Source organism: Streptomyces termitum (genome assembly GCF_014650175.1).
Classification (GTDB): Bacteria; Actinomycetota; Actinomycetes; order Streptomycetales; family Streptomycetaceae; genus Streptomyces; species Streptomyces termitum.
This window is the reverse complement of the sequence record NZ_BMUL01000022.1, coordinates 1-94,977: the sequence shown is the minus strand read 5'-3', so window position 1 is coordinate 94,977 and position 94,977 is coordinate 1. Positions and strand designations below refer to the sequence as shown.

The window sequence follows — 94,977 nt, the reverse complement described above, 5'->3', positions numbered from 1 at the left end:
CGGGAAAGCCCCGCACCACTGGTGCGGGGCTTTCCTGCGTTCCGGGAGTCTTTTTATGGTCGGGGAGCGATGACCTCGGTGCCGGCGCGGACCCGGAGCACGGGCCTGCGGTTGCCGGCCGACTACCGCGACTTCGTCACGCTCTACGGAGGCGGCGATCTGAACGAGTGCCTCGGCATCAGCACGCCGCCAGTGGCAGGTTCCCCATACGGTGGTCTTCTCCCGGTACCTCCCCGGAAGATCTGAAAGAGGGAAGGCTGCTTCCCTTCGTGCGCAGTGCCAGCGGCGACGTGGTCTTCTGGCTCTGCGACACCCGCGATCCGGACGGCTGGGATGTCGTGGTCTTCAAGCGCCAGCATCAATATGGGGAAGCGGCCTGGGTCCGCTTCGCGGCGGGCTTCGGCGACTTCCCCTGCTCGACAACCTCGACGGCACGCTGCCGAACCCCTACGGTCTCCATGGCCTGTTCCAGCGAGGGCGGCCGGGAGGTCGATGGCCTCGCGTATGCAGCGGTAAGCCGTGGCGATTCTCATGCGGAAGCCTGCTGCGAGGCGCGCGTAAGTGTCGCCGTAGCGCAGGTGAGCCATGACGAGCAGGGCCTGCCGGCCGCAGGTCAGGCGACGCCAGCGGGAGCCGATGCGGCGGCGGTGGCCTGCGAGAAGACCGGAGAGGTGGCGCAGGGTGCGGCTGGACAGACCGGTAGCGGATGGGTAGACAAGCACGAGAAAGGTCCTGGCGGACTGGCGATCTTGGTCGTGAACCCGTCTACCAGGAGCTTTCTTCATCTCCGCCGCTGGGGCCGCACGCCCATCCTTCCGTCAGGTCGAAGCCGCTCAGTACGTCAGCCACTCCCTGTCGGGGATCAAGTCCTTGATCCCTTCCCGGCCTCGCATGGCCCACTGAGGCGCAAGGGACACCGGGCGGCAGCGGGCGTGGTCTCCATTCTGCTGGCAGCGCAGGACCAATCCCAGGCTGAGGAGATACGGCTCCCCGCGGGGCCCGAAGCGCAGGCCGTCGACGTACTCGGGCAGCGTCGGATCCTCAAGTGTTGACGCGGTCTGCTCGATCCAGGGTTCGAGTTCCGACGGCAGCCGACCCACCAGAGGGACACCATCGAGGCTGACCTGCGGACCCCGGCAGGCATCGACAGCCACTGCGGCCAAGGTCTGCGTCTCCTGGTCGTAGTAGGTGTCGATACCCACCCCGTCGAAGGGAAACCAGCGCGCGTACTTCTTGGTGTCCCATGCCGTGATCGGCTCGCCCAGAGCGGCTGAGACCTCCTCCTTGCTCTGACTGAACCGTAGGGGCCCCACGGACTTCATCGGAACCCACGCCCACGCAGGACGCTCTCCGTCCCGGAGAAACCTTTCCGCCCACCAGCCCAACCAACCCACCCCAGATCGAAACGTGCCTACAGGAAGCATTCTCGCAACGCGCGCCGCGGGCGGCACCAAGCGCCGGGACGGCGTGAGGACCGAAAGCACGGGCAGCGCCTCGTGTCGCCCTTACCCCGGTGGGTGACACGGCATCACCACGATCGTTCAGGCCGTCCTCGTCCTTCGACACGCCTCAGCATGAGGATGGAAAAGGCTCAGTGGCGCGGGCTGACCTGCCGTGAATTCGCCAGGGAGGCGGGCAGGACGTTCGGGCCCGCGTTCTGTCAGGCGATTGTTCCGCCCGCGTTGTGGATCAGTTGCTGGAGTACCTTCACCGTGGTGATGTAGTCGGTGTCGTCGATGCCTTCGTGGAGGGCGGCGCGGATCGCGGGGCCGTTGCGCGCGAGGTCGATGCGGGCCTGTTCGCCTTCCGGGGTGAGCCACAGGCGGTCTTCGGTGTCCCGGGTCAGCCAGCCACGCTTCAGGAGTGTCGCGGCCTCCGCCGCCAGATCGTCCTCGGGGCGGATGTAGGAGGTCATGGCCTCCCGCAGTGCGGGCAGGGTCATCCCCTCGTCGTCGGGCGAGATGTCGTTCTCCGACAGATTGCGCAGCAGCCAGAACTGGGGCTGGGTGTAGCCCTTCGCGGCCTGCTGGGCTCGGGTGTACGCGATGAGGGCCTCATGGGCGACGCCGGTCCAGTATGCGGCGGGCTGTCCGGCCAGCTCGGCGTCGGAGGTCTGCTGGGTCGCCATGGGGAGTCCTCTCCTGGTGCTTCGGTGCGAAGCCCGCACGCTGTGCGGTTCATGCGGAGAACGTAGGATCTCAAGTTTGGTTGAGGTCAAGTGTGTGATTTTCCGGCACATGTGAGGTGGGGGCGGGCCCAGTCGTCAGGACGGCCGGGAGGGACGTGGGCATCTCGTCGGTGACCCACGCCAACTCCAGAGCCGCAAGCGTGGCTCCGCGGTCGGTCCGTGCGAGCCGCGGTGCCGCATGCTCGCACGGTTCCCGGACTCGCAGGTCGACGCTCACCGGATCGGGTCCCCGGACGGCGGTCGCCTCGGTGCGGGTCGGCTGATTCCGCAGCTGTGCGGCGCTGGTGAACTCCGCCGACAGGATCTGTTCGAGCACCGCGCGCTCGTCGGCGTTCGGCGGGCATGGGTGTGCCCCTGGTGGGGGAGGGGGCTCCGGCCAGCAGGGGCGGTGGGAGTCAGGCGAGGGTGAGGAAGAGCTTTTCCAGTTCTTCTTCGGTCATGGGCGGGGTGTCGGAGCCTTCGGCCAGGCACTGGCGCATGCCGCCGGCCACGATCTTGAAGCCGGCCCGGTCCAGGGCGCGGGAGACGGCGGCGAGCTGGGTGACGACGTCCTTGCAGTCGCGGCCCGACTCGATCATGGTGATGACGGCGGCCAGCTGCCCCTGGGCCCGGCGGAGCCGGTTCAGGACGGGCTTCATCGACTCTTCGTCCACCTGCATGGGGTGTTCCCTTCTGTGCCTTCCCCCTCTTCGATGATACCCCTTGGGGTATGCGGGACAGTGTTACGCGGTGGCGCGGAGGCCCGCGATCACCGTGCTGATGTCGGTGCGGGGGCCGCGGTTGTAGGGCAGCTTGGACAGCAGGACGCCCATGGCGCAGGAGTTGCTGAGCGCCGCGTAGGTCAGGCCGGCGCCGACCGCCGTACCGACGAGGTGCACACCCGGGACCAGGATGCCGACGAGGCCGGTGGTCAGGACGATCGAGCCGGCGACGAGCCGGACCTGGCGCTCCATGTCCCAGCGCTCGGGGCCCCGGTTCACGGGGGCGCCGGCCGTCTCCCAGGCGTTCATGCCGCCCTCCAGGACGCGGAGGTTGGGCAGGCCGGCCTCGGCGAGCGCCTGCTCGGCCTCCTTCGCGCGCTGCCCGGAGCGGCAGACGAGCACGACCTCCTCGTCGAGGTGGGAGAGCAGCTCGGCGCGGTGCTCGCGCAGGGTGTGCAGCGGGACGTTGTACGCGCCGGATATGTGGGCCGTACGGAACTCGGCGGGGGTCCGCACGTCGAGCAGGCGCGGGGCGCGGCCTTCCTCGGTGAGCCCGCGCAGGACGGCGGGGGAGATGGACTGGACGGTGCGCTTCGCGCTCATTTAAAGGGCTCCGGGGAGAAGTGGGGAGGGGGGAGGGGGAGGGTCAGGCGGCGGTGAGGGACCAGGCGGCGTATCCGCCGAGGATGTCGGAGACGTCCCGCACGCCCCGGTGGCGCAGCAGGCTGGCCGCGATGGAGGAGCGGTGGCCGCCGGCGCAGTGCAGGACGAGCGGCCGGTCGGCGGGGAGCTCGGCGGCCCGCGCGGGCAGCTCGCTCAGCGGGATGTGCAGGGCCTCGGGGATGAAGCCGTCGGCCTCGCGCTCGCCGCAGGTGCGGACGTCGACGACGACCGGCGGGTGGTCGCCGGCGAGGGCGGTCCGCAGGTGGGCGGCGGTGAGGCGGCTGGCGGGGGCGACCTCGTCCGCCAGGACCCGCAGGGCGTCCTCGGGGTTGCGGACGTAACCCGTGACGTGGTCGAAGCCGATGCGGGCGAGGCGGGTGACGACCTCCTCCTCGCGGTTCTGCGGGGCCATGACGAGCAGCTCGTCGGACGGGTCGAGGACGGTGCCGGCCTGCTCGGCGAAGCGGCCGTCGGCGGGCAGGTTGACCGCGCCGCGCAGATGGCCGGCGGCGAACTCCTGCGGGTCGCGGGTGTCGACGACGACGGCGCCGCCGGTCCGCAGCGCGGTGAACTCGTCCAGGGACAGCGGCCGGGCGGCCGCGGTCCCGTCGTACAGCGGGCGCTCCTTGCGGTTGAGCTCGGCGTCGTACGCGAAGTAGCCCGGGGCGGTGGACTGGCCGGCGGTGACGAGCGCGACGAAGTCCTCGCGGTCCATCGGGGCGCAGGCGTAGTTGGTGGCGCGCTGCTCGCCGATGGTGGACTGCTTCTCCGTCGAGAGGTTCTTGCCGCAGGCCGATCCCGCGCCGTGCGCGGGGAAGACGCGGACCTCGTCGGGCAGGCCCATCAGCTTGTTCTGCACGCTGTCGTGGAGCATCCCGCCCAGCTCCTCGGCGGTCACGCCGACCGAGGCGAGGAGGTCGGGGCGGCCGACGTCGCCGATGAAGAGGGCGTCGCCGGTCAGGACGCCGTACGCGGCCTCGTCGTCGGCGTGCTCGTACACCAGGACGCTGATCGACTCGGGCGTGTGCCCGGGGGTCTCCATGATCTCCAGCGCGACGTCGCCCAGCGGGATCCGCTCGCCCTCGGCGAGGTGGCGGATCGGGTACTCGGTCTCGGCGCGGGAGCCGTAGCCGATCCAGGCGCCGGTCTCGGCCGCCATCTCCAGGTGCCCCGCGACGAAGTCGGCGTGGAAGTGGGTGTTGATGACGCCGACGACGGTGAAGCCGTGGGCCCGGGCGTCGGCGAGGTACTCCGAGACGTCGCGGCGCGGGTCGACGACCACGGCCTGCTGGGTCTTTTCGTCGGCGATCATGTACGACGCCTGGGAGAGGCAGTCGAGGTAGTACTGGGTGAAGAACACGGCGCATTCCCTCCTGAGGAACCGGCGCCCACCTGGGGTGGGGCGGATGGGGACGGGGTGGGGGTACGGGGCGGTCCTCCGCCCTCATGTACCCCCGGGGGTATTTATGTCTTCGACCGTAAGGGGGCTTCCCCTCGGAAGTCAAATACCCCCCTGGGTATTCTGGGTCACGGTGGCCGGTCAGACCGCGGCGTCGACGAGCATGAAGACCGCCACGCCCAGCAGGACGAACGCGAAGATCCGCTGCAGCCCCTGGCCGGTGATCTTCGCGGCGAGGCGCTTGCCGTCCCAGGCGCCGAGGATCGCGGCGCCGGTGAACGGGGCGATCACCTCCCAGCGCAGGTCACCGCCGGTGCCCGCCCGTGCGGAGAGCGCGGCCAGGGAGTTGACGGTGATCACCAGCAGACTGGTGCCCACGGCCTGGCGCATGCGCAGACCGAGGACGCCGACCAGGGCGGGAACGGCGAGGAAACCGCCGCCCACGCCGAGGAAGCCCGTCACGGCACCGAGTCCGGCGCCCGCGCCGGCCGCCTTGGCCGGACGGATCCGCTCCGGCGGCTCGGCGCGCGAGGGCCGGAGCATCCGTACGGCCGCGAGCGCGGCCACCACCGAGAAGGCGATGGTCAGCGCCGCCGCCGGGAGGTGCCCGGCGGCGGCCCCGGCGAGGAAGGCGGGGACGACGCCCGCGGCGGCGAACAGGGCGCCGGTCCGCCAGGCCACGTTCCCGTCGCGCGCGTGCGCGAAGAGGGCGGTGGCCGAGGTCGCCGTGACGATCAGGAGGGCGGCGGTGGTCGCCGACGCGGGGGAGAAGCCCAGCAGGTAGATCAGGGCCGGAACGGCCAGGACGCTGCCACCGCCGCCGAGGGCGCCGAGGGCGAGGCCGATGACGGCTCCGGCGGCGAGCGCGAGGATCAGCGTGCTCACGCTATCGAGCCGCTGTTCCCGCGCTCGTCGACGACCGGGAATCCGGCGGCGGCCCACGCGTTCATGCCGCCCTTGACGTCGACCGCCGCCGCGCCCCGCTCGGCGAGGAGCTTCGCGGCCTGCTGTGAGCGGTGCCCGCTGCGACAGATCACCACGAGCGGGCGGCCCTGCGCCGCCGGGGGCGGCGCGGCGCCTGCGACCAGCCCGGTCAGCGGGGCGTGCACCGCGCCCGGCGCGTGCCCGGCCCGCCACTCGGGCTTCTCCCGCACGTCCAGCAGGACGGCTTCGGGGTGCTCCCCGGTGGTCCTGGTGCGGGCCTCGTCCACGGACAGGCGCTCTTGGCTCTTACGGAAGAGGAACATCGGCGACTCGCCTTTCTGGTTCTCGCCCGGGGGTGCGGGAGGGGCGGCCGGGTGGCTCCCGGGCCCGTCGGGTTCCGCCGTGCCGGCGGGGGCGCGACCGCGCCGTTCGCGCGGGCGACGGCTGGGCCATTCGCGCGAAAATTACCCCCAGGGGTATGTCATCACCCTAACACTCTTACCCCCGGGGGTATCTTTGCGGAGAGGAGCGGCCCGCCCGCGCACACCGTGTGCCGACGCCGCGGGCCGTACGAGAGACGAGGTGGGAGCACGTGTCCTACGACCGCACCGTGAGACTGAACACGACGTTCGAGGAGGCCGAGCAGGCCGTCCGGCGGAGTCTGGGGGAGCAGGGCTTCGGCGTCCTCACCGAGATCGACGTCCAGGCCACCCTCAAGGCCAAGCTCGGCCACGCCATGGAGCCGTACCTGATCCTGGGTGCCTGCAATCCGCCGCTCGCCAAGCGCGCCCTGGAGGCCGACCCCTCGATCGGGCTGCTGCTGCCCTGCAACGTCGTGGTCCGGACCGAGGGCGACCAGGTCGTCGTCCAGGCCATCGACCCCGGCACCATGGTCTCCCTCACCGGCCTCGCCGCCATGGAACCCGTCGCGCGGGAAGCCACCCGGCGCCTCGACGCGGCCCTCGCCTCGCTGGAGACCGGCTCGGTGTGACGGAGGGGACGCCCGGAACGGAAGCGCGGGCCCGGCCTCTCGGCCGGGCCCGCGCGGGGTCGCTCGAAGGGGATCGGGAGGCGTCACGCCTCGTAGGGGTCCTCCAGCACGGGGACGCACGGCGACAGGGACGCCTCCACGTCCTCGAAGAGCGCGCCGCGCACCATCCGGAGGACCCGGACCTCGTTCTCGTGACCGGGGTCCTCGTCGTCCCGTACGTGCAGGAGGCCGTACGAGCCCGGCGCCCACCGGCCGATCTCGCCGAAGAAGTCCAGGACCTCCGGGTCGCGGTGGTTCCGCAACCCGCCGAAGTGCACGAACGCCTCGCCGTTCATCCACCGGAGGTCGAGCAGGTGCTGACTGTCGATCTCCCTGATCCGGCTCTCGATGGCCGCCACGATCCCCTTGAGCCGGAAGCTCCCGGGATCGTCGTCATCGGCGCCGGCGCTCTCCTGGACACTGATCCAGCCGTGATATTCGAACACGCGAGCAGCCTACTGGCGGGCCCGGCCGCCACCGGGCACGCCCGCACGGGGGCGCGGACCGGAGCGCGCACCGCGCGTGCGACGCTCGGCGGGGAACCACCACGACGGCACACGGCGAGGACGACGATGAGGACACTGACCTTCAGCGACGGCGAGGGCACCGAGCGGACCTGGCACCCCGACGGCACCCGCTCCGCCTTCGACGCGTTCGCGGACTTCATGGAGGCGCACCTCGACGACGACAGCACCTCGGTCCGCGTCGAGGACGCGGAGACCGGGGACGCGCTCGTGTTCCTCTTCGAGGAGGAGGCCGTCGCCCGGGTCCGCGGGGCGGGCGACGGGCGGAGCGCGTACCGCGTCGTCGACGGCGGCGGCGCCTACCGCACCCTGGTCGTCAATTTCGCCCGCGGCGGGTTCGCCTCCCTCGACCGCTTCGGGCCCTGGCTGCCGGACCTCGCCGACCTCGCGCGGGCACGGCTCCGGAACGCCTTCGAGACGTCCCCGCTGCGCCGCACCCACCCGCGCGAACTGCGCCGCAGGCTGGAGCTCCTGACCCGCGCCGGGGGACGCGCGCCGACGACCGACGGCGAGGTCACCCGCTTCGGCTTCGGGGACGGCGCGGGAGGCACCGTCGACGCCTGGTGGACCACCGGCGGGCGCGCCCTGCTGGTGACGTACGACCCCGACGGCGCCCTCGGCTCCCCGGACGGCGCGCACGCGGCACTGTACGACGGCGTGCCGGAGGATCTCCTCGCCCTGGCGCGGAACACGCCCGCCGCGGAGACCGCGGGCGGCGCCCTGCCGGCCGCCACCGGCGTCTTCCACCTCTCGGGCCCCTGCGCCATGGCGACCGGCCTGGTGGACCGGCTGCGCGAGACCGGGGCGGAGATCGGGGACACCGGGACCGGCCGGCTGCTCGACCCCTTCCTCACCGGGGCCGGCCTCACCCCCGAGACGGTCGCGCGGGCGGCGCCGGGGTGGCGCGCCGAGGACGTCGCGGCGGCCTTCGCGGAGACCGCCGCCGTCCCCGCGCCCGCCCCCGCCGACCGGGAGACGCTGGACCGCTTCTGCCGGATCTGGGCCGACTCCGGCTACAACGACCGCTGGGACGTGCACTACGTCTTCTTCGACGGCCACGCCCTGGAACGGACGGGCGGGAGCCGGGACGAACTCCTCCGGCTGATCGGCACGCTGGGGCTCGAACGCGTCGACGCGCCGCCGGGGGCCGCCACCGGCGAGGTGTGGGTCCGCACGGACCCCCGGATCGACGCCGAACTCGGCCGCTGGGCGTGACGCGTCACCCGTGACGCCTCACCCGGAGACAGAGGCAGAGACGGGGCCGGGGGCGGAGGACCGGGGTGTCCGGTCCTGCCGGGCCACGGCCTCGGCCACCTCTTCGACGGCGCCCCGGATCATGTCCCCGTAGGGCGCGCGGGGCAGGGCGTGCAGGTGTTCGCGCGCCGCGTCGATGTGCTCCGCCGCGGCCTCGAAGGAGCCCAGCCGGCGGTAGCAGTCGGCCAGGTTGAGGTGCAGGGAGGGATGGAAACCCGCGACGCTGAGATCGGCGTGGTGCTCCTGGGCGCGCCGCTCGGTCAACGCGGCGGCGGCGTCCAGGGCGCGGATGTCCCAGGCGAGGGCCTGGGCCGGGTCCTCGTACAGGTCCGCCAGGTGGTGGGCCAGCGAGCAGCGGTGCAGCGCGTCGCCGGTGACGCCGATCGACGCCCACAGCTCCAGGAGCCGTCGCCGGGCGGCGGCGGTGTCGCCGCCGTGGCCCTCGACGACGGCCGCGGCGATGGCCTCCATGACGGGATCGGGGGTGGCCGGGGTGGTCGGGGTCTCGGGCGTGGTCGTCACAGGTGCTCCTCGGGGTCGTGGTCGGGGTCGTGGCTGGAGTGGTCGGAGTGGTCGTCGGGATCTTCGGGGTCCGGGGGGAGTCCGGGGGCGACGGGCATCGCCAGGGTGGTGAGGTCGCCGCGATCGGCGGAGCGGACCGTCGCGGGCCCGGTCCCGCCCCGCAGGTCCAGCATCACGTCGGGGCCGATCACGGTGCTCACGGCGGGATGGAGCGTGGTCAGCCCGAACCGGACCGTCACCTCCGGACCCTCCGTGACGGCCGGCAGCTCCGCGCCCTCCGGTCCGTCCGGCAGCGCCCGGACGGTCACGGCGCCGCCCGTCACCCGCAGCGCGACGTACGCGCCCGGCTGTTCCTCCAGGGCCCGCAGCAGGGCGTGCTTCGCGAGCGTCGCACGGGTGGTCGCCGGTTCCAGCGACGCGAGCAGCAGCCGGTGGTCGGGGAACGGCTCCGACAGCAGCCGGCAGTGCCGGTCCGCCCGCCCCGGCATCCGGAGCCGGAGCCCGTGGGGCACCGCTTCGAGCCGGACCAGCGGACTGCGCCGTACCTCGGAGACCGCCGCCCGCAGGTCGTCGCCGTCCACCGTGCCCGCCCACGCCCGCTCCGCCGGCCGCACCGGCACCAGGGTCCGGTGGGCCAGCCGGTACCGGTCCGTCGCGGTCAGGGCGACCGACGCGCCGTCCGCCTCGATCCGCAGCCCCGCCAGGACCGGCAGCCCCGGCTCGTGCGCGGTCGCGGTCAGGACCTGCTCGACCGCGTCCGCCAGCACCGGCCCCTTCAGCACCGCGACCGGCCGACCGGACGCGCCGCCGCCGAGCGCGGACTTGATGACGGCGGCCTTCCGCAGCGCCTCGGCCGCGTCCCCGAGGATCCCGGCGACGTGCTCGTCGACCAGCCGGGACGCCTCCTCGGGCCCGGCGTCCAGGATCGTCAGGGCGGTGGTGAGCGGCACGTCGATCTCGCGGAGCCGGCGCAGCGCGGTCGCCCGCGCCACCTGCTCGGCGGCGTAGTAGCGGTACCCGGTGACCGGGTCGACCTCGGCGGGGGGCAGCAGCCCGGAGTCGGCGTAGAAGCGCAGCGCGCTGGGGGTCAGCCCGCTGCGCCGGGCGAAGACCCCGATCGGCATCAGTTCGGAAGGCGGCACCCGGTCATCATCGGGTTTCGACCAGCTCGAAGGTCAACACCGGCCCGCGCGCCCCGGCGACGGACGCCCTCGCGGCGCTCCTCGGTGGTGCGGCGGGCGGAGGGCATCGGGTCCGGCGCGCTCCTGACGGGCCGCCGTCCCGAGGCGGCGCGGGCCCTGGAAGGGCTCCTCGCGGACGCGTGACGACGAGGGACGGGCTCCTTCCGGCCTGCTACGCGGCCCGCCCGGTCTCCTCCGTGGTGGGCAGCCAGGCGCGGTAGCGGCGCAGCGCCCGCTGCTGTCGCAGTCCCTCGCAGACCAGGGCGCGCGCCGGGTGGGTGCCCGGCCGGGGGCTGCCGCCCCGGGCGAGCCGGCGGAGCTGGTGGCGGACCTGCGCCATGCCGGCGGCCGAGGCGAGGGTCTTGTCGGACCAGGTCACCGGCCGCAGCGGGCGGTCGGCCTCGCCGCCCCGCTGCCAGCGCAGCGGCAGGTCGGGGGTGACCGCGAGCGCGGTGCCCATGCCGACCACCGCCACCCCGCCGCGCAGCGCCTCCTCGGCGGTGGCGCGCCGGGTGATGCCGCCGGTGAGCATCAGCGGCAGGGGGCTGGTCGCGACCAGTTCCTCCGCCAGGTCGAGGAAGTACGCCTCCCGGGCCCGGGTGCGCGCGTCGGCGGGCCGCCCGGCCATCGCCGGGCTCTCGTAATTGCCGCCCGACAGTTCGACCAGGTCGACGCCGAGCGGGGCGAGCATCCCGATCACCCGCCGCGCGTCCTCGGCGTCGAAGCCGCCGCGCTGGAAGTCGGCGGAGTTGAGCTTCACCGAGACCGCGAAGGACGGGGAGACGACGGCGCGCACGGCGCGGACGGTGTCCAGGAGCATCCGGGCCCGGTTCTCCAGCGGCCCGCCCCACCGGTCGGTGCGCCGGTTGGACAGCGGGGAGAGGAACTGCGACAGCAGGTAGCCGTGCGCCGCGTGGATCTGCACGCCGTCGAAGCCGGCCTCCTCCGCGCGGGCGGCGGTGACCGCGAACCGGGCGACGGTGGCCTCGATCCGCTCGGCGGTCATGGGCGTCGGCCGCCCGAAGCGGCCGCTGTGCCGGCCGAGGTCCACCGGGACGTCGGACGGGCCCCACACGACGCCGGGCATGTCGGAGCCGACCTGGCGGCCGGGGTGGTTGAGCTGCATCCAGACCGCGCCGCCGCCGGACTTCGCGGCCCGCGCCCACGCGGCGAACGGCTCCAGCGGGGCGCGCGCGTCGAGGACGACGCCGGCGGGGCCGGTCAGCGCCTCGGCGTGCACCATCACGTTGCCGGTGATCAGCAGGCCGGTGCCACCGGCCGCCCAGCGGCGGTACAGCGTGAGGAACCGCTCGTCGGGCAGCTGGCCGTCGCCGGCCATGTTCTCCTCCATGGCCGCCTTGGCGATCCGGTTGGGCAGCACTCCGCCCGAGCGCAGGGGCAGGGGTGAGAACAGTTCGCTGGTCATCCGGGGTCTCCTCGTCCACCGACTATGTGTGCACCGCTCACATTAGGGGGCTGATGTGAGCGGTGCAAACTTCGCGGAGGGTGGGCCCGGTCACACGGTGGCGCCCCCGTCGACCGCCAGACAGGAACCGGTGATCCCCGACCCCTCGGGCGAGGCGAGGAGCAGCACCGCGGCGGCCACCTCCTCCGGACGGGTGAGCCGGCCGGTCGCGGTCCGGCCGGTGAAGTGCCCGATCAGCCCGGCGTAGTCGGTGCCCAGGACGCGCGCCGCCCGGGGCCCCTGCTCGACCACCCAGTCCGTCTCGACGGCGCCGGGGCAGACGCAGTTCGCCGTGACGCCGTACGGGCCGACCTCCTTCGCCAGGACCCGGGTGAGGCCGATCAGGGCGTGCTTGGCGGCGGCGTAGGCGCACAGCCCGGGGTCGGGGTCCCGCCCCTCCATGGAGGAGACGCTGACGATCCGGCCGGAGCGCTGCGGGACGAGGTGGGCCAGGGCGCGCCGGGTGGTGTAGAGCGCGCTGTCGAGGTTGAGGGCGAGGGTGCGGTGCCAGGTGTCGTCGGAGATCTCGGCGACGGTGGCGAAGTCGGTGGCGCCGCCGACGTTGTTGACGACGACGTCGAGGTGGCCGTAGCGGTCCACGACGGTGTCGACGGCCCGCTCGGCGTCCGCGCGGCGGGTGGCGTCCGCCGCGCAGAAGGAGACGCCGTCGCCCCCGCCGAGGCGCTCCAGGGCCTGCCGCCCGCGCTCCTCGTCGCGGCCGGTGACGACGATCCGGGCGCCGTGCCGGTGCAGGGTGTCGGCGATGGCCAGGCCGATGCCGCGGGTGCCGCCGGTGATGAGCGCGGTGGTGCCGGTGAGGTCCATGGGGTCTCCCGTTCCGGGGTGGGGTGCGGATGGCGGAGCGCGAGCGTGACGGTGTGCGGGAGGCCGGGCAGGCGGAGCGGTACGAGCCGCCAGCCGCGCGGGGCGCGGTCCGCGCCGAGGCGGACCACGGCCGGGTGGGGACCGAGGGCGATCTCGACGTCGACCAGGGCGCGCGGCAGCGGCCAGCCGAGGACCTTGGCGACGGCCTCCTTCGCCGTCCACACGGTCAGGAACGCCTCCGTCCCGGCCGCCTCGGACCGGGCGGCCGCGGCCGCCACGGCGGACCGCTCGGCCGGGCCGAGGGCGTGCCGCACCAGGTCGGGATGGGGCGGGGCGGCCAGGTGCTCGACGTCGATCCCGAGACCGGTGCCCGCGCGGGGACGTACGGGCCCGGCCAGGGCGGCGACCGTGAGGGGCCCGCAGTGGGCCGCGGCGAGCCGCAGCGGGGGCAGCCCCTGCCCGGCCGCCGGTACGGGACGGCCCGCGGGGCCGGGGACGAGGCGGACCGTGCCGGGGTCCCGCCCGAAGCGCGCCGCGACGGCGTGCCGCAGCAGCTCCCGGCCGCACCCCCGCCCGGCCGTTCCGGCCCCGGCCCGCCACCAGACGTCCACCGGGCCGAGCGCGGAGGCGAGCCGCCGCAGCCGGGGCTCAGGCCCGGCCGGAGGCGTCATCGGATGCGGATGCGGATGCGGATGCGGATGCGGATTCGGATGCGGGAGAGGGAGAGGGGGCGGGGGCGGCGGGGACGTGGGCGAGGACGGTGGCGCGCATCCCGCTGATCCGGGCGACGACCCGGCCGTCCCCGGTGGTCGCGGTGCTGGTCGCGGTGGTGGGCGAGTGGCGCAGGAGGAGGCCGTCGGGATGGGCGGCGGCGAGGTCGTGGTCGTCGCCGGGCAGGTAGAGGGCGAGGCGCTCGATCCGGCGCGGGACGGGCACGGGGTGGCGGCCGTCCGGGTCCGGCCGCAGCGCCGGGGTGCGGGCGAGGGCGTCGAGCAGGGTGCAGGGCGTGCCGAGGCGCGGCAGCCCGGCGAGCCGCCTGGGATCGGGGCGCCAGCGGGCGGTGGTCCCCAGGCCGTCGCTCCGGCACTCCTCGGTGACGCGGAAGACGCCGTCGAGCAGGACCGGGGAGGCCGGATCGTGGTAGGGGTCGGCGACCGGCCGGTGGAACGCGGCGGGCGGCGGCGGGGGATCGGGTACGAGGGGGACGGCGCCGAGCCGGACGGTGGCCCGGAAGTGCTCGCGGTCCCGGACCAGGACCCGGCCGTCGGGGGCGGTGGTGTCGGACCGGACCGTGACGGTGACGGCGGTGGCGGTCCTGGTGTCCGTACGGCGCGCCTCGACGCGGAACCGGGCGGGCCCGCCGTCGGCGCGGGCCCGGACCCAGGCACTGAAGGCGAGGTCGTCGACGCCGCGCACCGGCAGGCCGGGGGCGAGCGTGCGCGCGGCCTGGACGGCGACGTCGGCGAGCAGGACGCCGGGCACGGTGGGCCGGCCGTCGACCAGGTGGTCGAGGAGGAAGGGATGGGTGCCGGTCGCGAGGTCGAGGTGCCAGGCCGCGCGGTCGTCCCGCCGCTCGGCCGGCGGCCCGAGCAGCCCCGGGAGCACGGCCGGGCCGTGCGCGGCCCCGTTCCTCCGGGCCCCGGCCCCGGAGGCGTACAGGCCGGGGAAGAGGAGGTCGAAGGAGCGGCGCTCGGCCTCGCCGACGAAGGTGACGACCCGGTCCTCGCGGCCCGGCCCGCGGCGCAGTTCGGCCAGGAAGTGGGCGACGCCCTCCGCCGTGGACATCCGGGAGAGCCGGGCGGTGCGGGCGGTGTAGGACTGGACGACCGGGCCGGAGCCGAGGCCGGTCTCGTCCCAGATCGTCCAGGCGAGGGTGTACTCGCCCGGGGGCCCGGCGTGGGCGGCGCCGGACAGGAAGTCGTTGGCCGGGGAGTAGTCGCTCTCGCCGGGCAGCCCGACGACCCCGGTGACGGAGCCGAAGTTGCACCACAGGCGCGGGGCGAGGGCCCCGGTGAAGGCGGCGCGCAGGTGGTGGTACCCGTACAGCTTCACGTCGCGGACGCGCCGCATGCCGGACAGGGTCTTGCGGGTGATGTCGCCGGGATGGTGCAGTCCCGCGCCGTTCACCAGCAGGTCGACGCGGCCCTCCCGCTCCCGGACCGCGTCGGCCAGGGCCCGGACGGCCTTCGGGTCGGTGACGTCGCAGGTGTGGAAGCGGACGCGGTCCTCGCCGCACAGGGCGCGCAGGGCCCGGAGGTTCAGGGCGGACTCGCGGGCGTGCAGCAGCCGGTCGAAGTCCGCGGAGATCGCGCGCACCGGCCGGTCCGGACGCCGTACGCGCTCCGCCGCGATGTGCCGGGCGCGGGCGGCGGGCAGCTCCTCCTCCGGGGTGTCGAGCAGGGCGGCGGGGACGTCGCCGGGGCGGCCGGAGCCCACCAGGTGGACGCGGAGCGGGAGCAGCCGGGCCAGTCCCCGCACGCAGGCGGCGGTGATGCCGCGCGCCCCGCCGGTGGCGACGACCACGGCGTCCGGCGCGAGCGGGAGGGCGCCGTCGTCCGGCGGCGCGTCCGGGACGAGCCGCTGGACGAGCCGCACGCCGTCGCGGTGGTGGACGACGGGCAGGCCGTCGGCGGGGCGGGCGAGTTCGTCCTCCAGGGCGGCCAGCGCGGCGCCGGGCGAGGCGGCGTCGGTGACGACGGCCCGCACGGCGCAGCCGGTCAGCTCCCAGGCGAGGGACTTGACGAAGCCGGTGAGCAGGTGGGCGTGCGGGGCCGGCCGGCCGCCGGTGAACGGCGCGAGCACGGCCACCGCGCAGCTGCCGCCCGCCGCCAGCCGGTCGCGCGACTGCCGTACGGCCCAGAACGCGGCCTCCTGCACGGCCAGGAACCCGGCTTCGGGCGGAGCCGGCCAGGCGGGACCGGACCGCGGGTCGGCCACCACCCGCAGGTGGTCGAAGCCGTCCGGGGCCCCGGCCAGGACCGCGTCGACCGCGCGCTCCGGGTCCTCCGTGCCGTCCAGGGCGAGCAGGTGCCCTCCGGTCCCGGCCGGCACGAGGGGACGCAGCCCGGCCGCGTGCCGGGCGTGCGTGACGACCAGCGTGCGGTCCGGCAGCGGGCGCGCCCCGGGGCCGGTCGGCCCGGCGGGCCGCCAGTCCAGGGTGTGACGGTGGGTCAGTGCGGGGGCGGGGGAGATCGTGGCGGATGCGGATGCGGATGCGGATTCCGGGTCGGGGGAGTCGGAGGACGGGGACGGGGGCGGGCCGGTGAGGCGGCGCAGGACCGTGACCAGGTCGTCGGCGCCCCGGTAGCTGTGGCCCGCGTGCGGCCGGGGCTCGGCGGGCAGCGCGTCGAGGAGCGGGGCGAGTTCGCCCAGGACCGGCCAGCCCCGGGCGGCCGCGACGGACGCCCGGGTGAGCAGCAGCGCGAAGGCCCCCTCGGCGAGCCGGTCCCGCTCCTCCGTCCCGTACAAGCGGTCGAACAGCGGGCCGGAGGCGCCGTTGACGCCGATGACCAGGGCCAGCCGGAGCCCGCCCCGCCGCAGGTGGGACGCGGCGGTCCGCAGCGCGGTCCGGCCGGAGGAGGGGCCGGTGTCCAGGACCATGGTGGGGCCGTGCAGGTCGTGCAGGGCGGCGATCCGGGCCGGGATCACGTTGGGCATCAGCCCGGCCAGCGTGTCCTCCCCGGGTGGCGTGCCGGCCCTCACCGAGGCCACGAGGTCCGCCGCGGCCCGCTCCAGGTCCCCGGCGTCCAGGCCAGGGGGCGCCGCTCCGCGCGCGGTCTCGGTCAGCGAGGTGGCGTAGCAGCGCAGGGTGACGGCGGGGGAGAGGGCCGGGACGCCCGTGTGGGCGGCGAAGATCCCGCACTCCTCCCGCAGCCCCTCCCAGTAGGGGGAGCCGTTCGGCCCGGCGAGCCCGGCCGCGGCCTGGAGGGCCGTCAGCTGGGCGCGGTCCACGGCGGCGGCGGTCCGGGCGGGCATCCGGGCCTCGGCGAAGGACGGCGCCGGGTAGTCGGCTCCGAAGGAGCGCCGGTCGGCGGGCGGCAGCCCCGAGGCCAGGCGGCGGGCCACCTCCGCCGGGGCGGGCGCGCCGGGCAGGTGCGCCGACCAGGCCACCGCCACCACCGGGTCGCCGTCGACGGGTTCGGGCAGTGAGGCGGGGGCGGCCTCCCCGGGGCGCGGGGCGTCCCGCAGCAGCAGGTGGGCGTTGGTGCCGCCGAAGCCGAAGGACGACACGCCGACCGTGCGCGGCCGTCCGGCGGGACGCGGCCAGGGCACCGGACCGGTCGGCACCCGGGGCGCCGGGCCGTCGGCGGGCGGGGCGTACGGGGTCTGCGGCGGGATCACGCTGTGCGCGAGGGCCTGGAGGGCGTGGATGACGGAGACCACGCCCGAGGCCCAGCCGGTGTGCCCCACCACCGACTTGTTCGAGGTGCACCAGGCGCCGGGGAGCAGCCGGGCCAGCACGCCGCGCTCCACCGCGTCCCCGGCGGGGGTCCCGGTGGCGTGCGCGACCACCCAGTCGACCTGCCCGGGGGCGATTTTGGCGGCGGTCCCGGCCCGCTCCAGGGCCCGTTCCTGGCCGGTGTGGTGGGTGGCGTGCACGGCGCGGCCCCGGCCGTCGGAGGCCGCGCCGAACCCGGCGAGCACCCCGAGCACCCGGTCGCCGTCGGCGCGGGCCCGGTCCAGCCGCTTGAGGGCCACGAACCCCGCCCCGTCGGAGAACAGCACCCCGTCGGCGCCGCCGTCCAGGGCCCGCACGGCGCCGGTGCGGCTCAGCCCGCCGAGCCGGGAGAACAGCACGCTGTAGCGGGGCCCCAGGGAGAACACCCCGCCGCACAGGGCCACGTCGCACTCGCCGTCCAGCAGGGCGCGGGCCCCCAGGTCGAGGGCGTAGAGCGAGGAGGAGCAGGCGGTGTCGACGACCCGCACCGGCGTGTCCGGGGGCAGCAGCCGGGCGACGGCCCGGCGGACGGCGGCCTCCGGCAGGTGCCGCACCGGGTCCCCGGCGTGCGGGTAGCGCCCGCGCAGATGGTCCCGCAGCCGTTCGCGCAGCCCCTCGGCGGGGGTGCCGGGCCAGTGCGCGGCGAGCCCGTCGGCGGCGGCCTCGACGAACAGGCTCTCCTCGACGTGCTGGGAGCCCTCGGCCCACGCCCCGACGAAGCAGGCGGTACGGGTCCCCGGGGCGGCGCCCAGCTCCCGGGCGCCGCACTGGCCGAGGGCGGTGTGCGTCCAGTCCGCCAGGAAGTCCCCGTCCGGGGCCGGCCCCGGCGGCCGGGCGTAACCGGCGACGCGGCTGTAGGTGTGCTCGGGCGAGGCTCCGGGGGACCAGAAGTGCGCGAGGTCGAAGCGGTCCCCGGGCTCCCCGAACAGGGGCGCCCCCTCGACCAGCCGCCGCCAGAGCATGTCGGGGTCGTCCACGCCGGGCGCCACCAGCCCCATGCCGACCACGGCCACGGTCCGGTCCCCGTCGGAGGAGGAGGAGGAGGAGGAGGAGGAGGAGGAGGCCGGAGCCGACGGCGCGGCCGCCGGTACGGGTACGGGGGCGGGCGCGGGTACGGCCGCCGGGCGGGGGGTGAGCATGGCGCGGCCCACCGAGAGCCCGCCGTCCGCGAGCAGGCACTGCCCGGAGATCCAGCGGGAGCGCGGCGAGGCCAGGAACGCCACCAGCCGGGCCAGGTCCTCCTCGGTGCCCACCTCGCCCAGCGGCGAGGCCGCCCGGTAGGTGTCCCGCAGGGCGTCCGCGCCGGGGAACAGCCGCGCGGTGGCGTTGTCGAGGAGCCCGGCGGAGGCGGTGTTGACGCGGATGCCCGACGGCCCCAGGTCGGCGGCCAGATAGCGGGTCATCGCCTCCAGGGCGGCCTTGCAGACGCCCACCAGCAGGTAGTTGTCCATGGCCAGGCCCGCGCCGATGGAGGAGACGTTGACGATCGACCCGCCGCCTCGGGCGGCCATCAGGGGCGCCGCCGCCAGGGCGCACCAGCGGGCCCCGTGGAGGTTGGTGTCCAGGGCGCGCCGCCACTCGGTGTCGGTGAGGTCGTGGTACGGGGCGAAGACGCCGCGCGCCGCGTTGTTCACGAGGACGTCCACCCCGCCGTGCTCCTCGGCGAGTTCCGCGAACATCGCGGTGACCTGCTCGGGCTTGGCGACGCTGGCCCGCAGCGTCCGGGCGGTGCCTCCGGCGGCGCGGATCGCGGCGACGGTCGCCTCGGCGGCCTCGGGCGAGTGGAAGTGGTTGACGATCACGTGGGCGCCGTGCCGGGCGAGTTCGCGGCTGATCGCCGCGCCCACGCCCTTGCCGCCGCCGGTCACCACCGCGACCTTCCCCCGCAGGTCGGGCGCGGCCGGGGGTGCCCCGCTCATGAGGCCGCCCCCGTCGTCCGGGCGCCGTCGGCGGGCAGCGCCGCCAGCAGGCCGGCCAGCGCGTCGAGGGTGGTGTGGCCGGTCAGCCGCGACCCGTCGGCGGGCAGGGTCCGCCCGTAGTGGGTGACGGCGCGGGCGAACAGCTCCGTCTGCTTGATGGAGTCCACCCCGAGGTCGGCCTCCAGGTCGGCGTCACCGGTCAGGACCTCGGGGGGATACCCGAGGGCGTCGGCGTACAGGGCCCGCAGCGTCTCCACGACGGTCCGCCGGTCGGTGAGGGGATCCCCGCCGGGCCCCGGCGGGTCGCTCTGGTACGTGTCCCTGGGGGCGGGTGACGGGCCGCGCCCGTACGTGTTCCGGGGCTCGTACGCGTTCCATGGCTCGGGTTCGGGCTCGGGCGCCGACGGTGCGGGAAGGGCCGCGGGGCCACCGGCAAGCGTCCCGGCCCCCGCCCTTTCCGCCGCGTCCGCCAGCGCGTCCGCCACCTCCCGTCCGTCCGCGCGGCGGCGCAGCGGGGCGACGGTGCGGACGCCGGGCACCGTCGCCGCCACCAGGTCGCTCAGCGTGCCGCGCGGGCCGCACTCCACGAACAGGTCCGCGCCGTCCGCGTGCAGGGCGCGTACCGCGTCCGCGAACCGGGTGGGACGCACCAGGTGGGCGGCGACCAGTTCGGCCACCGCGTCCCCGTCGTCCAGGCGCCGCCCCAGGATCGCCGAGTGCAGCGGGTGCCGGGCGGGCCGGGCGCGCAGTGCGGCGGCGCGGCGGGCGAAGTCGTCGGCGACGGCGGCCAGGCTCCGGTGGTGGAAGGCGTGGGGGACGCGGAGCGGGGTGGCGCCGACGCCCAGCGCCTCGGCCGCCGCCCGGACCCGCTCCAGGGGACCGGCGGGACCGGAGACCACGCACTGGCGCGGGCCGTTGTCCGCGGCGAGGACGACCTCCCAGGCGCCCAGGGCGAGGAGCAGCCCCTCGGTCCGGGCCGCCGACAGGGACAGCGCCACCATGCCGCCGGGCTCCGGCGGGCACGCGGCGAACGCCTCGTCGCGGGCGGCGACCAGGGCCATGCCGTCGGCGGGGTCGTACACCCCGGCGGCGGTGAGGGCCACCAGCTCGCCGAAGCTGTGCCCGAGCAGGACGGCGGGCCGCAGCCCGTGCCGTTCGGTCAGGACGCGGAACAGGGCGGTCCCGGCGGCGAACAGCGCCGCGTGCAGGTCGGCCGGGGCGGTCTCCACCAGCTCGGCTAGGGCCGGGGCCCGGTCGTCGAGCAGGAGGCGCGAGGGGGCGGTCCGGCCCAGGCGGACCGCTGCGGCGTCCAGCGTCCGCAGCGTCTCGTGGACCAGTGGTTCGTCGTCGGCCAGCGGGGCGAGGGCACCGGGGAAATAGGCCCCCTGCCCGGGGAACATGACAACGCAGGCGGTCACGTCGACTCCTCCATGAAACACGGGGGAACAGCCAGGAACCGGGAAGGGAGCGCTCCCTTCATCCGTAAATAATCTCGTCGTCCGATATTCGAAGTCATCACCCACACCGGGGACGGATGGCGCGTCAGTTTGAATCGAGCGGACCGGACTTCTCCGTGCCGCGCCCCTCGGCCCCGGTGACCGGCGCCGGCCGGGAACGGCCGGGGCGTGGTGTACGGCGCGGGGGCCCGTGGTTCATGATGGGCCGGTCATGCCGTGGACGCGTCCTCACCGCTTCGCGCGTCACCCCGGCGGGGCGCCGGAGGGCGACGCGCCGGGCCGCGTCGTCCGCGCGGTGCTGTTCAGCGGTGTGAGCACCGGACTCGCGGTCACCGGCCACCACCTGGCCTCCGGCCGTTCCGTGCCCTGGGGCGCGGCGCTGCCCGGCGCCGCCGTTCTCCTCCTCGCCGCACCGGCCCGCCCGCGCGGACCCGTCTCGCTGCCGGGCACGGCCGCCGCGACCGTCGCCGCGCAGCTCCTGCTGCACTTCTGGTTCGGCCGCGCCGACGGCCCTCAGGCCCCCGCAGGACACGCGGCGCACACCGCGCTCCCGCCCCCCGGCGCCCTCGCGGCGCACGGCGGTGACGTGCTCGGCCGGGCCGGGGACCACGGCGTGGCGCTGAGCGCGGCGCACGGTGCGGCGGCGCTGCTGGCGGCCTGGCTGATGCAGCGTGCCGACACCGCCGTGCGCGGCGCGGCCACGGCGGCGGGCCGCCGCTTCGCCGACGCCCTCGGCCACCTCCTTGTACGGCTCCTCACCCCCGGGCACACCCCCGCGCCCCCGCCGGCGGCGCGCCGGAACCGGCCGGGGGCGGAGCGGCGGCCCGGACCCCGCGCGGTGGCACTGGCCCACGTGCTGGTGCGCCGGGGACCGCCGGCCGGACGGAACACCACCGTCCGACCGGAGGCGTGCACCGGCACGCCCGCCCTTCCCACCCCCACGGAGTCCACCGTGTCCCGCACCGCCCGTTCCCGTTCCCGAGCCCGTCTTTCCGTCCGGGCCGCGTGCGTCGCCGCCGCGACGGCCGCCGCCTCGCTCGCGATGACCACCTCCGCCCTCGCCCACGTCGAGGTCGAGGCGGCGAACGCCCGCGCGCTCGACCAGAACGTCGAACTCTCCTTCAGCGCCGAGACCGAGTCCTCCTCGGCCGGCATCACCGCCCTGGAGGTCGTCCTCCCCGAGGGCCTGAAGCCCGCCGACATCGCCTACAAGAGCGGCCCGGCGGGCTGGAAGCTCACCCCCACCGACCGGGGCTACACCGTCTCCGGCCCGGCCGTCGCGGTCGGCGAGGACGCCGCGTACAAGGTCGTCGTCCGTCAGCTCCCCGACGCGAAGTCGCTGGCCTTCAAGACGCTCCAGACCTACGGCGACGGCCGCGTCGACCGCTGGATCGAGCTGGAGAAGTCCGACGGCGGCGGCCACGGCAACGCCGCGCCGGTCCTGAAGCTCGCCGCCGCCGCGCCGGGCGCCGCCTCCCTCGCACCCGCCACCACCCCGCCGACCACCCGGGCCCCCGCCCCGTCGGCCACGGCCACCGCCACGGCCGAGGCCGACGGGAAGGCGGCGGCGGACGAGAAGGCGGCGGAGACGGACTCCGGGCCCGGCACGGTCGCCGTCGTCGTCGGCGTCGTCCTGCTGGTCCTGGTGCTTGCCGGGGCCTGGCTGTGGACCAGGCGCCGGGGCGGCGCGGACGCCTGACCGCGCCCGCGGAGCCGGGACGCGTGGACCACCGGCCCGGCGACCGGTGCGCCACCGGCACCTGCCGGAGACGGCCGCCGCCTGTGCCGACGGCCGGACGGCCAAGGCGCGGTGCCCGGGTCCTGGATCGGACCCGGGCACCGCGCCCCGGCGGCCGGAGGGTCAGCCGGTGGTGGCGGGCGGCACCGTCGGCAGGTAGCGCGGCGCGCGCCACGCGTCGAGCTTCCGCTCCACCGCCCCGCCCAGAGACAGCAGCGCCGCGTCCTGGCGGTCGCCCGCCATCAGCAGCAGGCCGACGGGCAGCTCGCCGACGAAGCCGGCGGGCACGGACAGCGAGGGGTATCCGGCGACGGCGGCCGGGGTGGAGGACGGGATCACGTCGTTGTCGCCCCGCGCGCAGTCGGTCGTCCAGGCGGGCGGGTTCGACGGGGAGGCGATCGCGTCCAGGTCGTGGGCGGCCATGGTCTCGTCGATGGACCGGCGGGACAGGTCCTTCAGCTCGGCCCGCACCGCCAGGTAGCCGGGATCGGTGGTCGGCGGCGCGGCCAGCGCCATCTCGAACAGCTCCTGGCCGGCGAAGCAGGACCGCTCGGCCGGGTGGCTGCGGTTGAACTCGATCAGCCCGGCCAGGTCGCGGGGCCCGTTCCGGGTGGCCAGGTAGGCGTCGATGTCCCGGTGGAACTCGCTCAGCAGGGCCGGGAACTCCAGCTCGGCGAGCCGGTCCTGGTAGGGCGGCGTCACCTCGACGACCTGCGCCCCGGCGGCCCGCAGCCGCGCCGCGGTCCGGGTCATCAGCTCGTCCACCCCGGCACCCAGGGTCGGCAGCCGCCACAGGCCGATCCGCTTGCCGCGCAGGCTGCCGGGGCGCAGACCCGCGTCCGCGAGGCCGGCGGAGGTGCGGGAGTCGGAGCCGCCGATCACCGACAGGGTGAGCGCGGTGTCCACGACGTTGCGCGCCATCGGGCCCGCCGTGTCCTGCTCGGCGGAGATCGGGACGACGCCGGACTGGCTGACGAGGCCCAGGCTGGGCTTGTGGCCCACGACCCCGTTCATCCCGGCCGGACAGACGATGGAGCCGTCGGTCTCGGTGCCGATGGTCACCTGCGCCAGCGAGGCGGCGAGCGCGGCGGCCGAACCGGACGACGAGCCGCACGGGTTGCGGTCCAGGACGTACGGGTTGAGGGTCTGCCCGCCCACCGCCGACCAGCCCGAGGTGGGCTTGACCGCGCGGAAGTTGGCCCACTCGGACATGTTCGCCTTGCCGAGCACCACCGCGCCCGCCGCGCGCAGCCGCCGGACGAGTTCGGCGTCCTTCGAGGGTGCTTTTCCGGCCAGTGCCAGTGAGCCGGCCGTCGTCGGCATGTCGCGGGTGTCGACGTTGTCCTTCAGGAGGACGGGGATGCCGTCGAGCGGGCCGAGGGACTTCCCGAGCCGGTGGCGGATGTCGCTGGCGACCGCTTGGGCCAGCGCCGTCGGGCTGGTCCGCAGCACGGCGTTGATCTTCGGGTCGACGGTCCTGATCCGCTGGAGGTAGGCCAGGGTCAGTTCCGACGAGGTCAGGGAGCCGCGCTTCATGCGCGCCTGCAGCTCGGGGATGGTCACCGTGTCCAGATCGACCCCGCGCACGAACCCCGGGGCGGCGGGGGCCGAGGGGTGGCCGGCCCCCGCCTCGGCCGCCGCCGCGGGCTGTCCGGGCGCTCCCGCCGCCAGCAGGGGCGCCGCCACCAGGGCCGCGGACAGGGCCGCGATGCTTCTCTTCTTCATGGGCCCCAGCCCACTGGAGAGGCCCGCCGGGCACAAGGGACTTCTGCGCCGTGCCGCGTCCGCTATCCGGAACCGCGCGACCGGTCCTGTACTGGCACTTTCGCGTCGTCCCCCCCCGTCCTCCCCGCCCGTGTCCCGGGCGTCCGGTCCGGGCCTCCGGTCCGGGGGCGCGGTGCCGGGGGAACTGTGACGGCCTTGTGACCGGGGAAGTGACCTGCGTCACGGACGGCGGTACGGGACCTTGATCGACTCGCCTCCATGCGTCCCCACCCCGCCCTCCTGCCCGTCCTCGCCTCCGGCCTGCTCCTCCTCACCGGCTGCGGCACCCTCACCTCCGCCGGGGAGCCCGTCGTCCCGACCCCCTCCGCCGCCGGGGAGGAGAAGGACGGCATCCGCGTCACCGGTACCGGGGGGTGCGCGCGGCCCTGCGCCACCTACACCGTCACCGGACCGGCCGACGGCCCCGTCGTCACCACCGTCTTCTTCGAGTTCCGCGCGGCCGACGGGGGAGTGATGGACAGCGTGAAGGAGACCGTCCCGGCCGTCGCGCCCGGCGCCACCGTGAGCCGTACCGTCACCGCGGCCATGGTCCCGCCGGACTCCGTCGTCGGCGGGCGCGTCGCCATCGGGACCGTGCGGACCGTCCCCGCCGCCGAGGCGTCCGCCTCCTCCGGGCCCTGCCCGCCCTCCGGCGTGCGGGTGTACGCGGACAAGGGCGACTCGGCCATGGGCCTGCGGGTCGTCGGCCTCCACCTGGAGAACTGCGGTACCGCCCCGCTGTCCCTCGACGGCTACCCCGAGGTCCAGCCCCTCGACGAGGAGCACCGGGCCCTGCCCGCCGTCCGGATCCTCAAGGGCGGCGAGGCCATCGCGAGCGGCACCGGCGCGGAGGGCCCGGCGCGGCCCTTCACCCTCCGCCCCGGCGCCCGCGCCCGCGCGGGCCTCGTCTGGCGCAACACCACCGAGGCGGGCGAACCCGTCAACGCCCCCTACGCCCGCGTCCGCTGGCGGTCCGGCGCCGCCCCCGTCATGGTCGTCCCGGAGCTCGACCTCGGCACCACCGGCCGCCTCGGCGTCGGCCCCTGGAAGCCCGCCGAGGGCCGGGCACCCGCCTCCTGACTTCCGGTCCGTCAGCCGTTGGACCAGGTACGGGTGGACAGCACCAGCAGGTAGCCGTCCGGGTCCCGCAGGGTCACGCCCCAGGTGTCCCAGTACGGGTTGTGCGCGGGCACCCGCTTCCCGCCGTGCTCCTCCAGCCGCGCCACCAGGGCGTCGGGCACCGGCTCGCCGAGGTAGACGACCAGGAGGTCCTCGGGGGTCGGCCGGGGCTCCACCGGCGCGGCGGGGTCGTGCACGAGCTCCAGGTGCCAGCTCGCGCCCGGCAGGCCGACCATGAGGAGCGCGCTGTGCCCCAGGGCCGCGTCCGCCTCGTGCCGGTACAGGACGTCGAGGCCGAGCCCGAGGGCCCAGAACCGCTCCGCCGCGCGGAGGTCGAGGGAGGGCCGGGCCACGCGAACGGGGGCCGAGGCGTCGAGCGGCACGGGGTACCTCCTGGAGAGCGGCGTGCGGGACGGCGCGAGCCTAACCCGCTCGCCCCGCCCCCGGCCCGTCCGCTGTCTTGCCCGGCCCCGGACCGGCCCGCTCACTCGTAGCGCAGGCGCAGCGACTCCCGCTCGGCCTCCTCGACCTGGGCGAGGGTCAGGCCCGGCAGGTCCAGCTGTGCGAGCGTCACCTCGGCGCTGGTCGGCTGGGCGTCGGCGGGCAGCCACCGCTCCGGCCGCCAGGCGTCGGACCGCATCAGCGACTTCGGGCAGTGCGGGTAGACCTGCTCGACCTCCACGACCAGCGCCGTCACCGGCGGCCGGCCGACGGCGGTGAGCCCGGCGAGCAGGTCGGGGTCGGCCGAGACGCAGGCGCGGCCGTTGACGCGCAGCGTGGTCGGCCGGCCGGGGACGAGGAACAGCAGGCCGGCGTGGCCGGTCTCCAGGACGTTGTGCAGAGTGTCGAGCCGCTTGTTGCCGGTCGCGTCGGGGACGGCCAGGGTCCGCTCGTCCAGCACCGAGACGAAGCCGGCCGGGCCGCCGCGCGGCGTCACGTCGGCCCGCCCCCCGGCGTCGGCGCTGCCGATGAACACCAGCGAGGAGCAGCCGATCAGCGCCCGCGCCTCCTCGGTCAGGTGCCCGGTCTCCTTGCGGAGCGAGTGGGGGTTCGGCGGCGGGTAGAGCGCGCGCAACTGGTCGGGTCCGGTGAGGGCGTTCGCCCGGAGGGACGCGAACAGCGCTCCCGCCGTGCCGGTTTCGGTCGTCATGCCGACAACCCTAGGCCCTGCTCGGAAAGTCCCGCCGTACGCCCGGAGGGCCGCTGACCCCAGGGCCTGCCCGGAAGCTCCCGCCGTACGCCCGGAGGGCGCTGAGGGCCGGGACGCGGCCGGGGCGGCGCGGGAGCGGGGCTGCGACACGCTTCAGTCCGGGCCCGGTCGGAGGCCCGCGGCCCGCCCGCCGCCGGGGCGCCGCTCAGCCCTCCGCCCCCACCGGCTCCGCGACGCGCGCCCGGGTGCGCCCCCAGGCCGCCAGCGGCCCGAGCGCCTCGTTGAGCCGCCGGCCGTCCTCGGTCAGCGCGTACTCGACGCGGGGCGGCACCTCGTCGTAGGAGAAGCGGCGCACGACGCCGTCCGCCTCCAGCTCCCGCAGGTGGGAGGCGAGCACCTTCTCGGTGACCCCCGGAAGCAGCCGCCGCAGCTCGCCGAAGCGGCGCCGGGGATGCTCGTGGAGCGCCCAGAGGATCAGCACCTTCCACTTCCCGCCGATGACCTCCATCGCGGTGTCGATCCCGCAGACGTGGCCGTCCGGGCCGCCCGGTCGGTTCACGGTCGCCATGTCCCACCCTCCTGACCTGCTCGCTCACCTCAGGGTAACCACCCACTCCCAAGTGCGTACTTGATCACTCCGAACCCGGCGAGCAGCCTGGTGCACATGACACGGAACACCCCTGAGAAGACCACCGAGAAGACCCCCGTGACCCTGCTCGGCCTGGGCGCCATGGGCACCGCGCTGGCCCGCGCCTGGCTCGCCGCCGGGCACCCGCTGACCGTCTGGAACCGCACCCCGGCCCGCGCCGGGGCGCTCGCCGCCGAGGGGGCGAGGACCGCCGCCACCGCCGCCGAGGCGGTCGCCGCGAACCGTCTGGTCGTCGTCTGCCTGCTGGACGACGCCTCGGTCGAGGAGACCCTGGCCGGTGTCGATCTGACGGGCCGTGACCTGGTCAACCTGACCACCGGCACCCCCGAGCAGGCCCGGACCCGCGCCGCCTGGGCCCGTGCGCGCGGCGCCCGCTACCTCGACGGCGGCATCATGGCCGTCCCCCCGATGGTCGGCGTCCCGGAGGCCGGCGGCTACGTCTTCTACAGCGGCGACCGGGAGCTGTTCGAGCGGCACCGGGAGGCGCTGGCCGTCCCGGTCGGCACCACCTACGTCGGCGAGGACGCCGGCTTCGCGGCCCTGCACGACGTGGCCCTGCTCAGCGCCATGTACGGGATGTTCGCCGGTGCCGCGCACGCCTTCGCCCTGATCCGCCGGGAGGACATCGACCCCGTGTCGTTCGCCCCGCTCCTCGCCGACTGGCTCGTCGCGATGGCCCCGTCGGTCCACCGGACCGCCGACCAGCTGCGGAGCGGCGACTACACCGAGGGCGTCGTCTCCCACCTCGCCATGCAGGTGGCCGGCACGCCGACCTTCCTGGCGACGGCCGAGGGGCAGGGCGTCAGCGCCGAACTGCTCAGCCCCTACTTCGCGCTGATGCGCCGCCGACTGGCCGAGGGCGACGGCGCGGAGGACCTCACGGGGGTGGTCGACCTGCTGGCACGCTGACCGGCAGACCCCGCCGCCCCCCCGGGCGACGCGGGGAACTCCGGGCGACGCGGGGAACCCCGTACCCCTCGGGGAGTCCCGCACGCCGCCCGGGAGGCCGGGCCCCGGTCAGGCGGTGTGCAGCGTCAGCCCGTAGCGGCCGAGGATCTCGTTGACGGGCTGGAACCAGGTCTCGCCGCCGGAGGAGCAGTTGCCCCAGCCGCCGGAAGTGACGCCCTGGGCCTGGTCGCCGCTGATGAACGCGCCGCCGGAGTCGCCGCCCTCCGCGCAGACGCTGGTCTTCGTCATCTGGTGCACGGCGCCCTGGCTGTAGTTGACCGTCTCGTTCTTGGCGAGGACGGTGCCGCAGTGCCACTTCGTGGTGGAGCCCGAGCGGCAGATCGACGCGCCCACGGGCGCCTCGGCGGAGCCGCGCACCAGCCGGTCCGGGATGACGCCCCAGCCGAGGACGACGGGCACGGTCCACCAGCCGCTGTGGACGCTCACGTACGCGTAGTCGTCGCCGGGGAACGAGGAGCCCTGGAAGGTGCCCATGGCGGAGCCGTCCCAGCCGCGCACCGCCGCCCCGGCCCGCCCGCAGTGACCGGCCGTGACGAACCCGCCGTGCACCGAGAAGCCGATCGAGCAGCGCACGTTGCCGGTGTAGTACGGGTCGCCGCCGACGGTCCCCGCCGCGTAGGTACGGGGAGCGGCGGCCGTCTCGGCGACGGTGACGGGCCCGTGCGCCCGCGCCTCCTCGACGAAGGCGCGCACGGCGGGGGCGTCCCGCTCGGCCCGTACGACCGTGACGACGACGCTGTTCGTCCTCGGGTCGACGTGCCAGCCGGCGACGCCCCGGGGCGCGGCGCGCCCGTCGAGGCGGGCCTTGGCCCGGTCGAGGGCGGCGGCGCTGTGCCGGACCAGCCGGGTGTCGGCCCCGAGCGCCCGCACCCCGGCCTCCTCGGCGCGGTCGGTGAGGGCGACGACGAGCCGCTCCGAGGCGGGGTCGAACCAGGCGCCCGCGTACGCGCCGCCGGCCGTCCGCCGGGCCTCCTCCTCGACCCGCGCGGCGGCCTTCTCGGCGCGCAGCCGCTCCTCGGCCCGCGCCGGGCTCAGCCCGAGGTCGTCACGGAGCGCGTCGATCAGCCCGGCCGAGGCGGCGGGCGCGGCGGCCGGTTCGGGCGGCGGGGCGGCCTGGGCGGCACCGGTCCCGGCGCCGAGCGTGAGCAACAGGGCCGCGAGGGCGAAGCCCAGGGGGGTGGTGCGTTTCACGGAGCCTCCTGGTGTGGGGGAGCCAAACGCCTGAGAGCGCTCTGAGAGCGCTCTCAGCAACCTGTGGGCCGTACGCTAGCGCCCTCGGCTTGGCAGGTCCACACCAGAAACGCGACAACGATGGATACCGCCGAGACGGGCCGGTTCCGTGACGTACGTCCCCGACGCCGGGCTATCCCGCCGGGGAGGGGAGGTGTTTCGCGAGGAATCGCCGGACGTGCCCCGGCCCGTGAGCCCCGGTAACGTGGCCGTCCGCCGCGAGGAGCCCCGGCCCGCCCGGTCCGGGCGGGGGAACGGGGCGGAGGAGAACGAGAACGTGACGAACGAGAACATGGCGAACAGTGGCGTGACCGGCGGGCGGACCAGGCCCGAGGTCCGCGTCCCCGAGGGCGAGGCCCCCGCCGAACTGGCCGTACGGGACCTGGTCGTCGGGGACGGCACCGAGGTGCGGCCGGGCATGGTCGTCAGGATCCACTACGTCGGCGTCGCCTTCGCATCCGGGAAGGAGTTCGACTCCTCCTGGGAGCGGGACCAGCCGTTCAAGTTCGCCGTGGGCGGCGGCAGGGCCATCAAGGGCATGGACCGGGGCATCCGGGGCATGCGCGTGGGCGGCCGCCGCGAGATCACCGTCCCCCCGCGCCTCGGCTACGGCAAGCAGTCGCCCTCCTCCCTGATCCCCCCGAACTCGACGCTCGTCTTCGTCGTGGACCTGCTCTCGGCCTGACCCGCCCCGCCCGTCTCCCGGCCGGGGCGCCGCGGCCACTCGTGAACGGCTGCGGTCGGCTCGATCAGGGGCGATGGACGGACAACCGTGGAGTGGCGGGGGGAGGGGGGAAGGCTCAGGCGTTGACGGCGTGTTCGACGAACCGGCCGCAGGCGCGGAACCCCAGACGGCGGTACACGGGTTCGCCGTCGGCCGACGCCTGAAGGACCGCGATGCGGTGGTTTTGCTCGCGGGCGGCGTGAAGGGCCGCGAGCGTGATGGCTCCGCCGTAGCCGCGCCGTCGGTGGGCGGCCAGGGTGGAGATGTTGTAGACGCCGGCGACTCCCGCGTGGTGGAACACCTCGGCGGAGCAGACCGGACGGTTCTCCACGTAGCCCACCAGGTACCTGGCCGGGCAGGTCGCGGCCAGCGCCCGGGGCGCGGCCCGGGCGAAGAAGTCGCGGACGGTTCCGGCGGGTGGATTCCAGTTCGCGGCGAGGACCGTGGCGTAGTCGGCGAGCTGGTCGGGCGTGGTCACCGTTCGGATGTCCAGCCCCGGGGCGGAGGGAACCGGCAGGGTGTCGTCCAGTTCGGCCCACATCGCCGTCTCGTGCTCGGACACCGGCAGACCGGCTGCCGTCAGGCGCGCGCTGAGGTCCGCCGGCGTCGAGGCGGGCCCCACCCACCAGGAGAAACCGCGCCCCGTGCCGGCCAGCGCCCCGACGGTCTCGGAGACGCGGACGGCGGCGTCACCGGCGGTGAAGCGGGCCGCGGCGACGATGTTGAACGTGTCGTCGTCCAGACCGCTGTCCGCGATCAGCAGGTCCCCGGTCTCCACGACGGTCGCACCGGACATGCTCCGGTGCAGATGGCAGGCGTGTTCCGCCAGGTTCCGTTCCATCCTGTCCGTCAGGTCGGCTTCATCGGGAAAGCAGTCGTTCATAGGGACCGATACCAGCACGACCGAGCGAGGACCGCACGTCATTTCAGCCGGCGCCACGCCGACGACCGGCACTTTCGACGTGCGCCCCGCACAGGGGTTCCGCGGAGTGTCAGTGGCCGCTGCGATCCTGCATCACATGGACGAGAACACCTTCTGGACGCTCATGGACGAGCTGAGCCGTCGCCCCGGCGGTCGGCCGGAACGGCTGGAGTGGCTGCGCGGGCGCCTGCGGGGCCGGCCGGTCGCGGAGGCGGTGGGGTTCCAGGTGCGCCTGGAGTCCGCGTGCGAGGCGGTCGCCACGGACGCGCTGTGGCGGGCGGTGCGCCGGATCGAGAGCGGCCTGTGCTCCGACGACGGCTTCGACTACTTCGCCCTCTGGCTGGCGGCCCAGGGGCGGGGGACGTACGAGGCCGTCCTCGCCGATCCGGACGTCCTCGCCGGTCTCGCCGGGATACGGACTCTTGCGGGACGGCACCCGAGGGAATGGCACGACGACGAATGGCCGGAATGGGAGGAACTCGACTACGTGGCCCAGGAGGTGTTCGAGGAACTGACCGGCGGGGCGGACGACCGCGAGGAGGCGTTCTACGACGCGCTGGAAGTAGCCCAGGAGGCGGAACCCGAGCCCGAGCCCAGAGCGGAGGCCGGCGCGGCGGGAGGCGGGACGCCCCGGCTGGACGCCCTCTTCCCGGTGGGGGCCGGCCCCCGGCGCCCCTCGTGAAAAGGCGTGGCCGCCGGGTGGGCGCGGTGCGAGGATCGGCGTACACCATGATCCGCGTCCGTTCCACTTCACGTCCCGGAGGGCCCCGTATGGACGTCGCCCCGCTGCTGCCGTTGACCACGGCCAGGTTGTCGCTGCGGCTGTTCGCTCCCGGCGACGCCGACGACCTGTACGCCTACCAGGGCCTGGCGAGCGTGGCGCGCTATCTGTACCGGCCGGCGCACACGCGTGAGCGCAGTGGGCAGGTCGCCGCCGAGCGCGCGGTGCGGACGGGCTGGCGGGCCGACGGGGACAAGCTGGCGCTCGCCGTCTGCCGGCGTGACGAGCCCGGTCTCCTCGGCGAGGTGAGCCTCTCCCTGGCCGATGCCCGTGCCGCCCAGGCCGAGATCGGCTGGACTCTCGCGCCGGGCCACCAGGGGCACGGCTACGCGACCGAGGCGGCCGCGGCGCTGGCCGGGTTCGCCTTCGACACGCTGGGCGTGCACCGGCTCTACGCCCGGCTGGACGTGGAGAACACCGGCTCCGTGCGGGTCTGCGAGCGCCTCGGGATGCGCCGCGAGGCGCACCTGGTCGAGAACGACCTCGACGGGGACCGCTGGGGCAGCGAGTACATCCACGCGGCGCTCTCCGCGGACCTCGTCCGCCGGCCGGCCGGCTGATCCCGCGGGCCGGGACAGCCCGCTGTCTGCCGTCGGTGAACACCGCCCCGGGCGGGCGGCACCGGCCGCTACCGTCCCGTCCCATGACGACGGTCACCACTCGCACGGTCGCGTACCCGGCCGACGGACTGACGATGATCGGGCACCTCGCGCTTCCGGGCGGCACCGGGCGTCGGCCCGCCGTGCTGATCGGTCCCGAGGGGACGGGGCTCAGCGACGTCGAGCGCCGACGGGCCGAGGCGCTGGCCGAACTGGGATACGTGGCGCTGGCCTTCGACCTCCACGGCGGACGATATCTGGAGGACCCGGAGGAGATGCTGGCGCGTTGCCTGCCGCTGCTCGCCGACCCCGGCCGCATGCGGGGAATCGGTCACGCCGCGCTCGACGTGCTGCGTACCGAAGGACGGGCCGACCCCGGCCGGATCGCCGCCATCGGCTACGGCACCGGGGGCGCCGTCGCGCTGGAGCTCGGCCGCGACGGCGTCGACCTGCGCGCGATCGGGACGGTCAACGCGCTGACCACGGGCCGGCCGGGCGAGACGGCACGCATCCGCTGCCCGGTATGGGCCGGAGTCGGATCGGAGGACCCGATCATGCCGCCCGCCCAACGGGAGGCGTTCGTCGCGGAGATGCGGGCCGCGGACGTCGACTGGCGCCTCGTGGTCTACGGCGGAGCCCTGCACGCCTTCCACCACCCGCCGGTCGACCACCCCACGCCGCCCGGCGTCGGCCACCACCCACGGCACGCACGGCGAGCCTGGCGCGACATCGTCGCCCTGCTCGCCGAATGCCTGCCCGTCACGGAATGATCCGACCGGCCCCGGACGCTCACCCCCGGCCGGGCGGCCGCCTGTGTTCCGGGGGGTGCTCCGAGCGGGGCGGTTCGCGGCGCGGAGACCGTAAACGCGTGGACAGCCCTTCCCGTGTCCGGCACAGTGACCGCCCATGACGAGCAGCGAACTGTGGAGCCGTGCCACCGCCGAGCGGTACGACGCCGAGGAGACCGAAGCGTTCTCGGAGGCCGTCCTCGGACCGACCGTCGCCTTCCTCGGCGAGCTCGCAGGGGAAGGCCGGGCGCTGGAGTTCGCCATCGGGACGGGACGGGTGGGGGTGCCGCTCCGGGAGCGCGGCGTGCCGGTGGTGGGCGTCGAACTGTCCGAGCACATGGCGGCGGTGCTGCGGCGCAAGGCCGACGAGGACACCCTTCCGGTGGTCATCGGTGACATGGCCACCACCGTCGTCCCCGGCGGATTCTCGCTGGTCTACCTCCTCTACAACACCATCAGCAACCTGCTCACGCAGGACGAGCAGGTCGAGTGCTTCCGCAACGCCGCACGGCACCTGGAGCCCGGCGGCCGCTTCGTCGTCGAGCTGCTCGTGCCGCCGCTGCGGTCCCTGCCGCACGGTCAGGTCGCGGTGCCGTTCGACGTCTCGGAGCGGCACCTCGGCTTCGACACCTTCGACCTGGTCGAGCAGGTCCTCGTCTCGCACCACCTCACCCTCGACGGCGACGACGGCCGCTACCGCCGCGAGAACTCCCGGCACCGGTACGCCTGGCCCGCGGAGCTGGACCTGATGGCGCGGATCGCCGGACTCGAACGGGAGCGCCGCGTCGCGGACTGGGACGGATCGCCGTTCACCCAGGACTCCACGAAGCACATCTCCGTGTGGCGCAAGCCCGCCTGAACCCAGGCCGGTCGCATGGCAGGCCGTACGCCTCACGGGGGTGCCCGGACGGGACCGCGAGCGCTTCCCGTACCCACCGCACCCCGCCCCCGGCGGGCTGCTCGTGTGGGGCACCACCATGGACGCCGACCGCCTGTGCTGGCGCGCCGGCGGGGCTCCCGACGGCTGGCCCGTCGTGGTGTGGAGCGGCGAGGGCCGGTACGAGACCCACGCCATGGGCGCGGCGGAGTTCGTCGAGGGCTGGGCCGGCGGGCGCGTCCGGTCCCCGCTGCTCGGGGAGATGGAACCGGACCTGGCACCGTGGTTCAACGCCTTCCGGCTCCGCGTCCACCGCTGCCTGCGCCTGTCCGAAGGCCCCCTCGCCCGCCCCGAGCGCCTGCGGCGACTGCGCGGGGCGCTGGCCCCCACCACGGACCGGGGATCGTGGCGCTCCGAGTCCGGTGGGACGGGACAGGACCACTTCGCGACCGTGGACACCGACTGGCTGCTCACGTACGACCTGTCCCGTCCCCACCAGATACGGATCGCCTTCCCGCCCGAGGACGGCGCCCGCGTCCAGCGGCGTCTCCTCGCCGCCGTACGGCTCATGGAGTGCGAAGTCCTCCGGATCACGGACGCGGCCGGAAGCCCCCTGCCGACGTGGGACACCGCCACGGACGAGGACGGATAGTCCCGGCTTCCGGGCGGGCGCCGTCGCCGCTCGCGCGCCCGGGCGGGTCGGCCCGGTCAGCTCGGGCGGCCTGGCTTGCCCCGGTTTGCTCAGGACCGTCCCGTCCCCGCGTCCCGTACGACCCGGTAGCGGAGGTGGACGATGGACGAGGCGAAGACGCGGGTCTCGACGAGGGCGAGGTCCACCCGCCGTTCGTCCCGGGGGAAGAACGGCACGCCGCCGCCGACGAGCACCGGGTGGACCTTGGTCCGGTACTCGTCGATCAGACCGGCCGAGGCCGCCTCGGCGGCGAGTCCCGCGCCGCCGATCGCGATGTCGCCGGTCCCCGGCCCGGCCCGCAGCCGCCCGATCTCCTCGGCCAGGCTGCCGGAGGCCAGGCGGGCGTTGCCCTCCACCGCCGACAGGGTGGTGGAGAACACCACCTTCGGGAGCGACCTCCAGAGCGCGGCCCACTCGCGCGTGGAAAAGCCGAGCGACGGGTGCTGCTCGACGGTCTCCCAGTAGAGCATCGTCTCGTACAACCGCCGTCCCAGCAGGTAGACGCCGAGCTGCCGGACCTCGTCGGTGGTGAAGCGGAAGACCTCCTCGTCGGGCGCGGTCCAGTCGAAGCGGCCGTCCGGCCCGACGATGTAGCCGTCGAGCGAGGTGTTCATCGAGTACGTCACCCTGCGCATCGGAATCCTTCCCGGGCCGGCCGCGACCGTCGCGCCCGCCTGTCTCCACTGCCGTACGGTGTCGGATCCGGCCGCCGAACCCATCCGGACCTTTCCCGATCCTTGCTCACCGGAGCGCCGTCAGCGAGACGGCCGCGACGCGCGCGTCGCGAGGCCGACCGCTTCGGGAGCGGCCCGACGGCGGGGGAAGCGCAGCGCCGTGGCGGCGGAGAGCAGGACCGGGGCCGCGGCCAGTGCGAAGCACACGGTCAGCGGGAAGCGGCCCACCAGCAGCCCCGCGGCGGCCGTGGAGCCCGCCGAACCGGCGTTGAAGGAGGTGTTGACCCAGGCGCCCGACCGGGTGCGGGCGGCCGGGGCCGCGCACTCGTCGGCGATCAGATACGCGGTGGTGAGGGCCGGCGCCACGAACAGCCCGCCGAGCGCCGCCCACGCGACGAGCACGGCGGGGTGCGGGACGAACCCGGCCGAGGCCAGGGGGATTCCCAGGGCCACCGCGAGGAACGCCAGCCGTGTGCGGTGCGGGACCCGCCACGCGACGGCGCCGTGGAGCAGGCCGCCGATCGCGCTGCCGCCGGACAGCGCGGCCAGCACCCAGGCGACCACCGCGGGGGCCCCGTGCGCGTCGGCGAAGGCGATCACGAGGAGGTCGAACGCCCCCAGACAGCCGCCCATGGCGGCGGAGACGGCGATCGCCTGCCGCAGCCCGGGGGCGACCCGCGGCGGCCACCGGCGCGACGGGACCCCCGAGGCGTCCGGAGCCTTTGGCGGCGCGGCGACGGGAAGGGCCTTCCCCCGGCCGGTCCAACTACGGACCGCCGGGGACGTGATCAGGGCGAACGCGCCGGTCAGGACGAGAGCGGCGCTCACCGCGAGACCGGCCGGGGGAGCGGCGACCCGCACCAGCAGCGCCACCAGCAACGGCCCCGTGACGAAGAGGAGTTCCTCGGCGACCGTGTCCAGGCTGTACGCGCGCCGCAACAGGTCCCGGTCGGGCACCAGACGGCTCCACAGCGTCCGCATCACCGGCCCGAGCGGCGGTACGCACGCGCCGGCGGCCATCGCCAGAGCGCCCAGCAGCACGCCGGACGCCCCCGGCGCGCCCGGTGTATCCGGCGTATCCGGTGCACCCGGCCATGAGGTCGCGACGGCGAGTCCGGTCAGCAGCAGCGCGTAGGCGGCCGCCATGGGGAGCAGGGCCCGGCGCGGCCCGTACCGGTCGATCAGACCGGCACGGACCGGCGAGAGGGAGACTCTGGTCAGCCTGAACAGAGGGCCATGACGGCGCCGTAGCAGGGCCCGGCGGGGCCCGTCGGCTCACCCGGCGGCGTAGGCGGCGAGTGAGGGTTCCAGCAGGCCGAAGGCGCTGTCCGCCTCCGTGGTGACGGTGGCGGAGATCCGGGCCGTGTCCTGGCCGGCGAGGGTGAGTTCCTGGATGCGCTGGAACAGGGTGCGGTGCACGGCGCCGAGCAGGGCGGCGGCGGTACGGGGGGTGATGTCGTCGCGCGGAGTGCCGGTGGCGTCGGCCAGGGCGTCGGCCAGGGCGGCTTCCCGCAGGTCGTGCAGGTCGCGCAGCCGGGCGGACAGGGTGGGGCTGTCGGCGACCATGCGGGCGAAGCCGGGGCCGGAGAACCCGGCGACGGGGTCGGCGCTCGCGGCGGCGTCGGCGAAGGCGCGGCGCAGGGCCGCGAGGGCCGGTTCGCCGGCCTGACGGCCGGTCACCGTGGCGGCCAGCGAGGCGGTGAAGGCGTCCTGGTGGTCCAGGGCCAGGTCTTCCTTGTGGGGGAAGTAGTTGGTCACCGTCTTCTTCGCCACGCGCGCGGCGGCGGCGATCTCGGCGATGGTGGTCCGCTCGAACCCCTGGGCGAGGAAGAGGCCGGTGGCGACGTCGGAGATGAGCTGCCGGGTCTCCTGCTTCTTGGATTCCCGCAGGCCGGGAGGGGGTGCGGGCGAGGCTGCGTCGATAGTCATGAAGAAATCTTACACCCGTAGCATTTTTATGTTGACGCCCATGGTGCGTCCGGTCTAAATTTACGTCCGTCGCAAGTTTGCTTTCGTAGTGAGGGGCGGCCGTGCCCGAACGCCGGTCGCTCCCCGCCGCCCGCCCCCGTACCGCCATCGCTCAGACCTCCCCGAGGAGAATCGCCTTGCAGATCACCGCCTCCACCGTCTCGCTCACCGTCGACGACGTCGCCGCCTCCCAGCGGTTCTTCACCACCCACCTCGGCTACGTCGAACAGGCCGCCGCCGAGGGCTTCGCCTCCCTGGCGCGCTCCGACGCCGCCCTGGACGTCGTCCTGCTCGCGCGGGGCACCGAAGTGCTGCCGGCCGACCAGCGCGACCGGCACGCCTCCGGCCTGATCCTCGCGTTCACCGCCACCGGCATCGAGGCCGAGGAGGAGCGACTGCGCGCCGAGGGCGTCGAGATCACCATGCCGCTGCGCGAGGAGCCCTGGGGCGAGCGCCTCTTCCAGGTCACCGACCCCAACGGCGTGATCGTCCAGTTCGTCGAGTGGGTCACTCCGTCCGCCCCCGCGAACGCCTGAGCCGTCCCCCTGCCGCGCCGCCACCCCATCCCCTGTCACCAGGGGCCACCCGAGAGGAAGTTCCCCGTGAAATACGCACTCGTCATCTTCGAGACGGACGCGTCGCGCCGTCTGATCCGGGCCGACCGGGCCGCGTACCGCAAGGAGTACGAGGGCTGGATCGGCGCTCTCGCCGCGGCCGGGAAACTGGTGGGCGGCGACGCACTGGAGACCGGGCGGACGGCCCCCGCGACCGTGCGGGTCAGGGCCGACGGGACGCGGACGGTGGCGGAGGGCCCCGCGCACGCGGGGGAGGAGACGCTCGGCGGCTGGTTCCTCGTCGAGGTGGCCGACCGTGAGGAGGCCCTCGCGCTGGCCGCGAGCCTGCCCACCCCGGAGACCGTCGAGGTCCGCCCGGTCCTCGAATCCGCCTGAACCGAAATGACGCCATCTCGTAAAGGCCGGAGCGGGTGCGGGGGAGTGCTCCTCCCCCGCGCCGAACGGCCCAATCGCCCACGTCCCCCTTCGCGTCGTCCGAAGCGGAAGCGCGCCCGGGGCCGGATCCGTTCGCGGGGTTGAACGTGCGGTGCGGTCCGGGTTGCGTCCCGGGGGGTGTCACGGGGCGGACGAACGACGAGGTCCCGGCGTGGTTGACGCGCGTTGACAAGGGCCGCCAGAATCGCGCAGGTACATGTCAAGAATGGTGAGGGCGGGTACGTCGCGCGGACCGGTCCGGCCGGTACCGGACGCCCCTGCCCGCTCGGACCCCGGCACCACCCTGCCCGGCGTCCGCGCCCTCTGCCCCAGGACACCCCGCCTGCCCCCGGCAGGCTCCTGCGCGAAAGGAGCACCGCACATGTTCTCCCGACTCTCCGCGAGACTCACGGTCACCGTCACCTCCCTCGCCCTCACCGGACTGTTCGCCGCCGCCGCACCGGCGTCGGCGACCGCCCTCCGTACCCCGGCCGCCGCGCCGACGGCGGCCGCCGAACCGGCGGCGCCCGCCACGGCCGGGCCCGCCGCCGTGACCGTGAAGATGCCGGCCAAGGTCGCCGACAGCCTCGGCGCCGACCGCCAGGCCCTGATAGACGCCGTCTCCGCGGACGCCCTCTCCCGGTCCCGCGACGCCAAGGGCCTCGCCCCGGCGACCGCCGTCGGCAGACTCGCCGCCGAGGGCCGCGAGGTCGTCGTCGACGTCCGCACGGTCTCCCGCGACTGGGCCCGGGGCGTCGCCTACGTCGAGGCCCCCCGCACGCGCCACGGCGAGCCGGAGGGCTGGCTCTACCTCGCCCACCGCGACAAGGGCCGGTGGACCGCGGGCCTGGAGGGCGACGACGAGTTCGCCGCCTACGTCGCCGATTCCCCCCTGATCGGCGAGGCCGAACGGCGGACCATGACGGCGTACGCCGAGCGCAAGGCCACCCCGCAGGCACAGGCGCGACTGTCGCCCGCCGGTGCCCAGGCCAACACCGGCGGACTGCTGCTTCCCTGGATGCCCGACTACTACATGACCCTGACCGGCGGCCCGCACGCCCACGACAGCGGGTCCGGCTACTGGAGCGCCCTCGACTTCGCCGGCGGCAACGCCAGCGGCCGGGTCCGCTCGTCCCGCGAGGGCACGGCGACCTCGATGTGCGGCGCGGGCGGCGGCTGGACGCGGGTGATCCACCCCGGCGGATTCTCCACGGACTACTACCACATGTGGAACACGACCTACTACAACGGCACCTCGGTCCCCCGCAGCGCCCTGCTCGGCAACATCGGCACCGACACCTGCGCGGGCGGCTCCGCGACCGGCGCCCACGTCCACTGGAGCCTGCGCACCTACGACGCCAACTACAACGGCCAGTACACCTGGCTGAACGGCCGCACCATCGGCGGCTGGACGTGGTGGAACGGCTCCGCCCAGTACTCCGGCTGCGGCACCCGCCTCGGCGTCACCGCCTGCCCCGGCACCGCGATCTACAACCGCGCCGGCTGACACCCGCCCCTCCCGCCCGGGGCCCTCGCGGGACGCGCGAAGGCCCCGGACCGGGGCGCCCACCGCCCGCCGGGCGGGCCCCGGGCGTTGTCGGTGGCGTGTGCGACGATCCCTCACATGATCGCCTCGCTCGCCTCGCTCCTGCCCGTCACCGGCCCCCACGCCTCGACGACGTACGCCGACTGGGCCGACCTGCACGACCAGGCGGCGGCCCCGGGCGCGCGCGAGCTGATCGACGCGATGCGGACCGAACTCGCCCGGACCTGGGACAAGCCCGGCCGGTTCGTCGACGCCATGGCGGTGAAGGCCCGCACCCTGCCCCCGGCCCACCTGCCCTGGTTCTGGGACACCGTCGGCCACCGGCTGCTCGGTTACGGAACCCGGGCCGGCGGGCGCGCCTACGCGGCGGCGCGGGCGGCCGAGACCGAGCACGGCCTCGCGGCCGACCCCGCCTACCGCCGGGCCAACGCCCTGCTGTTCGCCGCGCGGGGCGCCATGCCCGTCAAGGAGTTCGCCGCGCACCGGAGCTTCCTCGCCGACACCCTGGACCCCGTGGCGGCCCACACCGCGTTCGAGGAGTTCCTGACCGCCTGGGCGGGCTCGCCGGCGGACCTCCCCGCCGACCTCGTGCGCCGGGTCCGGGCCTCGGCCAAGGAAGCGGGACGGGGCGCGAAGGAGGTCGCGCGCGTGGTCGGCGCGGTCCTGTCGACCACCAGGAAGAAGGCCGTGCCGAACGCCCTCCTGGACGCCGCCCGCCCGGTCCTGGCGGCCTACCCGCCGGCCGACGCGGTGGCCGCCGGACTGCTGGAGGTCTTCCCCGACGGGGCCGTCGACGGCGGAGCCTGGCTGCGGCTGCTGATCGACTGCGGCGCGGCGGGCGCGCTGGAGAGCGGCCGGATCGTGCCGGAGGACGGCCTCTCCGGCTGGATCGGCCGCTTCGTCCACACGTACCAGTACGCGGCGCAGTCCGGCGGCGGAGTCGCTCGGCAGCCGCTGCCCGGGGAACTCCTCGACCTGATCGGCCGGCTGGGACCCGAACTGCGGGCGGCGGGCACCCCCGTGGCCCTGCACACGACCCGCTTCCACTACCAGGGGCTCGACGCGGACGTGCTGGACGCCTGCCTGGCCGCAGGCGCCGAGGTCGTCGACCCCGGCGCGGAGGTCCCGATGCGGTTCTGGGGCGAGAAGTCCCGGCGCGACCTCGCCGCACTGGCCGCCCACCCGGTCTTCGGCCCCCGCCTGGAGGGGACCGTCCACGCGGACCTGCTGCCCGACTGGTCGACGGCCCAGCGGCGCCGGGCCGGGACGGCGGTCACCCTGCTGCCGGGCAACCCGGGCATCGCCCAGGCGGTCGCCGAGCGCATCGGCAAGCTCGTCGGCACCGTCGGCGGCGGGGGCATGGCCGGAGCCGAGGAGGCCGTCGCCGAACTCGCGACCCTGCTCGACCGGCCGACGGTCCGCGCGCTCGACGGCATCGCCGAAGCCCTCGACGAGGCGAGCGCCGCGGGCGCGCTGCGGCGCTCGCTCGCCGCCGGACTCCCCGAGGAACTGGCCTGGCCCGCCCTGGAAGCGGTCTACGAGGAGTTCGCCGCGACGGCCCGTTCCGCCCCGCCCGCCCCCGGCGCGCCCCCGGCACCGGACGGTCCCGTCCCCGGCGTCGCGGGCGTCACCGCGACCTGGCCGGTCCTCACCGTGTTCGGCACGGACCGCGCCGTCGCCGTCGCCCCGGACGGCGTCCGGGCCTCGTGCCGCTTCACGGTCCCGGACGGCGCCACCCTGTACGCGGTCCACTACGTCGGCGGCTCCTTCCTGGTCAGCTGGACGCACACCCCGAACCCGTACCACTGCGACACCGCCGTCTGGGCCGACCGCCCCGACGACCCCTTCACCCCCGAGGAGACCGGCGGACTCGTCCCCTTCGACGGCAGCCTCGACGGCGCGTACGGCTTCCAGTTCGAGACGGTCGACGGCGGCGGCCGCCACGGCGGGAACCGGGTGCTGCGGCCGGGCGGCAGGGAAGGCATCGACCGCGACGAACTGCAACTCCGCGACACCACCCGCACCTGGACGAACGCCGTCTTCGGGCGGCGCCCCTGGAACCGGGTCGACCCCGTCACCGGCCGCCCGCAGGACCCGGCGCCGCTGCCCGACTTCCCCGGCCGCGCGCCCGGCACGGCCCCCGGCACGGAGACGGACGAGTCCGACCTCTCGCTCGCCCGCGAAGCCCTCCAACTGGCCCCGCTGCCGCCCGGCACCGACACCAGCCCGCTCGGCAGCCGGGACGGCCTGACCGGCACCCGCGTCCTGTTCCGCACCCGGCACCGCGCCCACGCCCCCGACCACTACCTGGTGGAGAGCGCCGACGGCCGGACCGCCCGGTTCGACATCGACCGCCCCGGACAGGAACCCTGGGGCCTGTGGGCGCCCCCGGAAGGCGCCGTGGAGGATGTGGTGCTCGCCGAGGCCGAGACCCGTACCGGCGTGCGCGCGTACGCCGCCGACGGCTCCCTCCTGTGGGAGCTGGACGGACACACCACGCCCCGGCACCGGCCGGGCAGGCCGGCCCGCCGGGTCACCGTCTCCGGCGGCGTGGCCCCGCCGCCCGCCTTCTGGTACCTGCTGCGCACCCGCGACACCGCCGGATCGCGCGCCCTGCGCACGGCGGACCGGAAGACCGCGGAAGCGCTCCTGGCCGCCGCGCTCACCGGCGGCGACGGGTCGCTGGAGGCCGCCGTCGCACGGCACCTCCCGCAGGTCACCGACCCCGTCCTGGCCCGCGCCGTCGCCTCGGTGGCCGCCCGGGCGGCCCGGGTGGAGCAGCGCAGGCTCGCCCTGCACCGCCGGGTCACGGTCCTCGCCCAGGCCGCGCCGGCCGCGCCGCGCAGGACCACGCCGGACACCGACCTGCTGCCCGCGCTGTTCGGCCTGACCGCCGACGAGGAACGGGTCCCCGGCTCCCGCCCCGCCCCGCCGTCGCCCCAGCCGGCGACGCTGAGCGCGCTCGCCGCCGACGGCGCCTGCCTGGCGGGCACGATCGACGAAGAGGTACGGCGCCTGTCCCCGCTCGCCCCGCCGCACGACTGGTCCGTCCTGCTCGGCACCGTCGACGCCGCCGCCTGGCGGGCCGCGATCGCCCCCACCCCGGACGGGGAGCGCGCCGCCCTGCTGGCCCTCCTCGACACCTGGGCCGACCAGCCCGTCGCCCGCCCCGGCCTGAGCTGGTGGACGGGACGGGCCCCCGCCGAAGCCCTCGACCGGCTCCGACAGCACGGCGCGCCCGTGGCGTCCGGCGCGGTCCGCCCCGGCAGCGGCACCCACTGGTTCGTGACGCCCGCCGAAGCCGCCGAGGACGCTCCCGCACCCGCCGACGTGCCGGACGCCCGCCGCGTCCGGACCGACCGGGACGACGCAGCCCGGCTGCGGACCCTCCTCACGGCCCTCGAAGAACACGGCCCGCTCCCCGTGCCGGAGACGGCGGCCGAACGCTTCGCGGAACGCACGGGCGTGCGCCGCGCCCTGGCCCGGCTCGTCGTCGCCGGACTGATCGGACGGCCGGACCCGAAGGAGCACCAGGCCCTCGTCGGCAAGGCCCCCTACCGGGCCACCCCGATGACGGCCGACTCCTACGACCGGCTCCGCACCCGGCTCGGAGCGGCGGGCCGCAGGGCCGTCCTGGCGGCGGCGATGCCCGACGACCCGGCCGGACTCTGGCGTCCGGGCGGCGTCGAGGCCGCCGTGGACCGGATGGCCGAGGCGTGGTGCGCACGCCTCGGCGCCCTGCCCCGCGTGGACGACGCGGCGGCCGACGCCCTGGAGGCCGGCCCCGGCCTGTCCGAGGTGTGGGCCCGGCGCCTCGCGGGCGGCTTCGAAGCCGCCTCCGACGCGACCCTCCCCGCCGCCGGATGGGAACTCGCCGCGCGACGGCACGGGCGCGGGACCGACGTCCGCGCCGTCCCCCCGGCCGGTCCCCGGCCGCCCTACGGCACCCCGGTCGGCCTCGACCCGCGACAGATCGCGAGCGCCCTCGTCTGGGCCTGCACGGACCGCCCCGTCGGCGACCCGGCCACCGCCGGGGCGCACGACCTGCACCGGCGCCTGCGCTCCGAACTGGCCCGCCCGGAACTCCTCCTCGACCTCCACCTCGCCCGCGTCAGGGACACCCCCGAGCGGATCGCCGAACGGTTCGGACCCCGCCTCTTCCCGGTCTCCACGGACGGCCTCAAGCCCGACAGCGAGGCCCCGGAGACGGCGTACGACTCCGGAGCCCTGATCGTCTGCGCGCCCGGGGGCACCCCGTTCCTGCGCCCCGCCGCGATCACCGACGCGGAGACCTGGCGGCGGCTGCGCGAGCTCACCGACCTCACCGACGAACTCGACCGGCTGGAACCCCTGCTGGAGGGCGGCGGCCTGGACCGGATGATGCGCCGCGCCCGCTCGGGAGCCGTCCCCGACGGCGCGTACGAGGCCGACCCCCGCCACTCCTGCCCGGACCTGGTCGCCCGGGCCGCCGAGGAGCTCGGGACGGGCCCGGACGCGGCCGCCCTCTACCTCCAGCTCGCCACGCTCGCGGCCCCCACCGACCGCGACGTCCGCCGCTGGACGGGCTGGTCGGCGGCCAGGCACGCGGAGGTGAGGGCCGAACTGCTGGCCACGGGCGCGGTGGTGGAGGCCAAGCGCGCCCGCGCCGGCCGCACCCTCTTCGTTCCCGGCGCGTGGACCGAGCTCAAGTCGCCCCATCTGCCCCTGGAGACGGCCAAGCTGGCGACCCACCTGGTCCGCCCCCTCTGGCGCAACCAGATCCGCTCGCCCCTCGGACGGGTGCTTCCGACGGCGCCCCTGCACGAGATGTTCGAGGCGGCCTGGGAGAACCGGGAGAACGGGTGATGAAGAAGAGACGCCCTCCCTCGGCGTTCGGCTACTTCCTGACGGGCGTGGTGTGCCTGCTGCTCGCCGTGCTGATGGCGTTCGGCGCGGGCAAGGTGATCGGCCCGGTCGTGCTCCTCCTCCTGGGGGTGCCGAGTGCGCTGCTGGCGCTGCGCGCGCCGACGTTCGCCGTCTCCTACGGCCCGGCCGGGGTCAGGTACGTCGGGCTGTTCGGCTCCCGCTTCCATCCGTGGTCGGACGTCCGGGAGGTACGGGTGGCCGTCCTGACGGGCGCGATCTACTCGTCCGACGTCCCGGAACTGGTCCTGACCTCCGGCACGACGGACCAACTGCTGATGCTGGGCGGCCAGAGCTGGGGCCGCATCCGCAACAGACGCGTGGCCCGCCTGGTCACCGACCTGGAAGCGGCCCGCACGGCTGCCTCCTGACCCGCCCCGGGCCGTCAGGCCGTGGGCGGCAGGGCGTGCCACCAGTGGGCGCAGCCGGTGGAGCAGAAGCGGGCGCGGCGGCGGGCGTCGGCGACCGAGAGGAGGGCGACCAGCAGGAGGAACGCCTTGCGGCGTTCGTCGGACGGGGCGAGCGCGGCGATCTTGCCCAGCTGTTCGTCGATCCGGCCTCGGGCGAGGAGCACCGCCGGTGTGTGCGTCGGGCGCAGCCCGGCGCGGCGGACGCTCTCCGGCGCGTCCTCGGTGACGGCGCGCGCCTGGAGGCAGTGGTGGCGCAGGAACAGCAGCACCTCGGACTGCGCGTCCGGGGCGAGGCCGTCGAACCACGCGAGCCCCCGCGCCATCGGGCGCAGTCCTTGCGCGAGTTCGTTGAGCAGGACGTCGCGCTCGTTCAAGGCCGCCTCCCGGGTCACGGGTGCCGGGTCCACCCGAGCTCAGTGTAGGCGCGCCCGGCCCGGATGCCGTCGAGTGCGGCGCGGGTGTAGGGAACGGTCGGCTCGGGCAGGTCCTTCGCGTCCCACCACTGCCAGGCCACGCACTTGTCCGGCTCCCGCAGCTCGGGGACGCCCTCCCAGTGCCGGGCGCGGAAGAAGAGCTGGACGCGGGGCGCCGCCGAGGGCCGTTCCCGCATGTGCACGGTGTGGACGAGGTCGACGTCGGCCGGATCGATGACCAGCCCCGCCTCCTCGTACGCCTCCCGCACCAGGCACGCCGTCGCGGCCTCCGCCTCGCAGTGGCCGGCCAGGACGTGCCAGGAACCGCCCGCGTACGCCGAGTCCGGATGCCGCAGCCCCAGCAGCACCTGCCCGCCGCGCTCCAGGTAGAGGTGGACGCCGACCACGTTCGGCACGGTCCCGGACGGCGCCGCCGATGGTCCGGCCTCTTCGCCCACGAAGGCTCCGGCGGGCGCGGGGTGCTCGGCGGCGTGCCGCTCCAGCAGCTCCCGGGTCGACTCCAGCATCGTCATGTGCGGGAACTGCTCCGGCCGTACCCAGGCGAGCATCACGCCCTCGGTGAGGCGCAGCCGGGCCGGGTCGCCGTTCCAGCGGCCGGTGAACAGCTGGATCGGCACGCGGGTCCCCAGAGTGGAGACGACGTGCTCGACCGCGTACGGCTCCAGACCGGCGACGGCGAGACCGGCCTCCTCCGCGAGTTCGCGGACGACGGTGTCGTACGGGCTCCGGTCCTGCGGCTCCCGGCCGCCGCCCAGCAGCGCCCAGCATCCCGGCTCCCAGATCCACGGCTTGTCGGCGTCCCTCAGGTGCAGCAGGTACCGGCCCCGGCCGTCGTGGACGATCGCGGAGGCGTTCGCCGGGACGACCGTGCCGTCCGGGCCGGAGGCGACGAGCTTGCGGCGCAGGGACGGGGAGGGCACCTCCTCGAACGGCAGCCATACGACGTCCGCCGCCTCCTCCGGAAGGGCGGGGGCGGGGGCGTCGTCGGCGAGGAGGAAGACGAAGCGGACGTCGTAGTGACGCCGGGCCGGTTCGCCCCTCAGGGGGTCGGGGGCGGTGTCGCGGACGCCGATGTCGATCGGCGCGTCCGCGAACTCGGAGGTCAGGACGAGGAAGGAGGCGGGGATGCCCGCCTTCTCCGCGACCGCCCGCAGGGCCGTGGCCGGGAGGCCGGCGTCGGCCGCTTCGACGCGCCCGCCGGGGTGGAGCGGGATTCCTCCGGACGCCTCGTCGCGGAGGTGGAGGACCCTCCGGTGCCGGTCGACCACCACCGCGCCGCAGGTGATGTGCCCGGGGAGGGCGGCGAGGTCGGCCGGATCGCCGAGGGCGTCCAGGGTGGTCAGGAACCCGGCCAGGGCGTCCCGTTCGGCGGGGTTTCGGTCGAGGTAGGCGGAGACCAGGGCGCGCGGACGGGGGAGGACGGGCGGCATGTCGGACCTCTCGGACGAGGGAAGGGGACAGGTGGTCGACGGGCGGGCGGCGGGCGGTGGCGTCACGACCGGGACCGCCCCTCACCGACGGCACCGGCCGGCGCGCCCGGCGCCGCGCCGGTGCCGGTGTGACCCGTGGGACTGGCGCCGGAGCCGGTGCCGGCGGTGCCGGCGGGGCCGGGAGCGGTGGGACCGGGGGCGGGCGCGGGCTGGGTGGGGACGGTGGGGAGGTGGAACTGGCGGGCCTGGAGTTCGTACGCGCTGCGGAACGCGCCCGCACCGGTTCCCAGGACGAGGGTGGGGTCCATCAGTTCGGTGAAGGTGCCGTGCTCCACGACGCGTCCCTCGTCGAGGACGTAGATGAGGTCGGCGTGGCGTGCGCTGGCCAGCCGGTGGGTGATCAGGACGACCGTCTGCCCCTCGTCGGCGAGCCGGTGGATCTGGTCGAAGACCCGCTGTTCGGCGGCGGCGTCGAGCGCGCTGGTGGGTTCGTCGACGATCAGGAGGTCGCCCCGGCGCAGCCGGGCCCGGGCGAGCCCCAGTTTCTGCCACTGCCCGCCGGAGATCTCCTGGCCGCGCTGGTAGCCCCGGGCGAGCAGCGCGTCGAGGCCGTGCGCGAGCCGGGCGACGACCTCGTCGGCGCCGGAGTAGGCGGCGGCGTCCCGGATCTCCGCGTCGTCCCACGGGGCGGCCGAACTGCGGCCGATGCCGATGTTGACGCGGGCGGTGAACGGCCACCGGTAGAAGTCCTGGGCCACCATGGCGACCCGGTCGAAGATCTGCTCCCGGTCGGCCTCGGCGGTGCTGACCCCGCCCCACAGGACCCGCCCCCCGGTGGGCTGCCGCACCCCGCTGAGGAGGCTGACCAGGGTGGACTTGCCGGCCCCGTTCGTCCCCACCAGGGCGACGGTCCTGCCCCGGGGGATGACGAGGTCGACGCCCTCCAGGGACGGCGTGTCCTTGCCGGGGTAGGCGTAGGTGACGTTCTCGAAGCGGATCTCGTCCACCATCTCCGGGAGGTCCCGGCCGCCGTCCGGTACGGCGCGCCGGGCGGCCTCGTCGCACAGGCGCTCCAGGTCCGCGATGTACAGGGCCTCGGCCTGGAGTTCGGTGACGCGCAGGACGAGGGCGGTGATGCTGGCCGAACTGCTCCGGATCGCCAGGACCGCCGTGCCGGCGACGGCGAGGTCCATCCGCCCGGCCCACAGCAGCGCCCCGAGCACACCGTAGGTGGTGACGGTCGCCAGCCCCCGGGCGGAGTCGGCGAGCAGGTTCACCCCCACCCCGGTCCGGGCCAGCCTCGTCTGCTCCTCCTCGCTGGTCTCGGCCATCAGCCGGAAGTGCGTGAGCAGCAGCGGGGCCACCCCGTGGACGCGGACCTCGGCCGCGGCCTTCTGGTCGATCAGCAGCTGGCTCAGCAGTTTGGCCGCCCGCGCGTGCTGCGCGAAACGGTGGAAGCTCGTGTACCGGTGCCGGGCCATGCTGATCGAGCCCCACGCGCTCGGCAGCGCCATCAGCACCAGGAGCGGCAGGAGCACGGGGTGGAGCACGGTCAGCACGCCGGCGGCCGCGATCAGCGAGATCAGGGAGGCCGTCACGGCGGTGCAGTAGCCGACCATCCGGCGCGCGGCGTCCGCGCCCCACTGCGCGGTGTCCATCAACTTGTGGAAGCCGTCGTCCTCGATCGCCTCCAGCTCCACCCGGGCCACCAGGCTCAGATAGCGCTCGGTCGCCGCCCGCTGCACCTTCGGCTCCAGGACGCGGGTGGCGGCGAGCGAGGCCGACCGGCAGAGCGCGCCCACCGACGACAGGACGGCGACGGCGACGATCGCGGACAGCGCGGAGCGCAGCCGCCCGGGAACGTCCCCCGGGGCGAGGAGCCGTACCAGCAGGGCGTTGACCATGATCAGGGAGACGGCCTGCGTGACGCCCTGCGCGATCTCGCCGAAGGCGACCGTGGCGAACGCCCGCCGGTCGGCCCGGCGGGCGAGCCGGACGGCGAGGCCGACCTGACGGGGGAGCGAACGGGCCATCTCCCACATTCCGAGCACCGTCCAGGCGTCGGAGTGGACGGCGAAGCCCTGGTCGTACGTGAGCTTCCCGCCGAACAGCAGCCGCTCCGACTCCGACGCCCCGCCCGGGGACGCCGGTGGCACGTCACCGGCACGCTTCATGCTGTCCCCCTCGGGTCCGGACGGTCTGTGCGACGGAATCCCCCGGTCCGGGACTGAAGGGGCCGGGGCGGAGCGGCGGGAAGGGGCGCGGGAAGGGGAGTGGGAAAGAGGGAGGGAAGACGAGCGGGAAGGGGATGCACGGCGGCACTCCAAGAGGTCGGGGAGACGGGGTGTCAGGTGGGTCAACGAGACGGAGGCACGAGGCGAGCACACCGGATTCGGACGGCGTTCGAACCCCGGAAACAAGCGAAAGTCTGTTCATGCGGTGTGCACCGACCCCCACGGGACCGGGGAACGGCCGATGTCACGCGTGGCCGAAACGCCATGACCGGGAGACCCCCTCGGCGGGGTGGGGAAAACCCCACCTCCGGTCCGCCGGGTCGCGCCATGGCCGACACCTCACCAAGATCCGTAACGTCGGGGACAGGAACAGCACGACACCGGAAACGGAAGGCGACACACCATGGGGATCCGGCGGAGCATGCGGCGGCAGCGGGACGAGGGACCGGCGCGACCGTACGGAGCGGGCGGCACGACCGGCGGACACGGCGAGGCCCGTGAGCCCGGCACGGCCGCCGCGCCCGGCTCGTACCCGACCGCGGCCGTCGAACTGCGCGGAGTGCGCCGCGGGTACGGCCGGGGCGCCGCCACCGTGCACGCGCTGCGCGGGATCGACCTCAGCCTGCCGTCCGGCAGCTTCACCGCCGTGATGGGCCCCTCCGGCTCCGGGAAGTCCACCTTCCTCCAGTGCGCCGCCGGACTCGACCGCCCCACCGCGGGCTCCGTCCGCCTCGGCGGCACGGAGATCACCGGCATGGACGAGAACGAGCTCACCGAACTCCGCCGCGGCCGCCTCGGCTTCGTCTTCCAGTCCTTCAACCTCCTGCCCTCCCTCACCGTCGAACAGAACGTGCTGCTCCCGCTGCGGCTCGCGGGCGACGGGGCGTCGAGGCAGGGCCGGGAGCGGGCCGCCGGCCTCCTCGCCCGCGTCGGCCTGGAGGGCAAGGGGAACCGGCGCCCCGCCGAGCTCTCCGGCGGCCAGCAGCAGCGCGTCGCCCTCGCCCGCGCCCTGGTCACCAGCCCCGACGTGCTCTTCGCCGACGAACCCACGGGAGCCCTGGACACCACCACCGCGGCGGAGGTCCTCGGCCTGCTGCGGTCCGCGGTCGACTCCCTCGGCGCCACCATCGTCATGGTCACCCACGACCCGGCCGCCGCCGCCCACGCCGACCAGGTGCTCTTCCTCGCCGACGGTCTCATCGCCGACCGCCTGCCGCGCGCCTCCGTCCCGGTCATCGCCGCCCGGATGGCCGCGCTCACCGCGCGCCCCGCCGCCCCGGCGCACGCGGGAGCGGCCGCCTGATGCTCCTCCGTACCAACGGCCTGGCCCGCGCGGCGGTGCGCTTCCGCCCCTCGGCCTTCGCCGGCACCCTGCTCGCCCTGCTCATGACCGCCGCCATCGTCTCCGCCTGCGGCATCCTCCTGGAGACCGGGGCGCGGGCGTCCGTCCCGCCGACCCGGTACGCCGAAGCACCCGTCGTCGTCGCCGCCGACCAGCGGATCCACGTGAGGGCGGGCGGCGGCGAGGTCTCCTACGAGGTCTCGACACGCGTCCCCGAACGGGCCCGCGTCGACGCCGCCCTGCTGGAGCGGCTCGCCCCGCTGGGCCGGGCCGTGCCCGACGTGACGTTCCCCGTACGCGACGGCGCGAACGGCACCGTCGAGGCGGCGGGCTGGGGCTCCACCGCCTTCACCGGCACCCGCCTCGGCCACGGCCAGGCCCCCGCCGCCGCGGGCGAGGTGGTCCTCGGCGGCCCCGGCGCCGACCGCGACCGCCTCACCCTCGACACCCCGGTCGGCGAGCGGGAGTTCCGCGTCGTCGGCCGCGCCGACGCCCCGGGCGTCTGGTTCGCCGACACCGAGGCCCGCGCGCTCTCGGGCCACCCGGACGCCCTCGACGCCATCGCCCTCCTCCCCGGCGGCGCCACCGGGGACACCACCGGCACGACCGCCCCCGCCGGTGGCGAAGCGGCCTGGACCGCCCGCACCGCCGCCGCGGCCGCGCAGGCCGTCGACGGCCGCGCCCAGGTCCTCACCGGCGCCGACCGCGCCACGGACCCGCGGCTCAGCGGAGCCCAGGAGACCCTGACCGGCCTCGGCGGCTCCTTCGGCGGCGTCGCCACCCTCGTCGCCGTCTTCACCGCCGCCGGCACCGTCGCCCTCTCCGTCGGACAGCGCTCCCGCGAGTACGCTCTGCTGCGCGCCGTCGGAGCCACCCCGCGCCAGATCCGCCGCACGGTCGCCACCGAGGCCCTCCTCGTCGCCCCCGCCGCCGGGGCCCTCGGCTGCCTGCCCGGCATCGCCCTCGCCTCCTGGTGGTTCGGCGAACTCAAGGCCAGGGGCGCCGTCCCCGCCCCCGTCGAGCTCACCGTCTCCTGGATCCCGCTGCTCTCCGCCGTCGGCATCGCGGTCGTCGCCGCCCTCCTCGCCGGATGGGCCGCCTCCCGCCGGCCGGCCCGGATCCGGCCCGGCCAGGCCCTCGCCGAGGCCGCCGTGGAACGGATCCGGCCGGGCCGGGTCCGCACCCCCCTCGGCCTCGCGGCCCTGGCCGGCGGAACCGCCTGCGCGGGCCTCGCCGCCGGCTCCTCCGGCGAGGGGGCCGCCGACGCGGCCCTCGGCGTCGTCATGCTGTTCATGCTGGCCGTGGCCCTGCTCGGACCGATGGTCGCCCGCGCCTGCGCCGCCGTGCTCGGACTCCCGCTGCGCGCCGCGGGCGCCGCCGGGGAACTGGCCGCCGCCAACTCCCGTACCAACGCCCGCCGTCTCGCCTCCGCGCTCACCCCCCTCGTGCTCGCCATGGCCTTCGCCTCCACCCTGGTCTTCCTCCACACCAGCCAGGACCGGGCGGCGGTGAACCAGCAGCGGGAAGGACTGCTGGCCGACCACGTGATCAGCGACCCCGGCTCCGGGGCGGGCACCGTGCCCGGCGGCGTCGCCGTCACCCGTACCGCCGTCGTCACCCCCCTCGGCTCCGGCGACGACCGCCGGATCGAAGCCGTCTCCGCCCAGGGCGTCTCCGGCGACCTGGCCACCGTCCAGGACCTCGGCGTCCGCGAGGGCGGCCTCGACCGCCTCGCCCCGGGCCGGGTCGCCGTGGACCGTACCGTGGCCGAGTCCGCGGGCGCGGGCGTCGGCGACCGGATCGACCTGTACCTCCCCGACGGGACCAGGACCACGCCCGAGATCGTGGCGGTCTACACCCGCGGCCTCGGCCTCGCCCAGGTCACGCTCCCGGCCGCCGACCTCGCCGGCCACACCACCTCGGGCCGCCCCACGGAACTCCTCGTGAAGGGCCCCGCCCCCGAGGGCCTCGGACCCGTCGCCGACCGGGAGGGCTGGGCCGTCGCCCAGAGCGTGGAGCGCGACCTGAACGCCTGGGCCAACACCACCATGGCGGCCGTCCTCGGCGGCTTCGCCGTCCTCGCCGCCGCCAACACCCTGGTGATGACCGTCCTCGACCGCCGCCGCGAACTGCGCATGCTGCGCCTGGTCGGCTCCACCCGCGCCCAGGTCCTGCGCATGCTCCGCTGGGAGGCGCTCCTGATCAGCGGCTCCGGCGTGGTCCTCGGCTCGGTGATCGCCCTGGCCACCCTGGTCCCCCTGACCAGGGCGCTGACCGGCGAACCGCCGCACGTCCCGCCCCTGGTCTACGGCTCCTTCGTGGCGGGCGCCCTCCTGGTGGGCCTGACCGCCACCCTCCTCCCGGCCCGCCGGGCCCTGAGCCCGGCCACCTCCTGACCGGCCCCGCCCCCGGGCCCCGGCGTGCCCGACCCCCCACCGGTCGGACATGCTGGGGCCCATGGCGACCCTGAACGGAATCCCCCTGGCCGCTCCCGACGACGTCCTGCCCCTGGCCCTGACGTCCTACGGGCACTTCACCTCAATGCGGGTGGACGACGGCCGGGTCCGCGGCCTCCGCCTGCACCTGGAGCGCCTCGCCCGGGACTGCCGGGCCGTGTTCGGCACGGACCTGGACATCGGATGCGTCCGCGCGTGGGCCCGCGAGGCCCTGCCCGGGCGGAAGGGGGTCCACACGGTCCGGATCACGGTCTACGACCCCCTGCTCGACCTGGGGCGTCCCGCCGCGTCCGGCCGGCCCTCCGTCCTGGTGACCGTGCGGCCCGCCGGAACGCTCTCCCCGCCGCCCCTGCGCGCGATGAGCGTCCCGCACGAGCGCGACCAGCCCGAGGTCAAGCACTGCGGCCTGTTCGGAGCCCTCCGCGCCCGCCGCGCCGCCCAACTGGAGGGCTTCGACGACGCGCTCCTCGTCGACCGGGACGGCCACCTCAGCGAGGGCGTCACCTGGAACGTGGGGTTCGTCGACTCCGACGGCGCCGTGGTGTGGCCCCGGGCCCGGGTCCTGCCCGGCGTCACGATGGCGCTCCTGCGGGAGCGCGCCGAGCACCGCGTCCTCCCCGTCACCCCCGCCCGCGCCGGTGCCATGCGGGCGGCGTTCGCCACCAACGTCTCGATCGGCGTACGGGCGCTGTCAGCCGTCGACTCCACCCCCATGGACGTCGCGCACCCCGTCCTCGACCGGCTGCGCGCGGCCTACGCGGCCATTCCCGGCGAGGAGCTGTAGCGCCCCTCCGGACGAGCGCCCGGACCGCGGTCGGTCGTGGGCGGCAGGGGGCCCGGCCGGACGGTCGGCCGGTGGGATGTCACCACCGGCCGACCGTCCGCTCCTACTTCGCGAAGCCGTAGTCCAGCAGCTTCTTCACGTCGGACGTGCGGTTCGCCTCGCTCGGCGCGGCGAGGACCGTGCCGATGACGGTCTTGTTGTTGCGGGTCGCCGCGAAGACGAGGCAGTACTTGGCCTGCTGGCCGGAGCCGGTCTTCACGCCGATCGCGCCGCTGTAGGTGCTCAGCAGCTTGTTCGTGTTGGTCCACGCCATGTTCCGGTAGCCACCGCTCTTGGTGGTCACCTTCTGCGTCGTGGACCTGGTCTTGACGATGGCGCGGAACGTGCCGTTCTGCATCGCGCTGCTCGCGATCTTCGTCAGGTCGCGGGGCGTCGAGTAGTTCGACCCGTTGCTGATCCCGTCGAACGAGTCGAAGTGCGTGTTCCGCAGCCCCATCCGGCGGGCCTCGTCGTTCATCTTCCCGATGAACGACTTCACCCGCGCCGCCCGGGTGGTGCCGGTGCCGAACTTGTCGGCCAGCGCGTAGGCGGCATCGCAGCCCGACGGCAGCATCAGGCCGTAGAGCAGCTGCCGGACCGTCACCTTGTCCCCGACGATGAGCCGGGCCGAGGAGGCGTTCTTCGAGACGATGTAGTCGCTGTAGGCCTTGTCGATCGTGACCTTCGCGTCGAGGTTCAGGCCCCGCTGGGCCAGCACCACCTTCGCCGTCATGATCTTGGTGGTGGAACCGGTCGGCCGGCGGGTGTCCGCGGCCTTCCCGAACAGCGTCGCGCCCGTCCCGTTGTTCATGACGAACCCGCCCGGGGCGGTGATGGACGGAGCGGGCGGCGTCGCCGCCCGCGCCTGGCTCGCGGAGAAGCCTCCGGCGAGTACGGCGGAGGTGGTGACCACGACCGTCACGGCCCGGCGCACACGCAGTGGCGTAGATATCAAAGTGTTCTGCCCTCGGTGGGAGTCTCGCTGCCGACGAGGGCCGGACGGCCCTCGCGCAGGCAAGATGCGCGAACGGCCCCGATGGATGTACGGAAACCCGTGTCGTCTCGCTCACGCGGGGAGCACGCCACGCCGGAGAGCCCCCTTTTGACGGCCCTCTGACCCGGGACGACAATGTGAATACGCGGTTCCGTCAAAGGAGGACGAGATGGAGCCCGACCAAGTAGTTGACGGCGCGAGGTTGACGCCGAACATGTACGTCACCAACGCGGACGTCCGGCAGAGCACCTGGTACCAGAGCGCGTTCCTCGGCTCGCTGTTCGCGGAGTCCGTCCTCGACGACTCCCAGTTCCTCTACGGCAAGGCCCGGCGCGCCACGTTCGCCGGCACCGTCCTCGACGGCACCCGCCTGGTGGGCTGCTCGCTGCGCGACGTGGTCATCGAGAACTGCGACCTCAAGGGCCTGATCATCGACGGAGTACGGATCGGGGACCTGCTCGCACCGCGGGAAGGGGCCCAGTGATGCCCGCGCCCACACCCATGATCTTCATCCACCCCGAGCTGCGCCCGGACCTCGCCGACACCCACGACGTGGAACCCGTCGGCATCGAGGACGCCATCCGCGCGGCCGTGGCCCGCGGCGAACAGGTCGGCGACAAACGGGACGGCGTGGAGGGCCGCTTCTTCGCGGGCGGCCTGGACAAGTCGCAGGACTGCACCGGCAAGGAGCAGAGCGAGGGCACCGGCAAGGAGACCTCCGACACGGGCAAGGAAGCGTGCGACGCCCAGTCCCGGGTCGTGAACGGAACCCTGCCGGCCGTGCGGGACCTCATCCGCCCGATCATGTGACCCGGCGCGGATGATCCTCCTCCTGGGGGCCGGCCCGGACGATCCCGCGGTGGACTCCTTCGACGGCTACCTGACCCGCCGCTCGATCGACCACGCGGTCTGCCGCGACCCCGGCCGGCTCCCCTTCGCGGTGCGCGTGGACCCCGACGGCCGTACGCGCGTCCGCCTGCGCCCGCCCGGCCACGGCACGCTCGACGGCGACGAGGTCGCGGTCTTCGTCCGCGACCCGTCGGCGCTCGTGCCCCCGGACCCGTCCGGTCGGTCCGGTCCGTCCGGGCCGGACGCCCGCTTCGCCGCCGACGAGTACCGCGCCGCGCTGTGGTCCCTGTGCGCCTTCCTGCCCCGCGTCGTCAACCGGCCGGGCCCGCGGGCCTGGCCCGACGCCGCCGACCTGCGCCGCCGCATCGCCCCGTCCTCGGTGCTCCCGGAGCGCTGGACGACGGACGGCGGGGAACTGCTCGACGACTGGAGGCGGTCCCCGGCGGCCGAACTCCACGTGGAGGACCTGCTGACCCGCGAACGCCGGATCGTCCGGAGGGCCACGGACCCCGGCGCGGGGGAGGGCGAAGGGGGTACGGGGCACCTGCGGGCCCTGTTCGCGCCGTCCAGCGCCTACGTCATCGAACTCTGCGTGGGACGGCGGTCCTTCACCGTCCTCAACGAGCCCGGCGTGGACGTGACCGCCGCACCGTACCGGGCCTTCGTCCGCGACCTCGCCGCCGTCCTGCGCGGGCAGGGCCTCCGCTTCTTCGCCGCCGCCCTGGTCGCCGACGAGCGGCGATGGCCCCTGGTGAGCCGCGTCGTGCCCGTCCCGCCGTTCTCCTGGTACCGGGACATCGCCGACGAGGTCCACGGACAGCTCTGCGCCGAACTCGGCCACGGCCCGCGGGCGGGCACGGGGGAGACCCGATGACCGTCCTCATCGTCGGATCGCCCCACGACCGCACGATCGTGCACACCGTGCGCAGCGCGCGGCACCAGGGCGTCGCCTTCCTCTTCTTCGACCTCGTGGCGTTCCTGCGCTCCGGCACGTACCGGTGGGACTCCCGCGCCCGGTGCGGACGCCTGACCGCCGGAACGCTCACGGTGGACCTGCCCGACCCCCGGATCACGGGGATCTACGCGCGCCTCCTCGACGTCGTCGGCGGTTTCGACCCGCCGGACCGCGCCGCCGCCTCGGCGCGCCTCCGGGCGCTCACCGAGATCCTCACGACCGTCGACGCGCTCGTCGTCAACCGCCCGGGAACCGACCTGAGCAACTGGGCCAAGACGTACCACCTCGGCCTGCTCGCCCGGTGCGGCTTCCGGGTGCCCGCGTCGCTGCTCACCAACGACGCGGAGGAGGCCCGCGCCTTCCTGCGGGCGCGGCCGCGGGCCGTCTACAAGGGCGCCAGCGGCGAGAAGACGGTGGCGTCCGCCTTCGACCCGGCGCAGACCGCCCGGCTGGAGCTGCTGCCCCACAGCCCGGTCCTGTTCCAGGAGCGGATGCCCGGCGCCGACGTCCGCACCCACCTGGCCGGCACCGAGCACGTCTCCGAGCGGATCGACTGCGACGGCGTCAACTACCAGTACTGCCAGGGCGGCAGGACCTTCACTCCGACCCGCCTCCCCGACGACGTCGCCGAACACTGCCTGGCCTACCAGGCCCTGAGCGGCCTGTCCTTCATCGGCTTCGACTTCATGGTGGGGGACGACGGCTCCTACACGGTCCTGGAGGCCAACCCGATGCCCGGCTACGACGGCTACGACCGCCGCCTGGACCTCCGCGTCTCCCGCGCCCTGTTCGCCCTGCTGCGAGGCACCGCACCCCGGGAGACCACGGCCTGGACGCGGACGCCCGTACACGCGGATCCACCTGCTGGAGCTTGAGGGGCTTTCGGGGCACGGGTGCCCTCTCTCGCGGCCGGGCCGACCGCCTCGTAATCGACTGGGCAGCCGGTCCGTACCGTGCGAGGATGCCGGTTCGATCAGGGCAGGGGGCGGGGCGGTATGGGACTGGACTACAGCTACGAGATCTTCACGCCCCCTCGGAACGTCGCGAAGGCGCTGAGGCGGCTGGCCGAGCTCGCCCCTCAGGACCGCGACGCCCCGCCGCTTCCGGTGACCCTGCCGGGTGGGGAGCAGGTGACCGTACCGTTCACCTCGCATTTCAAGAGCGAACCGGTCGATTGTTCAGCAGGTGGCACACTCGATCTGGACACCTCGCTCGTCATCGATGCCGATGACGTGATGCGCGAGTCCTTCCTCCAGGATCTCGGTAGGATCGACGAGCGGGGATGCGTGAGGGTCGGGTACATCTACCTGACCGTCAGGTTCTCCCCCGCGTGGCATCCGGACTTCGCGTCGCTGCAGTTCACGGCGGCAACCTCGGCCATGAGCCGGATGTTCGAGCGGTCCGCGAACGTCAGGAGGGTGTTCACCGACCTCACTGCCGCCACTGGTGGTGTGTGCTGCCTGCTCGACACCGAGACCGAGACCTTCGACATCTGCTGGCTCAATGGCGAGACGGTCGACGGTGAGACGGTTCCGGGCACCGGATTCCCGCGTTTCGGCGACCTCGTCGCCGCCTGGCGCGAGCCGACGGAGCGGGCGGGCACCACACCGGTCAAGGACGGGGCGTAGCTGCCCTTCGTACGGGGCCGGGCCCCGCGGTCCGTCGTCATCCGCCCGCGGGAACGAGATTCTCCAGGGCCCGGGGGAGCGGGTACACGCGTTCCGCGGGGAGCAGGCGCGGGGCCTTGGCGGCGTTGCCGGTCCGGATCAGGGTCGCGGCCCTGCGGACCTGGGGGGTGAGGTCGGTGAGACTGACGGTCCAGTCGTCGGCGAGCGCGCGGATCAGGTGGCGGCCGATGCCGACCTGGATGCTGTAGTGGTTCAGCGCCGCCCCGCGCGGCGAACGCTCCGGGTCCCACTGGACGTGCACGGCCGCCCGGGCCACCGCCGCCGGGTCGGCTGTCGTCAGGACGGCCCGGGACAGGGCCTCCTCCCAGCCGTCCCGGGTGATCCGCACCGCGAGGACGCGTTCCTGGCCCGGCTTGCGGGCCCAGTTGCTGCGGTGCATCAGCCAGGTGAACGACGGCTTGATCCACGTCATCCGGTGGAACGAGAACGGCGCGACGAAACGGCCCGCCCGCAGCGCCGCGTCGGCGATGGCCGGCGGGTACGCCTGGTAGACCACGATCGTGCGGGCGTCGTAGTCGGCACGGATCTGGTACGGGGGCGTCATGTCCCGAACCCTGCCACCCGCCCCGTCGGCGCCGCGAGCCGATTTCGCCGTACCCTGGCGGCCCGGGGCGCACGGAACCGGAGGACCGTACCGGAACCCGCTCCGGTGCCACGGCGTCCGTCACCATGGCAGGACGGACGAACGTCCACGGCACCGACCGACCCACCGGGGAGCGCGCATGACGGAGCAGGACCGCGAGAAGTGGATGGCCCGTTTCCAGGTGAGGCTGGCCATGCAGCCCGGCGTGGACCGGACGGTCGTGCTCCGGGCGGTCAAGGACGTCGCCGGGCACTGCGCGGTGACGGGCGAGCACCCGCGGGCCGCCTTCGGCGACCCGGACGCGTACGCCGTCCGGGCCGCCGCGCGGCTGGTCCCGGCGGACCGGGCGGCCCGCGCGGAGCGGCACGGCAAGGTGAGGGACGCGATCGACTCCGTACGGAAGAAGGCCGGGGACCTCTCCGGCCTGTGAGCGACCGGGGCGACGGCCGCCGGTGGTGACGCGTACGGTCCCGGACGGACACCGCCGGGCTCACCGGGCCGGAGTTCCCGGAGCTCGGCCCCCTGGCGCAGCCGGTCGCCGATGTGCGATCGCCCGGGACGCGGGCGGGAATCCTGGATGATCTCCCCGCGGGGGAACGGTAGTTGACGGTGCTACTTTTCCGGGAATCCCGTCCCGCCAGGAGCCCTGTGTCTTCCGACCGCCCCTACGCCGCCCACCCCCACCTCCACGGCGACCTGCTGGTGTTCACCGCCGACCGCGAGGTGTGGGGCGTCCCGGTGACCGGGGGCCGGGCCCGGAGACTGACCTCCGACGGCGCCCGGGTGAGCCACCCCCGCGTCTCGCCGGACGGACGGCTGCTCGCGTGGACCTCGTCCCGCGACGGCACGCCCGAGGCGTACGCCGTCCCGCTCGCCGGAGGCACGCCGCGCAGGCTGACCCACTTCGGCCACCCCCGCACCCGGGTCGCGGGCTGGACCCTCGGGGGAGAGGTGGTCGTCCTCACCCCGCAGCACACGCACTCACCGCTCGCCACCTGGGCCTGGAGCGTCCCTCCGGAGGGAGGTCCGGCGCAGCGGCTGCCGTACGGGCCGGTCGGCGACCTCGCGTACGGGCCGCGCGGCGAGGTGCTGCTGCGGAGCGTCGGGATGCTTCCGCAGTCCGCGTACTGGAAGCGGTACCGGGGCGGCGCGGTGGGGCGGCTGTGGATCTCCCGGGCGGCGGCGGACGGTGACGGCGCGTTCGCCCGTGTGGTGCCGGAGGGGCACGGGGAGCGCGAGGCCGACCTGGAGTGCCCGCTGTGGCTCGCGGGACCTGACGGCTCCGGCGGCAGCGGCGGCATCGGGGGTCCCGACGGCTTCGGCGGTTCCGGAGGGCGGGGCGACCGCATCGCGTTCCTCAGCGACCTCGGGGGACGCGCCCGGCTCTGGTCCAGCCTCCCGGACGGCTCCGACGCCCGCCCGCACACCCCTGAGGGCGCGCATCCCGGCTTCGCCGCGCGCAACGCCGCCACCGACGGAACCCGGGTGGTCTACCAGAGCGGCGGCGACCTGTGGCTGCTCGCGGACGCCTCCCCGTACGCCGAGGCGGAACGGGTCGACGTACGCCTGCCGGAGCCGCGGGGCGGCCGGGCGCCGTTCGCCGTGTCGGGGGCGGAGGAGGCGGGCGACTTCTCGGGCGGACCCGGCGACGCCGACTGGCTGCTGGAGGTGCGCGGCACCGTACACGTCCTGCCCGAAGGAGACGCCCTGCCCGTGGCCCTGTCCCGGCGTCCCGGAGTGCGCTGCCGGCTTCCCCGGGCGCTGGGCCGCACCGGCGGCGTGGCCTGGGTGTCGGACGTCGAGGGCGCCGACGCCCTGGAGGTCCTGCCGGGCCGCGCGGCGCGCGCGGCGGCCCCGGCCGCGCCCCGGGTCCTCGCGGCCGGCCGTCTCGGCCGGGTGCTGGAGCTGTGCGCGTCCCCGGACGGCGCGTCGCTGGCCGTCGCCGCCCACGACGGGCGGGTCCTGGTGGTCGACACGGCTTCCGGCGCTGTCACCGAACTGGACCGCAGCGCCCGCGAAGAGGTCACCGGGCTCGCCTTCTCGCCCGACTCGGCGTGGCTCGCCTGGTCGCACCCGGGCCCCGAGGGACTGCGACAGATCAGGCTGGCCCGCGCGGCGGGCGGGGGAGCGGTCGTCGAGGCGACGGAAGGACGGTGCAGGGACGAGTCGCCCGCCTTCACCCCGGACGGCGCGCACCTGGCCTTCGTCTCGGACGGGGTGTTCGACCCCGAGTACCAGACGCACGTCCTGGACCTGGCGTTCCTCGCCGCGAAACGCCCACAGCTGCTGAGCCTGCGGGCCGACACGCCGTCACTCCTGGCCGACATCGGCGGGGACGGCGGGGACGGCGGGGCAGAGGGAGCGGAGGGGGCCGAAGGGGCCGCGCGTCCGGCGCCGCCCCGGACCCGGGTGGACGCCGAAGGGTTGCCCGGGAGGGTCGTCGCCTTCCCGGTGCCGGCCGCTGAGTACGGCGGTCTGCGGGCCGTCGGCGGGGCGCTGCTGTGGGTACGCACCCCGCCCCGGGGCACCCTCGGGGACGCCTGGGCCGGTACGCGCTCCGCTCCGCCCCGTCCCCGCGTCGAACGCTGGGACCTGGCGACCGGGGTCCTGAGCGTCCTGCGCGAGGGCGCCGACGGGTACGCGGCGTCGGCCGACGGCGGCCGGGTCCTGGTCCGGGACGGGAAGGCGCTGTCGGCGCGTGCCGTCGCCGGTCCGCCCGGCTCTGGCGAGCGGCCCGTCGATCCGGCACGGATACGGGTCACCGTGGACCCGGTGGCCGAGTGGCGCCAGGCGTTCGCGGAGGACGAGCGGCTGATGCGGGACAACGTCTGGCGGTCGGGACTGCCGGAACTGGCCGGTGGCGGCCCCTGGTCCCGGTACCGGCCGCTGCTCGAACGGATCGGCTGCGCCGAGGAGTTCACGGACCTGCTGTGGGAGACCCACGGTGACCTGGGCTGGTCCCACACCTACGTCTGGCCGCGCGCCGCCGAACCGGACCGGGAACGTCCGGGACTGCTCGGCGCCGACCTGGCCCCGGACGGCGACGGCAACGGCGATGACGACGGCGACGGCGCGGGCACCGGCGCGGGCGGTGGTTGGCGGATCGTGCGGATCGTGCCGGGCGAGCGCTCCGTGCCGCAGGCCCGGTCGCCGCTGGCCGCTCCGGGCACGGGGCTGGGCCCCGGGGACGTCCTGCTGGCCGTCGACGGCCGCCCGGTGGACCCGTCGGCCGGCCCCGCCCCCCTGCTGCGCGGAACCGCGGACCGGCCCGTCGAACTGACGGTGCGTCCGGCGTCGGGCGGCCCGGTCCGCCGGGTGACGGTCGTGCCGCTGGCCTCGGAGGCCGCGCTGCGCTACCACGACCTCGTCCGCACCCGCCGGGCCCGGGTCCGCGCGCGGACCGGCGGACGGCTCGGCTACGTGCACGTACCGGACATGGTCGCGAGCGGCTGGGCGCAGCTCCACCGCGATCTGCGCGCCGAAGCGGGCCGCGACGGTCTGCTGGTGGACTTCCGGGAGAACGCCGGCGGGCACCTGTCGGCGCTGGTGCTCGAACGCCTCACCCGCCGGCCGGTGGGCTGGCAGCTCAGGCGCGGCAACCCGCCCCAGTCCTATCCGCCCCTGGCGGCCCTGGGTCCGCTGGTGTTCCTCGCCGACGAACTGTCCGGTTCGGACGGCGACAACGTCGTGGCCGCGGTGCGCGCCCGAGGGCTGGGCCCCGTGGTGGGCGTACGGACGTGGGGCGGCGTGCGCGCCATGGAGGTCGGCCACGGTCTGGTCGACGGCACCCGCCTGGTCCATCCGCGCGGCGCGTTCTGGTTCGCGCACGGAGGGTGGGACCTGGAGAACGCGGGCGTCGCACCGGACGTGGAGGTGACCGTCGCGCCGCACCAGCGGGCGGCGGGCGACGATCCGCAGCTGGACGCGGCGATCGACGTGGCGCTGGCGGCGTGCGCGCGCACCCCCGCGACCCGGCCGCCGGAGCTGCCGGGCGCCTGACGCGCCTCCCGTCGACCGGGGTTCCCGAAACCCCGGCCGGCGGGTTTCCGCTTTTCCTGCGGCGGTGATTTCGCGCGCGGTTTTTCCGGGTGCGGTACGGGTGTTTCCGGTGTCACCGGACGCTCGGCGAATCGTTCGTGCGCGAATCCGTGAAAACAACCCGACGGCCTTGCCGGTCGTAACTCAGGAGACCCCGAAAAGCCCCTGTGCGATCGTCCAATATGACGGCCGGAAACTCCCTTGATCCTTTGGTGAACGTCCCAGGAATTTACTGAGCGGTAATTTGCTAATCTCCTCGTCAGAAGGTTCGAGGGCACGGAGGGGGTTGCATGACCGCGGAAATCGGCCAGGCGGAATTGGGGCCGGACACCCGCATTTTCCTGCGGCAGGATTCGGTTTTCGTGGAATCCGATGACGGGGTTTTCCTGCGCAGTGGCGCGGGGGACTTCTACCTCAAGGGCGCGTCCGCGTACGGCTGGCTGAGCCGGCTCGCCCCGGTCCTCGCCGCGGGGACCACCCTGCGGGAGGTGGGCGAAGGGCTGGCGCCGGAGCGCGCCGCCGTCCTCGACGGGCTGGTGCGCCACCTCGTGGACCAGCGGTTCGTACGGGCGCTCGCCGAGGAGCCCGGCGACCTGCTGGACGCCGCCGAACGGGAGACCTTCGCCGAGCAGCTCGCCTACCTCGCGCACCACTGCCGCACCCCGCACGCGGCCCTCCGCCGGGTGCGCGACGCCAGGGTCGCCGTCCTGGGCGCGGAAGCCGGGGAATCCGGGGCGACGGCCGCCGCGCGGACCCTGCTGCGCAACGGCGTGGGACACCTCGCCCTCCTCGGCGCGCGGCCGGACGCCCTGCCGGTGGCGGAATCCGCCCGGGTGGAGGCGCTCCCGGGCATCCGGGACGACGGCTGGCGGGAGGCGCTCGCCGCGTGGCGGCCGACCGCCCTCGTCGTACCGCCCGACGGACTGCCCGGCGCGCTCCTGGACCCGCTCGCCGCCCTCGCCCGCCGCGTCGGCGCCGTCCTCCTCGCGGCCCGCTCCTACGGCGACCTCATCGTCAAGGGACCGCTCGTAGCCCCCGACCCGCTCGTAGCCCCCGCCCCGCACGCCGCCCCCGCCCCGTACGTCACCATCACCTCCGCCTGCCGGAACTGTCTGCGCCTCCAGCTGGCCGAGCACGGCACGGAAGCGCTGGCCGCTCTCGTCCTGCGGGACGAGTCGGCCACCGCGCGGCGCCCGCGCCACCGGAAGGGCTCCACGGACCGGCTCACTCAGCTGCTCGCCGCGGCGGTGGGAAGCGAACTCGCCACCGAACTCTTCAAACACCTCTCGGGGGAAATGGAATCCGACCTTTCCGGAGCGGTCGTCATCCAGCACTCCGAAACACTGGAAAGCTGGCGCGAACCCCTTCCCCGGCGCCACGACTGCGAGGTGTGCGGACAGCCCGCGCCCCGGAGGGAAAAAGAACTCAAGGCAGCGGAATGCGACCTTCCTGATTCGCCCGAGGACCGCTTGACGCGCTACCTCTCGGTGTTCGGCAGGACCACGGGAATCCTGCGCGAGTTCGCCGACGACGACCTGCCCCAGGCACCCGTACGGGCCGGCCTGGTGCGCACGGGAGGAAGCTCCGGCCCGCAGGCGTACGGCTTCAGCACCGGCACCTCGCACGAGGCCCGCGCCGTCGCCGTCGAGCGCGCGCTGCGGCACGCCGCGTCCCACGACTCCGCGCCCCTCCCCGTACGACGGGCCACGGCCGGGGAGCTGCGGGCCGAGGGCGCGCTGACAGCGGGCGGCGGGGCCGACGGTACGGAGCGGGAGTGGACCCCCGCCCTGCGGCTGCGCGACGACGCGCCAGTCTGGGTGCCCGTGGAACACGCCCTCGCAGAAGGCGGCGTCGGCGCGGGCGCCACGTTCCGGGAAGTCGTCGCCGCGGGCCTCACCGCCACCCTGCTGGAGGAGCGGCTGCACGACTGGCTGCACGGGCACGTCGTCCCCGGGGCCCCCGGCCCGGTGGAACTGGACGCCCGCCACACCCCGCTCGCCCTGGCACTGCTGCGCACCGGCACGCTCACCCTCCAGGAACTGCCCGCCCCGCCCGCGCGGCCCGACGGCGTCGCGGTGGTCCTGGCCCGTCACGTCCCCACGGCCGACGGCGCGGGGCACCAGGTGGCGGCGGCCGGACCCACCGCGCGGGCCGCGCTCGCCACCGCGCTGCGCGAACTGTCCGGCCTGGCGGCGGCGCCCGAAGCCGCCCACGGGCCCGGCGGTCCCCACCACGTCCTGTGCCCGCCCGACTGGCCCGTACCGGACACCCCGCCGGTGGACCGCGCGGACCTCGTCCCCGTCCCCCCGGACGACGACGGCCGCGCACCCGGCGGAACGGCGGACGGCGCGCCCCTGCACGGCACCGAGGCTTCCGGCCCCGCCGACCCCACCAGCCCCACCGACCTCACCAGCCACGACGGCCCTGCTGACTCCCCGGGCTCCACCGGCCCCGCAGACCTCACCGACCTCCTGCGCCTCGCGGGTCCGGACCGGGACGTCCTCTTCCTGGAACTCGTCCCCGCCGGGCTGCCCACCACACCGGCCGGAGAGCCGGTCGTCCTCACCGGCCGCGTGCTCCTCACCGACAGGCCCTAGTCCGGCCGGACCCTCAGACGTCCCCCGTGCCGTCCCGCGCGGGGGAGGACCCGGGCGATCCCGCTCGGTCACCGCCCCACCTCACGAATGGAGACCGCCATGTTCACCAAGAACAACGAGTTCGCCGACCTCACCATCGAGACCTTCTCGCTGGAGCCGGTGCAGAAGGAGAACGACCCGACCATGCTCGCCGCCACGTGCAGCAGCAACGTCGGCTGCTGCTCCACCAGCGGCACCCCGGTCGGCGAGGAAGCCTGACCCTGAGCCCCGGCCTCCGGCCGTGACCCTGGCAACGGCGTGACCCGTGGTGACCGGCCCCAGCGGGGGCCGGTCACCACGGCGCCCTGACGGAGAACCAGTGACTGACATCGACGACACCGCGCCCCACGCCCCGTCCGCGTCCGGAGCCCCCCTCGGCGAGCGGCACGAAGCGCTGGTCCGAGCGCTGCGCGCCCACCTCTCCCACCACGACGCACCGCCCGGCCCCACCGTCCGGGTCAGGACGCTCGGCCTCGCCCTCGACCCACCCGGCACACCGGACGAGTCCCGTGAGCCCAGTGAGCCCAGTGAGCCCAGTGAGTTCAGCAAGTCCGGCAAGTCCGGCAAGTCCGGCGAGTTCAGTGAGGAAGACCTCACGATCCCCGTGCACCTCTACGGCGACACGGCCCTCGTCGGCCCCGCCCACGCCACGACCGCCACGACCGGCGGGAGCGGGCCGTGCGGGGCGTGCCTGCGCCACCGGTGGACCAGGCTCCGGCCCGCCCGCGAGCGCCAGGCGCTGGAGGCCGGCCGCGCCCATCACACCGCCGGCCCCGGACCCGGCACCTGCGTACCGGTCGACTGGCAGGTGCCCGTGCTCGCGCTCGCGGTGCGCCGGCTGGCGACCGAACGGCGGCACCGCACCGCGTACACCCCCGGCGTCGCCGACGTCCTGGAGATCGACCTCTCGACCGGCAGGACCACCCGCTTCCCCCTCCTCGCCGACCCGGCCTGCGCCCACTGCGCCCGCCCGCGCGACGACGAACCGCCCTCGGCACGCGACTTCCCCCGCTCGCGCCCCCTCCCGCGCCCCGGCCTCACCCGGCTCCGCCCCTGGCACGCCGTCGAACTCCCCCTCGACGCGCTGGACAACGAACTCTGCGGCGCGATGGGCACCGGCCGCGCCAACCGGCTCCTCGCCGGCGTCAACGCCCCGGTGACCGGTCGGCTCCGGCTCGGCGGCAGGACGTCGGAGCGCACCACGCTGTACGAGGTCACCTGGGGCGGCCACGCCGCGAGCTACCGCGAGAGCCGGGTCCTCGGCCTCCTCGAAGGGCTCGAACGGTACGCCGGGCAGCGCCCGCGCGGCCGCCGCCCCGCCCTGCGCGCGGCCTTCGCGGACCTGGACGACGCGGCCGATCCGGCAGCCGCGCGCCCCGCGCTCGACCCGCGCGACACCGTCCTCCCCGACGCCGCCTTCTACGAGGAGGACCACGGCCGCACCTTCGCCCCGTTCGCCCCGGACCGGGAACTCGGCTGGGTCTGGGGGCACTCCTTCGCCCGGGGCGGCCCGCTCCTCGTCCCCGCCCAGCTCGCCTACTACGGACCGCACCCCCTGGGCGAGCAGTTCCTCCTGGGCTCGTCGAGCGGCTGCGCCACCGGCGGCTGCCTGGAGGAGGCGGCCCTGCACGGCCTGTTCGAACTCATCGAGCGGGACGCCTTCATGGTCGCCTGGCACTCGGCCGCCACCCTGCCCGAGATCGACCCGGAGAGCTGCGCCGAGCCCCAGACGGCCACCGCCATGGACCGCATGCGCGCCCTCGGCTACCAGGTCCGGCTGTTCGACCTGCGCCTTGACCTCCCCGTCCCGATCGTGCTGTGCGTGGCCCGGCTGAACGTCCCGGGGCCGGGCAACCTGTGCATGTCGGCCGGGGTCGCCCCCGACCCGGAGGACGCCGCGCTGGCCGCCGTACGCGAAGTGGCCAGCTACCTGCCGGGCTTCGCCCAGCGGGTGGAACGCGACGCGGACGAGCTCCGCCCCCTCGTCGACGACTACTCCGCCGTCACCGAACTGGACCACCACGGCGCGCTGTACGGCCTCCCCGAGATGGCGGAGCGGTCCCCCTTCCCCGGCCCTCCGACCACGCCGCGCCCGCTCCGCGAGACGTTCGCGGACTGGTCCCCGCCCCGGCACACCGACCTGCGCGACCAGTTGCTGCACTACACCGACCTGGTCCGCACCGTCGCCCGCGACGTGGTCGTGGTCGACCAGACCTGCCCCGAGCAGCGGTCGGCCGGGGTGCGCACCGCCTCCGTGATCGCCCCCGGCCTGGTGCCCATCGACTTCGGCTGGAGCTACCAGCGCGTGCTCCGCTCCGAACGCCTGCGGACGGCGGCCTGGCGGGCCGGCAAGCGGTCCGCGCCGCTCGGCGAGGACGAGATCCACCGGCACCCCCATCCGTTCCTGTGACCCGGACGGCGAGCGCGAGAGAACGTCAGAGAGCACGAGGGACGAAGGACGAGGGACCATGACCGACGACACGCGCGACCACACCCCGGCCACGGACGACGACCGGACCGGACACGACGTCACCACCGTGCTGGACTACATCGAAGCGGTACGGGAACGCCCCCGCGAGCCCATCGCGGGCGAGGACTTCACCCCCGACTGGTCCGACCGGCCGGCCCCGCACACCGTGCACCCCGGCGCCCCGGAGACCGTCCTCCCGACCGCCACGGCGTCACCCGCCGGCGGCACCCTCGCCGACGCGGTGGCACGCGCGCGGGCGACGGGCCCGGGGGAGTCCTCCGGACTCACGTTCCGCGACTTCGCCGGAATGCTCCAGCTGACCGCCGGAACCCTGGCGCGGCGCTGGCAGATCGACTGGAACGGCGACGCGGCCGTACGGGCCCGCCTGCACGGCGCCGCCTGGGGCCGGGGCACGCCCTCCGGCGGGGCCAACTACCCCTGGGAGCTGTACTGGGCGGCCGCCCCCGGCCTGCCCGTACCGCCGGGACTGCTGCACTACGCGAGCGGCCGGCACACCCTGGAACGCCTCGCCACCGGCGACCCCACCCCTATGGTCCGTACGGCCCTGGCGGCAGCGGCGGCCGACCCCGGACCGCCTCCCTCCGGCGGCCACCTCATCTGCACCCTGCGCCCCTGGAAGACCGGCTTCAAGTACGGCGGCTTCGCCTACCACGTCGCCACCCACGACGTCGGCGCCCTCCTCGGCTCCCTCGGCCTGTGCCACCACGCGGCGGGCCTGCCCTTCCGCCCCCGGCTGCGGTTCGACGAGGCGGCCCTGAACGCCGCCCTGGGACTCGACCCAGACCAGGAGTCCGCGTACGCCGTGATCCCCCTGACCTGGCACCCGGCCGAGCACCGCCGGCCACGGACGGGAACCGTCCCCCCGGCGGTGACCGCACCCGGCCCCGCACGCCCGAGAGCACGGGAGAGGTCCACGAAGGTCACGCACTTCCCCACGCTGACGGCACTGCGCCGCGCGACGGCGGGCCCGGCGGGCGGGGCGGGCGAGGGAGAGCGACTCGGGCGGGAACCGGACCCGACGCCCGCCTCGCCCGCCTCGCTCACCCCGCTCACCCCGCTCACCCCGCTCGCGTCGGGAGCCCTTCCCCTGCCCGACGTGGAGATCCCGGCCGTCGCCCTCGGGGAACTCCTCTCCCGCCGCCGCTCCACCGTCGGCCGGCTCGACCCCCGTGCGCCCCTGACCACCGCCGAACTGGCCGTCGCCCTGCGCTGCGCCGCCGCGGCGACCGGCGCACGGCCGCTGACCGGGATGCGCGTACTCGCCCAGCGGGTCGAGGGGATCGCCCCCGGCAGCTACCGGTACGAGGCCGCGCGCCACGCCCTGGTCCCGGTGGAGACGGCGTCCCGGCTGGGCGAGCGCGACTACGCCATGCGGAACTACGCGGTGGCCCACGCCGGAGCGGTCATCGCGTTCACCTGGCGGCCCGGCCCGACGCTCGCCGCGCTCGGCCCGAACGCCTACCGCGCGGCCCACGCCGAGGCCGGTGCCGCCGCGCAGTACCTGCACCTCGCGGCCGAGGCCACCGGACTCGGCTGCGGACTGCTCCTGGGCCTGGACCCCAGGGCCGTCGACCTGACGATGTCAGAAACCCCCGCCCCCGACCCCGACCCCAATTCCGATTCCGACTCGGGGCTGCGGACGACCCTGTGCCTGTTCCTGGGCCGGCGCATGCCCGGGGCGGCGGGGCTGGACGACCGCCTCATCCCCGGACGGACCTGAAGCCCCGTCATCCGTCCGGCACCGCCGCACGGGCTCCGACGGCGCGGCTCTCGACCCGGGGCGCCTCAGCCGGCGGGACAGCTCGGCATGAAGGGCACGCCGGGAAGGAAGGTCTTCCAGGCCGCCCGGGGCAGCGAGCCGTTCGCCCGGCGGCAGACTGCGGCGACGGCGGTAGGCATGTCGATCTTGTAGGCCGCGAGGTCCATGTGCTCTCCGGAGACGTACAGGGTGGCCCCGTCCGAACTGAAGCTCAGGGCACGTGGGGAGTCCCCCGCTGTCGGCAGGGGCGAACCGAGCGGTGTGCGGGAGGCGGTGTCCCAGATCTGGACGGTGTTGCCGAAGCCGACGGCGAGCAGGCGCGAGTCGGGGGAGAAGGCCAGGGCGTGGACCCACTGCACGGGTGACGTGAACATCGCGGGGCTCAGTTCCCCCAGGATTTTCCGGGCCTGCCCGTCCCAGAGCAGCACGCGGCCCGTGTCGTCCCCGACGGCCAGTCGGGTTCCGTCAGGGCTGAAGGCCACAGCGGCGCCCGTGCCGCGGATACGCCGTCGCGCCGAAGACTCCCGGTCCTGCCGCAGTTCCTGCACCGCGCCGTCGGAGGTGACGAAAACGCTACCGTCAGGGGCGATGCCCAACCAGTTGCCCCAAACTCCGGGCCACGATCTGACCACTTTGCGGCGCCGCAGGTCCCAGAGGTGGGTGGAGCCTATGGACGGAGGCCGGACCAGCAGCAGTGATTGGTCGTCGGAAGCGTAGGCGATCATGCTCAGAGCCATGTTCGGGCGCTCGGACACCACGAGGTCCTGGGACTCGGTGACGCGGTGCCGGTCCACGTCCCAGAGGGACACCTTTCCGGCAGAGGACCGATCGTCGTCCTCCGTGATGCCGTAGGCGAGTACGCGGCTGTCGGGCCGGAAGGCGAGAAGTGCTCGGCAGTCGGGGTAGGGCCCCTTCTCGGGTCTGCAGGACATCGGAGGCAGCTCGCGCCAGCCGCCGCCCGGCCGGAGGTCACGAAGCCGGAAGCGCATCTGGTCCCCCTGCCGGTGCGCGACCACGAGTAGAGAGCCATCGGCGCTGAACTGATTCCGCGTAGCGTTCTCTGCCCGCCATCCGGTGCTCAGGATCCGGCGTATGTCGACCGTCCGGACGGAGGTTCCCCAACGAAACGAAGTGGGCGTGCTGACCAGGTAGGCGAGCCGGCCGGACGCGAGGTCGAAGCGCAACTGCCCGGCTTCCTCGCCCTTGAGCGGGAACCGGAACACCGGCGTGTGCTGCGCGTCCAGGTCGGTACGCCAGACCAGTAGCTCCTTCCGGTCCGTCGTTGCCACGAACCTTCCGTCGGGACTGAACCGCACCTCGATGATTCCTTGTTGTTCGACGATCCGGCGTTCCTTTCCCGTGGCGATGTCCCAGGTACGGATGCCCTCGTCGTCGGCCAGCGCGAGGGCGTCACCCTCGGGTGTGAACTGCGCCGCCTCGCTGAAGTACTGGGCACGGGTCATGGTCGGAGCCCACGGCGTGGCGAGGCTGCGGCGCCGGACCAGATCCCAGATCTGAACCGGTTTGCCCGGTCGGCACCAGAGGAGCAGGGCGTCGTCCCCGCTGAGGACCACGTCTTGAAGGGCCTCCAGATCACGTCGTTCGGCCTGGAGCTGGAGATCCAGCACGGACGAGGTGGGTGGGGCAAAGGAGTAGGCAGGGGGTTCGGGCCAAGGCTGAGGCGGAAGAGACAACCGGACCGCCCCGGTCGCAGCGTCGAGCAGAACGACGCGCTGCCGTTTGCCCTCGTCGGCATGGACGGGAGGGACGAGCTCGTACGAGGCGACGAGCCGTCCGCTCGGCCCCGTGGCGGCACCCACGGAGAAGGCCGTCGACAGCGGCTTTCCCGTACGGCCACTGGCGAGGTCCCGGACCCCTACCCGGTACGGCCGGTCCTGGCCACCGGTGAATTCGAGGACCTTCAGCCCATCTCCCCGCAGCGGCGCGGTGTTCGTCAGCGAGGCGCCGAGGCCGGGCATGACGCGGCGCTGCCGCCCCGTCCGCACGTCCCACTCGACGACGCGCCGGCTGCCGATGCTGAGCAGCGTACGGCCGTCGTCGCTCAGCCGCCGCCGGGTGTCCCCGTCCGTGTCGGGGTCGGTGAAGAACCCCTGCTCGGGCTGGGCCATGGCGCTGAGCAGCGCGGACTTCGTCTCGGGCAGTTCGGCCACCTGCCACGCCGCGAGGCTCAGGCGCATGGAGGTCACCGGGTCCGACCGCCGTAGGCTCTCGGCCACTCCCGCGACGCGGCGCGCCTCGTCCTCGACGCGGCGCCGCTCGCCGTCCCGGTTCTGCTGCCAGGCCGCCATCCCCACCAGTACGGCGAGGACCAGCAGCGCCGACAGCACGCCGGAGCGCGCGCGGCGCCGCCGCCGGGCACGTACGGCCGCCCCGATGCTCGCGGCGAGGAACTCTCCTTCCACCGAGGTGAGTTCGCCGTTCTCCACGGACCGCGCGGTGAAGTGCTCCCGCGCGGTCGACAGCCGTACGCCCCGGTACAGCGCCCCCGGGTCGCGGCCGAGCTCGTGCCAGCCGGCGGCGGCCTCGGTGAGGCGCCGCTGCTGGCGCAACCGCTCGCGGTCCTCGTCGATCCAGCCGCGGAGCCGTGGCCAGGCGGTCAGGATCGCCTCGTGGGCGAGGTCGACGGTGTCGTGGTCGAGGGTGATCAGCCGCGCGCGGGCGAGCCGTTCGAGGACGACGGCCAGGTCGTCCGCCGAGGCCCCCTCCTCCCTCTCCGCCGTCCGGAAGTCCAGCTCGGTACGGGGGACGGGGCGGCGGGTGTCCTGGGTGCCCAGGCCCGGGGCGACCAGCCGCAGCAGCAGATGGCGGGCCGTCCGGCGCTGGGCGGGCGTGAGCCGGTCGTAGCAGTCCTCGGCGGTCCGGGCGAGCGCGCCGGCCATGCCGCCCGTCTCGTCGTACGCCGACGCGGTGAGCGTACGGCCGTGGCGGCGGCGCCAGGTCTCCAGGAGCGCGTGCGACATCAGGGGCAGGCCGCCCGGTTGCCGGTCGAGCTCCCCGACGATCCGGGCGGTCAGGGCCTTCTCGACGAGGTGCCCCTGGGCGGCGGCGGGCTTGGTGATCGCCTCGCGCAGTTCCTCCGGGTTCATCGGTCCGAGGAGGAGCGTGCCGGCGCCGGCCGCGTCGGCGAGCCCGCGGTTCCGCGCGAGGTGGCCGTAGAAGTCGGCGCGTATCGCGATCAGCACGCGGCCCCCGCGTTCGGGACGCGTCGTGTCCAGGAGCCCCCGGACGAAGCGGGTCCGCTCGGCGCCGTCGGCGCACAGCGTGAAGAGTTCCTCGAACTGGTCGACGATCAGCAGGGAGCGGGGGACCGCGGCGGCGGGATCGAGGAGTTCCGCGTGCGTGGCGGCGGGGCGCGGGCCGGGGGTGAGGACCCTGATCACCGACGGTCTGCCGCCGGACTCCGGCAGGTGCCGCAGCCGGGGGATCAGTCCGGCCCGGAGCAGCGACGACTTCCCGCTGCCGGACGGGCCCGACAGTACGGTGAACGGTTTCGCCCGGACCAGGTCGGCGAGTTCCCCGGTGGTGCGGTCGCGGCCGAAGAAGAGGTCGGTGTCGCCGGTCTCGTACCGGGCCAGTCCCCGGTACGGAGCCGGGGCCGTGCCGGGATCGTCGGCGGCCAGGCGCTCCGCCGCCGCTTCCCGCCCGACCTCGTGCCAGCGCGCCTCCCAGACGGCCTCGTCGCCGCCGCAGGCCCGTACGTAGGCGAGGGCCACCGGCAGCGACGGCAGCCGCTCCCCGGCGGCGGCCTGGGCCAGGGTGGCGGCGGAGTAGTGCGCCCGCCGGGCCATCTCCCGGTACGTCAGCGGCCCCGGTCGTACACCCGCCTCCTCCCGTAACTTCCGTAACTCCAGGGCGAACCGCACCACCGGTCCGTCGGCCGGATCCACCTCCCGTTCACGGCGTCCCACTGTCGTGTCCCCCCTCGGATCGACCCGTTCGGCACAACGCCGCAACCCCTACCCCCGACGCGGCACGGGAATGCCGGACCCCGCCCGTCCGCCCCCGCCCGACGGTTCGGAAGCGCCCGCCGCGGGTTTGTCCACCGTGATGGAGGGGCCTGCCGGACAACTCTCCGACGGCGAAGAATCGAGGTCAGCGCCATCCGTACGTGTCCGCTTCCTGGGGCGTACGGTCCGATCCGACAACGGGAGACAAGACCAGATGATCCGTTCCATGAAGCCGGCCGGCCGGGCCACCGCCCTGTTCGTCTCGGTGGCCGCCACCACCCTCGGGATGCTGTCCGGCGGGACGGCGGCCCAGGCCGCCCAAGCCCCGCCACTGGCGTTTTCCTCCATGGTCTACAACGGCAACAGCGGCAAGTGCCTGGAGATCGTGAGTTCGAGCATGATCGACGGTGCCCGGGCCCAGCAGTGGAGGTGCGGTGGCCAGGCCGGGAGCTACTGGCGCTTCGAGACGGTGATCAAGAACGGCGCGTCGTACTACCGGATCCGCAACGCCAACAGCGGCAAGTGCCTGGAGGTGGCCGGCTCCAGCACCGCCAACGGCGCGCGCGTCCAGCAGTGGACCTGCTACGACCTCCCCGGCCAGCTCTGGTACAAGACGGGCACCCCGCTCCCCGGCGTCGCCGGGCTGGTCAACGCCAACAGCGGCAAGTGCCTGGAGGTGGCCGACTCCCGGACCGACAACGGCGCGCCCGTCCAGCAGTGGACCTGTAGCGACATCTGGACCAAGACCTGGTCGTGGAGCGGCATGTAACCGGGAAGCCCTCCCGGTGTGCCGGGTCCCGTCGCCGCGACGGGACCCGGCACACCGGGCCGAGGGCGGTCTCCCGGGCGGTCGAAGCGGGCGAAGAACGCAGGGGGCGCGGTGCTGGTCATGCCGACCCCTCCGTGAACGCGGTGGCGTGGTCGGCGGCCCACTGGCGGAACGTCCGTGGAGCCGTTCCGAGGATGTCGGCCACCGTGGTGGTGAGGTACGCGGGCTGTCCGACGGCCGCGCTCCACGCGGCCAGCAGCATGTCGACGGCCGGGCCGGCCGGAGTCCCCTCCCACGGGCTCCGGAACGCGTCCGGCGTCATCTCCTCGTACGCGATGCGCCGCCCCAGGACGTCACCGATGACGTCCACCTGTGCCGCCTGGGTCAGCGATTCGGGGCCCGTGAGCACGTAGTCGCCTCCGGCGTATCCGCTCCGATGGAGCGTCCGCGCCGCGACGGCCGCGATGTCGCGGTCGTCGACCGGTGCCGACTCCGCCGTGCCGTAAGGCCACCGGACGGTTTCGCCGGCCCGGATCGCGGGCGCCCACCAGGCCAGCGCGTTCGACGCGAACATCCCGGGCCGGAGGATCGTCGATTCGAGTCCGGTGGCCGCGATGAGCCGTTCGATGTCGGCGTGCAGCACCGCCATGGGGTTGGGCTGCTGGAAGAAGGGGTGCGGCGTCCGGTGCGGGGAAGAGAGGAAGACGACCCGCCGCACGTGGGCCGCCAGCCGGTCGACGACTGCCGCGGCGGTCCGCGGCGGGGCGGTCCATACGAGGAAGACCGCGCCGGCGCCGCGCAGCGCGGGGTCGAGCGACTCGGGCACGGTGAGGTCACCGGTGAAGACCTCGACCTGCGCCGGCAGCGTCGCCGCGGCCTCGGCGCGGCGGGTGAGGGCGCGGACCGGCACGCCCGCGTCGAGGAGCCGGTCGATGACGACGCGGCCGACGCGGCCCGTCGCCCCGGTGACGAGCACGGGAGGGATGTCTGTCGGGTTCATTCCGCCCATGAAAACGTTACCGGGTTAAAAATTCAACCTGGTAACGAATGTTACGGTGGCCGGATGAGTGAGCCGACGGGGCTGCGGGCCCGCAAGAAGGAGCGGACGCGCGACGCCATCGGAGACGCGGCCGTCGCGCTGTTCCTGGAGCGCGGCTTCGACAGCGTCTCGGTCAACGACATCGCCGCGGCGGCCGAGGTCTCCAAGCCGACCCTCTTCCGGTACTTCCCCACCAAGGAAGACCTGGTGCTGCACCGGTTCGCGGACCACCAGGGCGAGGCGGCGCGCGTCGTGCGCGACCGGGCACCCGGCGTCGGGCCGATGGCGGCACTGCACCGGCACTTCCGGGCCGGCCTCGACCGGTACGACCCCGTCACCGGCCTCAACGACCACCCCCAGGTGGTGGCCTTCCACCGGCTGGTGTTCACCACACCGAGCCTGGCGGCACGGCTCGCCCGGTACTCGCAGGAGGACGAGGAGGCGCTGGCGAACGCCCTCGGCGAAGGCATCCGGGCCCGCCTGCGCGCCGCCCAGGTCCTCGTGGTCCAGCGTGTGCTCTCCCGGGCCAACTGGCAGAAGATCGCCGCCGGGCGCACCGCCCACGCCGTCCACCCCGAAGCTGTAGCCGATGCGGAGCTGGCGTTCGGTCAGCTGCCGTGACAGGCCGCTTCCCGTCGCGGAAGGCTCTGGGCCGGTGCGGATGAGGCCGGCCGGTTCCCGCAGCCGAGGGTGGGCCCCGGCCGGGGACGTCCGTCGGGGGTCGGAGGGTCAGAGGAGGAAGTCGGTGACCATGTCGGCGAAGGCTTCCGGGGTGACGACCTGGACGCCGAGCTTCTCGGCGGCGACGGCCTTGGAGCTCGGCTTGCCGGTGGCCGAGGGGGCGGAGACGAGGTACGTCGTCCTTCCGTTGACGCTGCTGCCCGCGCGGCCGCCTGCCCGCTCGATCAGCTCGTTCATCCGCGAGCGGCTCCAGCCGTCCAGGCGGCCGGTCATCTTGCCGGTGACGACGACCGTCTGTCCGGACAGCGGTCCGGCGGCGGGTGCCTCGCCCTCCGCGCCCCCGGCACCGGCCCCGCCGACCTCGCCGGCCTCGCCGTCCGAGGCGTTCGACGGCGGGGTCCAGCCGGGTTCGGCCATGTTGACGCCCGCCGTGACCAGCTTGTCGACGACCGGGGCGAGCGCGGCCAGTTCGGCGACGACGACGGGCGCCTTCTCCGGGCCGATGCCCTCGACGGCCAGGAGGTCCTCGGCGCTCGCCGCGCGGATCGCGTCCATGGTGCCGAAGTGGGCCGCGAGCCGCTTGGACATGCGGCGGCCGGTGCCGCGGATGCCGAGCGCGCAGAACACCCGGCTGAGCGGGCGGCTGCGGGCCAGCGCGAACTGCTCGGCCAGCTTCGCGCCGCGCCGTGCGCTGCCCGAGGCGACGGTGAGCTGCTCCTCGGTGAGGGTGAACAGGTCGGCCACGTCGGTGACCAGACCGGAGTCGATCAGCGCCTTCACGTAGGTCCGGCCCAGGCCGTCCACGTCGAGCACGTCCCGCCCGGCCGCGTACTCGATCAGCGGGGCGAGCGCGCAGCCCGCGCCCTTCGCGCACCGCCAGCGCTCCTGGCTCTTGTCGACGGCGCCGCCGCAGTTCGGGCAGGCGGCCGGCAGCGGGACCGGGAGGGCGCCGTCGGGGCGCAGTTCGACGACGGGCGCCTGCACGCGCGGGATGATGTCGCCCGCCTTGTAGACGGTGACGGTGTCGCCGAGGTGCAGGTCGCGGCGGGCGATGTCGGCCGGGTTGTGCAGGGTGGCGCGGGAGACGGTGGAACCGTCGACCTCCACCGGGTCGAGGACGGCGGTCGGCGCGAGGACACCGGTCCTGCCGACCTCCCAGACGACGTCCCGCAGCACGGTCTGCCGCTCCACCGCCGACAGCTTGTAGGCGATCGCCCAGTACGGGAAGCGGCTGCCGAGCCCGGCCGCGGCCTGCTCGTCCGCGCTGTTCGCCTTGACGACCACACCGTCGATGCCGAACGGCAGGCCGGGGCGCAGCGCGGCGATCGCGTCGATCCGGGCCTGTACCTCGGCGACCTCGGTCACCACGTGCAGCCCGGCGGGGGTGTCCGCCGTGGTCCGCACGCCCGCGGCGGCGACGGCGGCCAGCACCTCGGCATGGGTCGCCCCGACGGGCAGAAACGATCCTCCGTCGAGGTCGACGGCACCGTACGCCCAGAACGACATCTCCAGCCGGTACGGGCGGTCCTTCGCCCGCAGCGTGCCCGCCACCGCGTTGCGCGGATTGGCGAACGGAGCGCCGCCGTGTGCCGCCCGCACCTCCTGCGCCGTCTCGAACTGCGCCTGCGTGAACAGCACTTCACCGCGCACCTCGAAGGTCACCGGCGAGGGCAGCCGCTCGGGCAGTCCGGCGACCGAGCCGATGACGTGGCTGACGTCCTCGCCGTGGCCGCCGTCGCCCCGTGTCACCACCCGCACCAGGACCCCGTCCCGGTAACGGGCCGCGATCGCGGCCCCGTCCAGCTTCGGCTCCACCGTGAAACCGCCCTCGACGGGCCGCCCGAGCCGCCGCTGGAGCGAGGCGTCCCAGGCGACCAGCTGCTCGGGCCCGAACACGTTGTCCAGACTCAGCAGCCGCGTGGTGTGCGCGACGTCGCCCGCCGGCGCGGCACCGTCCGCGACCAGCCCCGTCGGCGACTCCGGCGCCTCCCCGGGATGCGCGGCCTCCCACGCGAGGACGGCGAGGCGCAGCGCGTCGTACGACGCGTCGTCCAGCGGGCTGTTCTCGCCCGCGTAGTAGGCGGCCGAAGCGGCGCGCAGCCGGTCGAGCGCCTCCCCGTACGCGGCGGAGGTGGACAGGACGAGGGACGCCTCGACGGCGGAGGTGACGGTCATGGATCCATCTTGGCGCGGGGGTCTGACAACGCCCTTTCCACGTGGAGCGCCGGTGTGCGCCCGGGAGCGCGCTTCCGCACGCCGTCGCCCGCGCGGGTGGCTTCGCGGTGCCCCGCGTCGTCGGGCCGGTGGTGTCGTGAATGCTCGGGAACGCAGCCGTATCTCTCCTGGAAGGGTCCTCCGATGCGTAAGCTCCTGGCCGCGGTGGCAGCCGCCACCGCGATCGTCCTGACCGTGGCGAGCCCCGCCAGCGCCACGATCACCGGCGGTCGTGACGGCCGGATCTTCCTCGCCGTCGCGCACGACGGCGGCATCCTGCACGATGCGACCGTCTCCACCGAGGGCCACTTCGCCATCGACCGCTTCACCCTCGACGGACCCGGAATCCGTCAGAGCGCCCGTGGCACGAACGGCACCCGGACCTTCTCCCTCACCAACCGGCAGGTCGCCTACAACTCCCAGATCTGCGGTCAGGGTTACCTCGACGGACGCTCCCTCGGGCGCGCCTGCGTCAGGATTCGCTAGGTCGCGGCGGTCGAATAGGGAACGTGCCAGAGCCGCCCCTCGCGGCTGTCCCCCCGGCCGGCATCCAGCGGGCTCAGCCGCTTCTGAGCGGTGGCCAAGCCTCGCCGCGGATCCCGTGGGCGATCTGTGCGGCCGGGGTCGTTCCTGACATTCTGGGAGCCGGGGCACCGCTCGCTCGGAGACCCCGGGGACCGTGCGGATCGGCGAGGGACAGCGGGGGCGACGGATGCCGGGCTTCTTGACGGACTTACCGACCTTCTGGGCCTTCGCGGCGGTCTGGGGGAGCGCCTTCGCGGCGTTCATGGTGTTCTCGCTGCTCCGCCTCCGTCACGCGCTCCGGCGCGACCGGCAGGCCATCGGGCGCTTCTTCGAGACCGGCGACGCGCGGCCCGTTCTCGCCGTGTACCACCTGGAGGGGGAGCGGGCCGCGACACGGGCCGGGATGCTGCTGCTCTCCGCCGGACCCCGCTCCTCCCGGAGCCGGCGCCCGGCGGTCCCGGAAGCCGTACCGGAGACGCACCCCCTGCTGGCGGCACTGCGGGCGGCCGTCGACGACGCCGGAGGGAGCGGCTCCCTGGAGGAGACGAGGGCATCGCCCCGCTTCCCGGCCTTCCGCTCCCAACTGCTGCGGACAGCGCGGTACGCCCTCCCAGTCCGCCGGACGCACGACGTGCCCGGCGCGAGGGAGGGGTGGGCCGCGGTGTGCGGCCTGGCCGCCGTCCTCGTCCTCGGCATCGGCTTCTACTCCCGCCAGCCCGGTTCGAACGGGATCTGGTTCATGATCGCCCTGGCCGTGCACGTGCCGGTGGCGGTCTGGCTCGGCGTGGCGGGCGGCCGGACGGGACCGGAGCGGTGGCCCGACTTCGGGGCGCTGTGCGAGCGCTGCGCCACCGAGGCGGGCGTACGCGTCACCGCGCCGGAGCGAGCAGCCGGTACGGGCTCCGCCGCCACCTCCGGCCGGTCCGGTGACGGCGGCGTCGGCGCCGCCGGCTCGTGCGGTGGCGGCTGCGGAGGCGGAGGGGGCTGCGGAGGCGGAGTGTGAGCCGGTCGCGGCGCGCCTTCGGCGACCGGCGGGCCGGGCGGACCCCGTCGAGGAGGACGCATCCGGTGCCGGGTCAGACCCCCGCGGACGTCCGGGCGCCCTCGTCGGCGGGCGCCGTGGGCACCGCCTCGGGGGCGCTGCCGTGGCCTTCCGGGGAACCGAACCAGGCCACCGCCACCGCGCCCGCGACCGCGCACACGAACCCGGTGACCGCCACCCAGGCGAAGCCGGGACGGGAGGCGTCGCCGAGCCACAGCACGCCGATGGCGCCGGGCAGGACCGTCTCGCCGACGACCAGCGCGGCGGTGGCGCCGTTGACCGAACCGATCTGCAGGGCGACCGTGTGCAGGTACATGCCGCCGATGCCCGCCACCAGGATCGCGTAGAGCGCCGGGTCGCGGAGCAGCACTCCCGGGTCGAACGGGTCGATGCCGTTCAGGACGCGGACCCCGACGCCGAGGGCGCCGAAGCCCAGTCCGGACAGCAGACCGGCCAGGATCGCGGCGCGCGCCCCCAGCATGCGCACGACCACGGTGCCGCCCACGATCAGGAGCAGCGAGATCCCCAGCAGCCACCAGTGCGTGGCGATCGGGGTGTCACCGCTGCCCTCCGCGCCCGCCGCCGTCGCCAGAAGCACCAGCGCGGAGCAGACCACGCCGATCGAGACCTGTTCGGCGCGGTTGAGCCGGATGCCGAGGAGCTTGATGCTCAGCACCGCCGTGATCACCAGGTTGGCGCTGATCACGGTCTGCGACAGGAACAGCGGCAGGAGGCGCGCCGCCAGCGCGCCGAGCCCGAAGCCGACGAAGTCCAGAATGGTCCCGACGACGAACTCCCAGGTCATCGCGGCCTTCGCCGTGGACGACAGGCTCGGGCCACCGTGCTGGGTCACACGGCCCGCGGCGTTCTCCCGGCGCGCCGACTTCCGTGATCCGACGGCCTGGAGGACGGAGCCCGTGCCGTAACAGATCGATGCGGCCACGGCGGTGAGCAGCCCTATGAGCACCAAAATCTCCGTTCATGTACGGGATCGATGGGGTTCGGTCCCGCTCCCACTGGCAGACGTGGGTTTCGGCACGGAAGTTGCTTCCGACGTGGCGATTGCCCGCCCGGACGGTCACCCGGCGCCCGCCGCACCGCCGCGACAACGGCGCCGGCTCGCTTTCGCGGACGGTCCGTTCCCGTCGGTCCGGATCTCCGCACACGCCGGAGCGCCGCGCTGTTCGCCGTCGACGCCGCGCTCCGCGTCCTGGCGCGGGTCGGCTCCCGCCCCCGCGATCCTCGCCACGGTGGCACTCGGCCTCGGCGCGGCGGGCCGGCCGCCGTCGGCGTTGTTCTTCGCGGTACGGAACCGGGTGCGCACGGTGCCGCACGGGCCCGGGCGGTCGAACCACGGCGCCTCGCCGACCGCGGGCAGGGCGTGGACGCGACCGGGCGCGAACTCCCGTACGGCACGACACCGCTCGGGCAGCCCGCACCCTCGCACAGGACCGGGCCCGGGTTCAAGCGATGCGCCAGGTGGCGACCGGTCCGGCAAGTCCTGGCAAGTTTCAGCACGTCAGATTCCCGGCAGTCGTTCGCCTTTGGTCCAGACCTATTGACGGGCCCGGTCGCCTTTCCTACGATCCCGTCGACCGCCCCACTGCATCTCTCCCGTTGCATCCGGGGCCGTGCGTCCACGCCCCCCCACACGCACGCTCACGCCCACGGCACGTGGCGAGAATGGAGCACAGCATGTTCCGTCGCAGGATTCGTACCCTGCCCGAGGCGGACGGCGGGCCTTCGGCCGCCGTCCGGGCCCGGCGCGGTTCGACCGCCCTGACCCGTACGCTCGCCGGGGTGAGCGCCGCCACCGTCATCGGCGCCTGCGTCACCGTGGCAGGTTCCGGCGCGGCCGACGCCGCCGGTACCAACCTGGTGGCCAACTCCGGCTTCGAGAGCGGACTTTCCGACTGGTCCTGTACCGATGGTTCCGGCGCGGTCGTCAGCAGCCCGGCGCACTCCGGCTCGTCCGCGCTGAAGGCTACGCCGTCCGGCCTGGGCAACGCCCAGTGCTCCCAGACGGTCAACGTGCAGCCCAACTCGAAGTACACGCTGAGCGCCTTCGTCCAGGGCAGCTACGTCTACCTCGGCGCCAGCGGCACGGGTGCCGCCAGCGAGCCGCGGACCTGGACGCCCAGCTCCTCGTCGTACAGCCAGCTCAGCGTCGACTTCACCACCGGCGCGAACACCACCTCGGTGACGGTCTACCTGCACGGCTGGTACGGGACGCCCGCGTACTTCGCGGACGACGTGTCGCTCACCGGCCCCGGCGGCACGCCGACCACGCCGCCGACCACCACGCCGCCGACGACCCCGCCCACCACGCCTCCCACCACCCCTCCGACGACGCCGCCGACCACCCCGCCCACCGGCAACCCTCCGGGTGACGCCACCTGCGCCACGAAGCCCAAGCCGACCGGCAAGGTGCTGCAGGGGTACTGGGAGAACTGGGACGGCGCGGCGAACGGCGTCCACCCCGGCATGGGCTGGGTTCCGATCACCGACAGCCGGATCTCCCAGCACGGCTACAACGTCATCAACGCCGCCTTCCCGGTGATCCTCTCGGACGGAACCGTCCTGTGGGAGAACGGGATGGACGCGGGCGTGAAGGTGTCGACGCCGGCCGAGATGTGTGAGGCCAAGGCCAAGGGCGCCACGATCCTGATGTCCATCGGCGGCGCGGCCGCGGGCATCGACCTGTCGTCGAGCAAGGTCGCCGACCGCTTCGTGGAGACGGTCGTCCCGATCCTCCAGAAGTACAACTTCGACGGCATCGACATCGACATCGAGACCGGCCTGTCCGGCAGCGGGAACATCAACACCCTCTCCGCCTCCCAGTCCAACCTGATCCGCATCATCGACGGCGTCCTCGCCAAGATGCCGGCCGGCTTCGGTCTGACGATGGCGCCCGAGACCGCGTACGTCACCGGCGGCAGCGTCACCTACGGCTCCATCTGGGGCTCGTACCTGCCGATCATCAAGAAGTACGCGGACAACGGCCGCCTGTGGTGGCTCAACATGCAGTACTACAACGGCAGCATGTACGGCTGCTCCGGCGACTCCTACTCGGCCGGCACCGTGGAGGGCTTCGCCGCCCAGACCACCTGCCTCAACAACGGCCTGACCATCCAGGGCACCACGATCAAGGTGCCGTACGACAAGCAGGTCCCCGGCCTTCCGGCGCAGCCCGGCGCGGGCGGCGGCCACATGGCGCCCAGCCAGGTCAGCCAGGCGTGGAACACGTTCAACGGCTCGCTCAAGGGCCTCATGACGTGGTCCATCAACTGGGACGGCTCGAAGGGCTGGTCCTTCGGCGACAACGTCAAGGCCCTGCAGAACCGCTGATCCCGACGCGTCCGGTCCGCCGATGCCGGACGCGTCGACCTGAGGCACCCCGTCCGGAGCCGTCCACCGCCATGAGGCGGCGGACGGCTCCGGACGCGCGTCCGGACCCCTGCGATGAGGTCCTCCGCGCACGCGTGAGGCCCGGATCCTGTGGATCCGGGCCTCACGTCACTTCAGTAGCGGGGACAGGATTTGAACCTGCGACCTCTGGGTTATGAGCCCAGCGAGCTACCGAGCTGCTCCACCCCGCGTCGGTAGGCTCAACTGTACGCCACTCGCGGCAGTGCCCAGGACCACCCCGGCGAAGCGGTGGGGGTTCCGGGTGCCGCACACGGTGGTCGGGCCGGTCGAAGGGGAGGACGCGGAGACGTGGACGTGTACGAGGCCGTGGACAGCCGCCGGGCCGTGCGGGCGTTCAGCGACGAACCGGTGCCCAGGGAGGTTCTCGAACGGGTGCTGACCGCGGCGGCGCGCGCTCCGTCCAGCGGGAACCTCCAGCCGTGGCGCCTGTACGCCGTGGCGGGCGAGCCCCTGGCCGAGCTGAAGAGGCGCGCGACCGCCCGGGCGCTGGCGGGGGACCCGGGGGACGAACGGGAGTACCCGATGTACCCGGACGGACTGGCCGCGCCGTACCCGGACCGCTTCTCCGCCGCGGCGGCCCAGCGGTACGCGGCGCTGGGGATCGCGCGCGACGACCCCGACCGGCCCCGGAAGATCGCCGCCGTGAACGCGGAGGCGTTCGGGGCGCCCGTCGTCCTGTTCTGCTACCTCGACCGGGCGATGGGGCCCGGACAGTGGGGCGACGCGGGGATGTACCTCCAGACGGTCATGCTGCTGCTGAGGGCGGAGGGGCTGCACAGCTGCCCCCAGGTGATGTGGACCGTGTACCGCGAGACCGTCGGCCGGACGGTCGGGGCCGATGACGGCCTCGTGCTCTTCTGCGGCGTCTCGGTGGGATTCGAGAAGGAAGGCGTGCCCCGGCCGCGCACCGGGCGGGCGGACGTGGCGGAGACGGTGACCTTCGTCGGAGTGTGACCGCCGGCGACCCGGCCCCGGCCACCACTCCGGCGAAGGCCACCGCCGCCGTCGCGTCCACCTGGCGCAAGGCGGCTCCCCCGTGCGGAGGCGAGGGAACGTTTCCGTCGTTCCGGGCGGGGACCGGCGCGGGGGAGGATCGCGGCGCCCCGGCGCGCCCTCCGGGGTTCCCGCACCGTTTCCGGAGGTGGCCGTCCGTGGTCCTCGTCATCGTCGTGGCCGTACTCGCCCTGCTCGCGGGCCTCGCCGCGAACCGCTGGCTGCGGCCGCGGCTGCTCGACGTCGCCGACGACGAGGGCATGGCGGTCAAGGATCTCGTCGGGCCGCTCCTGACGATGACCGTCCTGCTGCTCTCCTTCGTCCTCGTCACCGCCAACGGCTCGTACGGGAAGGCCGAGGTCGCCTCCCGGGGCGAGGCCCGCGCCCTGGACCAGCTGGTGGAGACCGCCGAGTACGCGCCGGCCGCCGAACGCGCCCGCGTCCAGGCCGACGCCGTCTGCTACGCCCGCGCCGTACGCGTCCAGGAATGGCCGGCCATGGCCGACGGCAACGGCTCACCGGCGCCCAGCGTGTGGTCGACCGACCTCCGGCGGTCCTTCAAGAGCGTGGCGGGCCAGCCGGTCTTCGGCATGCTGGTCGCCGCCGACAACAAGCGCTCCGACGAACGGGAGGAACGCCTCACCCAGGCGACCTCCAGCATCCCCGCCACCATCTTCTGGTTCCTGCTCGCCACTCTCGTCATCACCGTGTCCGCCCTGGGGATCTGCCTGCCCCGGAAGAACAACCGGGGCCAGATCCTCACCCTCGTCGTGATCACCGCCCTGCTGACCACGGCCCTGGTCATCATCCGCGACGTCGACCGCCCCTTCGGCGGCATCATCAGCGTCGACCCCACCGCGATCGCCGAGGCCGAGCGCCAGGCCGAGCGCGACTTCACCGCCCACCACCCGGTCGCCGACCTCCCCTGCGACGCCGACGGAGACCGCCGCGGCGCCTGAGCCGGCCGCGATGCGGCGGAATCCGTGACGGGAGCGAGCGGGCGGGCCGATACTGGCAGGGGGCCGTTCGTGAGGAGGGAGCCGTTCATGACCACGGCGAAAGACCTGTTCGTCATCGCGATGGACTCGGGGCAGGAGCAGGCCGTCGGGCAGGGGGACCTGTCGCTCGCGCTCGCGGGTGCCGAGCTGATCGACCTCCTCGGGGCCGGGGGCCTCGCCCTGGAGGACGACGTCCTCGTGCCGGGCGGGGCGCCGGCCCCCGCCGACCGGCTCCTCGGCGAGGCGGCGGCGCGGACCGTCCGGCAGGCGCCGTACGAGAGGGTCGAGGACTGGCTGTGGCGCCGGGGCAGGGACCTCGCGGCCACCTACCAGACCGCGCTGGAGGCGGACGGCGAGCTGACGCCGAAGACCGCCGGCCGCCTGTCGTTCGGCGCGCGCCGCGTGGAAGCGGTCGACACCCCGGCCCGGCACGGCGCCGTCGACCGCTGGGAGCGCCGGGAACCCGTCCTGACGGCCCTCGCCTCGGCCCTGGGCATCGGCGGCGAACCGTCCGACGAGGAGCCGGGGCTCGACGACGACGCGGCCACGGCCGTGGTCGCCGCCGTGCATGACGCGGTCATGGAACTGGAGGCCGTCCGCCAGCGGCGGAACATCGAGAACGCGGCCTTCGCGAACCTCTGGCGCGGACCGTGACACAGGCCGGGCCGGGACGGGCCCGACCGGCCTCGACCAGCTGGTCTCCGGTCGGGAAGCGACCGGCGCGGAGCATCGCGGCCCCCTCGTGGACCGCTCGTCCACCCTTCCCGGCGCGGCCTAGGATGGGGGCATGAACAAGATCACGGCGGCATACGGAGGCTCCTGCCGATGACGACGCGGCGGACCCGCTGGCAGGAGGCGGGCAACAGCGGAAAGTACGGCAAGCGGTTCGCCGACCTCGTCTCCGCCGGCGAGGACATCGACGGTGAGGCCCGGCTCGCCGACACGCTCCTGCCCCGCGGCGCCCGTGTGCTCGACGCCGGTGCCGGCATGGGCCGGGTCGCCGCGGCGCTGCTGCGGCGCGGACACGACGTGGCCGCGATCGAGCCCGACGAGGCACTGGTCCGGCAGGCCCGGGAGACCTACCCCGGGCTGCCGGTCGAGGAGCGCGACATCCTCGACCTCCGCCCCGAGGACGGCCCGTTCGACCTGATCGTCTGCGTCGGCAACGTCATGGTCTTCCTCGCCGAGGACACCGAACGCGACGCCCTGCGCGCGATGCGCTCCGCCCTCGGCGAGAACGGCCGGATCCTGGTCGGCTTCCACCTCCAGGACCGGCCGCCGCACGCCCGCGCCTACCCCGCCGCCGAGTTCGAGGCGGATGCCACGGCCGCCGGACTCCGCGTCGACCTGCGGGCGGGCACCTACCACCTGCACCCCGCGAACGACGCGTACGGCGTCTGGATCCTGAGCCGCGCCCAGGACGGGACCGGCGGGTAGCTCCATACCTCTCGCGGATCACGCCCGGGCTCGGCCGGAGTCCCGGATCAGCCGGTCGCCGGGTACACCTTCATGTCGATGCCCACCGCCACGAGAGCCAGATGCAGGACGTGCCGGTGCGTCGCTCGCACGGTGATCTCCCCCCTTTTTTTTCGGCCAACTCCTCGACAAGATAGTCCCGTTGGCCTCGCGGCGCGTTCGCTTAAACCGCGCCCTCCGGACGCGCCGACGGGTCCGCCGACGGACTCGTCAGCGGGTGCGCCCAGCGTGCGAGAGGACCGTCGGGCGCGAAGGCGTGGGCGGCGAAGCGCCGGCCCATGCGGCGGTACGCGGCGGGGGTGGGGTGGAGGCCGTCGGGCAGGTCGTCCGTCTCGTCCGGGCCGAGCAGCGTGCGCCCGTCGAGGTGGTGGAGGTGGTGGTCGGACGCCTGCCGCGCCGCGGCGATCCGGGCCAGTTCGGTACGGACCACCGCCAGCGACAGCGCGCCGTCGGCCACGTCGGCCGGGTCGCCCAGGGCGGTGATCCTTCCGTCCGGCTCCCTCCCGGCCGGGCCGGGCACCTCTTCGAGGGCCGGGCAGCTCACCGGGGAGACCAGCAGGATCGGGGTGTCCGGGTGGCCGTCCCGGATCGTGTCCAGGAAGCCGTGCACCGCCGGGCCGAACGTCCGCAGCCGGAAGGCGGCCAGGGCCACGATGTTGATGCCCACCTTCAGGCTGATCAGGTCGGCCGGCGTGTCGCGGATCGTCCGGGCGACGTACGGGTCGAGCAGCGCGTTGCCCGCCTGGCTGAGGTTGATCACCTCCACCCCGCCGAGCGCGGCGGCCACCACCGGCCAGGTCCCGGTCGGACCGTCGGCCTCGATGCAGTGGCTGAGGGAACTGCCGTGGTGCACCCAGCGCCGCCGCCCGTCCGGCAGCGGCGCCAGCACCTCGCCGTCGGCGCGCAGCGCCACCAGTTCCGTAGGGGTCTGCTGCGGAAGCCACACCTCGACGTCCTTCATGCCGTCCCGCAGCCCGGCGAACCGCACGGTTCCGGGCCTGCCCGGAACGAGCCGCTGCGGGGCCCCGGGGCCCGCCATCATCAGCACGTTGCCCACCGGCGCCCGCCGGCGCTCGACCAGGGCCCCGTCTACCAGCAGCTCCAGCATCCCGGTCGGACGAGGACGGGATTCGGTGGCGAGCTGCCCGGTGGAGGTGAGCACCTCCAGCTCCAGTACGCGTGCGTCGGTGCGGAACACCAGCCGTACTCCCGAAGGCATGACCGTCACCCCGTGGACCGACGGGTTCTGGTACTGCTCCTTGGTCCACGCGGGCAACCGCCGCGGCATCACCCCGGCCGCCGTGGTCTCCAGATCCAGCGCCCCCCGAATCTCCACCGGCCCGCCCACCAAAGGAACCGCCCGCATGCCCACCGTCACCGCATCCTCTCCTGTTGTCCCGGCCCGGACGGCACCGGACCGGTGCCTCCGCGACCCGTACGCCGTCCACGTCCACCGCCCCGGCCCGCACCGGGGTCCGGGAGCGTCACCCCCGTACCCGGCCACGCGCCGCCCCCGTCGACCGGCAGCGCCCCGTGCTCCTCCACCGACTCCTCCGGGGTTCGTGTCCGTCAGATCGTCTCAAAGACGCCGACGGTCGTGGAGCGGACGCCGGGGGAGTGCACCGAGCACGTCCGGAAGACGCTCGACGGGTACGGCCCCTTCACGCCGGCCGACGATGTCCACGGGTACGGATCCCGGCCAAGCGGGTCGGCGGCGCTTCCATGTGGAGCATGAGCAGCCACAGCTCCTCCTTCTCCGCCGCGGTGATCACCACGTCCTCTTCCGACAGCGCTCCGACGAGATCGGGGACCGCGACGTCCCAGGCCCCCGCCTGCGCGGAGGTGAGGATCATCTCCCGGTACCTGGGGCCGATGCGCGGCACGAGACGCTCGACAGCGAGCGCGGAACGGCGCAGGAACTCATGCACGTCCACCTGTCCTCCCGGACCATCGAGAGCGGCTGCCAGGCCGCGGACGCGGTCCGCCCGCGCAGGAGGAACCAGGCACCGGAACCCACCATGGCACGGCCCGTCAGATCGACGCCGGCCCGACCTGGAGGAAGTCGGGCCATTCGACCGTCGAAGCCACCGCCCCGGCCCGTACCACCCCGTCGGCGGACGGGCCGTGACCCTCCCCGACCCGTACGACACCACCGGTGCCGAGGTGGCGGCTCTCCCCGTGGACGGTGACCGCGCCCGCCAGCAGCGCACCGGCCAGGACGACCGACGCCACCCCCTTCAGCAGCAGTTCCCTCGTCATCCCCGCGCCCCCCACGCATCCCGCAACCCGGCCCTGTGTCCGCAGTATCCCCGGAACACCGGCCTCCGTCAGCGCCGGAGGAACGAAGGCTCCGGGGCGGCGCCCGGAGTCGTGACGACGTGCTTCGGCCACGACTCGGGAAGGCGACCACGTACGGCCCCGGGGAGACGCGGGTCACATCTCGTCGTGTCACAGGGAAGAGGGCCGTCTCGTCTCGGGGATGACGGCATCGACGAGCACGGAGGAGTACCTCATGGACGCGCGACTGGACTACTTCGCCCACCCGGCCGCGGGCAGGGCCCTCAAGCACTTCATGGCGGCCGGGAAGGCGCTGAAGGAGTCGGCGCTGCCCGCCGCCACGCAGGAACTGGTGGCCCTGCGGGTGAGCCAGATCAACGGGTGCGCGGCCTGCGTCGACATGCACGCCAAGGAGGCCGCGGCCGCCGGTGAGACGGCGGTGCGGCTGGCGCTGGTGGCCGTGTGGCGGGAGGCCACGGTCTTCACCGAGGCCGAACGCGCCGCCCTGGAACTGGCGGAACGGGGCACCCGGGTGGCGGACGCGGCCGACGGCGTCGGCGACGACGTCTGGGCCCGCGCCGCACGACACTACGACGAGGACCAGCTCACCGCCCTGGTGGTTCTGGTCTCGTTCATGAACGCGGTGAACCGGCTGAACGTCATCACCCGGCAGCCCGCCGGCGACTACGTGGCCGGCCGGTTCCACTGAACGCCGTTCCCCGCGCCCCGGACGATCACTGAGGACAGAGAGGGAAGACCACGTGCACGAGGCCGAGGAGTTGGAGAAGTCCGAGAAGACGGAGGCGTTCGAGGAGTTGAGGCCGCTGCTGTTCTCGATCGCGTACCGGATCCTGGGTGGCGTGGGCGAGGCGGAGGACGCGGTCCAGGAGACGTGGCTGCGCTTCGACGCCTCGACGACCCGGCCGGTGTCGGTCAAGGCGTTCCTGTCGGCGACGGTGACCCGGATCGCGATCGACGTGCTGCGTTCCGCCCGGGTGCGGCGGGAGGAGTACGCCGGGCCGTGGCTGCCCGAGCCGCTGCTGAACGACCCCTACCAGGACCCGGCGCGCGCGGCCGAACTGGCCGACTCGGTGTCGATGGCGGCGCTGCTGCTCCTGGAGCGGCTCAGCCCGCTGGAGCGGTCGGTGTTCGTGCTGCGGGAGGTGTTCGCCTTCGGCTTCGACGAGATCGCCGAGGCGGTGGGCCGCTCGGAGGCGGCCTGCCGGCAACTGCTGGTGCGGGCGCGCCGGCACATGAAGGACGGGCGGCCCCGCTTCGAGGCGGACCGGCGGGAACGGCGGGAACTGGCCGCGCGGTTCTTCGAGGCGCTGTCGCTGGGCGACGTGGACGGGCTGCGGAGCCTGCTGTCCGCCGACGTCCAGCTGGTCGGCGACGGCGGCGGCAAGGCCCCGCAACTGGCGAGGACCGTCGTCGGCGCCGAGCACGTGGCCCGGCTGCTCGCCACCGCCTACCCGCTCATGGCGCGGATCGACATCACCTTCGAGGAGCACGAGGTCAACGGCCAGCCGGGCGCGGTCTTCCGGGACCGGGACGGCAGGGTCCTCCACACCCTGGCCCTCGACGTCCTCGACGGGCGGGTCCAGGCCGTCCGTTCGGTCATCAACCCCGACAAGCTCGGCCACCTCGGCCCGGTCGCCGACGCCTGGGCCGTGGACCGGGAAGCCAAACGACACCGCAGGCGGCCGCAGTGACCCGTGTGCTGGCAGGGGCAGGGGCAGGGGTACGCGTACGGGTACGGGTTCCGCGGGGAGGTCACCGTACGCGCGCGGCGGCCATGGCGTCGGCGAGCCGCGCGACGGGGTCGCCGGCCATCCGGTGACGGGACCGCCGGGCGGGCCAGGTGGAGAAGGCGTCGTCCGACCAGCGCGGGGCCACGTGGAAATGCAGGTGGGGCACCGACTGCTCGGAGCCGGGCCCACTGGCGCTCAGGACGTTCACGCCCTCGGCCCTGCCACCCCTTCCCCGGACTTCCGATCATCGGGGCCAGACGGTAACCCGCCCATTTCCGGGAACGGCCAGGCGGTGTCTTCGCCGAGCAGTGCAGCCCACGGACCGGGGCGCTCGTGAGGCAGGTCGCCGCTCGGACGCCGGACGGTTCCGGGGTGGGCCCGGGGTGGGCGGAACCGGGGGTTCGGGGTCGTACGTTCCCCCATGTGTGCTGACCGTCCTGGGGATACTCTTCGCCGTCGTGCCCGTCGTCGTCTGGGTGGCGATCGCCCGCAGCCGTTCTGTCGGATTTCCCGTCGGCGGCGTGCTGTTCGCCGGGGCCGGTCTGCTGGTCGGTGTCCAGCGGGGCTGGATCGACGCCCCCGGGCCCGACGCCCATCTCGTGTTCACGGTCCTCGCGCCCTTGCTCATCGCCTGCGGCGCGGGGCTGGAAGGACGGAACGGGAGTGCGCCTCCACCGGAGTGGATCTCCCGTCGCAACGGAGCGGTCGGCTTTCTGGGGGCGCAGTTCGCCCTCACCCTCGTGGCCGGGCTCCTGTACGCGCTGCTGATCAGCGAAGGCTCGGACGCCCCGTCGGCCAGGAACCTTCCCGCGCTGCCGCCGGGCATCACCAAGATCGGGGAAGGCACCAGCTGTGGTTCCGGCGGCTGTTGGCGCACCGCGACCGTCATCGGCGAGGACGGCCTGTCCCACGCGGAGATCATCCACGCGCTGGGCCTCCAGCGGGAGAAGTGCCGCCCCAGCGGCTGGCTGCTCGACTGGCGGGACGTGTGCGTCGGGGCCAGAGCCGACGGCGAGAACGTCACCGTCTACGCGGGCTGGGGGTATTGAGGGGCCGCCCTCAGGGTTCAGCAAGAGGCGCCGAAGGAAAGGGAGTCGATGGAAAGGCAGCCGAAGGGAACAGGGGGCCGAAGGAAGGGGAGTCGAAGGAAGGGGCGGGTTCGGCCGGACCGGCTCCGGTGCCGCGAGCTCGGCGATACCGTGGGGAGTCACGTCCCGTCCCGCTCCCTTCACGGAGGCCTCGATGAGCGACCAGCCGGCCACCGCCGACACCGTCCGGCAGCACCTCGACCCCGAAGCCGCCGACGCCGTACGCGCCTACGCGGCCCGGACCCGCGAGAGCGCCGACCGGTTCGCCTCCGTCCTCGAAGACCTCGCCACCCACGGCCTGCCGAGCGTCGACGAGTGCACGCCGTGGGAGGACCTGCGCGAGAAGCACCTTGCCCGGCTCGCCGCCCACCGCCCGGCCGTCGCCTGATGCCGCCGCACGACCGCCGACGGGCCCGCGTCGCCTTCTCCGACGCCGCCGCCAAACAGCTCGAAGCCCTCACCGACGAGGCCGAACTCCACGCCCTGGACCGCGCCCTGGTCGTCCTCTCCGTCGACCCCGAGATCGGCGAGCCGATCCCCGGCTCCACCGACGGCCCCCAACTGCGGCAGTACGCCGACGACGTCGAACGGGTACGCCTGCTGTACTTCGTCACCGCCCTGAAGACCGTGGTCGTCGTCGCTTATATCGAGGTCTGACCCCGGTCCCGCCCACCCGCACCGGTGCCGGGCCGGTGCCTCACCCGGCCGTCCGTTCTCCCGAGGCAAGCACCTCCCCGACGTGGAGCCGGTACGCCCCGGACCGGGCCACGAGGGCCGTCTCGGGTTCCGCGTGCCGACTCGGCCACCGGTCGTACCACCCCCGACGGTCCTCCCCGGCCAGGGCACGAACCGGTCATCGCCTTCCGCGCGACCGCCCCCGGACCGTCACCGCGCACGTCCCCCGGGCATCGGCCGGAGACGGTCCAGCTCCTCCCCGATCGCCGTGCGCAGCGGGTCGTGCCGGGGTCCGAGGGCGTGCTGTTCGTCGGTCCAGCTGTCGCGGGGGTAGAGCCACACCGGCATGCGCACCAGGTCGGCCGGTTCCCACGAGAACCGGGGCCATACGTGTGCGTGCAGGAAGCCGTCGGTGTTGCCCAGGATCTCCAGGTTGACCCGTCGGAACGCCGGGTCCAGACGCCGGGACGCCCGCTCGACGGCTTCCCCGAGCCGGTCCATGTCGGACAGGAAAGCCAGCCGCTTCTCCCCGGGCAGGTCCGACAGCCTTTCCACTCCGGGGTCGTCCGCCAGGAGCACCGAGTAGCCCGGGAGGAACTGCACGTCGCCGATCACCGCGAACCCCGCGTCCAGGCGCCGTAGAACCGTGGGGTTCTCGCCCCGCAGGGCACTGCCGATCCGATCCGCCCGCCAGTCATCAACCATGGCCAGAACCTATCCGACCGCGATCGCCCCCTGCCTCGTACCCGCTTCCGTCTCCGGTCCGGATACGGCCACCGGGCCCGAAGGCCACCGAGAACGACAAGCCCCCGCCCCTCTTCCCCCCGAGGCGTCCCACGTCCCGCCCCCCGTTCCGGGACACGCGGCGAATCCGCAGGTCAACGGGTTCAGCGCGTCCCCCGAGACGCCCCACGGGACGTCCCGTCCGTCCCGGCGGCCCGGGAACGGCCCGGCGCCCTCGTACGGTTCAGCCGCAAGCAAGGACGGGTGACCGCACGACGGGCCCGCCTCCGCACGGTACGTACAGGGAGACGATTCACATGGTCACGAAGAAGTCGGGACGCAAGCCGGCCTCGGTGGTCGCGGGCGTGTTCACCGCACTCGGCCTCACGGCGCTCACCCTCGCCGCCTCGGCCGTTCCGGCCGCGGCCGAGAGCAACCCGATGATCGAGGGCGACTACAAGCAGTGGGACGCCGTCGAGATCGTCAACGGCAACAGCTTCCCCGCGCGCTGCGCCGACCACACGGAGCAGTTCCGGTTCCGCTTCTACTACAGCCCGAACTACCAGGGCGCGTTCATCAACATCGGCCACCCGCTGTACGACCTGCTGGCGGTGTACGCCGGCGACGGCGCGCACCCGCTGAAGTTCTGCGGCGGAGAGGGCGCCGCGGGCTGGGGCCAGAACGTCGGCAACAACGCCGCCTCGGTCTACAACTGGTACGACGGCTACTGCGGCACCGTCTACTACTACGCCGGCTACAACCGCAAGGGCGCCTACAAGACGTACTGGCCCCACAGCGGCGGCAACCTCCAGGACGTCGGCCTGCGCAACGACAACCGCTCCATCGACTTCGCGAACTGCTGGTAGCGGACGCCCCACGGCCGGACGAGGAGTGACGATGACACGAGGCCATCACCGGGTACGGGGGACGGCCGCGGCCCTGGCGGGTGCCGCGTTCCTGCTGGCGGGCTGCGCGGCGGGGCAGCCCGCCGACACCCCGCCGAGAACGTCCTCCCGGACGCCCTCCCCGGCGTCCTCCGGGACGTCTTCCCCGCCCTCCTCCCCGTCCGCGCCACCCGCCTCCGACCGGGGCACCGCGGCCGACCCGGCCACCTGGACGCTTCCCCTCCAGCGGTTCCGGCCCACCGAGGCGCAGGCCAGGAGCATCGGCCGGGCCGAGGCGAAGCTCGTCGGGCAGTGCATGAAGGAGTTCGACGTCGCCTGGAAACCGCAGGCCGAACTGCCCGGGGCCGGACCCCGCAACATGATGGACTGGCGGTACGGCATCCACGATCCGGCCCTGTCCGCCCGGCGCGGCTACCAGCCCGACGCCGCCGAACAGGCACGGTACGAGACGGCCCTGCGCGCCGACCGGGCCCGCCCCGCCCCGTCCCCCGACACCGAGGTCCTGCTGAGCGGCACCGGCGCGCCCGGCGGCCTCCCGCCGGGCGCGAGCGCCGAGGTGCGCGGTGGGACGAAGAACGGCCGTCCGATCCCGCCCGGCGGCTGCTTCGGACAGGCACGCGCCACCCTGGGCAGTTCCACCCGGGGCGTCACCCCCCTCGTGGACCGCCTGACCTTCGACTCCTACCCCGCCTCCCTCGAAACCCCCGAGGTCAAAGCCGTCTTCGCCCGCTG

At 74.7% G+C, this 94,977-nt stretch carries 82 protein-coding genes, 1 tRNA gene and 5 pseudogenes; 48 read left to right on the top strand and 40 right to left on the bottom strand.

The window, feature by feature from the left end; genetic code table 11:
* On the top strand, positions 1-246 hold a 246-nt coding region (locus IE219_RS32035), incomplete at its 5' end, for an SMI1/KNR4 family protein (RefSeq protein ID WP_229850150.1).
* A 218-nt stretch (positions 247-464) separates the two neighbouring features.
* Here the strand turns inward: IE219_RS32035 and IE219_RS29110 are convergent.
* The 8 genes and pseudogenes from IE219_RS29110 to IE219_RS29075 form a co-directional block, all read right to left on the bottom strand.
* Positions 465-722: pseudogene (locus IE219_RS29110) on the bottom strand (transposase family protein); the annotation flags it as partial.
* Positions 723-833: 111 nt separating this feature from the next.
* Positions 834-1,322, bottom strand: coding sequence for a hypothetical protein (locus IE219_RS29105; protein WP_229850148.1), 489 nt, complete (start codon positions 1,320-1,322; stop codon positions 834-836).
* A gap of 338 nt (positions 1,323-1,660) precedes the next feature.
* Positions 1,661-2,128, bottom strand: a complete 468-nt coding sequence (locus IE219_RS29100) for a winged helix DNA-binding protein (RefSeq protein WP_189982894.1) — start codon at positions 2,126-2,128, stop codon at positions 1,661-1,663.
* Positions 2,129-2,583: 455 nt separating this feature from the next.
* Positions 2,584-2,847: a metal-sensitive transcriptional regulator gene (locus IE219_RS29095; RefSeq protein WP_189982892.1), complete on the bottom strand. Its 264-nt coding sequence runs from the start codon at positions 2,845-2,847 to the stop codon at positions 2,584-2,586.
* 63 nt (positions 2,848-2,910) lie between these two features.
* Positions 2,911-3,492 (bottom strand): rhodanese-like domain-containing protein, encoded by a 582-nt coding sequence (locus tag IE219_RS29090; RefSeq protein ID WP_189982890.1) that lies wholly within the window; start codon positions 3,490-3,492, stop codon positions 2,911-2,913.
* 43 nt (positions 3,493-3,535) lie between these two features.
* The gene (locus IE219_RS29085) at positions 3,536-4,912 is read right to left on the bottom strand and encodes an MBL fold metallo-hydrolase (protein WP_189982888.1); all 1,377 of its coding nucleotides are present in this window, start codon (positions 4,910-4,912) and stop codon (positions 3,536-3,538) included.
* Positions 4,913-5,092: 180 nt separating this feature from the next.
* Positions 5,093-5,836, bottom strand: coding sequence for a sulfite exporter TauE/SafE family protein (locus tag IE219_RS29080; RefSeq protein ID WP_189982886.1), 744 nt, complete (start codon positions 5,834-5,836; stop codon positions 5,093-5,095).
* On the bottom strand, positions 5,833-6,198 hold the full coding sequence (locus tag IE219_RS29075; RefSeq protein ID WP_189982884.1) for a rhodanese-like domain-containing protein: 366 nt from the start codon (positions 6,196-6,198) through the stop codon (positions 5,833-5,835). Before IE219_RS29075 ends, IE219_RS29080 begins: the two co-directional genes overlap by 4 nt.
* 269 nt (positions 6,199-6,467) lie before the next feature.
* Here IE219_RS29075 and IE219_RS29070 point away from each other — a divergent pair, with 269 nt between their 5' ends.
* Positions 6,468-6,866: a DUF302 domain-containing protein gene (locus tag IE219_RS29070; protein ID WP_189982882.1), complete on the top strand. Its 399-nt coding sequence runs from the start codon at positions 6,468-6,470 to the stop codon at positions 6,864-6,866.
* Between the two features lie 83 nt (positions 6,867-6,949).
* Here the strand turns inward: IE219_RS29070 and IE219_RS29065 are convergent, their stop codons facing one another.
* On the bottom strand, positions 6,950-7,351 hold the full coding sequence (locus IE219_RS29065; protein ID WP_189982880.1) for an Imm7 family immunity protein: 402 nt from the start codon (positions 7,349-7,351) through the stop codon (positions 6,950-6,952).
* On the opposite strand from IE219_RS29065, the gene IE219_RS29060 reads away from it, so the two are divergent.
* Complete coding sequence (locus IE219_RS29060) at positions 7,337-8,644, top strand: DUF6357 family protein (RefSeq protein WP_268256868.1); 1,308 nt, start codon at positions 7,337-7,339, stop codon at positions 8,642-8,644. The genes IE219_RS29065 and IE219_RS29060 overlap by 15 nt on opposite strands.
* An 18-nt stretch (positions 8,645-8,662) precedes the next feature.
* Here IE219_RS29060 and IE219_RS29055 read toward each other — a convergent pair whose 3' ends face one another.
* The 7 genes and pseudogenes from IE219_RS29055 to IE219_RS29025 all read right to left on the bottom strand — a co-directional run bounded on the left by IE219_RS29055 (position 8,663) and on the right by IE219_RS29025 (position 20,451).
* Positions 8,663-9,154, bottom strand: a complete 492-nt coding sequence (locus IE219_RS29055; protein WP_189982910.1) for a hypothetical protein — start codon at positions 9,152-9,154, stop codon at positions 8,663-8,665.
* Between the two features lie 47 nt (positions 9,155-9,201).
* A complete protein-coding gene (locus tag IE219_RS29050; protein ID WP_189982876.1) occupies positions 9,202-10,347 on the bottom strand; it encodes a DNA polymerase III subunit beta family protein in 1,146 nt (381 codons plus the stop codon).
* 211 nt (positions 10,348-10,558) lie between these two features.
* A complete protein-coding gene (locus IE219_RS29045) occupies positions 10,559-11,812 on the bottom strand; it encodes an NADH:flavin oxidoreductase/NADH oxidase family protein (protein ID WP_189982874.1) in 1,254 nt (417 codons plus the stop codon).
* 90 nt (positions 11,813-11,902) lie between these two features.
* On the bottom strand, positions 11,903-12,676 hold the full coding sequence (locus IE219_RS29040; RefSeq protein WP_189982872.1) for an SDR family NAD(P)-dependent oxidoreductase: 774 nt from the start codon (positions 12,674-12,676) through the stop codon (positions 11,903-11,905).
* A 146-nt stretch (positions 12,677-12,822) separates the two neighbouring features.
* Positions 12,823-13,347, bottom strand: a pseudogene (locus IE219_RS32605) (4'-phosphopantetheinyl transferase family protein); the annotation flags it as partial.
* On the bottom strand, positions 13,325-19,033 hold the full coding sequence (locus IE219_RS29030) for an SDR family oxidoreductase (RefSeq protein ID WP_189982870.1): 5,709 nt from the start codon (positions 19,031-19,033) through the stop codon (positions 13,325-13,327). The pseudogene IE219_RS32605 and the gene IE219_RS29030, both read right to left, overlap by 23 nt.
* Entirely contained in the window at positions 19,030-20,451 is a 1,422-nt protein-coding gene (locus IE219_RS29025) for an acyltransferase domain-containing protein (RefSeq protein WP_229850146.1), read from the bottom strand. The genes IE219_RS29030 and IE219_RS29025 overlap by 4 nt, the downstream gene beginning before the upstream one ends.
* Positions 20,452-20,701: 250 nt before the next feature.
* On the opposite strand from IE219_RS29025, the gene IE219_RS32500 reads away from it, so the two are divergent.
* Positions 20,702-22,189 (top strand): DUF1775 domain-containing protein, encoded by a 1,488-nt coding sequence (locus tag IE219_RS32500; protein ID WP_308434052.1) that lies wholly within the window; start codon positions 20,702-20,704, stop codon positions 22,187-22,189.
* A 162-nt stretch (positions 22,190-22,351) separates the two neighbouring features.
* Here IE219_RS32500 and IE219_RS29015 read toward each other — a convergent pair whose 3' ends face one another.
* A complete protein-coding gene (locus IE219_RS29015; protein WP_189982868.1) occupies positions 22,352-23,953 on the bottom strand; it encodes an amidase family protein in 1,602 nt (533 codons plus the stop codon).
* 258 nt (positions 23,954-24,211) lie between these two features.
* On the opposite strand from IE219_RS29015, the gene IE219_RS29010 reads away from it, so the two are divergent.
* Positions 24,212-25,072: a DUF4232 domain-containing protein gene (locus tag IE219_RS29010; RefSeq protein WP_189982866.1), complete on the top strand. Its 861-nt coding sequence runs from the start codon at positions 24,212-24,214 to the stop codon at positions 25,070-25,072.
* A gap of 11 nt (positions 25,073-25,083) precedes the next feature.
* Here IE219_RS29010 and IE219_RS29005 read toward each other — a convergent pair whose 3' ends face one another.
* From IE219_RS29005 to IE219_RS28995, 3 genes are all read right to left on the bottom strand, one after another.
* Positions 25,084-25,494 (bottom strand): VOC family protein, encoded by a 411-nt coding sequence (locus IE219_RS29005; RefSeq protein ID WP_189982864.1) that lies wholly within the window; start codon positions 25,492-25,494, stop codon positions 25,084-25,086.
* Positions 25,495-25,595: 101 nt separating this feature from the next.
* On the bottom strand, positions 25,596-26,261 hold the full coding sequence (locus IE219_RS29000) for an MSMEG_1061 family FMN-dependent PPOX-type flavoprotein (RefSeq protein ID WP_189982862.1): 666 nt from the start codon (positions 26,259-26,261) through the stop codon (positions 25,596-25,598).
* A 205-nt stretch (positions 26,262-26,466) separates the two neighbouring features.
* Positions 26,467-26,829, bottom strand: a complete 363-nt coding sequence (locus IE219_RS28995; RefSeq protein ID WP_189982860.1) for a winged helix-turn-helix transcriptional regulator — start codon at positions 26,827-26,829, stop codon at positions 26,467-26,469.
* Between the two features lie 96 nt (positions 26,830-26,925).
* On the opposite strand from IE219_RS28995, the gene IE219_RS28990 reads away from it, so the two are divergent.
* On the top strand, positions 26,926-27,819 hold the full coding sequence (locus IE219_RS28990) for an NAD(P)-dependent oxidoreductase (protein WP_189982858.1): 894 nt from the start codon (positions 26,926-26,928) through the stop codon (positions 27,817-27,819).
* A gap of 108 nt (positions 27,820-27,927) precedes the next feature.
* On the opposite strand, the gene IE219_RS28985 is transcribed toward IE219_RS28990, so the two are convergent.
* Complete coding sequence (locus IE219_RS28985) at positions 27,928-29,070, bottom strand: S1 family peptidase (protein ID WP_189982856.1); 1,143 nt, start codon at positions 29,068-29,070, stop codon at positions 27,928-27,930.
* A gap of 331 nt (positions 29,071-29,401) precedes the next feature.
* Between IE219_RS28985 and IE219_RS28980 the strand changes: the two genes are divergently transcribed.
* Positions 29,402-29,794: an FKBP-type peptidyl-prolyl cis-trans isomerase gene (locus tag IE219_RS28980; RefSeq protein ID WP_189982904.1), complete on the top strand. Its 393-nt coding sequence runs from the start codon at positions 29,402-29,404 to the stop codon at positions 29,792-29,794.
* 115 nt (positions 29,795-29,909) lie between these two features.
* On the opposite strand, the gene IE219_RS28975 is transcribed toward IE219_RS28980, so the two are convergent.
* A complete protein-coding gene (locus IE219_RS28975) occupies positions 29,910-30,674 on the bottom strand; it encodes a GNAT family N-acetyltransferase (RefSeq protein ID WP_189982854.1) in 765 nt (254 codons plus the stop codon).
* Positions 30,675-30,852: 178 nt separating this feature from the next.
* On the opposite strand from IE219_RS28975, the gene IE219_RS28970 reads away from it, so the two are divergent.
* From IE219_RS28970 to IE219_RS28950, 5 genes are all read left to right on the top strand, one after another.
* Positions 30,853-31,437: a DUF4240 domain-containing protein gene (locus tag IE219_RS28970; protein ID WP_189982852.1), complete on the top strand. Its 585-nt coding sequence runs from the start codon at positions 30,853-30,855 to the stop codon at positions 31,435-31,437.
* Between the two features lie 89 nt (positions 31,438-31,526).
* A complete protein-coding gene (locus IE219_RS28965) occupies positions 31,527-32,096 on the top strand; it encodes a GNAT family N-acetyltransferase (protein WP_189982850.1) in 570 nt (189 codons plus the stop codon).
* Positions 32,097-32,179: 83 nt separating this feature from the next.
* Positions 32,180-32,905 carry a dienelactone hydrolase family protein gene (locus tag IE219_RS28960; protein WP_189982848.1) on the top strand — a complete coding sequence of 242 codons (726 nt, stop codon included), beginning with the start codon at positions 32,180-32,182 and terminating at the stop codon, positions 32,903-32,905.
* Positions 32,906-33,041: 136 nt separating this feature from the next.
* Positions 33,042-33,782, top strand: coding sequence for a class I SAM-dependent DNA methyltransferase (locus IE219_RS28955; RefSeq protein WP_189982846.1), 741 nt, complete (start codon positions 33,042-33,044; stop codon positions 33,780-33,782).
* 40 nt (positions 33,783-33,822) lie between these two features.
* The gene (locus IE219_RS28950; protein WP_189982844.1) at positions 33,823-34,452 is read left to right on the top strand and encodes a hypothetical protein; all 630 of its coding nucleotides are present in this window, start codon (positions 33,823-33,825) and stop codon (positions 34,450-34,452) included.
* A gap of 89 nt (positions 34,453-34,541) precedes the next feature.
* Here IE219_RS28950 and IE219_RS28945 read toward each other — a convergent pair whose 3' ends face one another.
* The 3 genes and pseudogenes from IE219_RS28945 to IE219_RS28935 all read right to left on the bottom strand — a co-directional run bounded on the left by IE219_RS28945 (position 34,542) and on the right by IE219_RS28935 (position 37,094).
* Positions 34,542-35,126: a dihydrofolate reductase family protein gene (locus IE219_RS28945; RefSeq protein WP_189982842.1), complete on the bottom strand. Its 585-nt coding sequence runs from the start codon at positions 35,124-35,126 to the stop codon at positions 34,542-34,544.
* A gap of 120 nt (positions 35,127-35,246) precedes the next feature.
* Positions 35,247-36,395, bottom strand: a pseudogene (locus IE219_RS28940) (MFS transporter); the annotation flags it as partial.
* 45 nt (positions 36,396-36,440) lie between these two features.
* Positions 36,441-37,094, bottom strand: a complete 654-nt coding sequence (locus tag IE219_RS28935) for a TetR/AcrR family transcriptional regulator (RefSeq protein ID WP_189982840.1) — start codon at positions 37,092-37,094, stop codon at positions 36,441-36,443.
* Between the two features lie 176 nt (positions 37,095-37,270).
* Between IE219_RS28935 and IE219_RS28930 the strand changes: the two genes are divergently transcribed.
* The 5 genes from IE219_RS28930 to IE219_RS28910 all read left to right on the top strand — a co-directional run bounded on the left by IE219_RS28930 (position 37,271) and on the right by IE219_RS28910 (position 44,941).
* Positions 37,271-37,669 (top strand): VOC family protein, encoded by a 399-nt coding sequence (locus tag IE219_RS28930; RefSeq protein ID WP_189982838.1) that lies wholly within the window; start codon positions 37,271-37,273, stop codon positions 37,667-37,669.
* 66 nt (positions 37,670-37,735) lie between these two features.
* A complete protein-coding gene (locus IE219_RS28925) occupies positions 37,736-38,083 on the top strand; it encodes a YciI family protein (RefSeq protein WP_189982836.1) in 348 nt (115 codons plus the stop codon).
* 421 nt (positions 38,084-38,504) lie between these two features.
* On the top strand, positions 38,505-39,629 hold the full coding sequence (locus IE219_RS28920) for a M23 family metallopeptidase (protein ID WP_189982834.1): 1,125 nt from the start codon (positions 38,505-38,507) through the stop codon (positions 39,627-39,629).
* Between the two features lie 117 nt (positions 39,630-39,746).
* A complete protein-coding gene (locus IE219_RS28915) occupies positions 39,747-44,513 on the top strand; it encodes a hypothetical protein (protein ID WP_189982832.1) in 4,767 nt (1,588 codons plus the stop codon).
* Entirely contained in the window at positions 44,513-44,941 is a 429-nt protein-coding gene (locus IE219_RS28910) for a PH domain-containing protein (protein ID WP_189982830.1), read from the top strand. The genes IE219_RS28915 and IE219_RS28910 overlap by 1 nt, the downstream gene beginning before the upstream one ends.
* Positions 44,942-44,955: 14 nt before the next feature.
* Here the strand turns inward: IE219_RS28910 and IE219_RS28905 are convergent, their stop codons facing one another.
* The 3 genes from IE219_RS28905 to IE219_RS28895 all read right to left on the bottom strand — a co-directional run bounded on the left by IE219_RS28905 (position 44,956) and on the right by IE219_RS28895 (position 49,018).
* Positions 44,956-45,354 carry a DUF5958 family protein gene (locus tag IE219_RS28905; RefSeq protein WP_189982828.1) on the bottom strand — a complete coding sequence of 133 codons (399 nt, stop codon included), beginning with the start codon at positions 45,352-45,354 and terminating at the stop codon, positions 44,956-44,958.
* A 14-nt stretch (positions 45,355-45,368) separates the two neighbouring features.
* A complete protein-coding gene (locus IE219_RS28900; protein WP_189982826.1) occupies positions 45,369-46,844 on the bottom strand; it encodes an NUDIX hydrolase in 1,476 nt (491 codons plus the stop codon).
* A 62-nt stretch (positions 46,845-46,906) separates the two neighbouring features.
* Positions 46,907-49,018, bottom strand: a complete 2,112-nt coding sequence (locus IE219_RS28895; protein WP_189982824.1) for an ABC transporter ATP-binding protein — start codon at positions 49,016-49,018, stop codon at positions 46,907-46,909.
* A gap of 463 nt (positions 49,019-49,481) precedes the next feature.
* On the opposite strand from IE219_RS28895, the gene IE219_RS28890 reads away from it, so the two are divergent.
* The 3 genes from IE219_RS28890 to IE219_RS28880 all read left to right on the top strand — a co-directional run bounded on the left by IE219_RS28890 (position 49,482) and on the right by IE219_RS28880 (position 53,660).
* Positions 49,482-50,381, top strand: a complete 900-nt coding sequence (locus IE219_RS28890; RefSeq protein ID WP_189982822.1) for an ABC transporter ATP-binding protein — start codon at positions 49,482-49,484, stop codon at positions 50,379-50,381.
* Entirely contained in the window at positions 50,381-52,816 is a 2,436-nt protein-coding gene (locus IE219_RS28885; protein WP_189982820.1) for an ABC transporter permease, read from the top strand. The genes IE219_RS28890 and IE219_RS28885 overlap by 1 nt, the downstream gene beginning before the upstream one ends.
* A gap of 61 nt (positions 52,817-52,877) precedes the next feature.
* On the top strand, positions 52,878-53,660 hold the full coding sequence (locus tag IE219_RS28880; RefSeq protein ID WP_189982818.1) for an aminotransferase class IV family protein: 783 nt from the start codon (positions 52,878-52,880) through the stop codon (positions 53,658-53,660).
* Between the two features lie 103 nt (positions 53,661-53,763).
* Here IE219_RS28880 and IE219_RS28875 read toward each other — a convergent pair whose 3' ends face one another.
* Positions 53,764-54,633 carry a D-alanyl-D-alanine carboxypeptidase family protein gene (locus IE219_RS28875; protein WP_189982816.1) on the bottom strand — a complete coding sequence of 290 codons (870 nt, stop codon included), beginning with the start codon at positions 54,631-54,633 and terminating at the stop codon, positions 53,764-53,766.
* Positions 54,634-54,862: 229 nt separating this feature from the next.
* Between IE219_RS28875 and IE219_RS28870 the strand changes: the two genes are divergently transcribed.
* From IE219_RS28870 to IE219_RS28850, 5 genes are all read left to right on the top strand, one after another.
* A complete protein-coding gene (locus IE219_RS28870; protein WP_189982814.1) occupies positions 54,863-55,177 on the top strand; it encodes a pentapeptide repeat-containing protein in 315 nt (104 codons plus the stop codon).
* On the top strand, positions 55,177-55,503 hold the full coding sequence (locus tag IE219_RS28865; protein WP_189982812.1) for a hypothetical protein: 327 nt from the start codon (positions 55,177-55,179) through the stop codon (positions 55,501-55,503). The genes IE219_RS28870 and IE219_RS28865 overlap by 1 nt, the downstream gene beginning before the upstream one ends.
* 10 nt (positions 55,504-55,513) lie before the next feature.
* Positions 55,514-56,416 (top strand): hypothetical protein, encoded by a 903-nt coding sequence (locus IE219_RS28860; RefSeq protein ID WP_189982810.1) that lies wholly within the window; start codon positions 55,514-55,516, stop codon positions 56,414-56,416.
* Entirely contained in the window at positions 56,413-57,372 is a 960-nt protein-coding gene (locus IE219_RS28855; RefSeq protein ID WP_189982809.1) for an MvdC/MvdD family ATP grasp protein, read from the top strand. The genes IE219_RS28860 and IE219_RS28855 overlap by 4 nt, the downstream gene beginning before the upstream one ends.
* A 120-nt stretch (positions 57,373-57,492) precedes the next feature.
* Positions 57,493-58,125: a hypothetical protein gene (locus tag IE219_RS28850; protein WP_189982807.1), complete on the top strand. Its 633-nt coding sequence runs from the start codon at positions 57,493-57,495 to the stop codon at positions 58,123-58,125.
* Between the two features lie 37 nt (positions 58,126-58,162).
* Here IE219_RS28850 and IE219_RS28845 read toward each other — a convergent pair whose 3' ends face one another.
* Positions 58,163-58,729, bottom strand: coding sequence for a DUF4291 domain-containing protein (locus tag IE219_RS28845; RefSeq protein ID WP_189982805.1), 567 nt, complete (start codon positions 58,727-58,729; stop codon positions 58,163-58,165).
* 178 nt (positions 58,730-58,907) lie between these two features.
* Here IE219_RS28845 and IE219_RS28840 point away from each other — a divergent pair, with 178 nt between their 5' ends.
* The 6 genes from IE219_RS28840 (at position 58,908) to IE219_RS28815 (ending at position 69,653) form a co-directional block, all read left to right on the top strand.
* A complete protein-coding gene (locus IE219_RS28840; protein WP_189982803.1) occupies positions 58,908-59,198 on the top strand; it encodes a hypothetical protein in 291 nt (96 codons plus the stop codon).
* A gap of 218 nt (positions 59,199-59,416) precedes the next feature.
* Complete coding sequence (locus IE219_RS28835) at positions 59,417-62,767, top strand: S41 family peptidase (protein WP_229850144.1); 3,351 nt, start codon at positions 59,417-59,419, stop codon at positions 62,765-62,767.
* 401 nt (positions 62,768-63,168) lie between these two features.
* Positions 63,169-65,403: a hypothetical protein gene (locus tag IE219_RS28830; protein ID WP_189982801.1), complete on the top strand. Its 2,235-nt coding sequence runs from the start codon at positions 63,169-63,171 to the stop codon at positions 65,401-65,403.
* A 99-nt stretch (positions 65,404-65,502) separates the two neighbouring features.
* Positions 65,503-65,661 carry a hypothetical protein gene (locus IE219_RS28825; RefSeq protein ID WP_189982799.1) on the top strand — a complete coding sequence of 53 codons (159 nt, stop codon included), beginning with the start codon at positions 65,503-65,505 and terminating at the stop codon, positions 65,659-65,661.
* Between the two features lie 100 nt (positions 65,662-65,761).
* Positions 65,762-67,852, top strand: coding sequence for a TOMM precursor leader peptide-binding protein (locus IE219_RS28820; RefSeq protein WP_189982797.1), 2,091 nt, complete (start codon positions 65,762-65,764; stop codon positions 67,850-67,852).
* A 58-nt stretch (positions 67,853-67,910) separates the two neighbouring features.
* Positions 67,911-69,653: a nitroreductase family protein gene (locus tag IE219_RS28815; RefSeq protein WP_189982795.1), complete on the top strand. Its 1,743-nt coding sequence runs from the start codon at positions 67,911-67,913 to the stop codon at positions 69,651-69,653.
* Positions 69,654-69,718: 65 nt separating this feature from the next.
* On the opposite strand, the gene IE219_RS28810 is transcribed toward IE219_RS28815, so the two are convergent.
* Positions 69,719-73,621: a WD40 repeat domain-containing protein gene (locus tag IE219_RS28810; RefSeq protein ID WP_189982793.1), complete on the bottom strand. Its 3,903-nt coding sequence runs from the start codon at positions 73,619-73,621 to the stop codon at positions 69,719-69,721.
* Between the two features lie 265 nt (positions 73,622-73,886).
* On the opposite strand from IE219_RS28810, the gene IE219_RS28805 reads away from it, so the two are divergent.
* Positions 73,887-74,429 (top strand): RICIN domain-containing protein, encoded by a 543-nt coding sequence (locus IE219_RS28805; RefSeq protein ID WP_189982791.1) that lies wholly within the window; start codon positions 73,887-73,889, stop codon positions 74,427-74,429.
* A gap of 118 nt (positions 74,430-74,547) precedes the next feature.
* Here IE219_RS28805 and IE219_RS28800 read toward each other — a convergent pair whose 3' ends face one another.
* Entirely contained in the window at positions 74,548-75,429 is an 882-nt protein-coding gene (locus IE219_RS28800) for an SDR family oxidoreductase (protein ID WP_229850142.1), read from the bottom strand.
* Between the two features lie 63 nt (positions 75,430-75,492).
* Here IE219_RS28800 and IE219_RS28795 point away from each other — a divergent pair, with 63 nt between their 5' ends.
* A complete protein-coding gene (locus IE219_RS28795) occupies positions 75,493-76,089 on the top strand; it encodes a TetR/AcrR family transcriptional regulator (protein ID WP_189982788.1) in 597 nt (198 codons plus the stop codon).
* A gap of 108 nt (positions 76,090-76,197) precedes the next feature.
* Here the strand turns inward: IE219_RS28795 and ligA are convergent, their stop codons facing one another.
* On the bottom strand, positions 76,198-78,324 hold the full coding sequence (gene ligA / locus IE219_RS28790) for an NAD-dependent DNA ligase LigA (protein WP_189982786.1): 2,127 nt from the start codon (positions 78,322-78,324) through the stop codon (positions 76,198-76,200).
* 183 nt (positions 78,325-78,507) lie between these two features.
* On the opposite strand from ligA, the gene IE219_RS28785 reads away from it, so the two are divergent.
* Positions 78,508-78,849: a hypothetical protein gene (locus IE219_RS28785; RefSeq protein WP_189982784.1), complete on the top strand. Its 342-nt coding sequence runs from the start codon at positions 78,508-78,510 to the stop codon at positions 78,847-78,849.
* A gap of 238 nt (positions 78,850-79,087) precedes the next feature.
* A complete protein-coding gene (locus tag IE219_RS28780) occupies positions 79,088-79,891 on the top strand; it encodes a hypothetical protein (protein WP_229850139.1) in 804 nt (267 codons plus the stop codon).
* Between the two features lie 73 nt (positions 79,892-79,964).
* On the opposite strand, the gene IE219_RS28775 is transcribed toward IE219_RS28780, so the two are convergent.
* Positions 79,965-80,897, bottom strand: coding sequence for a DMT family protein (locus IE219_RS28775; protein WP_229850137.1), 933 nt, complete (start codon positions 80,895-80,897; stop codon positions 79,965-79,967).
* 14 nt (positions 80,898-80,911) lie between these two features.
* Here IE219_RS28775 and IE219_RS32495 point away from each other — a divergent pair.
* Both IE219_RS32495 and IE219_RS32490 read left to right on the top strand, forming a co-directional pair.
* Positions 80,912-82,141, top strand: a pseudogene (locus tag IE219_RS32495) (carbohydrate binding domain-containing protein); the annotation flags it as partial.
* A gap of 42 nt (positions 82,142-82,183) precedes the next feature.
* A complete protein-coding gene (locus tag IE219_RS32490) occupies positions 82,184-83,278 on the top strand; it encodes a chitinase (protein ID WP_373298910.1) in 1,095 nt (364 codons plus the stop codon).
* A 177-nt stretch (positions 83,279-83,455) separates the two neighbouring features.
* Here IE219_RS32490 and IE219_RS28765 read toward each other — a convergent pair.
* Positions 83,456-83,529: transfer RNA gene (locus IE219_RS28765), tRNA-Met, on the bottom strand.
* Positions 83,530-83,647: 118 nt separating this feature from the next.
* Between IE219_RS28765 and IE219_RS28760 the strand changes: the two genes are divergently transcribed.
* The 4 genes from IE219_RS28760 to IE219_RS28745 all read left to right on the top strand — a co-directional run bounded on the left by IE219_RS28760 (position 83,648) and on the right by IE219_RS28745 (position 86,787).
* The gene (locus tag IE219_RS28760) at positions 83,648-84,313 is read left to right on the top strand and encodes a nitroreductase (protein WP_189982780.1); all 666 of its coding nucleotides are present in this window, start codon (positions 83,648-83,650) and stop codon (positions 84,311-84,313) included.
* Positions 84,314-84,510: 197 nt separating this feature from the next.
* On the top strand, positions 84,511-85,311 hold the full coding sequence (locus IE219_RS28755; protein ID WP_189982778.1) for a bestrophin-like domain: 801 nt from the start codon (positions 84,511-84,513) through the stop codon (positions 85,309-85,311).
* Positions 85,312-85,398: 87 nt separating this feature from the next.
* Entirely contained in the window at positions 85,399-86,004 is a 606-nt protein-coding gene (locus IE219_RS28750; RefSeq protein WP_189982775.1) for a GOLPH3/VPS74 family protein, read from the top strand.
* 171 nt (positions 86,005-86,175) lie between these two features.
* The gene (locus IE219_RS28745) at positions 86,176-86,787 is read left to right on the top strand and encodes a class I SAM-dependent methyltransferase (protein WP_189982773.1); all 612 of its coding nucleotides are present in this window, start codon (positions 86,176-86,178) and stop codon (positions 86,785-86,787) included.
* Between the two features lie 202 nt (positions 86,788-86,989).
* Here IE219_RS28745 and IE219_RS28740 read toward each other — a convergent pair whose 3' ends face one another.
* The 3 genes from IE219_RS28740 to IE219_RS28730 form a co-directional block, all read right to left on the bottom strand.
* Entirely contained in the window at positions 86,990-88,192 is a 1,203-nt protein-coding gene (locus IE219_RS28740; RefSeq protein WP_189982898.1) for a GDSL-type esterase/lipase family protein, read from the bottom strand.
* A gap of 295 nt (positions 88,193-88,487) precedes the next feature.
* Entirely contained in the window at positions 88,488-88,754 is a 267-nt protein-coding gene (locus IE219_RS28735; protein WP_189982772.1) for a DUF6189 family protein, read from the bottom strand.
* A 103-nt stretch (positions 88,755-88,857) separates the two neighbouring features.
* Complete coding sequence (locus IE219_RS28730) at positions 88,858-89,085, bottom strand: hypothetical protein (RefSeq protein WP_189982770.1); 228 nt, start codon at positions 89,083-89,085, stop codon at positions 88,858-88,860.
* A 253-nt stretch (positions 89,086-89,338) separates the two neighbouring features.
* Here IE219_RS28730 and IE219_RS28725 point away from each other — a divergent pair, with 253 nt between their 5' ends.
* Positions 89,339-89,812 (top strand): carboxymuconolactone decarboxylase family protein, encoded by a 474-nt coding sequence (locus IE219_RS28725; protein ID WP_189982768.1) that lies wholly within the window; start codon positions 89,339-89,341, stop codon positions 89,810-89,812.
* A 52-nt stretch (positions 89,813-89,864) separates the two neighbouring features.
* Positions 89,865-90,815: an RNA polymerase sigma-70 factor gene (locus tag IE219_RS28720; protein ID WP_229850135.1), complete on the top strand. Its 951-nt coding sequence runs from the start codon at positions 89,865-89,867 to the stop codon at positions 90,813-90,815.
* A 61-nt stretch (positions 90,816-90,876) separates the two neighbouring features.
* On the opposite strand, the gene IE219_RS28715 is transcribed toward IE219_RS28720, so the two are convergent.
* Positions 90,877-91,062 carry an HIT family protein gene (locus tag IE219_RS28715; RefSeq protein ID WP_189982767.1) on the bottom strand — a complete coding sequence of 62 codons (186 nt, stop codon included), beginning with the start codon at positions 91,060-91,062 and terminating at the stop codon, positions 90,877-90,879.
* A gap of 217 nt (positions 91,063-91,279) precedes the next feature.
* Between IE219_RS28715 and IE219_RS28710 the strand changes: the two genes are divergently transcribed.
* The 3 genes from IE219_RS28710 (at position 91,280) to IE219_RS28700 (ending at position 92,599) form a co-directional block, all read left to right on the top strand.
* Entirely contained in the window at positions 91,280-91,903 is a 624-nt protein-coding gene (locus tag IE219_RS28710) for a hypothetical protein (protein ID WP_189982766.1), read from the top strand.
* Between the two features lie 193 nt (positions 91,904-92,096).
* On the top strand, positions 92,097-92,330 hold the full coding sequence (locus IE219_RS28705) for a hypothetical protein (RefSeq protein ID WP_189982765.1): 234 nt from the start codon (positions 92,097-92,099) through the stop codon (positions 92,328-92,330).
* Positions 92,330-92,599, top strand: a complete 270-nt coding sequence (locus IE219_RS28700) for a hypothetical protein (protein WP_189982763.1) — start codon at positions 92,330-92,332, stop codon at positions 92,597-92,599. The genes IE219_RS28705 and IE219_RS28700 overlap by 1 nt, the downstream gene beginning before the upstream one ends.
* A gap of 228 nt (positions 92,600-92,827) precedes the next feature.
* On the opposite strand, the gene IE219_RS28695 is transcribed toward IE219_RS28700, so the two are convergent.
* Positions 92,828-93,322: an HIT family protein gene (locus IE219_RS28695; RefSeq protein ID WP_189982761.1), complete on the bottom strand. Its 495-nt coding sequence runs from the start codon at positions 93,320-93,322 to the stop codon at positions 92,828-92,830.
* Between the two features lie 335 nt (positions 93,323-93,657).
* Here IE219_RS28695 and IE219_RS28690 point away from each other — a divergent pair, with 335 nt between their 5' ends.
* On the top strand, positions 93,658-94,206 hold the full coding sequence (locus IE219_RS28690; protein WP_189982759.1) for a hypothetical protein: 549 nt from the start codon (positions 93,658-93,660) through the stop codon (positions 94,204-94,206).
* A 31-nt stretch (positions 94,207-94,237) separates the two neighbouring features.
* Positions 94,238-94,977: pseudogene (locus IE219_RS28685) on the top strand (hypothetical protein); the annotation flags it as partial.

Excerpts from the sequence above, each read along its gene's own strand:
- IE219_RS29105 (WP_229850148.1), bottom strand. The coding sequence starts at position 1,322 with ATGAAGTCCGTGGGGCCCCTACGGTTCAGTCAGAGCAAGGAGGAGGTC.
- IE219_RS29100 (WP_189982894.1), bottom strand. The coding sequence starts at position 2,128 with ATGGCGACCCAGCAGACCTCCGACGCCGAGCTGGCCGGACAGCCCGCC.
- IE219_RS29095 (WP_189982892.1), bottom strand. The coding sequence starts at position 2,847 with ATGCAGGTGGACGAAGAGTCGATGAAGCCCGTCCTGAACCGGCTCCGC.
- IE219_RS29090 (WP_189982890.1), bottom strand. The coding sequence starts at position 3,492 with ATGAGCGCGAAGCGCACCGTCCAGTCCATCTCCCCCGCCGTCCTGCGC.
- IE219_RS29075 (WP_189982884.1), bottom strand. The coding sequence starts at position 6,198 with ATGTTCCTCTTCCGTAAGAGCCAAGAGCGCCTGTCCGTGGACGAGGCC.
- IE219_RS29055 (WP_189982910.1), bottom strand. The coding sequence starts at position 9,154 with ATGGAGGCCATCGCCGCGGCCGTCGTCGAGGGCCACGGCGGCGACACC.
- IE219_RS29045 (WP_189982874.1), bottom strand. The coding sequence starts at position 11,812 with ATGACCAGCGAACTGTTCTCACCCCTGCCCCTGCGCTCGGGCGGAGTG.
- IE219_RS29040 (WP_189982872.1), bottom strand. The coding sequence starts at position 12,676 with ATGGACCTCACCGGCACCACCGCGCTCATCACCGGCGGCACCCGCGGC.
- IE219_RS29030 (WP_189982870.1), bottom strand. The coding sequence starts at position 19,033 with ATGAGCGGGGCACCCCCGGCCGCGCCCGACCTGCGGGGGAAGGTCGCG.
- IE219_RS32500 (WP_308434052.1), top strand. The coding sequence starts at position 20,702 with ATGCCGTGGACGCGTCCTCACCGCTTCGCGCGTCACCCCGGCGGGGCG.
- IE219_RS29015 (WP_189982868.1), bottom strand. The coding sequence starts at position 23,953 with ATGAAGAAGAGAAGCATCGCGGCCCTGTCCGCGGCCCTGGTGGCGGCG.
- IE219_RS29010 (WP_189982866.1), top strand. The coding sequence starts at position 24,212 with ATGCGTCCCCACCCCGCCCTCCTGCCCGTCCTCGCCTCCGGCCTGCTC.
- IE219_RS29000 (WP_189982862.1), bottom strand. The coding sequence starts at position 26,261 with ATGACGACCGAAACCGGCACGGCGGGAGCGCTGTTCGCGTCCCTCCGG.
- IE219_RS28995 (WP_189982860.1), bottom strand. The coding sequence starts at position 26,829 with ATGGCGACCGTGAACCGACCGGGCGGCCCGGACGGCCACGTCTGCGGG.
- IE219_RS28990 (WP_189982858.1), top strand. The coding sequence starts at position 26,926 with ATGACACGGAACACCCCTGAGAAGACCACCGAGAAGACCCCCGTGACC.
- IE219_RS28980 (WP_189982904.1), top strand. The coding sequence starts at position 29,402 with ATGGCGAACAGTGGCGTGACCGGCGGGCGGACCAGGCCCGAGGTCCGC.
- IE219_RS28975 (WP_189982854.1), bottom strand. The coding sequence starts at position 30,674 with ATGGAACGGAACCTGGCGGAACACGCCTGCCATCTGCACCGGAGCATG.
- IE219_RS28970 (WP_189982852.1), top strand. The coding sequence starts at position 30,853 with ATGGACGAGAACACCTTCTGGACGCTCATGGACGAGCTGAGCCGTCGC.
- IE219_RS28965 (WP_189982850.1), top strand. The coding sequence starts at position 31,527 with ATGGACGTCGCCCCGCTGCTGCCGTTGACCACGGCCAGGTTGTCGCTG.
- IE219_RS28960 (WP_189982848.1), top strand. The coding sequence starts at position 32,180 with ATGACGACGGTCACCACTCGCACGGTCGCGTACCCGGCCGACGGACTG.
- IE219_RS28955 (WP_189982846.1), top strand. The coding sequence starts at position 33,042 with ATGACGAGCAGCGAACTGTGGAGCCGTGCCACCGCCGAGCGGTACGAC.
- IE219_RS28945 (WP_189982842.1), bottom strand. The coding sequence starts at position 35,126 with ATGCGCAGGGTGACGTACTCGATGAACACCTCGCTCGACGGCTACATC.
- IE219_RS28935 (WP_189982840.1), bottom strand. The coding sequence starts at position 37,094 with ATGACTATCGACGCAGCCTCGCCCGCACCCCCTCCCGGCCTGCGGGAA.
- IE219_RS28920 (WP_189982834.1), top strand. The coding sequence starts at position 38,505 with ATGTTCTCCCGACTCTCCGCGAGACTCACGGTCACCGTCACCTCCCTC.
- IE219_RS28915 (WP_189982832.1), top strand. The coding sequence starts at position 39,747 with ATGATCGCCTCGCTCGCCTCGCTCCTGCCCGTCACCGGCCCCCACGCC.
- IE219_RS28910 (WP_189982830.1), top strand. The coding sequence starts at position 44,513 with ATGAAGAAGAGACGCCCTCCCTCGGCGTTCGGCTACTTCCTGACGGGC.
- IE219_RS28900 (WP_189982826.1), bottom strand. The coding sequence starts at position 46,844 with ATGCCGCCCGTCCTCCCCCGTCCGCGCGCCCTGGTCTCCGCCTACCTC.
- IE219_RS28895 (WP_189982824.1), bottom strand. The coding sequence starts at position 49,018 with ATGAAGCGTGCCGGTGACGTGCCACCGGCGTCCCCGGGCGGGGCGTCG.
- IE219_RS28890 (WP_189982822.1), top strand. The coding sequence starts at position 49,482 with ATGGGGATCCGGCGGAGCATGCGGCGGCAGCGGGACGAGGGACCGGCG.
- IE219_RS28885 (WP_189982820.1), top strand. The coding sequence starts at position 50,381 with ATGCTCCTCCGTACCAACGGCCTGGCCCGCGCGGCGGTGCGCTTCCGC.
- IE219_RS28880 (WP_189982818.1), top strand. The coding sequence starts at position 52,878 with ATGGCGACCCTGAACGGAATCCCCCTGGCCGCTCCCGACGACGTCCTG.
- IE219_RS28870 (WP_189982814.1), top strand. The coding sequence starts at position 54,863 with ATGGAGCCCGACCAAGTAGTTGACGGCGCGAGGTTGACGCCGAACATG.
- IE219_RS28865 (WP_189982812.1), top strand. The coding sequence starts at position 55,177 with ATGCCCGCGCCCACACCCATGATCTTCATCCACCCCGAGCTGCGCCCG.
- IE219_RS28860 (WP_189982810.1), top strand. The coding sequence starts at position 55,514 with ATGATCCTCCTCCTGGGGGCCGGCCCGGACGATCCCGCGGTGGACTCC.
- IE219_RS28855 (WP_189982809.1), top strand. The coding sequence starts at position 56,413 with ATGACCGTCCTCATCGTCGGATCGCCCCACGACCGCACGATCGTGCAC.
- IE219_RS28850 (WP_189982807.1), top strand. The coding sequence starts at position 57,493 with ATGGGACTGGACTACAGCTACGAGATCTTCACGCCCCCTCGGAACGTC.
- IE219_RS28845 (WP_189982805.1), bottom strand. The coding sequence starts at position 58,729 with ATGACGCCCCCGTACCAGATCCGTGCCGACTACGACGCCCGCACGATC.
- IE219_RS28840 (WP_189982803.1), top strand. The coding sequence starts at position 58,908 with ATGACGGAGCAGGACCGCGAGAAGTGGATGGCCCGTTTCCAGGTGAGG.
- IE219_RS28825 (WP_189982799.1), top strand. The coding sequence starts at position 65,503 with ATGTTCACCAAGAACAACGAGTTCGCCGACCTCACCATCGAGACCTTC.
- IE219_RS28815 (WP_189982795.1), top strand. The coding sequence starts at position 67,911 with ATGACCGACGACACGCGCGACCACACCCCGGCCACGGACGACGACCGG.
- IE219_RS28805 (WP_189982791.1), top strand. The coding sequence starts at position 73,887 with ATGAAGCCGGCCGGCCGGGCCACCGCCCTGTTCGTCTCGGTGGCCGCC.
- IE219_RS28800 (WP_229850142.1), bottom strand. The coding sequence starts at position 75,429 with ATGAACCCGACAGACATCCCTCCCGTGCTCGTCACCGGGGCGACGGGC.
- IE219_RS28795 (WP_189982788.1), top strand. The coding sequence starts at position 75,493 with ATGAGTGAGCCGACGGGGCTGCGGGCCCGCAAGAAGGAGCGGACGCGC.
- ligA (WP_189982786.1), bottom strand. The coding sequence starts at position 78,324 with ATGACCGTCACCTCCGCCGTCGAGGCGTCCCTCGTCCTGTCCACCTCC.
- IE219_RS28785 (WP_189982784.1), top strand. The coding sequence starts at position 78,508 with ATGCGTAAGCTCCTGGCCGCGGTGGCAGCCGCCACCGCGATCGTCCTG.
- IE219_RS28750 (WP_189982775.1), top strand. The coding sequence starts at position 85,399 with ATGACCACGGCGAAAGACCTGTTCGTCATCGCGATGGACTCGGGGCAG.
- IE219_RS28745 (WP_189982773.1), top strand. The coding sequence starts at position 86,176 with ATGACGACGCGGCGGACCCGCTGGCAGGAGGCGGGCAACAGCGGAAAG.
- IE219_RS28740 (WP_189982898.1), bottom strand. The coding sequence starts at position 88,192 with ATGCGGGCGGTTCCTTTGGTGGGCGGGCCGGTGGAGATTCGGGGGGCG.
- IE219_RS28730 (WP_189982770.1), bottom strand. The coding sequence starts at position 89,085 with ATGACGAGGGAACTGCTGCTGAAGGGGGTGGCGTCGGTCGTCCTGGCC.
- IE219_RS28725 (WP_189982768.1), top strand. The coding sequence starts at position 89,339 with ATGGACGCGCGACTGGACTACTTCGCCCACCCGGCCGCGGGCAGGGCC.
- IE219_RS28705 (WP_189982765.1), top strand. The coding sequence starts at position 92,097 with ATGAGCGACCAGCCGGCCACCGCCGACACCGTCCGGCAGCACCTCGAC.
- IE219_RS28700 (WP_189982763.1), top strand. The coding sequence starts at position 92,330 with ATGCCGCCGCACGACCGCCGACGGGCCCGCGTCGCCTTCTCCGACGCC.
- IE219_RS28695 (WP_189982761.1), bottom strand. The coding sequence starts at position 93,322 with ATGGTTGATGACTGGCGGGCGGATCGGATCGGCAGTGCCCTGCGGGGC.
- IE219_RS28690 (WP_189982759.1), top strand. The coding sequence starts at position 93,658 with ATGGTCACGAAGAAGTCGGGACGCAAGCCGGCCTCGGTGGTCGCGGGC.